The organism is Streptomyces sp. NBC_00285 (genome assembly GCF_036174265.1).
Classification (GTDB): domain Bacteria; phylum Actinomycetota; class Actinomycetes; order Streptomycetales; family Streptomycetaceae; genus Streptomyces.
This window is the reverse complement of sequence record NZ_CP108055.1, coordinates 6,837,875-6,951,422: the sequence shown is the minus strand read 5'-3', so window position 1 is coordinate 6,951,422 and position 113,548 is coordinate 6,837,875. Positions and strand designations below refer to the sequence as shown.

108 protein-coding genes (2 of these 108 cut by a window edge) are annotated in these 113,548 nt (G+C 69.6%); 51 read left to right on the top strand and 57 right to left on the bottom strand.

The features are described 5' to 3' along the window. From OHT57_RS32315 to OHT57_RS32305, 3 genes are all read left to right on the top strand, one after another. A protein-coding gene (locus OHT57_RS32315) for a class II fumarate hydratase (protein ID WP_328750239.1) crosses the window boundary here: on the top strand, positions 1–595 show its 3' end. 791 nt of this gene lie to the left of the window's left edge; 595 of the gene's 1,386 nt are visible here — the last part of the coding sequence; its start codon lies beyond the left edge, outside the window; it ends in the stop codon at positions 593–595. Positions 596–667: 72 nt separating this feature from the next. Beyond that, the gene (fomD, locus tag OHT57_RS32310; RefSeq protein WP_328750238.1) at positions 668–1,360 is read left to right on the top strand and encodes a cytidylyl-2-hydroxypropylphosphonate hydrolase; all 693 of its coding nucleotides are present in this window, start codon (positions 668–670) and stop codon (positions 1,358–1,360) included. 292 nt (positions 1,361–1,652) lie between these two features. Further along, entirely contained in the window at positions 1,653–3,791 is a 2,139-nt protein-coding gene (locus OHT57_RS32305) for a SpoIIE family protein phosphatase (protein WP_328750237.1), read from the top strand. Positions 3,792–3,869: 78 nt separating this feature from the next. Here the strand turns inward: OHT57_RS32305 and OHT57_RS32300 are convergent, their stop codons facing one another. Further along, positions 3,870–6,224: a transglycosylase domain-containing protein gene (locus tag OHT57_RS32300; RefSeq protein WP_328750236.1), complete on the bottom strand. Its 2,355-nt coding sequence runs from the start codon at positions 6,222–6,224 to the stop codon at positions 3,870–3,872. 240 nt (positions 6,225–6,464) lie between these two features. Here OHT57_RS32300 and OHT57_RS32295 point away from each other — a divergent pair, with 240 nt between their 5' ends. The 5 genes from OHT57_RS32295 to OHT57_RS32275 all read left to right on the top strand — a co-directional run bounded on the left by OHT57_RS32295 (position 6,465) and on the right by OHT57_RS32275 (position 11,295). Next, on the top strand, positions 6,465–7,367 hold the full coding sequence (locus OHT57_RS32295) for an SPFH domain-containing protein (RefSeq protein WP_328750235.1): 903 nt from the start codon (positions 6,465–6,467) through the stop codon (positions 7,365–7,367). After that, complete coding sequence (locus OHT57_RS32290; RefSeq protein WP_328750234.1) at positions 7,364–7,630, top strand: hypothetical protein; 267 nt, start codon at positions 7,364–7,366, stop codon at positions 7,628–7,630. Before OHT57_RS32295 ends, OHT57_RS32290 begins: the two co-directional genes overlap by 4 nt. 94 nt (positions 7,631–7,724) lie before the next feature. Then, on the top strand, positions 7,725–8,249 hold the full coding sequence (locus OHT57_RS32285) for a PadR family transcriptional regulator (RefSeq protein WP_328750233.1): 525 nt from the start codon (positions 7,725–7,727) through the stop codon (positions 8,247–8,249). Continuing rightward, the gene (locus tag OHT57_RS32280) at positions 8,246–8,932 is read left to right on the top strand and encodes an ABC transporter ATP-binding protein (protein ID WP_328750232.1); all 687 of its coding nucleotides are present in this window, start codon (positions 8,246–8,248) and stop codon (positions 8,930–8,932) included. Before OHT57_RS32285 ends, OHT57_RS32280 begins: the two co-directional genes overlap by 4 nt. Then, positions 8,929–11,295, top strand: coding sequence for an ABC transporter permease (locus OHT57_RS32275; RefSeq protein ID WP_328750231.1), 2,367 nt, complete (start codon positions 8,929–8,931; stop codon positions 11,293–11,295). Before OHT57_RS32280 ends, OHT57_RS32275 begins: the two co-directional genes overlap by 4 nt. Positions 11,296–11,317: 22 nt before the next feature. Here the strand turns inward: OHT57_RS32275 and OHT57_RS32270 are convergent, their stop codons facing one another. The 8 genes from OHT57_RS32270 to OHT57_RS32235 all read right to left on the bottom strand — a co-directional run bounded on the left by OHT57_RS32270 (position 11,318) and on the right by OHT57_RS32235 (position 20,056). Then, positions 11,318–11,746: a hypothetical protein gene (locus tag OHT57_RS32270; RefSeq protein ID WP_328750230.1), complete on the bottom strand. Its 429-nt coding sequence runs from the start codon at positions 11,744–11,746 to the stop codon at positions 11,318–11,320. 4 nt (positions 11,747–11,750) lie between these two features. Then, entirely contained in the window at positions 11,751–12,149 is a 399-nt protein-coding gene (locus tag OHT57_RS32265; RefSeq protein ID WP_328750229.1) for a roadblock/LC7 domain-containing protein, read from the bottom strand. A gap of 42 nt (positions 12,150–12,191) precedes the next feature. Next, positions 12,192–13,022 carry a MarR family transcriptional regulator gene (locus OHT57_RS32260; protein ID WP_328750228.1) on the bottom strand — a complete coding sequence of 277 codons (831 nt, stop codon included), beginning with the start codon at positions 13,020–13,022 and terminating at the stop codon, positions 12,192–12,194. Positions 13,023–13,268: 246 nt separating this feature from the next. Next, on the bottom strand, positions 13,269–14,654 hold the full coding sequence (locus OHT57_RS32255) for an AI-2E family transporter (RefSeq protein WP_328750227.1): 1,386 nt from the start codon (positions 14,652–14,654) through the stop codon (positions 13,269–13,271). A 125-nt stretch (positions 14,655–14,779) separates the two neighbouring features. Continuing rightward, positions 14,780–15,481, bottom strand: a complete 702-nt coding sequence (locus OHT57_RS32250; RefSeq protein ID WP_328750226.1) for a transglycosylase SLT domain-containing protein — start codon at positions 15,479–15,481, stop codon at positions 14,780–14,782. 411 nt (positions 15,482–15,892) lie between these two features. After that, complete coding sequence (locus tag OHT57_RS32245) at positions 15,893–17,218, bottom strand: PhoH family protein (protein WP_328750225.1); 1,326 nt, start codon at positions 17,216–17,218, stop codon at positions 15,893–15,895. Positions 17,219–17,551: 333 nt separating this feature from the next. Beyond that, the gene (locus OHT57_RS32240) at positions 17,552–18,325 is read right to left on the bottom strand and encodes an isoprenyl transferase (RefSeq protein WP_328750224.1); all 774 of its coding nucleotides are present in this window, start codon (positions 18,323–18,325) and stop codon (positions 17,552–17,554) included. A 942-nt stretch (positions 18,326–19,267) separates the two neighbouring features. Then, positions 19,268–20,056 (bottom strand): methyltransferase domain-containing protein, encoded by a 789-nt coding sequence (locus OHT57_RS32235; protein WP_328750223.1) that lies wholly within the window; start codon positions 20,054–20,056, stop codon positions 19,268–19,270. 383 nt (positions 20,057–20,439) lie between these two features. On the opposite strand from OHT57_RS32235, the gene OHT57_RS32230 reads away from it, so the two are divergent. From OHT57_RS32230 to OHT57_RS32220, 3 genes are all read left to right on the top strand, one after another. After that, positions 20,440–20,814 carry a DUF192 domain-containing protein gene (locus tag OHT57_RS32230; RefSeq protein ID WP_328750222.1) on the top strand — a complete coding sequence of 125 codons (375 nt, stop codon included), beginning with the start codon at positions 20,440–20,442 and terminating at the stop codon, positions 20,812–20,814. A 258-nt stretch (positions 20,815–21,072) separates the two neighbouring features. Then, the gene (locus tag OHT57_RS32225; protein ID WP_328750221.1) at positions 21,073–21,447 is read left to right on the top strand and encodes a hypothetical protein; all 375 of its coding nucleotides are present in this window, start codon (positions 21,073–21,075) and stop codon (positions 21,445–21,447) included. Between the two features lies 1 nt (position 21,448). Then, positions 21,449–23,629 carry an FG-GAP repeat domain-containing protein gene (locus tag OHT57_RS32220; protein ID WP_328750220.1) on the top strand — a complete coding sequence of 727 codons (2,181 nt, stop codon included), beginning with the start codon at positions 21,449–21,451 and terminating at the stop codon, positions 23,627–23,629. 290 nt (positions 23,630–23,919) lie between these two features. Here OHT57_RS32220 and OHT57_RS32215 read toward each other — a convergent pair whose 3' ends face one another. The 4 genes from OHT57_RS32215 to OHT57_RS32200 are packed head-to-tail and all read right to left on the bottom strand — an operon-like array spanning position 23,920 to position 28,071. Next, positions 23,920–24,966 (bottom strand): type VII secretion system-associated protein, encoded by a 1,047-nt coding sequence (locus OHT57_RS32215; protein WP_328750219.1) that lies wholly within the window; start codon positions 24,964–24,966, stop codon positions 23,920–23,922. Next, on the bottom strand, positions 24,966–26,984 hold the full coding sequence (locus OHT57_RS32210) for a putative T7SS-secreted protein (RefSeq protein ID WP_328750218.1): 2,019 nt from the start codon (positions 26,982–26,984) through the stop codon (positions 24,966–24,968). The genes OHT57_RS32215 and OHT57_RS32210 overlap by 1 nt, the downstream gene beginning before the upstream one ends. Further along, the gene (locus OHT57_RS32205; RefSeq protein WP_328750217.1) at positions 26,984–27,568 is read right to left on the bottom strand and encodes a hypothetical protein; all 585 of its coding nucleotides are present in this window, start codon (positions 27,566–27,568) and stop codon (positions 26,984–26,986) included. Before OHT57_RS32205 ends, OHT57_RS32210 begins: the two co-directional genes overlap by 1 nt. Next, positions 27,565–28,071, bottom strand: a complete 507-nt coding sequence (locus tag OHT57_RS32200; RefSeq protein WP_328750216.1) for an SseB family protein — start codon at positions 28,069–28,071, stop codon at positions 27,565–27,567. The genes OHT57_RS32205 and OHT57_RS32200 overlap by 4 nt, the downstream gene beginning before the upstream one ends. A 522-nt stretch (positions 28,072–28,593) precedes the next feature. On the opposite strand from OHT57_RS32200, the gene OHT57_RS32195 reads away from it, so the two are divergent. The 5 genes from OHT57_RS32195 to OHT57_RS32175 all read left to right on the top strand — a co-directional run bounded on the left by OHT57_RS32195 (position 28,594) and on the right by OHT57_RS32175 (position 33,199). Beyond that, a complete protein-coding gene (locus tag OHT57_RS32195) occupies positions 28,594–29,271 on the top strand; it encodes a hypothetical protein (RefSeq protein ID WP_328750215.1) in 678 nt (225 codons plus the stop codon). A 320-nt stretch (positions 29,272–29,591) separates the two neighbouring features. Further along, complete coding sequence (locus tag OHT57_RS32190) at positions 29,592–29,912, top strand: hypothetical protein (protein ID WP_328750214.1); 321 nt, start codon at positions 29,592–29,594, stop codon at positions 29,910–29,912. 60 nt (positions 29,913–29,972) lie between these two features. Then, entirely contained in the window at positions 29,973–31,379 is a 1,407-nt protein-coding gene (locus tag OHT57_RS32185) for a hypothetical protein (RefSeq protein ID WP_328750213.1), read from the top strand. An 86-nt stretch (positions 31,380–31,465) separates the two neighbouring features. Further along, positions 31,466–32,767, top strand: a complete 1,302-nt coding sequence (mycP, locus tag OHT57_RS32180; protein WP_328750212.1) for a type VII secretion-associated serine protease mycosin — start codon at positions 31,466–31,468, stop codon at positions 32,765–32,767. Positions 32,768–32,854: 87 nt separating this feature from the next. Further along, entirely contained in the window at positions 32,855–33,199 is a 345-nt protein-coding gene (locus OHT57_RS32175; RefSeq protein WP_328750211.1) for a DUF4333 domain-containing protein, read from the top strand. A gap of 53 nt (positions 33,200–33,252) precedes the next feature. Here the strand turns inward: OHT57_RS32175 and OHT57_RS32170 are convergent, their stop codons facing one another. The 5 genes from OHT57_RS32170 to OHT57_RS32150 form a co-directional block, all read right to left on the bottom strand. Next, positions 33,253–33,759, bottom strand: coding sequence for a hypothetical protein (locus OHT57_RS32170; RefSeq protein ID WP_328750210.1), 507 nt, complete (start codon positions 33,757–33,759; stop codon positions 33,253–33,255). Positions 33,760–33,807: 48 nt separating this feature from the next. Then, the gene (locus OHT57_RS32165; protein WP_328750209.1) at positions 33,808–34,305 is read right to left on the bottom strand and encodes a hypothetical protein; all 498 of its coding nucleotides are present in this window, start codon (positions 34,303–34,305) and stop codon (positions 33,808–33,810) included. A gap of 74 nt (positions 34,306–34,379) precedes the next feature. Continuing rightward, positions 34,380–35,675, bottom strand: coding sequence for a hypothetical protein (locus OHT57_RS32160; RefSeq protein ID WP_328750208.1), 1,296 nt, complete (start codon positions 35,673–35,675; stop codon positions 34,380–34,382). 75 nt (positions 35,676–35,750) lie between these two features. Further along, positions 35,751–36,089: a hypothetical protein gene (locus OHT57_RS32155; protein ID WP_328750207.1), complete on the bottom strand. Its 339-nt coding sequence runs from the start codon at positions 36,087–36,089 to the stop codon at positions 35,751–35,753. Between the two features lie 881 nt (positions 36,090–36,970). Beyond that, positions 36,971–37,330, bottom strand: a complete 360-nt coding sequence (locus OHT57_RS32150; RefSeq protein ID WP_328750206.1) for a hypothetical protein — start codon at positions 37,328–37,330, stop codon at positions 36,971–36,973. 122 nt (positions 37,331–37,452) lie between these two features. On the opposite strand from OHT57_RS32150, the gene OHT57_RS32145 reads away from it, so the two are divergent. Next, complete coding sequence (locus OHT57_RS32145) at positions 37,453–37,779, top strand: GntR family transcriptional regulator (protein ID WP_443053507.1); 327 nt, start codon at positions 37,453–37,455, stop codon at positions 37,777–37,779. A 369-nt stretch (positions 37,780–38,148) separates the two neighbouring features. Here the strand turns inward: OHT57_RS32145 and OHT57_RS32140 are convergent, their stop codons facing one another. The 3 genes from OHT57_RS32140 to OHT57_RS32130 all read right to left on the bottom strand — a co-directional run bounded on the left by OHT57_RS32140 (position 38,149) and on the right by OHT57_RS32130 (position 39,569). After that, entirely contained in the window at positions 38,149–38,541 is a 393-nt protein-coding gene (locus tag OHT57_RS32140) for a hypothetical protein (protein ID WP_328750205.1), read from the bottom strand. Then, positions 38,538–38,819, bottom strand: coding sequence for an Arc family DNA-binding protein (locus tag OHT57_RS32135; RefSeq protein ID WP_328750204.1), 282 nt, complete (start codon positions 38,817–38,819; stop codon positions 38,538–38,540). The genes OHT57_RS32140 and OHT57_RS32135 overlap by 4 nt, the downstream gene beginning before the upstream one ends. Before the next feature lie 117 nt (positions 38,820–38,936). Beyond that, on the bottom strand, positions 38,937–39,569 hold the full coding sequence (locus OHT57_RS32130) for a DUF2461 family protein (protein WP_328750203.1): 633 nt from the start codon (positions 39,567–39,569) through the stop codon (positions 38,937–38,939). Between the two features lie 147 nt (positions 39,570–39,716). Between OHT57_RS32130 and OHT57_RS32125 the strand changes: the two genes are divergently transcribed. Beyond that, positions 39,717–40,280, top strand: coding sequence for a dihydrofolate reductase family protein (locus OHT57_RS32125; protein ID WP_328750202.1), 564 nt, complete (start codon positions 39,717–39,719; stop codon positions 40,278–40,280). A 74-nt stretch (positions 40,281–40,354) separates the two neighbouring features. On the opposite strand, the gene OHT57_RS32120 is transcribed toward OHT57_RS32125, so the two are convergent. The 14 genes from OHT57_RS32120 to OHT57_RS32055 form a co-directional block, all read right to left on the bottom strand. After that, positions 40,355–40,981 (bottom strand): OmpA family protein, encoded by a 627-nt coding sequence (locus tag OHT57_RS32120; RefSeq protein ID WP_328750201.1) that lies wholly within the window; start codon positions 40,979–40,981, stop codon positions 40,355–40,357. An 8-nt stretch (positions 40,982–40,989) separates the two neighbouring features. Continuing rightward, positions 40,990–41,574, bottom strand: coding sequence for a hypothetical protein (locus tag OHT57_RS32115; RefSeq protein WP_328750200.1), 585 nt, complete (start codon positions 41,572–41,574; stop codon positions 40,990–40,992). Positions 41,575–41,608: 34 nt separating this feature from the next. After that, positions 41,609–42,208 (bottom strand): pilus assembly protein TadG-related protein, encoded by a 600-nt coding sequence (locus tag OHT57_RS32110; RefSeq protein ID WP_443053638.1) that lies wholly within the window; start codon positions 42,206–42,208, stop codon positions 41,609–41,611. Beyond that, positions 42,208–42,369, bottom strand: coding sequence for a Flp family type IVb pilin (locus OHT57_RS32105; RefSeq protein ID WP_328750198.1), 162 nt, complete (start codon positions 42,367–42,369; stop codon positions 42,208–42,210). Before OHT57_RS32105 ends, OHT57_RS32110 begins: the two co-directional genes overlap by 1 nt. A 115-nt stretch (positions 42,370–42,484) precedes the next feature. Further along, the gene (locus OHT57_RS32100; protein ID WP_328750197.1) at positions 42,485–43,291 is read right to left on the bottom strand and encodes a response regulator transcription factor; all 807 of its coding nucleotides are present in this window, start codon (positions 43,289–43,291) and stop codon (positions 42,485–42,487) included. Between the two features lie 13 nt (positions 43,292–43,304). Beyond that, positions 43,305–44,507, bottom strand: coding sequence for a sensor histidine kinase (locus OHT57_RS32095; protein WP_328753391.1), 1,203 nt, complete (start codon positions 44,505–44,507; stop codon positions 43,305–43,307). Between the two features lie 380 nt (positions 44,508–44,887). Beyond that, a complete protein-coding gene (locus OHT57_RS32090; RefSeq protein ID WP_328750196.1) occupies positions 44,888–45,778 on the bottom strand; it encodes a DUF5936 domain-containing protein in 891 nt (296 codons plus the stop codon). Positions 45,779–45,788: 10 nt separating this feature from the next. Then, positions 45,789–46,733: a type II secretion system F family protein gene (locus tag OHT57_RS32085; protein ID WP_328750195.1), complete on the bottom strand. Its 945-nt coding sequence runs from the start codon at positions 46,731–46,733 to the stop codon at positions 45,789–45,791. An 11-nt stretch (positions 46,734–46,744) separates the two neighbouring features. Beyond that, positions 46,745–48,082 (bottom strand): CpaF family protein, encoded by a 1,338-nt coding sequence (locus OHT57_RS32080; protein WP_328750194.1) that lies wholly within the window; start codon positions 48,080–48,082, stop codon positions 46,745–46,747. A gap of 14 nt (positions 48,083–48,096) precedes the next feature. After that, positions 48,097–48,462 (bottom strand): TadE/TadG family type IV pilus assembly protein, encoded by a 366-nt coding sequence (locus tag OHT57_RS32075; protein WP_328750193.1) that lies wholly within the window; start codon positions 48,460–48,462, stop codon positions 48,097–48,099. A gap of 1 nt (position 48,463) precedes the next feature. Continuing rightward, positions 48,464–48,844: a TadE/TadG family type IV pilus assembly protein gene (locus tag OHT57_RS32070; protein ID WP_328750192.1), complete on the bottom strand. Its 381-nt coding sequence runs from the start codon at positions 48,842–48,844 to the stop codon at positions 48,464–48,466. Next, positions 48,841–50,091, bottom strand: a complete 1,251-nt coding sequence (locus OHT57_RS32065) for an AAA family ATPase (RefSeq protein WP_328750191.1) — start codon at positions 50,089–50,091, stop codon at positions 48,841–48,843. Before OHT57_RS32065 ends, OHT57_RS32070 begins: the two co-directional genes overlap by 4 nt. A 9-nt stretch (positions 50,092–50,100) precedes the next feature. Continuing rightward, complete coding sequence (cpaB, locus tag OHT57_RS32060; protein WP_328750190.1) at positions 50,101–50,808, bottom strand: Flp pilus assembly protein CpaB; 708 nt, start codon at positions 50,806–50,808, stop codon at positions 50,101–50,103. Between the two features lie 66 nt (positions 50,809–50,874). Further along, positions 50,875–51,792, bottom strand: coding sequence for a hypothetical protein (locus OHT57_RS32055; protein ID WP_328750189.1), 918 nt, complete (start codon positions 51,790–51,792; stop codon positions 50,875–50,877). 244 nt (positions 51,793–52,036) lie between these two features. Here OHT57_RS32055 and OHT57_RS32050 point away from each other — a divergent pair, with 244 nt between their 5' ends. Continuing rightward, positions 52,037–53,734 carry a chitinase gene (locus OHT57_RS32050; protein WP_328750188.1) on the top strand — a complete coding sequence of 566 codons (1,698 nt, stop codon included), beginning with the start codon at positions 52,037–52,039 and terminating at the stop codon, positions 53,732–53,734. Positions 53,735–53,833: 99 nt separating this feature from the next. Here OHT57_RS32050 and OHT57_RS32045 read toward each other — a convergent pair whose 3' ends face one another. Both OHT57_RS32045 and OHT57_RS32040 read right to left on the bottom strand, forming a co-directional pair. Beyond that, complete coding sequence (locus OHT57_RS32045) at positions 53,834–54,100, bottom strand: hypothetical protein (RefSeq protein WP_328750187.1); 267 nt, start codon at positions 54,098–54,100, stop codon at positions 53,834–53,836. Positions 54,101–54,613: 513 nt separating this feature from the next. Next, complete coding sequence (locus OHT57_RS32040) at positions 54,614–55,927, bottom strand: Nramp family divalent metal transporter (RefSeq protein WP_328750186.1); 1,314 nt, start codon at positions 55,925–55,927, stop codon at positions 54,614–54,616. 309 nt (positions 55,928–56,236) lie between these two features. Between OHT57_RS32040 and OHT57_RS32035 the strand changes: the two genes are divergently transcribed. Next, on the top strand, positions 56,237–57,571 hold the full coding sequence (locus OHT57_RS32035) for a M14 family metallopeptidase (RefSeq protein ID WP_328750185.1): 1,335 nt from the start codon (positions 56,237–56,239) through the stop codon (positions 57,569–57,571). A gap of 87 nt (positions 57,572–57,658) precedes the next feature. Here the strand turns inward: OHT57_RS32035 and OHT57_RS32030 are convergent, their stop codons facing one another. The 4 genes from OHT57_RS32030 to OHT57_RS32015 form a co-directional block, all read right to left on the bottom strand. After that, positions 57,659–58,192: a hypothetical protein gene (locus OHT57_RS32030; protein WP_328750184.1), complete on the bottom strand. Its 534-nt coding sequence runs from the start codon at positions 58,190–58,192 to the stop codon at positions 57,659–57,661. 223 nt (positions 58,193–58,415) lie between these two features. After that, positions 58,416–58,826 (bottom strand): RidA family protein, encoded by a 411-nt coding sequence (locus tag OHT57_RS32025; protein WP_328750183.1) that lies wholly within the window; start codon positions 58,824–58,826, stop codon positions 58,416–58,418. Beyond that, complete coding sequence (locus tag OHT57_RS32020) at positions 58,823–59,593, bottom strand: IclR family transcriptional regulator (protein WP_328750182.1); 771 nt, start codon at positions 59,591–59,593, stop codon at positions 58,823–58,825. Before OHT57_RS32020 ends, OHT57_RS32025 begins: the two co-directional genes overlap by 4 nt. After that, positions 59,590–60,672, bottom strand: coding sequence for a sugar kinase (locus tag OHT57_RS32015; protein WP_443053637.1), 1,083 nt, complete (start codon positions 60,670–60,672; stop codon positions 59,590–59,592). Before OHT57_RS32015 ends, OHT57_RS32020 begins: the two co-directional genes overlap by 4 nt. Before the next feature lie 181 nt (positions 60,673–60,853). On the opposite strand from OHT57_RS32015, the gene OHT57_RS32010 reads away from it, so the two are divergent. Together OHT57_RS32010 and OHT57_RS32005 are read left to right on the top strand one after the other, a co-directional pair. Then, positions 60,854–62,137, top strand: coding sequence for an amino acid deaminase (locus OHT57_RS32010; RefSeq protein ID WP_328750180.1), 1,284 nt, complete (start codon positions 60,854–60,856; stop codon positions 62,135–62,137). A 31-nt stretch (positions 62,138–62,168) separates the two neighbouring features. Continuing rightward, on the top strand, positions 62,169–63,779 hold the full coding sequence (locus tag OHT57_RS32005; protein ID WP_328750179.1) for an N-acyl-D-amino-acid deacylase family protein: 1,611 nt from the start codon (positions 62,169–62,171) through the stop codon (positions 63,777–63,779). Between the two features lie 19 nt (positions 63,780–63,798). Here the strand turns inward: OHT57_RS32005 and OHT57_RS32000 are convergent, their stop codons facing one another. Then, on the bottom strand, positions 63,799–64,671 hold the full coding sequence (locus OHT57_RS32000) for a S1 family peptidase (RefSeq protein ID WP_328750178.1): 873 nt from the start codon (positions 64,669–64,671) through the stop codon (positions 63,799–63,801). Between the two features lie 190 nt (positions 64,672–64,861). On the opposite strand from OHT57_RS32000, the gene OHT57_RS31995 reads away from it, so the two are divergent. The 6 genes from OHT57_RS31995 (at position 64,862) to OHT57_RS31970 (ending at position 71,261) form a co-directional block, all read left to right on the top strand. After that, positions 64,862–66,073 carry a pyridoxal phosphate-dependent aminotransferase gene (locus OHT57_RS31995; RefSeq protein WP_328750177.1) on the top strand — a complete coding sequence of 404 codons (1,212 nt, stop codon included), beginning with the start codon at positions 64,862–64,864 and terminating at the stop codon, positions 66,071–66,073. Between the two features lie 95 nt (positions 66,074–66,168). Beyond that, positions 66,169–66,591, top strand: a complete 423-nt coding sequence (locus OHT57_RS31990; protein ID WP_328750175.1) for an SCO4983 family protein — start codon at positions 66,169–66,171, stop codon at positions 66,589–66,591. A 275-nt stretch (positions 66,592–66,866) separates the two neighbouring features. Further along, a complete protein-coding gene (locus tag OHT57_RS31985) occupies positions 66,867–67,931 on the top strand; it encodes a substrate-binding domain-containing protein (protein WP_328750174.1) in 1,065 nt (354 codons plus the stop codon). Positions 67,932–67,946: 15 nt separating this feature from the next. Then, a complete protein-coding gene (locus OHT57_RS31980) occupies positions 67,947–69,122 on the top strand; it encodes a toxic anion resistance protein (RefSeq protein ID WP_328750173.1) in 1,176 nt (391 codons plus the stop codon). After that, complete coding sequence (locus OHT57_RS31975; RefSeq protein WP_328750172.1) at positions 69,119–70,678, top strand: substrate-binding and vWA domain-containing protein; 1,560 nt, start codon at positions 69,119–69,121, stop codon at positions 70,676–70,678. Before OHT57_RS31980 ends, OHT57_RS31975 begins: the two co-directional genes overlap by 4 nt. After that, entirely contained in the window at positions 70,665–71,261 is a 597-nt protein-coding gene (locus OHT57_RS31970; protein ID WP_328750171.1) for a hypothetical protein, read from the top strand. The genes OHT57_RS31975 and OHT57_RS31970 overlap by 14 nt, the downstream gene beginning before the upstream one ends. 187 nt (positions 71,262–71,448) lie before the next feature. Here the strand turns inward: OHT57_RS31970 and OHT57_RS31965 are convergent, their stop codons facing one another. Then, positions 71,449–73,272, bottom strand: a complete 1,824-nt coding sequence (locus OHT57_RS31965; RefSeq protein ID WP_328750170.1) for a phosphoenolpyruvate carboxykinase (GTP) — start codon at positions 73,270–73,272, stop codon at positions 71,449–71,451. A 338-nt stretch (positions 73,273–73,610) separates the two neighbouring features. Here OHT57_RS31965 and trhA point away from each other — a divergent pair, with 338 nt between their 5' ends. The 4 genes from trhA (at position 73,611) to OHT57_RS31945 (ending at position 77,374) form a co-directional block, all read left to right on the top strand. Continuing rightward, complete coding sequence (gene trhA, locus OHT57_RS31960) at positions 73,611–74,324, top strand: PAQR family membrane homeostasis protein TrhA (RefSeq protein WP_328750169.1); 714 nt, start codon at positions 73,611–73,613, stop codon at positions 74,322–74,324. 106 nt (positions 74,325–74,430) lie between these two features. After that, positions 74,431–75,975, top strand: coding sequence for a DHA2 family efflux MFS transporter permease subunit (locus OHT57_RS31955; RefSeq protein WP_328750168.1), 1,545 nt, complete (start codon positions 74,431–74,433; stop codon positions 75,973–75,975). A gap of 4 nt (positions 75,976–75,979) precedes the next feature. After that, complete coding sequence (locus tag OHT57_RS31950; RefSeq protein ID WP_328750167.1) at positions 75,980–76,612, top strand: TetR/AcrR family transcriptional regulator; 633 nt, start codon at positions 75,980–75,982, stop codon at positions 76,610–76,612. Between the two features lie 33 nt (positions 76,613–76,645). After that, a complete protein-coding gene (locus OHT57_RS31945; protein ID WP_328750166.1) occupies positions 76,646–77,374 on the top strand; it encodes a Mut7-C RNAse domain-containing protein in 729 nt (242 codons plus the stop codon). Between the two features lie 19 nt (positions 77,375–77,393). Here the strand turns inward: OHT57_RS31945 and OHT57_RS31940 are convergent, their stop codons facing one another. Both OHT57_RS31940 and OHT57_RS31935 read right to left on the bottom strand, forming a co-directional pair. Continuing rightward, a complete protein-coding gene (locus tag OHT57_RS31940; protein ID WP_328750165.1) occupies positions 77,394–79,424 on the bottom strand; it encodes a thioredoxin domain-containing protein in 2,031 nt (676 codons plus the stop codon). A 28-nt stretch (positions 79,425–79,452) separates the two neighbouring features. After that, complete coding sequence (locus OHT57_RS31935) at positions 79,453–80,100, bottom strand: hypothetical protein (RefSeq protein ID WP_328750164.1); 648 nt, start codon at positions 80,098–80,100, stop codon at positions 79,453–79,455. 172 nt (positions 80,101–80,272) lie between these two features. On the opposite strand from OHT57_RS31935, the gene OHT57_RS31930 reads away from it, so the two are divergent. Continuing rightward, positions 80,273–83,473 (top strand): tetratricopeptide repeat protein, encoded by a 3,201-nt coding sequence (locus tag OHT57_RS31930; RefSeq protein ID WP_328750163.1) that lies wholly within the window; start codon positions 80,273–80,275, stop codon positions 83,471–83,473. A 243-nt stretch (positions 83,474–83,716) separates the two neighbouring features. Here OHT57_RS31930 and OHT57_RS31925 read toward each other — a convergent pair whose 3' ends face one another. Together OHT57_RS31925 and mca are read right to left on the bottom strand one after the other, a co-directional pair. After that, positions 83,717–83,977, bottom strand: a complete 261-nt coding sequence (locus tag OHT57_RS31925) for a hypothetical protein (RefSeq protein ID WP_328750162.1) — start codon at positions 83,975–83,977, stop codon at positions 83,717–83,719. Then, positions 83,970–84,830 carry a mycothiol conjugate amidase Mca gene (gene mca, locus OHT57_RS31920; RefSeq protein WP_328753390.1) on the bottom strand — a complete coding sequence of 287 codons (861 nt, stop codon included), beginning with the start codon at positions 84,828–84,830 and terminating at the stop codon, positions 83,970–83,972. The genes OHT57_RS31925 and mca overlap by 8 nt, the downstream gene beginning before the upstream one ends. A gap of 192 nt (positions 84,831–85,022) precedes the next feature. On the opposite strand from mca, the gene OHT57_RS31915 reads away from it, so the two are divergent. Continuing rightward, entirely contained in the window at positions 85,023–85,421 is a 399-nt protein-coding gene (locus tag OHT57_RS31915) for a DUF4307 domain-containing protein (protein ID WP_328750161.1), read from the top strand. Between the two features lie 167 nt (positions 85,422–85,588). After that, positions 85,589–86,089, top strand: coding sequence for a transcription elongation factor GreA (gene greA / locus OHT57_RS31910; RefSeq protein WP_328750160.1), 501 nt, complete (start codon positions 85,589–85,591; stop codon positions 86,087–86,089). Between the two features lie 105 nt (positions 86,090–86,194). On the opposite strand, the gene OHT57_RS31905 is transcribed toward greA, so the two are convergent. From OHT57_RS31905 to ilvA, 3 genes are all read right to left on the bottom strand, one after another. Then, on the bottom strand, positions 86,195–87,001 hold the full coding sequence (locus tag OHT57_RS31905) for an ABC transporter permease (RefSeq protein ID WP_328750159.1): 807 nt from the start codon (positions 86,999–87,001) through the stop codon (positions 86,195–86,197). Next, positions 86,998–87,978: an ATP-binding cassette domain-containing protein gene (locus tag OHT57_RS31900; RefSeq protein WP_328750158.1), complete on the bottom strand. Its 981-nt coding sequence runs from the start codon at positions 87,976–87,978 to the stop codon at positions 86,998–87,000. Before OHT57_RS31900 ends, OHT57_RS31905 begins: the two co-directional genes overlap by 4 nt. A gap of 162 nt (positions 87,979–88,140) precedes the next feature. Continuing rightward, positions 88,141–89,370, bottom strand: coding sequence for a threonine ammonia-lyase (gene ilvA, locus OHT57_RS31895; RefSeq protein ID WP_328750157.1), 1,230 nt, complete (start codon positions 89,368–89,370; stop codon positions 88,141–88,143). Between the two features lie 163 nt (positions 89,371–89,533). Here ilvA and OHT57_RS31890 point away from each other — a divergent pair, with 163 nt between their 5' ends. The 3 genes from OHT57_RS31890 (at position 89,534) to OHT57_RS31880 (ending at position 90,998) form a co-directional block, all read left to right on the top strand. After that, positions 89,534–90,037 (top strand): MarR family winged helix-turn-helix transcriptional regulator, encoded by a 504-nt coding sequence (locus OHT57_RS31890; RefSeq protein WP_328753389.1) that lies wholly within the window; start codon positions 89,534–89,536, stop codon positions 90,035–90,037. A gap of 117 nt (positions 90,038–90,154) precedes the next feature. Further along, a complete protein-coding gene (locus OHT57_RS31885; protein ID WP_328750156.1) occupies positions 90,155–90,658 on the top strand; it encodes a sigma factor-like helix-turn-helix DNA-binding protein in 504 nt (167 codons plus the stop codon). A 91-nt stretch (positions 90,659–90,749) separates the two neighbouring features. Continuing rightward, complete coding sequence (locus OHT57_RS31880) at positions 90,750–90,998, top strand: hypothetical protein (RefSeq protein ID WP_328750154.1); 249 nt, start codon at positions 90,750–90,752, stop codon at positions 90,996–90,998. A gap of 12 nt (positions 90,999–91,010) precedes the next feature. Here OHT57_RS31880 and OHT57_RS31875 read toward each other — a convergent pair whose 3' ends face one another. Next, positions 91,011–92,168: a cystathionine gamma-synthase gene (locus tag OHT57_RS31875; protein ID WP_328750153.1), complete on the bottom strand. Its 1,158-nt coding sequence runs from the start codon at positions 92,166–92,168 to the stop codon at positions 91,011–91,013. A gap of 193 nt (positions 92,169–92,361) precedes the next feature. Here OHT57_RS31875 and OHT57_RS31870 point away from each other — a divergent pair, with 193 nt between their 5' ends. The 4 genes from OHT57_RS31870 (at position 92,362) to OHT57_RS31855 (ending at position 96,693) form a co-directional block, all read left to right on the top strand. Continuing rightward, positions 92,362–93,480, top strand: a complete 1,119-nt coding sequence (locus tag OHT57_RS31870; protein WP_328750152.1) for a hypothetical protein — start codon at positions 92,362–92,364, stop codon at positions 93,478–93,480. Between the two features lie 184 nt (positions 93,481–93,664). Continuing rightward, the gene (locus tag OHT57_RS31865) at positions 93,665–95,290 is read left to right on the top strand and encodes a M48 family metalloprotease (protein WP_328750151.1); all 1,626 of its coding nucleotides are present in this window, start codon (positions 93,665–93,667) and stop codon (positions 95,288–95,290) included. Next, a complete protein-coding gene (locus OHT57_RS31860) occupies positions 95,287–96,429 on the top strand; it encodes a hypothetical protein (RefSeq protein WP_328750150.1) in 1,143 nt (380 codons plus the stop codon). The genes OHT57_RS31865 and OHT57_RS31860 overlap by 4 nt, the downstream gene beginning before the upstream one ends. A gap of 78 nt (positions 96,430–96,507) precedes the next feature. Continuing rightward, positions 96,508–96,693, top strand: a complete 186-nt coding sequence (locus OHT57_RS31855) for a DUF4291 family protein (protein WP_443053636.1) — start codon at positions 96,508–96,510, stop codon at positions 96,691–96,693. A gap of 26 nt (positions 96,694–96,719) precedes the next feature. Here the strand turns inward: OHT57_RS31855 and OHT57_RS31850 are convergent, their stop codons facing one another. Beyond that, the gene (locus OHT57_RS31850; RefSeq protein ID WP_328750149.1) at positions 96,720–97,313 is read right to left on the bottom strand and encodes a DUF4291 domain-containing protein; all 594 of its coding nucleotides are present in this window, start codon (positions 97,311–97,313) and stop codon (positions 96,720–96,722) included. A gap of 222 nt (positions 97,314–97,535) precedes the next feature. Next, positions 97,536–98,222 (bottom strand): hypothetical protein, encoded by a 687-nt coding sequence (locus OHT57_RS31845; RefSeq protein WP_328750148.1) that lies wholly within the window; start codon positions 98,220–98,222, stop codon positions 97,536–97,538. A 449-nt stretch (positions 98,223–98,671) separates the two neighbouring features. Here OHT57_RS31845 and OHT57_RS31840 point away from each other — a divergent pair, with 449 nt between their 5' ends. The 4 genes from OHT57_RS31840 to OHT57_RS31825 all read left to right on the top strand — a co-directional run bounded on the left by OHT57_RS31840 (position 98,672) and on the right by OHT57_RS31825 (position 102,256). Then, a complete protein-coding gene (locus tag OHT57_RS31840; protein ID WP_328750146.1) occupies positions 98,672–99,124 on the top strand; it encodes an SRPBCC family protein in 453 nt (150 codons plus the stop codon). A 172-nt stretch (positions 99,125–99,296) separates the two neighbouring features. Beyond that, positions 99,297–100,424, top strand: a complete 1,128-nt coding sequence (locus OHT57_RS31835) for an AI-2E family transporter (protein WP_328750144.1) — start codon at positions 99,297–99,299, stop codon at positions 100,422–100,424. 86 nt (positions 100,425–100,510) lie between these two features. Then, positions 100,511–101,209 (top strand): HEAT repeat domain-containing protein, encoded by a 699-nt coding sequence (locus OHT57_RS31830; RefSeq protein ID WP_328750142.1) that lies wholly within the window; start codon positions 100,511–100,513, stop codon positions 101,207–101,209. 6 nt (positions 101,210–101,215) lie between these two features. Beyond that, positions 101,216–102,256, top strand: a complete 1,041-nt coding sequence (locus OHT57_RS31825; protein WP_328750140.1) for a MerR family transcriptional regulator — start codon at positions 101,216–101,218, stop codon at positions 102,254–102,256. Positions 102,257–102,308: 52 nt separating this feature from the next. On the opposite strand, the gene msrA is transcribed toward OHT57_RS31825, so the two are convergent. Next, on the bottom strand, positions 102,309–102,821 hold the full coding sequence (gene msrA / locus OHT57_RS31820; RefSeq protein WP_328750138.1) for a peptide-methionine (S)-S-oxide reductase MsrA: 513 nt from the start codon (positions 102,819–102,821) through the stop codon (positions 102,309–102,311). A 266-nt stretch (positions 102,822–103,087) separates the two neighbouring features. On the opposite strand from msrA, the gene OHT57_RS31815 reads away from it, so the two are divergent. The 4 genes from OHT57_RS31815 (at position 103,088) to OHT57_RS31800 (ending at position 107,422) form a co-directional block, all read left to right on the top strand. Further along, positions 103,088–104,032 (top strand): DUF5829 family protein, encoded by a 945-nt coding sequence (locus OHT57_RS31815; RefSeq protein ID WP_328750136.1) that lies wholly within the window; start codon positions 103,088–103,090, stop codon positions 104,030–104,032. Positions 104,033–104,209: 177 nt separating this feature from the next. Next, the gene (locus tag OHT57_RS31810; RefSeq protein ID WP_328750133.1) at positions 104,210–105,268 is read left to right on the top strand and encodes an iron-siderophore ABC transporter substrate-binding protein; all 1,059 of its coding nucleotides are present in this window, start codon (positions 104,210–104,212) and stop codon (positions 105,266–105,268) included. 4 nt (positions 105,269–105,272) lie between these two features. Then, complete coding sequence (locus OHT57_RS31805; protein WP_328750131.1) at positions 105,273–106,259, top strand: FecCD family ABC transporter permease; 987 nt, start codon at positions 105,273–105,275, stop codon at positions 106,257–106,259. A gap of 200 nt (positions 106,260–106,459) precedes the next feature. After that, entirely contained in the window at positions 106,460–107,422 is a 963-nt protein-coding gene (locus OHT57_RS31800; RefSeq protein ID WP_443053506.1) for a FecCD family ABC transporter permease, read from the top strand. 201 nt (positions 107,423–107,623) lie between these two features. On the opposite strand, the gene OHT57_RS31795 is transcribed toward OHT57_RS31800, so the two are convergent. After that, positions 107,624–108,664 (bottom strand): NAD(P)-dependent alcohol dehydrogenase, encoded by a 1,041-nt coding sequence (locus OHT57_RS31795; protein WP_328750129.1) that lies wholly within the window; start codon positions 108,662–108,664, stop codon positions 107,624–107,626. Between the two features lie 184 nt (positions 108,665–108,848). Between OHT57_RS31795 and OHT57_RS31790 the strand changes: the two genes are divergently transcribed. Then, positions 108,849–109,751: a helix-turn-helix domain-containing protein gene (locus OHT57_RS31790; RefSeq protein WP_328750127.1), complete on the top strand. Its 903-nt coding sequence runs from the start codon at positions 108,849–108,851 to the stop codon at positions 109,749–109,751. 7 nt (positions 109,752–109,758) lie between these two features. On the opposite strand, the gene OHT57_RS31785 is transcribed toward OHT57_RS31790, so the two are convergent. Both OHT57_RS31785 and OHT57_RS31780 read right to left on the bottom strand, forming a co-directional pair. Next, entirely contained in the window at positions 109,759–110,529 is a 771-nt protein-coding gene (locus OHT57_RS31785; RefSeq protein ID WP_328750125.1) for a group II truncated hemoglobin, read from the bottom strand. A gap of 164 nt (positions 110,530–110,693) precedes the next feature. Continuing rightward, positions 110,694–113,548 carry the 3' portion of a S8 family peptidase gene (locus tag OHT57_RS31780; RefSeq protein WP_328753387.1) on the bottom strand. 460 nt of this gene lie beyond the right edge of the window, so only the last 2,855 of its 3,315 coding nucleotides appear in the window; its start codon lies beyond the right edge, outside the window — the gene reads right to left on this strand; its stop codon occupies positions 110,694–110,696.

The window sequence follows — 113,548 nt, the reverse complement described above, 5'->3', positions numbered from 1 at the left end:
GCGGGACGGGATCGTCGAGACCAGCGGGCAGCTCAGGACCATCGCGGTCGGACTCACGAAGATCGCCAACGATCTGCGCTGGATGTCCTCCGGTCCGAGGACCGGCCTCGCGGAGATCTCCCTGCCCGACCTCCAGCCCGGTTCGTCGATCATGCCCGGCAAGGTCAACCCGGTGATCCCGGAGGCCGTGCTGATGGTCGCCGCGCAGGTCGTGGGCAACGACGCGACCGTCGCCACCGCCGGTGCGGCCGGCAACTTCGAGCTCAACGTCATGCTGCCGGTCATCGCGAAGAACGTCCTGGAGTCGGTCCGGCTGCTCGCCAACGTCTCCCGGCTGCTCGCCGACCGGACCGTCGACGGGATCGTCGCCCACCGCGAACGGGCCCGGGAGTACGCCGAGTCCTCGCCCTCCGTGGTCACCCCGCTCAACAAGTACATCGGGTACGAGGAGGCCGCGAAGGTCGCCAAGAAGGCCCTCGCCGAGCTGAAGACGATCCGGCAGGTCGTGCTGGAGAGCGGGTATGTGGAGCGCGGCGACCTGACGGAGGAGCAGTTGGACGAGGCACTGGATGTCCTGCGGATGACACGGCCGTAACCTTTCCCGCCCCCGGCGTGAACCGTGACGCGCACCGCAGCGTCGTATGCCCATGGCACCTAATATTTCTTCATGGCAGACGGTGGAGCGGTGAGAGCGGTGGAAGCGGGCACGTCGACGTCCTTCTGGGAGCCCGGGAGTCAGATCCTGTGGCGCTACCGGGAGAACTCCGGCGCGCACTTCCACATCGTCCGCCCGGTCACCGTCGTCCGCGACGACGAGGATCTGCTCGCCGTCTGGCTGGCGCCGGGCACCGAGTGTGTGAAGCCGGTACTGGCCGACGGCACGTCCGTGCACGCGGAGCCGCTGGAGTCCCGCTACACCAAGCCGCGGACCGTGCAGCGGGACCACTGGTTCGGCACCGGGGTGCTGAAGCTGGCGCGGCCGGGACTGCCGTGGTCGGTCTGGCTGTTCTGGGAACCGGGCTGGCAGTTCAAGAACTGGTACGTGAACCTCGAGCAGCCGCTGACGCGTTGGGCGGGGGGTGTGGACTCCGAGGACCACTTCCTGGACATTTCCGTGCACCCGGACCGCAGTTGGCGCTGGCTCGACGAGGACGAGTTCGGGCAGGCCCAGCGGGACGGGCTGATGAGCCCCGAACTGGCCGGGCAGGTCAGGTCCGCGGGGCGGTCCGCGGTGGAGGTGATCCGCGCCTGGGGCCCGCCGTTCTCGGACGGCTGGCCCGACTGGCGGCCCGATCCGTCCTGGTCTGTACCGATCCTTCCGGAAGACTGGGACCGTATGCCCGCGCACTTGTCCTCATGAGACCCTTGATGCGCCCCCGGGCTGCAAACGTAGGATCGTCCTCCGCAAGAGTGCGCAGCGGCAACTACCGGAGCGGGCACTGGGCTTGACCGATCGTCACCGAGGGGCGGCAGGACGTGAGCGTGGGGTACGAGGGCAACACCGGTACGGGCCGACGTTTCGCCAACAACGCAGGAGCAGCCCCTGACCACGCGGGAATTCCGTTCCTGGGACACGCATTCCGGGTATCGGCATTTCGGCGGGACCGACTGCGCGTACGGCGTGCAGCCCCGGACGGACGGATTCGACACGCGTGACGGAGCACCCGACCTCCTTCGAACGCCCCCAGCCGGGCGTCGACCCCACGGAACCCCGCGGGGCGCGTCTGCGTTCCCCGGCGCCCTCACCGGCACCGGGCGTCGAGGCGCCGTCAGCTTTACCCGTTCAGGCCCGCTCCGGTGACACCGCGCCGGAGGCGGCACCCGTCATTCAGGCCAGCAACAGCACGACCGGCAAGACCGGCAGAACCGGCAACAACGAGGACATGGGTATGAACCCGGCGGGAACCGGCCCCGAGCACTCCCAGCCGGCCGCTACGGAGCAGGACACGCACCGCCCGCGGCCCGTCCCCGATGGGGTCCCGGTCCAGCCGGGTGGCGAGGGCGAGCGGCCACAGAGCAGCATCAGCAGCGAGGAACGCCGTACCGGACAGGGGCTGTCACCGGGCCGTCCCACGCCCATGCGACGGGACGGGGACCGGCTGCGCTTCGTGGGCGCGGCGACCCGGCGGATCGCGCGCGGTATAGACCTGGACGAGATCGTCATGGGGCTGTGCCGGGCGACCGTGCCGACGTTCTCCGACGCGATCCTCGTCTATCTGCGCGATCCGCTGCCGGTCGGCGACGAGCGGCCCACCGGCCCCCTCGTGCTCAGGCTGCGGCGCAGCGACCGCATCCCGCAGCAGGAGCGGGACCTGGAGGACGGCATCCTCCCGGTGCCGGTGCCGGAGAACCCGACCGAGCTGGACGCCCTCGGCACCGAACTGTGCGAGGTACAGCCCGGCAGCGCGCTCGCCGAGGTGCTGCGCGGAGTGCGCCCGGTCTTCACAGACACGCCCGCGGCCCACGCGGCGCTTCCCGAACTGCTCGGCGAGGGCTGCGAGTTCGCCGTACCGTCCGGGCGTCGCGCGATCCTGGCCCCGCTGCGTGGCCGGCGCCGGGTCATCGGCGCCGCGCTGTTCCTGCGGCGCCCCGACCGCATTCCCTTCGACCCGGACGACCTGCTGGTCGCCGCCCAGCTGGCCACGCACAGCGCGCTGGGCATCGACAAGGCCGTCCTGTACGGCCGTGAGGCGTACATCGCCGACGAGCTGCAGCGCACCATGCTCCCGGAGACCCTCCCGCGTCCGACCGGCGTACGGCTGGCCTCGCGCTATCTGCCGGCCGCCGAGACGGCCCGGGTGGGCGGCGACTGGTACGACGCGATCCCGCTGCCGGGCAGCCGGGTCGCGCTGGTCGTGGGCGACGTCATGGGCCACTCCATGACGTCCGCGGCGATCATGGGCCAGCTGCGGACGACGGCCCAGACCCTCGCCGGGCTCGACCTGCCTCCGCAGGAGGTGCTGCACCACCTGGACGAACAGGCCCAACGGCTCGGTACGGACCGTATGGCGACCTGCCTCTACGCCGTGTACGACCCGGTCTCGCACCGCATCACCATCGCCAACGCCGGGCATCCGCCGCCCGTGCTGCTGCATCTGGGCGGCCGTGCGGAGGTGCTCCGGGTGCCGCCCGGCGCGCCGATCGGTGTCGGGGGCGTCGACTTCGAGGCCGTGGAGCTGGACGCGCCCGCCGGGGCGACGCTGTTGCTGTACACCGACGGGCTCGTGGAGTCCCGGCTGCGGGACGTGTGGACCGGGATAGAGCAGCTGCGGGAGAAGCTCGCCGCGACCGCTCAGCTGACCGGGCCGGATCATCCGCCGCCCCTTGAGGCGTTGTGCGACGAGGTGCTCGACATGCTCGGCCCGGGCGACCGGGACGACGACATCGCGCTGCTCGCCGCACGGTTCGACGGGATCGCGCCGAGTGACGTGGCGTACTGGTTCCTGGAGCCGGAGGACGCGGCACCCGGCCGTGCCCGGCGGCTCGCGCGGCGGGCACTGTCCCGTTGGGGCATGGAGGATCTCACCGACTCCGTCGAGCTGTTGGTCAGTGAGGTCGTGACGAACGCCGTGCGGTACGCGACGCGGCCGGTCACGCTACGGCTCCTGCGGACCGACGTGCTGCGCTGCGAGGTCGGGGACGACGTGCCGCAACTGCCGCGGCTGCGGCAGGCTCGCGCCACCGACGAGGGTGGGCGCGGGCTGTACCTCGTCAACCGGCTGGCCCGCCGGTGGGGGGCGACCCGGCTCAGCACCGGCAAGGTGGTGTGGTTCGAGCTGAACCGGAACTGACCGCGCCGCTGCCCGCACGGGTACAGGAACGAGAGAAGGGCGCCCGGTGACCACCGGGCGCCCTTCTCTGCTTCTCCGCTACTGGTCGCCGTTGGGGTCGAACGGGTTCGGCGGACTGGTCGTCGGGGTCACCGGCGCACTGGTCGTCGGCGTCACCGGCGCACTGGTCGTCGGCGTCACCGGCGCACTGGTCGTCGGCGTCACCGGGGTCGCCGGCGCACTGGTCGTCGGTTTCTTCGTGGTCGCGGACGCCGACGGCGTGTCGGACACGCTGGCGCTGGGGCTCGGGGTCCAGCTGGGCTGAACCGCGGCGCCCTGGTCGGTGTCCAGGTCGAACTTGGTGTTCTCGCCCGCGACGCCGAAGGTGTACTCGGCCCAGATCTGCGCCGGGAAGCCACCGCCGTTGACGCGGGGAAGGCCGGCGGTCTTGTACATCTTGCTCTGCGCGTGGGTCTTGTAGTTCTCGCCGAACAGACCGACCGAGGTGACCAGGTCCGGGGTGTAGCCGGTGAACCAGGCCGACAGGTTGTCGTCGGAGGTACCGGTCTTGCCGGCGACCTTCCGGCCGTCGCGGGCCGGGTTCTGGGCCACGGACACCTTGGCCGTACCGTCGTCGACCACACCGGTCAAGACCGAGGTCACCGTGTCCGCGGCCTCGCGGCTGATGACCTGGTCGCCGATCGGGTCGGGCATCTGCACCTCGGTGCCGCCCTGTTCCGCCGACTTGATGATGGTCGGCGTGACCTGCTTGCCGTGGTTGTCGAGCGTGGCGTAGACGCCCGCCATCTGGATCGGGCTCGCGCCCATGGTGCCCAGCGTGTAGGCGGGCAGCGCCTTGAGCTCGCCGGTGTCCATGCCCATCTTGGTGGCCGTCTCGAGCACCTTGTCCATGCCGACGTCCACGCCCATCTGCGCGAAGACGGAGTTGATGGACTTGTCCATCGCGGTCTGGACGGTGACCTTGCCGTAGTCCGCGTCGTCCTCGTTCTCGGGGCCGAAGCCGACCTTGTTGCCGTTGCTGTCCACGACCTGGCGCTTGCTCGTGCCGTCGTAGATCGTGTTCGCGCCGATCGCCTTGCCGCCCTGCGTCTCGGAGGCGTTCTCCAGGGCGGCGGCCAGAATGACCGGCTTGAACGTCGAGGCGGGCTGGTAGTCGGTGCGGTTGGCGTTGCTGATGTAGTGCTTGGTGTAGTCCTGGCCGCCGTAGAGGGCGACGATCTTGCCCGTCTTGGGGTCGACCGAGGCGGCTCCGGCTTGGACGTTCTTGTCGACCGCCCGCTTCTTCGGGTCGAGCTGACTGGTCAGCTGGCTCTTGACGGACTTCTCCAGCTGGGCCTGCTTCTTCTTGTCGATGTTCAGGGTGATGGTCCAGCCGGAGTTCTCGACCCGGGCCTCGGCCTCGTCCTGGGTGATGTTCTCCTGCTTGATCAACTGCTTCTCGAGCTGCTGTTTGGCGAGCTTGATGAAGTAGCCCTTCTGCCCCTCCATGCCCGGGGCGGCCTTGGGCTCCTTGGGCACCGGGAAGGTCATGGCGTCGCGCTTGGTCTTGTTCAGCCAGCCCTGCTCGACCATGTTGTCCAGGACGTAGTTCCAGCGTGCCTGCACCAGCTTCTTGCCGGTGTCGCTGGCGACCGCCCAGTCGTACTGGCTCGGCGCCTGAAGCAGTGCGGCGAGATACGCGCCCTGCTCGACCGAGAGATTCTTGGCGTCGACGCGGTAGTAGTCCTGGGCGGCGGCCTGGATGCCGTAGGCGCCGCGGCCGTAGTAGCTGGTATTGATGTAGCCCGCGAGGATCTTGTCCTTGGACGTCGTGCGGTCCACCTTCAGCGAGATGACCAGTTCCTTCAGCTTGCGCGTGACGGTCTGGTCCTGGTCGAGGTAGAAGTTCTTCACGTACTGCTGGGTGATGGTCGAGCCACCCTGCTTGCCCTTGCCGGACAGCGTGTTGATCAGACCGCGGGCCGTGCCCTTGAGGTCGACGCCGGCGTCCGTGTAGAAGGACTTGTTCTCCGCCGCCACGAAGGTGTGCTGGACGGGCTTGGGAACCTCGGCGAGGTCGACGATCTCGCGGTTGGTGTCGCCTTCGCGGGCCATCGTCGAGCCGTCGTTGTACTTGTAGATGTTGCTCTGCTTCTGCGCGTCCGGGTTGCCCTTGGGCACGGAGATCATCATGTACATCACGACGAAGGCGCCGATGCCGAGCAGACAGAAGGCGAAGAACGCGCCAAGGATCTTCTTCCAGGTGAAGAGCCGTCGTATCGCGCTCTTGCCGTTCTTGGCGTTCTTTGCGTTCTTCTTGCCCTGGGCGGCCTTGCGGGCCGCTGCCCGGCCGCCGGTCACGACGCCCTCGCTCGGCGTCCCGGACGAGCGTGCGGGCGGCGCCGCGCGGCGACCACCGCGCTGACGTGCTTTTCTCTCTTCCGCTCGTCCCATGGGTCGACTCGCTCCGCTTCCTCATCGGCGGCCACACCGGTTCGTGGCTCTGGTCAGCTCAGAAAGCTAACACCGCTCTATATGACAAAGGACATTCCATCCGGGCCTCACGGGGCGTGAGAATCAGCACCCGTCTCATCGGAACCAGACTCCCAGGTGGGTGTGAAGGTTGCCGCAGCGGGGTAATCTGATATCAGTTAGCTAGAACTTCGATAGACATCAGACAGATGGGGGATCACCATGTCCGCGGATGACTCGGTACCCGAGATGCCCGCCCCGCGCGTCCGGGAGGTCGCCGCGCACAGCATCGGCGGCGCGCTCGCGCTGCTGCTGGGCCTGGTCGGCCTGCTGGCCGCCGTCGTGCTGTTCGCGGCCAGTTCACGCAGTCCCGGCTTCGCGGCCGGCGGTGTCCTCGTGCTGGTCGCCGCGCTCATCTCACTGCGCGGCCTGAACACGGTCGCGCCCGGCGAGGCCCGGGTCGTCCAGCTCTTCGGGCGCTACCGGGGCACGATCCGCCAGGACGGGCTGCGCTGGGTGAACCCCTTCACCTCCCGCACGAAGATCTCTACCCGGGTCCGCAACCACGAGACCGCCGTCCTGAAGGTCAACGACGCCTACGGCAACCCGATCGAGCTGGCCGCGGTCGTGGTGTGGCGGGTCGAGGACACCGCGCAGGCCACCTTCGAGGTGGACAACTACGTGAAGTTCGTCGCCACCCAGACCGAGACGGCCGTCCGGCACATCGCCATCGAGTACCCCTACGACGCCCACGAGGAGGACGGGCTCTCGCTGCGCGGCAACGCCGACGAGATCACCCAGAAGCTCGCCACCGAGCTGCACGCGCGTGTGGAGACGGCCGGCGTGCAGATCATCGAGTCCCGCTTCACGCACCTCGCCTACGCGCCCGAGATCGCCTCGGCGATGCTCCAGCGGCAGCAGGCCGGGGCGGTCGTCGCGGCCCGGCGGCAGATCGTGGAGGGCGCGGTCGGCATGGTCGAGGAGGCGCTGGCCCGCATCACCGAGCGGGACATCGTATCGCTGGACGACGAGCGCAAGGCGGCGATGGTGTCCAACCTGATGGTGGTGCTGTGCGGTGACCGGGCTCCGCAGCCGGTCCTCAACACCGGGACGCTCTACCAGTGACGGCACCTTCCGAGGGGGGCTCCCCCGAGCGACGGCCTCAGCAGCGCAAGCAGGTGCTGCTGAGGCTGGACCCGCTGGTGCACGAGGCGCTCGCGCGGTGGGCGGGGGACGAGCTGCGGTCGGCCAACGCGCAGATCGAGTTCCTGCTCCGCAGGGCCCTGAAGGAGGCCGGGAGGCTGCCCGGTGACACCGGGCCCCTGCCGCGCCGGGGACGGCCCCCCAAGGACGACCGAGGCGACCGAGGGCATGTAGCAGAACCGTGACAATAGGCCCCCACCTGCGGCTGCTCACGTCCCGATCTCCTCTACACACCCTGCGTATACACATGGGGTATACACCGCGAGTACAGTCCTCCCCATGTCCATCGGTCACACTCTTCTAGGGCTCCTGGAGTCCGGCCCCCGGCACGGTTACGACCTCAAGCGGGCCTTCGACGAGAAGTTCGGTCACGACCGGCCTCTGCACTACGGCCAGGTCTACTCGACGATGTCCCGGCTGCTGAAGCACGGACTCGTCGAAGTCGACGGGATCGAGCCCGGCGGAGGCCCCGAGCGCAAGCGGTACGCCATCACGGACGCCGGGATCACCGACGTACAGCACTGGCTCGCGACGCCGGAGAAGCCCGAGCCGTATCTCCAGTCCACGCTGTACACCAAGATCGTCCTCGCGCTGCTCACGCACCGGGACGCCGGCGACATCCTCGACGCGCAGCGCTCCGAGCACCTGCGGATGATGCGCATCCTCACCGACCGGAAGCGGAAGGGGGACCTCGCCGACCAGTTGATCTGCGACCACGCCCTGTTCCATCTGGAAGCCGACCTGCGCTGGCTGGAACTGACCGCGGCGCGTCTCGACAAGCTCGCGGAGGTGGTGGTCAAGTGACCCCGGCCGGTTCCCTGCTCGTGGCCAGCGAGCTGCGCAAGACGTACGGTCCCACCGTCGCTCTCGACGGTGCCGAGTTCTCCATCCACCCCGGTGAGGTCGTCGCCGTCATGGGCCCCTCGGGGTCCGGCAAGTCGACGCTGCTGCACTGTCTCGCCGGGATCGTCCCGCCCGACTCGGGCTCGATCACCTACAACGGCCGGGAGATGGCCACGATGAACGACGCCGAGCGCAGTGCGCTCCGGCGCTCGGAGTTCGGGTTCGTCTTCCAGTTCGGGCAGCTCGTCCCCGAGTTGACCTGCGTCGAGAACGTGGCTCTTCCACTGCGGCTGAACGGCACCTCGCGCAAGGAGGCCGAGAAGACGGCGCTGGGCTGGATGGAGCGCCTGGAGGTCGACGACCTCAGGAAGAAGCGCCCGGGCGAGGTGTCCGGCGGTCAGGGCCAGCGGGTGGCCGTGGCCCGCTCCCTGGTGACCAACCCGCGTGTGCTGTTCGCCGACGAGCCGACCGGCGCGCTCGACTCCCTCAACGGCGAGCGGGTCATGGAGATGCTTACCGAGGCCGCCCGGTCCACCAACGCGGCCGTCGTCCTCGTCACGCACGAGGCACGGGTCGCCGCCTACTCCGACCGCGAGATCGTCGTACGGGACGGGAAGTCCCGGGACATGGAGCGGGTCGTATGACGCTCAGGCAGTGGTGGCGAGACCTCGCCATGGGGGTTCGGTTCGCCTTCGCGGGCGGACGCGAAGGATGGTTCCGGGCACTGCTGACCGCCGTCGGCGTGGGCCTCGGCGTGGCGTTGCTGCTGCTGACCACCGCGCTGCCGAGCGCACTGGCGGTGCGGCACCAGCGCGAGGACGCCCGTACGGACATCACGTACAGCGACAAGATCCCCCCGAAGGCGGCCGACACGCTGCTGGTGGCGGCCACCGGAACGACCTTCCGGGACACGAGCATCCGCGGACGGGAGCTGGAGCCCGAGGGGCCGAAGGCTCCCCTGCCGCCGGGGGTCCAGAAGTTCCCGGCGGTCGGTGAGATGGTGGTCTCCCCCGCGCTGAAGAAGCTGCTGGAGTCCGGTGGCGGCACGCTCCTGCGACAGCGGCTGCCGCAGAAGATCGTCGGCACGATCGGCGAGAGCGGGCTGATCGGCTCCGCCGAACTCGCCTACTACCGGGGCGCCGAGGGCCTCGCGGCCCAGGGCATCACCGGCGGGCGGATCACCCGCATCGACCGGTTCGGGAACCCGAACCCGATCACGGAACGCACCGATCCGGTACTGGTCCTGCTGGTCCTGGTCGTCTTCATCGTGCTGCTGATGCCGGTCGCCGTGTTCATCGCCGCCGCCGTGCGCTTCGGCGGCGAGCGGCGCGACCGACGGCTCGCCGCCCTGCGTCTGGTGGGCGCCGACGGCCGCTCGGCCCGTCGGATCGCGGCCGGCGAAGCGCTCGCGGGTGCGGTGCTGGGACTGGTCCTGGGCACCGGGTTCTTCCTGATCGCCCGTGAAGTGGCGGGCTCCGTCGAGGTGTTCGGGGAGAGCGTCTTCCCGAGTTACCTCAACCCCTCGCCCCTTCTTGCCCTGCTGGTCGCTGTCGCGGTGCCCGCCGCGGCCGTTCTGGTGACCCTGCTCGCCCTGCGCGGAGTGGTGATCGAGCCGCTCGGCGTGGTGCGTACGGCCAAGCCCGCGCGGCGCCGGCTGTGGTGGCGGCTGCTGCTGCCGCTGGCCGGGCTCGGGATGCTCTACCCGATGGTCGGACAGGGACGCGACGGCGGCGACTTCAACCAGTACCTCGTCACCGGCGGAGTGGTTCTGCTCCTGGTCGGGGTGACCGCGCTGCTGCCGTGGATCGTCGAGGCGGTCGTGGCCCGGCTCGGCTCGGGCGGCCTGTCCTGGCAACTGGCCGTGCGCAGGCTGCAGTTGAACAGCGGCACGGCGGCCAGGATGGTCAACGGCATCGCGGTGGCGGTGGCCGGGGCGATCGCGCTGCAGATGCTGTTCGCGGGCGTCGAGGGCGACTACACCGAGGACACCGGCTACGACGTCACGCGGGCGCAGATGCAGATCTCCGTCCCGCAGGACAGGACGCTCGCCGCGACCGTGAAGGAGCTCTCCGCGACCCGGGGCGTGGCGCAGGTGTACGCCTTCGACGAGGGGTACGCCAACGACGGGCCGGGTGACAACGCGAACTTCGCCCGGGTGACCGTCGCCGACTGCGTCTCCCTGCGTGAGGTGGCCAAGCTGCCCTCCTGCAACGACGGCGACGTCTTCGCCTCCCATGTCACACAGGGCACGGGCAACGACTCCTCCGCCCCGCAGAACGCCGACCCCGAGTCGACCGTGGCGGCCGAACCGGGCAAGACGCTCTACTTCGACACCTCCGACGACCCGGACAAGCCCACCCCGGTCACCTGGACCGTGCCGAAGACCGTCAAGCAGGCCGAGTCCATCGCGGACCCGACCGGCTACCGGCGCGGCGGTCTCCTGATCACCCCGGCCGCCTTCCCCGCGAAGGCCGCGGCGGGTGTGCGCGGCCAGATCTATCTGCGCCTGGACAAGTCCGTGCCGGACGCCTACGAGTACGTACGCAACACGGCGGCCCGGATCGACCCGCTCGAAGAGCCGATGACCTGGGCGTCCATCAAGAGCAACGACCGCTACGATTCCATCCGCACCGGCCTGTTCGTGGGCGCCACCTGTGTCCTCGCGCTGATCGGGGCGAGCCTGCTGGTCTCCCAGCTGGAGCAGCTGCGCGAGCGCAAGAAGCTGCTGTCGGCGCTGGTCGCCTTCGGCACCAGGCGGCGCACCCTGAGCCTGTCGGTGCTGTGGCAGACAGCGATCCCGATCGTGCTCGGTCTGCTGCTGGCCATGGTGGTGGGGCTGACGCTGGGCGTGGTCCTGCTGCGGATGACGAACACCGGGGTGCGCGTGGACTGGCCGAGCGTGCTGTCGATGACCGGCGTGGGCGCGGCGGTGGTCGTCGTGGTGACGCTGCTGAGCCTGCCGCCGCTGCTCAGGCTGATGCGGCCGGACGGGCTGCGGACGGAGTAACCGCCCGCAGCCGGCCGTCCGTTCAGAGGCTGTACTCCCGCACCACCCGCCGGACCTGGGCGAACAGCATGCCGACGTTGACCGACTTGCGGCAGACGACGACGGCCACGACGTCCTGCTGTTCGTTCAGCCGCACGAACAGGTGCGTGAGGTTCTCGCTGTTGACCAGGACCTCCTGGAAGAAGTGGTTGTCACTGGCCACCCCGCGACGCTCCTTGAAGACGTCCTCGATCATCACGACCGTACGGCCCTGGAACAGGTCGAGAGTCGCGCCCGCCAGGAGGTCCAGGACCTCCGGCGGGTGGTTCTCGACGGTCTCGTACGACAGCAGCATGCCCGTGGACATGTCGACCACGCCGGAGGCGACGCAGTCGGGGGCTTCGGTACGAAGGGACTTGACCAGGCCCATCACCTGGTCGGAGAAACCTGTGGCCATGCGCTTCGTCGCCATCCCTTCAGACTCCTTCTGATGCTTTCTCGGTCGCTTTGCCGGTGAGGATCGAACCGATCCGGTTCAGGGTCGGTTGAGTCGCTCGGTGCAGGTGCTCCACGTCCATGCCCTCGTCGCCGAGTACGACCATCAGGGCGGTGTCGCCGACGGCGTAGAAGGCGGCGCAGCCGTGGCTGCCGTACGTCACCGTCCTGCGCAGCATGCCGCGGCTGGTCGCCTCGGAGGTGCGCCGGGCCAGGCCGAGGCCGGCCGCGGCGAGCGCGGCGAGACCCTCCGGGTCGATCGAGTCGGCGGTGTCGGCGGCTATGAGCAGCCCGTCCGCGGCGGCGACCGCGGTGTCCGTGATACCGGTGACCTGTTCACGCAGACCGCGCATTTCGCGCGCCAGGGCTTTGTGATCCATATACTCAACTCCCCTAATTCTGTTCACATCTGATCGGCTGCTTCATTTCGGTGTTCCGTTCCGGAGGCGGAAAAAGCTTCCTGGTTTACGGAGTGGCAGATCGGCGCGTTCCACGGGCCTGGCCGGCTCGGTGGGCACCGGTTGCCGTTGACGCAGTCCCTGGCCGTCCGGGAGCGTCCGGACCGGGATCGGTTCGGGCGTCTCGACACAGACCAGGAGGCCTTCGTCGAGCATCCGGGCGACCTCGACGGTGACGGTGTAGACGCCGCGTCCGACCCGGAAGGCGAGATCGCGGGCGGTACGGCGACCGTCGGCCCGGTCGAGCAGATCGCGCCGCAGTGCGGTGGTCGCGGTGGCCGTGCCTTCGAGTGCGGGGGCGGGCACGGGCCGTTCCCGGTCGGGATGCACCGGGTGCGGCAGCGCGGCCAGGGCGATGAGTCTGCGGGTCGCGTCCTGGAGCAGCCGCAGGGGCATCTCACCCACCGGGACCTGCGCGAACGGCTCGGCGGTGACGACGCGTTCGCATTTCTCCACCCGCCCCGCGACCATCGCGAAGGCGGCGTCGTGCAGGGCCAGTGCGCACACCACCCGCAGCTGCGCGGCCCCCGCGTAGCCGTGCGCGATGAGCGCGGTCGCCGGCCAGCGCGAGCCGCCGGACTCCCGCACCAACTCGGCCCACTGCTCGCCGCTGACCCGTCCGGAACGCAGCAGCAGTGCCTCGGGCCCGGGGGCTCCGGGCGACTCCACGGCGACGACCCGGCCGTCCCCGAAGTGGAAGGTGCCGCCGGGTGAGCCGGTGATCCGCAGCTCCCCGGTGAAGCTGTCCCGGCCGCACGCGGCCAGGGCCAGTGCCAGGTGTTCGTGGCCCGACATCACACCCCCCGCCGCCTCGCACATACGCCTGACGCGTAGCGCTGAGGAAGGAATGTGTATCAGTCCGGGCGCATATTCCGGGTGCTGGTTTCCTACCTGCCGCTAGTTGACGGAAGTTGAGTTCACGGGCTGTTCAAAACACTTGCTTCGGCGCTCATTTGACCGAATATAATCACCGGATTTCCCGTCCGGACACCGGGTTCCGCGACCGTCGCCACCCACCGCAGGAGCCCGGCGGCACGGCGCTCAGTCCCGCCGGGCGGGGTCCTCGGCGCTCTCGTCGGGGGCACCGGGGGGTGCGTCACCGCCCGGGGGTGCATCGCTGGGCACGTCGTCGGCTTCGGTGCCGACAGCCGTGTCCTCGACGGCCGGATCGGCCTCCGCACTCGTCTGTTCCTCCGAGTACGCCTTCAAATAGCTCACCACGGTGTTCGTCACCGCCACCAGCGGTACGGCCACCACCGCGCCGCCGATACCGGCCACCATGCCGCCCGTCGCGACCGTCAGCACCACCGCGAGCGGGTGGACGCGCACCGCACGGCCGAGGATGAACGGCTGCAGGATGTGGCCCTCGATCTGCTGGACCGCGAGGACCACCGCGAGCGTCATGAGCGCCGTGAACACGCCCTGGGTGACCAGCGCGACGACCACCGCCAGCGCGCCGGAGGCGACCGCGCCCACGAGCGGGATGAAGGAGAACAGGAAGATGAAGACGGCCAGCGGGACGGCCATGGGGACGTTGAGGAAGTAGATGCCGACACCGATGAAGACGGCGTCGATGAGGGCCACGAGGACCGTGCCGCGGACGTAGGCGGTGAGGGTGTGCCAGGCGCGAGGGCCGGCGCCCGCGACAGCCGGCCGGGCCGCGGCCGGGACCAGCTTCAGCGTCCACTCCCAGATCCGCCGGCCGTCGTACAGGAGGAAGAGGGTGGAGAAGAACGTCAGCAGGATGCCCGTCAGTCCCTCGACCACGACCTGGACGCCTTCCAGGCCCGCGGAGGTGATCTGGTCGGTGTTGGCGCCGACCGCTTCGCGCAGGTTCTTGGCGATCTGGTTGATCTGCTTGTCGGTGACGTGGAAGGGGCTCTTCAGCAGCCAGTTGCGCAGATCGTCGATACCGCTCTGGATCTGGTCGGAGAGGTTGTCGATGTTCTCCATGACCTGCCAGGTCACGAACCAGCCCATGAGACCGATGACGACGAACCCGAGGATCGCGGTGAGCGCGGTGGCCGGGCCGCGCGGGACGCCGTGGCGCATGAGACGGGCCACCGTCGGCTGGAGCATCGCGGTGATGAGCAGGGCGATGACGAAGGCGAAGACGACGAGTTGGACGGCGCTGATGACCCGCATCAGCACCCAGACGGTGCCCGCGAGGATCAGCAGCCGCCAGCCGGCCTCGGCGGCGACCCGTACGCCCCACGGCACGGCCTGCGCCGGATCGGGGCGGGGGGCCAGTACGACGGCCGGACGGGCGGCGGGGCTCACGGACGCCCGCTTGCGTTCAGGGGGCGGCGGGGCCGCGTCGGTCTCGGCCTCCTCCCGCGCCACTTCGGCCCGGCGCTCGTCCAAGCGCTCTCCCACATCGGTCAGCCGGGCACCCACCCGGCCGAGCCACCCTGGCACTCGCGACATGAATCGTCCTCTTCCCCCGTCCGTGACCACCACTCCCCCTGGAGTCGTCGGATCCGACCGTACAGGGCAAAAGCCCCTCCCCGTAGGACGGGAAGGGGCTTCGCGAGGTTGAGTGCGGGGCGCGCTCAGTACCAGTGGTTGGCCTGCCAGAACGACCATGCCTCACACGGGCTGCCGTAGCGGCTGTCCATGTAGTTGAGGCCCCACTTGATCTGGGTGGCCGGGTTGGTCCGCCAGTCCGAGCCGACCGACGACATCTTGGAGCCCGGCAGGGCCTGGAAGAGACCGTAGGCACCGGAGGAGGCGTTGACGGCCGTGTAGCTCCAGCTGGACTCGTGGTCCACGATGTTGCTGAAGCACTGGAACTGGCCGCTCGGCACCATCGAGGAAGCCATCGCCTGGATCTGCGCGGTGGTGTAGGAGCTCTGCACCGGGAAGCTGGACGCGTCCCTGCTGGCCGCCTTCTTGGCCTCGGCGCGTTCCTTGGCTTCCTTGGCCGCCTTCTCGGCGGACTCCTTCTTCTCGATCGCGCTCTTGGCAGCGGCCTTGCGGGCCGACTCCTCGGCGACCTTCTTGGCGCTCGCGTCCGCGGCGATGGCCTGGGTGTCGGCCTGCTGCGTCAGGGACGCGGTCTGCACCTGAGCCTGCTGGCCCGCGGGAATGTCAGCGAGCAGCGTCGTGTCGGCTGCCGTCGCCTCGGCGTCGTTCGGCTGCGCGACGCTGCCTGAGGCAACGCCTACGACGCTTCCGACAGCGGTGACTGCCGTGGCCGACGCCACTGCGAATCCCCGGACCGAAATCGGGCTCACACGGTTTCCTTCCAGCATCGCCCGCTTCGGTGACCCTGGCGGACGCAATCGTGCCCCTGCTCACTGGCCTCCGTACTGCGGGGTCACGGGAGGCGCGGGCCCGGTGGGCAACTCCCTTGCGGGGAGCGCCGCGTGGTACTCGGGCGGCATACGACGTCGACTATGGAGTTGGCTGTGATGTTGCTGTGGTGCCGTACCGCTGGGGGTACAGATGTGTCGTATGCGGGGCCTGACAGGAATGAGACTCTGCCGTAACCGGACGCCGGGTGGCAATTCTGAGTTGCGTGTGAAAGCTCACATCCCGTTTGACGCCAGTGATTTCGAGAAACGGCGACACACGAAGGCGCCGTCCGGATAGGCTCTTCGCCTTTCCGGACGGCGCCAACTGGCCCTGAATACCCCAGTCTTGCTTAGATCTGGCAGATTGCCTTAGATCTGGCCGTCTTCGAGCATTTCGGTCACAAGGGCCGCGATCTGGGACCTCTCGGACCTCGTCAGCGTGACGTGCGCGAAGAGGGGATGCCCCTTCAGCTTCTCCACGACGGCGACCACACCGTCGTAGCGGCCGACCCGCAGATTGTCCCGCTGGGCCACGTCATGGGTCAGAACGACCCGTGAGTTCGCGCCGATCCGGGACAGAACCGTCAGCAGGACGTTCCGTTCCAGGGACTGCGCCTCGTCCACGATCACGAACGCGTCGTGGAGCGAGCGGCCGCGGATGTGGGTGAGCGGCAGCACCTCGAGCATGCCGCGCGCGGTGACCTCCTCGATGACCTCGCGGCTGGCGACCGCGGACAGCGTGTCGAAGACCGCCTGTGCCCAGGGGCTCATCTTCTCGTGCTCGGAGCCCGGCAGATAGCCGAGTTCCTGCCCGCCCACCGCGTACAGCGGCCGGAAGACCATCACCTTCTTGTGCTGGCGGCGCTCCAGGACCGCCTCCAGGCCCGCGCACAGCGCGAGCGCCGACTTTCCGGTGCCGGCCCGGCCGCCCATCGACACGATCCCGATGTCCGGGTCGAGGAGGATGTCCAGCGCGATGCGCTGCTCCGCGCTGCGGCCCTTGATGCCGAACGCCTCCCGGTCGCCGCGCACCAGACGGATGTTGCCGTCGGGCGACACCCGGCCCAGCGCCTTGCCGCGCTCGGAGTGGATGGTCAGCCCGGTGTGCACGGGCATCTCGGATGCCTCGGGGACGTAGACGTGGCCTTCCTCGAAGAGGATGTCCACCTGCTCGCCCGGCAGGGTCAGTTCGGACATTCCGGTCCAGCCGGAGGAGCCCGTGATGGCGAGTTCGGCGCGGTACTCCTCGGCGAGGAGACCGACCGAGGACGCCTTGATCCTGAGCGGGAGGTCCTTGGACACGACGGTCACGTCGAAGCCCTCGGCCTGCAGGTTGCGGGCCACCGCGAGGATGCGGGAGTCGTTGTCCCCCAGGCGGTAGCCGCTGGGCAGCACGCTGGGGTCCGAGTGATTGAGCTCGACACGGACGGTCCCGCCGAGTTCCCCGATCGGGATGGGGGCGTCGAGGCGACCGAACCGGACCCGGAACTCGTCGAGCAGACGCAGGGCCTGCCGGGCGAAGTAGCCGAGTTCGGGATGGTGCCGTTTGGCCTCCAGCTCAGTGACCACGACGATCGGGAGCACCACTTCGTGCTCGTCGAAGCGGTTCAGGGCGTTCGGATCGGCCAGCAGGACGCTGGTGTCGAGAACATAGGTGCGCCTGTCAGGCATGCGGCGCTTTGTGCTGGTCACCACGGAAGGACGTACCCCCTCGGATGAGGTCGGGGAGCGACGGAGTGGAGCTGGACCGGTCCACGGCCACGATGCACGGGCCGAAAACCGGCCCTCCACTGCTTCTTCCGTGCTGTCACCGCACAGTCGAGCTGGTGCAAAGGGCCTCCCGGGCGGACGGCCCCGTGCCGTCCGCTGAGATCCGACACCCGTGGTTCGGGCGTCGACCTGCTTGGCTTATGCCCTCGAACATGCGCTGCCATGCCATCGGGTATGACGGCGCCCTGGTGAACTCCTTGTTACTTGCGCCCCAAAAGGGGTAGTCGCCCGCGCCCGCTCTCCGGTGGAGCGTCCTCGTCAGCCGCCGTAGCGGCGGTGTCGGGCCGCGTAGTCGCGCAGTGCGCGCAGGAAGTCGACCTTGCGGAAGGCCGGCCAGAAGACGTCGCAGAAGTAGTACTCCGAGTGGGCGGTCTGCCACAGCATGAATCCGGACAGCCGCTGTTCGCCGCTGGTACGGATCACCAGGTCGGGGTCGGGCTGGTCGCCTGTGTAGAGATGGCGGCCGATCATGTCGGTGTCGACGGCCTCGGCGAGCTCGTCCATCGAGGTGCCCTTGTCGCGCGCGTCCAGCAGCATCGACCGTACGGCGTCCGCGATCTCCTGGCGGCCGCCGTAGCCGATGGCGACGTTGACGAGTATTCCGCCGACGTGGGCGGTGGCCTCCTCGGCCTCTTTCAGCGCCGTCTGCATCGGGGAGGGCAGCAGGTCGGGGGTGCCGACATGGTGGACCCGCCAGCGGCCGTCGGCGGCGAGGGTACGCACGACGTCCTCGATGATGCCGAGGAGGGGGCCGAGCTCCTCCGGCGGCCGGTTGAAGTTGTCCGTCGACAGCAGCCAGAGGGTGACGACCTCGACGTCCGTCTCGGTGCACCAGCCGAGGAACTCCTCGATCTTCTCGGCACCGGCGCGGTGGCCGTCGACGGGGGTGGAACCGGCGGCCTTCGCCCAGCGACGGCTGCCGTCCACGATGACGCCGATGTGCTTGGGCACCTGAGCGTGGTCCAGGTGGCCCTCCACCCGGCGTGCGTAGAGCCTGACGAGCAGGCCGCGCAGCTTGTCGCGCAGGTTCACGTGAAAGTCAGCCCCTTTGAGATGGCGGTCCCCGCGGCTAGAGCGTACCGGGGGTTCCGGGCGCCGACGGTGGGGGCCTGTCTTGTTCAACTGTGGGAGCCCCGCTCGTTCCTGGACGGCTGCGGGACGTCGACGACTGGTCGCGCCCGCCCTGTGGCGCCGGGTGCCGAACCGGGTCCGCGCCCCTCGAACAGGCACCGAAGTCCTCGGTGGACGCCGGCCCCTGGAGCGAGTACCCCGGCCACCTCTGTCATGCGCACAGTCATGCGCGCGGTCGTGGCGGAGCGGTGGGCGCGGCCGTGGCCGTGGTCCTGGACATAGTGGCGCACGCTGTTCCGCGCACAAAAAACGGGCCGGTCCGTGGGGGGGAGACGGACCGGCCCGAGGGGGGGTTTCCACCATAACCCTTCGTAAGTGATGCTGCGCGCATCGGCGTGCCACAACTACTCTCCGGAGTTGCCCGGCGACGGCCCGGTGGCCGCTTGAGGGCCTGTTCATGGGGGTTTCATGGCCGAATCACGGCGGCATCATGGAGGCGTAGGGCATCGCCCGCGCGGGTGACTCCGGGTCGGAACGTTTCTTTGACGCCGGGAAGTGGGCGCGGCACCGCGCAGCCCCCTCCTCTGCGCGGTGCCACCGCGCAGCTTTGCTGACGCGAATCACCTCGTCTTGAATTTACGTCAGTCGCGGCCGGGAGGCGAGGTGCCTGGGATAACGATGTGGACACCCCGTGAAGACCATGGATATGTGGGGCAGATCGACCTGCGATGCACCCGTTGACCGATTTGCGACTATTTATGACCGCGCTGGCCGTGGAGACGGGACCCACGCGAGAACAGGCATGGCCCCGCCACCGCCCCTGTCGAGCAGGCGGTTCGAAGTGCCGCGAACCGAAGCGGAGTTGACGATCGGAAAGGTTCCGGCCGACCCCACCCGTGAAGCTCAGCAGTTCGGCCGGCGGGCCTCGACGAGATGACGGCTGCTGTGGGCGACGAAGGGCCCCTCGGACTCGATCCGCTCGTGCAGGGCCCGGAGTCGGGGCGCGTACTCCTCCACGGTGAACCCGGGGACCATCCACACCACCTTGCGCAGGAAGTGGACGACGGCGGCGATGTCGTGGAACTCCATCCGCAGCCGCTCGGCGCGCAGGTCGACGATCTCCAGTCCGGCGGCCTCGGCACAGGCGCGTTCGTGATCGGGGTGACGGTCCGAGCTCTGCGACTGCGGCAGCGGACCGAGGAAGTACTCGACGAGCTCGAAGACACTGCGCGGGCCCACATGCTGGGCGAAGTACGTACCGCCGGGCTGGAGCACGCGGGCGATCTCCGCCCACTGGGGGTTGACCGGGTGCCGGCTGCTGACCAGGTCGAAGGTGCCGTCGGCGAAGGGCAGCGGCGCGTCCTCCGGGACGGCGACGACCACGATGCCGCGCGGGCGCAGCAGTGCGGTGGCCTTGGCCGCGTTCGGCGGCCAGCCCTCGGTCGCCGCGGCGAGCACGGGGGCCTTCACCCCCTGGTCGAGGGCGAAGGCCATCACCTCACCGCCGCCGGTCTGGATGTCGAGCGAGGCGGCGGCCCCTGCCAGATGTCCGGCCAGCGAACGGGCGTACCCCCAGGAGGGCCGCGCCTCGGTGGCCCGCCCCTCGAACCACGAGAAGTCCCATCCCGCGGTGGGGACGGCGGCACCCTCGGCGACGAGGTCCTCGAACGTGTGAGGGTTCCCGGAAGTCATGGACTGATCGTGACAGGAGGGTCCGGGTGGGCGCCGCCCATTTTTTCCGGCCCACCGAGGCACCGGCCCACTCCGCCACCTCTCCGGCTCGGACGAGGTACTCCAGCTTCTCGTCGCCCCGGCCGGAGATGGGCGCGCTGCTCCACGGCGGGGTCGTGCTGCTGCGGTACGGCCACGGCGGCCTGGGTGACCATGAACATGCGGACGCCGTGCCGGTGTCACGGTCAGGGCCCTCGACGCAGCCGTCGAGCGAGAGGGACATCATCAGGCCGATTTCCCGCATCGGGCACCTGACCTGTGCAGGAGAGAGAGGATCGACTCCCACGCTACGGGGAAGTGGCGCGGACGGCGTGGGCACACCAGGACGAGGAGGTGGCTCCGGGATGGGGCGCTGGCAGGACGGCCGGGGGAAGCTGATCGTGCACGGGGAGCGGGAGAAACTCGCCGTACCGCTGGAGATCGCGACCTCCTACCGGGCCCGGACAAAGGGACTGCTGGGACGGGACGCCGTCGACGGGGCCCTGCTGCTCTCCCCCGCGGGCAGCGTGCACACCTTCCGTATGCGGTTCCCCATCGACGTCGCCTACCTCGACCGCCGGCTCCGCGTCATCGCCGTACGCACGATGAGGCCGGGGCGGCTGGGACTGCCGCGGCTGCGGTCACGGCATGTGCTGGAGGCGGAGGCGGGGGCGATGGAGGGGTGGGGGATGCGGGTGGGGGTGCGGGTCGAGGTGCACAGGGACCCGGCCGTCGGGTAGCCGACCGGGACGTCGGCGGTGGCTGGATCGGTCGGTGAGTCGGTGGACCGGCGGGTCGGTGGGGCGGCCGGCCGGTGTGGTCCGTCGGCCGGTGTGGTCGCGGGAGGCTTCCGATAAATCTGACTCTTCCTGATAGTTCGGTACATCTTTGGGCATCTGGCCGGATTTCGTGTTGACGGTCCCCCGTGCCGGGAGTTGAGTTTGCCCCCTGAGCGGGACGCACCTCATCCATAGACGCTCAGGGCAGCGGGGGCCGCCATGGACGGCACGGAGATCCTCGTCGTGGGTGAGTCCCGCGGAGGTGGCGCGCTGGAAGGGCGCTGGCCGGTGGTGGCCCGTGTTCCTCCCTGGATCACGGTCTTCCGCGTGAGCGCGGACGAACCGGCGGAACACCTGGCGGAACACCTTCGGGAACTGTCCGGCGACGGCCGTCTGGCCCTCGCCCGTTCACCGCACGGAGAGATCACGAGCATGGGCGACGAGGCCGTCGTACGACAAGTCGACGAGCACGCGCTCCTGTTCATCGAGGCCTGGAAGTCAGGGCCCTCAAGGAAGTCATCAAGGCTGGGCGAAGGCAGGAACTGGGGCGACCCGGACTTCCGGCCGCCCGACCTGAACCCCAACGGAGTGTGAGATGGCCGGCGACATCAGCGTCACCGAACGTGCGGTGCTCGGAACGGACGCGAACCAGCGCGGCGCCGCCCCGGCCTGGCCCGGCCTGGGGCACACGATCCACCGGTACGGCCGGGTCAGTGTCGTCACCTCTCCGGCCGGCGCAGCTGCTCCTCCCGCCCCGGAGCCGGGTGACACGGACGGACTCACCGAGGTGGAGCGGCTGGGACTCGGCGCACTGCGTCTGCGCGAGTCGGCCGGCTACCGGGCGGCGAAGCGCCGCCGGCCGCGCCACGCCGAGGTCTGGGACATGCCCGACTGCACCACGATCGTGCCCACGCCCACGCCCACCTTCTCGGCCGGGGCGGCGGACGCCACCGCGCCCGCTCCCACCAGTTCCTACCTGGAGGGGACGGTCGCGGTCGGCATCGTCATCGTGCAGGGGCCGACCCCCGACCTGCAGTTCTCCAACGACGAGATCCTCAAGGTCGTCGCCGAGGTGCAGAACGGGCTGAGCTTCTACGCGACGACCAACCCCCTCGCCGGAATCAGCTTCTCCTACGACATCCAGGACGTGGCAGTGACGGTCCCCGCGGACCCGAACGCCGGCGACCTGGAGGCGCTGTGGCGCAACCCGGCGATGGCCGCGATCGGCTACAGCGCGGACTTCGCCGGGGTGGGCGCGTACGTCGAGGACCTGCGCGGTCGCTTCGGCACCCGCTGGACCTACTGCGGGTTCTTCACCAAGTACCCGCTGAGCCACTTCGCGTACGCGAGCATCGGCGGCCCCAGGCTGGTGATGCAGTACGCCAACGACGGGTGGGGACCGGACAACATCGACCGGGTCTTCGCCCACGAGACGGGGCACATCTTCGGCTGCCCGGACGAGTACGCCACCAGCAAGTGCGACTGCGGCGGTTCCTGGGGCCGGTTCGGTCTGGCCAACGGCAACTGCGAGAACTGCGCAGGAGGCGGCGGAGTCCCCTGCCTGATGAAGGGCAACACGTTCGAGGTCTGTGAGTTCACCCCGGCGCACCTGGGGTGGGCGCCTCAGCTCCTGGTCCGCAACTACGGTTACGTGGCCGGTGGCTGGCGGGTGGACAAGCACCCGCGGTTCCTCGCCGACATCACCGGGGACAAGCGGCTCGACATCGTCGGCTTCGGCGACGCGGGCGTCTGGGTGTCGCCGGGCCACTCCGACGGCCAATTCGAGACGCCACGGCTGAGCGTGAACAACTTCGGTTACGTGGCCGGGGGTTGGCGCGTCGAGAAACACCCCCGCTTCCTCGCGGACATCACCGGCGACGGCAAGGCGGACATCGTCGGCTTCGGCGACGCGGGCGCCTGGGTGGCGGTGTCCAACGGTGACAGCACCTTCCAGCCCATGAAGCTCGCCATCAACAACTTCGGCTACAACGCCGGGGGTTGGCGCGTCGAGAAACACCCGCGGTTCCTCGCCGACATCACCGGCGACGGCAAGGCCGACATCGTCGGCTTCGGCGACGCGGGCGCCTGGGTGGCGGTGTCCAACGGCGACGGCACCTTCCAGCCCATGAAGCTCGCCATCAACAACTTCGGCTACAACGCCGGAGGTTGGCGAGTGGAGCAGCACCCACGGTTCCTCGCCGACATCACCGGCGACGGCAAGGCCGACATCATCGGCTTCGGCAACGACGGCGTCTGGATCGCCCTCTCCAACGGCGACGGCACCTTCCAGCCCATGAACCTGGCCATCAACAACTTCGGCTACAACGCCGGAGGTTGGCGCGTCGAGAAGCACCCGCGGTTCCTCGCCGACACCACGGGCGACGGCAAGGCCGACATCGTCGGCTTCGGCGACGCGGGCACCTGGGTGGCGGTGTCCAACGGCGACGGCACCTTCCAGCCGATGGCCCTCGTCATCAACAACTTCGGCTACAACGCCGGGGGTTGGCGCGTCGAGAAGCACCCGCGGTTCCTCGCCGACACCACGGGCGACGGTCGCGCGGACGTCGTTGGGTGCGGCGACGCCGGCGTCTGGGTCTCCCGCTCGCTCGGCGGGGGGCAGTTCGACGCACCGGGCAGGGTGATCGCCAACTTCGGCTACGACGCCGGGGGTTGGCGCGTGGACCAGCACCCACGCTTCGTCGCCAACATCACCGGCGACAACCGCGCCGACGTTCTCGGCTTCGGCGACGCGGGGGTGTGGGTCCACCGGACCTGAGATCCGGCGGTTCGGACGAGTCGAACACGAGCAGGGCAGAACACGATCGACCGCGGCGGCGGGCCTGGAGCACGGGGCCCGCCGCCGGGGCGTGCCGGAGTCGCCGTACGGACCGTGCGGCTGGGGCGGACCGTGTGGCCCCGGACCGTGTGGCCGGAGCGGACCGTCCGGCCGGGGCGGCTGCGAGGGGACGTCGACGCCCGGGCTTCCCAGGCGGCCCAGGCGGGAGACGTACCCGAGCCCGCCCGGCGGGAAGGCCGGCTCGGCTCCGAACCGTCGTACGCCCGCCTCTATCCGAACGCGCTGACGGCGAGGTCGGACGACGGGATCCAGATACTGGGGCGGCTGCCAAGGTTGATCGCAACGTTGCAGCCGAACAAGCCCTTGGCGAGTTCGCCCCCGTTCATCGGCCGTACCTGTCGACCATCGTCCGGGACGTACTGGGTGCCGGTGTAGACGTCCAGGAAGCGCTCACCGTCGTCGCCCTGACGGAAGCGGAGTTGCCCCCCGTCCTCGTCTACGGAGACCAGCAACGTGCCCTCACGGAAGGCGTCCAGGAGTGCCTCGGGGGTGCCGCGGCGTGAGCTCAGAGCTTGGAGCGTACGCTCCACCTCGTTCTCCGGCGGACGGTACCGCAGCGCGGTGAGGGTGGGCTCATAGGTGGGGTTGAAACGGAACTCGCCGATCTCGCCGTTCTCGTCGATGGCCCAGCCGCCGAGCATCCTCTCTTCCGGGACCTCGCCGTGCGGGTCGTATGCCGGATCGATGGCGAAGATCACCTTGCCGGGCTGACGCTCGGCGACATACCGCATGACCTCGGTCACCTCGGGGGCGAGCATCTTCGGACCGCGGAAGGGGAACACCGGATACACGTTCAGCCTGAGATTGCGCGGGCTCCGGTCCCACTTGCCGTCGCCGACGATCTCTTCTTTGAGGGCCGCCAGGCTGGGGGCCTCCCGCCACGGCCCGGGCACCACCCACGCCTGGAACGGAAGCCCCTCCCGCTGCGCCAGCGCCACCATGTCGGCCAACGCCTCGGTGGGAGGCGTCTTCAGCACCCACGCGGCCCGCATACGGTCGATCCAGAAGCCAGTGGAGTTACTGGCATCGGGCCCCAGCTCCGGGCGCACGACGTAGCCAAGTGCACCTTCCGCATCCGATGCGTACACAGCCAGCAGAATCCCCGCCATGTAGGCCACCACGACGTACTGCACGGGACCGTCGGCGTGGTGTGGATAGTCCTCCACCCCGCCTGTCAGCCGTACGCGCAGATCCTGCGACATCGCAGAGGACGGCCTCTCCCCGAAGTGTTCGTCCGGCCGGTGCTGCTCGCTCATCAGTGAATCTCTCCGTAGATCTGCCACTTCCCGTTGGCGTCCTTGAACGCCTCGGTGATCGTGTATTCGCTGCCGCGGCCGAGCAGCAGCTCACGCTCGCCGGCACCGTAGGCGCCCACCTTCTCCACCCACAGGCCCGGGGTTTCCGCGGGCACTCGCAGATGGAGGACGGCGGCCCTGGACTCGGATACGGCCCCGCCCAGCGAGGTGGACATGTATCCGTCATCCGTGAAGTTCCTGCCGACCATCTTCGTCGGGTCGTCGACATTCATCTTCTCGGCGAAGTGTTCCAGGTTCGTGCTGCGGTCGACGACGACGTCCTCAGGCAACGGATTCCCGGCGAGCGCCTTGTCGAGATGCTCGATCTGCTGGTGTACCTCCGCGGTGTCGTAGTACTCCTCGCCTCGCAGGAACCCGTTGACTCGCAGATGTCCGGTCTCCGTGTAGCTCTTCACCGACTCCTTCACGTCGTTCGGCAGGCCTTCCGCATAGTCATTCCATTGCTTGGCGCCGTACTGCATCGCGCCCTCACTGCTTCTGAACGTGACCGCGCCTTCGGAGATCCCGGCCATCGCCGATTGGTGCCTGGCGGAGTCCGGGAGGTTGTTCGGGCTCGGGGAAGCGCCTTCGGTGCCGGCCTCTACAGCCGGTGAACCGCCCGCGGAGTCGGCGGGATTGCCCCACTTGTCCCGGACGACGTCCTTGGCGGCGTCCGCCGTGACGTCGGCGGCCTCCTGGCCCTGCTTGAAGGTCCAGCCGTCCGGCAGACCCTCCTTGGCGATGTCCCTGGCCACGTTCTTGGTGGCCGCTTCCCCCGCGCCCGCGGCTGTCGTCCCCATCCCCTCCCGGGCGCCCCGCTCCACCCCCGTCTCCATGGCGTCCTTCACGCCCGCGGTGAACGTGCGGCGGGCTGCGCCCGCACCCGCGCCCGCTCCGCCGGTGAGCAGGTCGAGGCCGACGTCGAAGACGGTGGTGCCGAACGCCTCGGACGGGTCGGTGGACCAGCCGGACCCGACCATCGACTTGGCGGTGCGCACCGGGTGGTTGGCCGAGGTGAGCAGCCCCATGCCGGTGATGGAGACGTTCCGCAGGTACTGCGCGGGGTGGGTGAGGTTGTGCGGGTCGAGCGGGTTGACCGTCCGCATCATGCGGGTCAGCCCGATCCCGCCCTTGAGGAAACCGCCCGCGAAGTGCTCCAGTTCCATGTTGACGGCCATGGGGGCGTCCCTCAGGTCCGCCTTGAACCTGGCCCAGGCGCCGGGTTCGGCCGGGGCCGCCTCGAAGGCGCCGGTCACCTTGGTCATGGCGGTCTCGGCGGCGGAGTCGCGCACGTGGCGGGCGTGCCTGAGGGTCTCCCGGGCCGCCTCGCGGCCGGCCTCCCCCGGGTCCACGAAGTTCCCCGGGTCGGTGGGGGTTCCGGTGCCGGAGTCCGACAGGGAGCCGACGGTCAGGGCGGACTGGTAGTCCCAGAACTGTTGGTCGTACTTCTGTCGGGCCGCGTTGCTCTTCGCCTCCGCGGCCCGCCACTTCTCGATCGCCTCGCCCGCCTGCCCGCGCGCCCAGGAAACCGTGTCGGCGTACGACGCCAGCGCCTGCGCCGCGGCCGTACAGGCGTCGGCCGCGGTGAGCCACTTCTTGGGGTGAGTGGTGAAGGTCTCCCGGAAGGACTCGGCGGCGGTGCCGGTCCAGTGGCCCGGGTCGAGCTTCCTCAGTGCCTGCCCGGTGCTCTCGAACGCGGCGGCGAAGGCCTTCAGATGCCGGACGGCCTCCTCGATGTCCCCGGTCGAGCCGTGGATCAGCTCGCCCGGCTCGTCGGTCTCGCCCAACTCCCTTTCGGGCACCACGGCGCCGACCGCGCCGGTCAGGTACTCGGCGCCGTCGCGGACCTTTTCCCCTGCGGACTTCAGCCCGACCCCGTCCAGGCTGTCGCCCACCACGCCCGCGGTCGCGTTGACACCGTCGGAGACGCCCTGCTTGACGCCGTCGGCCAGGTCCCCCAGCTCCCCCAGGACCCCCATCAGTCGCCGTCCTCAGGCGTGACGGCCTCCACCGACTCCCGCACGAACTCGCCGCCGACCCTTAGCTGTGTGCCGTACTGACCGCTGGTGGTCAGGTCCTCCTCGGTGGCCTGCCAGGCCTGCCCCGTCCGGTGCAGGGACTCCGAGGCCGACTGCTGGGAGAGATCCGGCGTCCAACTCCCCTTCGCCGACGCCCCGACCTGGCCCCACGACATCCGCTCCGCGTCCTCGCCGGAGACAGCCGGATCGCCAGAGGCGGCCACGACGTAGTCCTTGGTGACGCCGATCGCGTACGCCTCGGCCTCGTGGTAGTAACCGGCCGACAGGTCGAGCTTCTCCGCGATCTCATTGCCCTCGTCGACCAGCGCCTTCACTCCCCACTCCCAGCGCTCCGCGAAGGTGGCGAAGGCCTTGGCCAACCCGGTGTGCCCCATCTGCAGTTGGGTCAGTTGCAGGCTGCCGAAGCCACGCCCGACCGCACCCCCGCCGACCATGCCGACGCCCTGGAGTTCCTCGATCGTCCGGTTGATGCCCTGGGCGGCCTGCTTGAGGACCTCGGGGTCCGCTCCGTAGCCGTCGCTCACGCTTCCTCCGCGCTCCGATCCCGGGATTCTGACGTGCGGTCGATGAGGTCCACCGCCACGGGGTCCGGAACGATCCCCGACAAGGGAGGCAGCAGGAGCGTCCGGACGCCCCCTACGTCCACCGCCACCCCGGCCGGGGCCCGCGCCTCGGCGACAGCTGCCGGTACGGCGACGTCGAGCAGCCGGGAACCGAACACCGTCCAGTAGCGAATACGGCCGCTCTCCCACCCGGGATCGGTCCCCGACCCGAGACGGGCACGCGCGAAACGCTCCAACTCGGTAGTGGAGGTGAAGGCGTACAACCAGCGGACGCCGTCCGACTCACCGGAGCACATCGCCTCGTCCTCGGCCAACGGCACGTACAGCGCCGCCGCCCGGAAGGCCGCCAGTAGCCGGTCGCCATCGCCCTTACCGTCGTACAGGTCGTGGATCTCGGCGACCAGTGTTGCCCGTTGGCCCTCGCCCAAGCCGTCTGCCCGGCCGTCGGCCACGTCCACCGTCATGCGTACTCACCCCGTGGCCGACATCGTGATGCCGGAAAGCACATCACGATGATCGTGTGCCAGTCCAACCAGGTAGGGCGGCTACGGCGAGAACTGCCAGGCCCACCGGGGCAGTTCCGGAGCGGGGCCTCGCACCCGTCGTACTTCTCGCACTCCTCGTACGCCGGCCCGCGTGGGTGAGGTCGGGCAGACAAGTCGGTTCGGCATTGCGGTCGTTGCCTGACGGCCGGCGGCCCGGTGAGACGGTGCGGGCCGTGCGTGGTGAAGTCGGGAGGCCGCGATGTCTCGAACTAGCGAAGTCCCGGGGCCCCGAAGTCCCGTTGTCGTGACGGTTCTTGTCGTCAGCCGTACGAGTGAGGCCCGAAGTTTCCTCGGTGTCTCACCTCGACCTGTGGGCCCCATCGAGGATGCGCAGGGTGCTTGCCGACACCGGCGGCCCGTTTGAGTAGCCGTACTCATGCCCGGGCTGCCGCTTGAGCCGAAACTACGAGCATGAAGCGACGTAGTAGGGGAAAAACCCCTGTGGGCAGTACCGCACTCGTTGCCGTCGGGACGCTGTGCGCCCTCACCCTCACCGCCTGCGGCACGGAACGGGTGGGCGACGGCGACGCAAAGGGCGAGTCCGCCGGAAGGGCCGCGGCGGTTTCGGCCACGCCCCTCCCCGTGGACTCGGCCGAGCCGAGTGACACCGAGGGGGCGGACTTCCTCCCCTTCATGGAGCACCTGCTCGCCCTCGCGGAGCCGTGCATGAAGGATCTGCCCACCGCGGCCCCGGAGGTGTCAGAGGACGGGCCGGAGCCGTCGCAGTTCACCGGGCCGCCGCCCACGCTCCTCCCGGAGGACGAACCCACGCCCACCGCGGAACCCCGGGACCCGTCGGCCGCGGCCCAGGAGACGGAACTGGGTTCCGCGGAGAAGTGCGAGGCCCGCATCCACAGCCGCCGCATCACCAAGGCCCTGGCGGACACCCCGACCCCGTCACCGCATCAGGTCCGACAGACCCTGCACGACCTCGGCTACATCGACGAGCGCATTCACGGTCCGCACCACTCCGGAGACACCGTGAAGTTCACGATCGACCTAAGGCTGCTGGGCGGCGAGCTGTGCCTCGACGGCACAACCGGCTCCGGCGGGGCCGTCGTCGAGTCGTACGGCGCCTCTCAGGAGGTCGAGTGCCTGGAGGTGCGGCGGCGTCACTGAGCGGACGGGCCGGGTCGAGGCGGGGCGCGGGGTCGGGTGCGCGTGGGTCTACGTGGCGCGCCCCCGCTCGATGTGAAGCTCGATGTGAAGAAGGTGAGCCAGGCTGGTCTCGATCTCGCCATCGACCTCGACTGATGTTCTCTCTGTCAGCGGACGTAACTAGAGTGGTACTACACCGGATTGGATACGCCAGCTGTCGTTCGGTGATGGCGTTCCGCGAACGGGGTGAGGTCAGCCGCGGGGCACGCGTCTGATGAAGGCGGCCGATATCACGGCCGCCGACGGCGCGAGCTGGTGCGGGTATCAACGGGGAGCTGGGCATGGCTGAAGAAGTACGCGTCGATCTCGACGAGTTGGAAAAGACCGTCGCCGCGCTGAACCAGGTACTGAGCGGTCTCGGCAAGGCGGGCACGGACACGGCGACCAACACCTACCTCCCGCCGGGCGCCCTCGGCACCGGGTTCGACGAAGCGGACAAACTCGCCGGCGCGCACAGCGAGATCAAGACGTACATCGAGGACGCGGTGAGGTACCTCAACACCGTCATGGACGAGTTCGGGCGGAAGGCGAAGTACACGCACGGGGCGTACCAGGACACCGACTACGAGACCCAGGCGAGCTTCCCGAACGCGGGACAGTAGGGGTCATGGACGGGGACGGGGTACGGGCCGAGATGCGCGGTAACGAGGGGGCACAGGGGCATGGCTGACAGCGACGGTCAGATCAACTACGACTACACCGAGATGAACATGTGCTTCAACGCGAAGCACACGACGAACTTCATCGGCGGCAAGAACATGGACGAGATGAAGGCCATGCTCAGCAATGCCAGACCGGACCTCGTGACGGGCGTCGCCCAGGGCTGGTCCGGTCTGTCGGCGCACCTGGCCGAAATCCAGGCCGAGTTCGAGAAGGAGGTCACCCGCATCCAGGCGCACTGGACGGGCGCGGCCGCCGACGGATTCGCCGCGAAGGCCAAGCAGGTCAGCAAGAGCATCGCCAACACCGCGAAGTACGCCAGCCACACGTCGACCGCGATGTCCAACGTCGGCGCCGCGCTGGCGCCCATCAAGGACGAGGTCATGGCGATGGAGAAGCCGGGCGCGGTGTCCAGCTTCCTCAACAGCGCAGGCGACGGCTTCACGCGCAGCGACGACGGCCTGAACAAGGACATCGCGGCCGGGAAGAGCGCCCAGCAGGCCCTCGACGACAACCACGACGACCTGTCGGCGGGGCGCGAGGCGCAGCTGAAGATGGCCTCCAAGATGGAGACGCTGGGGGCGGCTTACAACTCGCAGGCCATGGCTATGGGCAGTTGGAACAAGCGGCCGAGCGTCGGCGAAGAAGGTGACTATCCGGGCGACCCTGGCGGCATTGCTCCCACACCCGTCGCCACGCCAACTGCCCGCACGTCTCGAATCTCGAAGAGTGTGTCGTCGAGTTCAGCACGGACTGGCCAGACAAGCAGCATCAGTTCGTCGAAATCTGTTGCTTCGCCTTCAGGTATCAGCGGTGGTGCGCACAAGGCGACTGCACCAGCGCGAAATGTCGGCACGGCGATTGATGGCATGTCCACTGGTCACACTGGCGCATCCTCCATTGGCGGCACCGGAATGGTCGGCGGCGGAGCTGCTGGTGGCAGCGGCGTCGGCGGCTCCGGCTTCGTAGGTGGTGCGATTGGCGGGGGGGCTGGAGCCGGTGCAGCTCGCGGCATGCTCGGCCGCGCCGGTGCTGGTGGTACGGCGCGGCGCGCCGGGGGCGTAGACGGTTTCGCTGGAACAGGTGGCGCCAGGGGCGGTGCTGCACGTGCCGGAGGCTTGGCTCGCGAGAGTGGCGGCGTGGTCGGCGGAACGCCCAAGGCTGGTGCGGGAGCGGGTGCGGGCGGTAGGGGCACCAGTGGCGGTTCGGGCCTGCACAACAGCCGTGGTGCGGCAGGTAAGGGAGCCAGCGCGGTCCGAAAGGGTGGCGTCGCCGGTGCCCCCGGTGGGCGCACCGGTCGCCGGAAGGAAGAGGAACAGCGCGAGAGCGAGCGTCCCGACTACCTGGTCGAAGACGAAGAAACCTGGACGCCGCAGCGTAACGTGGCACCTCGAGTCATCGAGGAGTAAGCGGCACGGCATGCCGCAGTTGGTAGGAAGGTGCGGGGATTCATCGCCAATAGTGTCCCCGCACTGACCGCAGAGAGGACACACGGATGAGCTACACCCGCGTATTTCGCACAGTAGGCTCTGGCGTATTGGCCGGGGCACTACTGTTTTCCTCTGCTCCACTTGCGGCCGCAGATCAGATCAGAGAAGACCAATGGGCCTTGGACGCGCTCAACGTTGAATCCGCCTGGAAGATTTCCAAGGGCAGCGGCATCACAGTCGCTGTCATTGATGATGGCGTAAACGCTAACCACATTGACCTTCAAGGAAATGTCCTCGCAGGAAAAGACTTCATGGATAGAGGGAGTCCGACCCCAGATGCCGGTGACGATCATGGCACTGCAATGGCGGCCATCATCGCAGCGCACGGTCACGGCACAAACGACGGCGTAATCGGTTTGGCGCCGCAGTCCAAAATTCTGCCAATCCGCGATTTTGGCACCAAGGGGCCGGGACTTTCCGTATCCATTCGATATGCAGTTGATCACGACGCGTCCGTTATCAATGTCTCGCAGTGTTTTAATTCTAGCTCCCAGGAGGAGCTGGACAAGGTTTCGGACGCTGTTACTTATGCCTTGAGCCACGACGTCCTAGTCGTTGGCGGAGCAGGCAATGAAGCAGACAAAGGCAGTAAGTGCTACCCAGCCGCTTCGCCTGGCGCGTTGGGCGTCGGTGCCGTAAAGAATGACGGACTCATCTGGGAGGGGTCGAATTCCGGAGATTTTGTGTCATTGGCAGCCCCTGGCACTAACATCGTCTCCGCCAAAGGGATTGGAAACGCCTACGTCAGCGGGACTGGCACTTCTGATGCAACTGCCTTCACCTCTGCTGCAGCGGCACTACTCCGCTCCAAGTTCCCTGACCTGACAGCAGGCCAGATCGCCAACCGCCTCGTGAAGACCGCAGCGTTGCCCGACTCCAAGAAGGGTCTGTCCGTTCCTGACAAGAGCTACGGCTACGGCATCATCCAGCCGCTCGCCGCTCTCAAGGACAACATCCCGGCCGGCTCGAAGTACGGCCCCCTCACGGTTCCGGAGTCCTTGAAGGAGAAGTCGGCCGCTGCTGCGCCTGGTGCATCCGATGGAGAACAGGCGCAGGTCGACCAGAAGGCGACGGTCATCTGGGCTGTCATCGTTGTTGTGGGCCTAGCCGTGATCGGCTTGATCGCGCTCTTGATCGTCAAACGGTCCAGGCGGAACAGGAACAACAGCGGCGGCCCGGGCAGCCCGGCAACCTATCCGCAATATGCCCAGACGCAGCAGAACCCTTACCAGCAGCACGTATCGCCGCAACAGAACCCGTATCAGCAGCAGTCCACGCCGCCCCACGGCGAGTGGCCACCGCAGTAGGAGCGGACCAGACCGGGTACGCAGCCAGAACTGGCCTTATTTCTTCTGCCATTTTCTTTGATCACGCAATAGGAGTTCACTACAACCATGAACAGGTTGATCGTTGGAAATTCAATTCTCGCGACCGTAGCGGCAAGCACCTTGCTCGTAGGCTGCTCGGCCTCGCTCGACTCTGACAAGTCCGAGCCGAAAATGTCTGCGGACAAGGTATCCACCCTGGTGGCCACAAAGCTCGCCTCCACGACGGGACAGCCGAAGCCGGACGTCAACTGTCCAAAAGACCTCGTTGGCAAGGTCGGCACCACCATGCGGTGCAAGCTGACGGCGAACGACGGAAGCACGTTGGGCGTGAACATCACCGTGACCTCTGTCGATGGAGACCAGATCAACTTCGACTTCGAGGCCGACGCCACGGCTTCCCCTGCGAGGTGATTGTTCTGAACTTTGCTGGGCTACATCTGGCACGCCGCTACGGTTGACCGATGTCACAGTCGCCCGGAGATGACTCCACGCCAGGTCCAGCCGGACTTCAAGACAGCGCTTTGGAGCGGGTTCTTCAGATCGTCGCTGTCAAAGCTGAAGGTCTCTTCTCGATTGCCATCCTCGCCCCGGCTGAGTGACCATTGCTTCGAGATGGTTTTCACCTGACCACGCTGAGCCTCGGATGAGAGTGAAATTCTAGGGACATCGCCGACCCACTCGACTTCGAATTGCTGATCAAGGGCACGGACCTCGGCCTTCTCCGCGACGAGGCGCATATGAACCTTGAACACTCGGCTCAGCTGACTGCGAAGGAAGAACGTTCGCCAGGCCGGCTCCAGGAGACGCCACTCGGCCACCAGGTCCGCACCCTCCTCGCGACCGTCTCGGATGACGTATGGAACGTCAGGGCTATTGAGCCCGAGCAAGGCGGCACGCACCTCATCGGCGGACAGCGGAGCAATGCCATCGGCCGGGCGTTTGGTGCCGGTCAGCTTGTCGAAGAGTCCCATGGCGTCAACATATGAGGCTGGAGGTCGCCAGTACAAGGTCGATCCAGGCTACGACGCGCTATCGGTGCGCGGCCGAACCGTGCGCACGAAGTCCTCGAAGTCTCCAAGAACCATGGAGTGTTGGGCAACGGCAGATGTCAGCACCAGGCGGATCACTACCCGGCTTTGCGGCTCCTCGATGTCCAGCAGGGACAGGTACACCTGAGTCTGGACAACGTCGCGGAGCGTGCCGCCCGCAGTGGTCGAGACAGCCAGCCTCTGGAGGAGGCCAGGAGCCTCCGTAGAGCCCATTTCGCGTCGATCAGTGAGGACGACCGACGCACCGGTCTCACGCAACCGTGCCACCGACCCGTCAGCAATCTCGGGGAGCGGCGCCGAGTCCGGGCGATACTCACCATCGATCGTGATATTGGCAGTGAAACCGGCATGTGGGTGGGGATGCAGGGCAATGAACGCTGCCCCTGGCGCGCCGACCTCGTCTGGTGGCGCCGCACGCCAGCCGTCGGGCAGGTCGAACTCGATCGGTACGGGCAGCGTCGTGGCCATGTCGGTCTATCCCTTTTCCTGTGGGCGGCTACGGGGTATTGGTGCGCCTACGGCAGCGGGCGTGGAATCCTGCATCAGATCAGGCTGCCGAGCCCGTCGGCGATATCACCGACGGTGTCTCCGACCTTCTTCGGATCGACGGTGAACTCAAAGCCCACGGACCCTCCGAGTCCGAAGGCGAGACCGGTGTGCGTAGTGACCTTCCACTTGCCGTCTTCGGCCTTGCCGAGGGTCGCTTCTCCCTCAGCCCCGATACCGGCCCAGCCTTCAGCCGTCGCGCCCGCTCCGATACCGCCGATGTCGGCACCTCCTGAGGCGCTGCCCTTGGCCCCGGCGAACGCCTCTCCCCCCAGAGCCAAGCCCTCGCGATTGGCAGTTGCAGTATTGCTTGCCTCTACGCCACCCACGCCATCGGCTCGTCCGTAGAGACCGACCGGGCCGAGATAGGCGCTGCCCTTGGCCGAGGCCTCACCTCCGGCGAAGGCTGCGCTCTGGCCCTGGAGGCCCTCATTAGTGGCGCTGCCGCTTACCGACGCCTTGGCCCCGGCGTACGCCTCGGCTTCTCCGGCAAGCTGGAACGAGCCGTTGGTGAGGGACCCTTCAGCCGATGCACGGCCAAGGTCAGCATGAGCCTCGCTCTCCCCCAGCGAGCCATCCCCAGTGTTGGGCCCCGACGCCGATACTCCGGCCGCAAGGCCAGAGACCTCCGCCCTGCCTTCAGTGACCCACCCGTCTGTCTCCATCTTGGCGTTTTGCTTCTTCAGCTCAGCCGCGCGAGTGGCGCTGGCATCGTCGAGAGAGGTGACGACCTTCGAGTTGAAGTTGTCGGTGTAGCTGCCGAGGTCGCGGCGCAGGGCCCAGCAGGCGGTCTCGTCGGCGTCGGCGGCGCGCTGCAGGACGGCTTCGATACGGCGGGCGAAGGCGTCGCAGGCCTGTTGCTGCTCGCGGATGAGGGCCTGGCCGTCGGGGTCGTGGTGAGCCCAGGTCTGCTGGTTGGCGTCGTTGCGCGGGGTGACCACGCCGGTGGCGCTGACGTGCAGGTCCTGCTTCTGCGCCACCACGTCGGCGAGTTGGTGGAGGTCGTCCTTGGCTTTCTTCAGCTCGGCGTGCAGGGTCGTGAGGACACCGGCAATGCCTTCCGCTTCCTTCTGCGCATCCGCGAACTCCTGCTGGGCGGCGCGTAGGTCGTTGTCCGCCTTGGCCGCGGTCAGCACGGGCTGTCTCCAGCCAGCCTGCTTGAAGGGCTTGGCGACCTCGTCGCCGAACGTGGTGTGCAGGCCCTTGAACTTGCCGACCGTCTCCTCCCAACGGTCAGCGGCCGCGCTGAGGTTGCTGAGGTTGAGGTGGTACAGCTGCTCGTACGTCGGCATGGCTGTGGTGAGTCCCCCGTGGCGTGGTGTGTCTCGTCGGACTGCGACCGCAGTGCGGTACGCGGCGAAGCCGAACTACCCGAAGGGCGAGGATCCGGCCGACATGGAACGCATCGTCTGCGTGTTCGCTGCCTCGGTGTTCTGGTACAGCAAGCCCGATCCTCCGCACTGACCGGCGAGGCTGTCGCACTTGGCCGCGAGCGCGGAGACCTGACTCGACCAGGTGCCCGCGAGGCCGCTGAGCGCCCCGCCCAGCCCGCCTTCCCAGTTGGCGCCGCCGAAGTCACGGGACGCCGACCGCGTCTCGTCCACCGGATGCGCGCCGGCGGAACGCGTCTGACTCGCCGTCTCGCGCGCGCCGGTGCCCGCGCGGTTCAAGGCTGCCGGATCGTCGATGTCCGTTCCGCCTGACATGTTCTGTCCCCCATGCTCGCTCCCGCTCCTCGTGCGGCGGAAGTCTTAGATACGTGAAGCGAATTCATCAGCGATGCGTAAGCAAAATATCATCGCGATGCGCGGCCTTCCGGGGGCATGTGACTTGATTCCGCTCTCAGGACACAGACAGAGACCGCCACCTTCGGCGATCACCGGGCACCACGGCCAGTTCGAGGGACATGCCGATTCCGTCGAAACGGCGGAATCGGCACCCTGAGCGCAGAACCGGTCCGGGCCGATGCCCTGCCCGGACCGGTCCAAGCAGCGGATGCGTGATATCAGACGTCGACTACCCGGCTCGGGTGGTGTTCCGACTCTGACCACGCTCCTTCTACCGTCGGACGGCGGCAGTCACAACCGCATGCACGCGCCAGCAACAGGCCCTGGCCGTATGGCATCGGGATGTCCCGTTGCTGGTGGCCCGGCGTGCACGTCCTCGTATCCGGGGCGACGGGCGGCCGGTGTGCACTCCGGCGACAACTCGCGTGCTCACCGCTTGTCCTTGGCCCGCCCACGGATTGTTCGCAGGGCGGTGAGGTCATCTGGCTGCGGCGAAAAGTGCACGGTGCACGCCTGGCACGCGTACACGACAAAGCCCGGTCCCGAATTCTGGTGCACGACGGCCACCACGGCCGGGGTCTCGGTGGTCACATGGCAGCGCACACACATCCGTACCGGCCTGCGAATCCGCGCTCGCGGTTCAGTCGTCGGCGTCGGGTCCTGTGGTGGGGCCGACTCCGGCCTGCTCTGTCGTCCGCGGGACAGTGACGGACCCGCTCCGGACTTCCCGGCATCGTCCGGGTGCCCCGCACCCTGCGCCACAGCCCTTTCAGCGCCGCACGGCTCACTCTGCGCTCCCATCACGCCGCTCCTTCCGCGCCGATGACATGGCGGTCGAGGTCGATGCCGAAGTCGGCCGCAAGGACCAGTGCCACACGACGTCGCGCCTGTCGCGCCCGCTCGCGCTCCTGCACCCGGCAGGTCCACTCCGCCGCGGTCACGTACGGCCGTACGGAGGCCGCCGCACGGCCGTCCAGCGGCGCGAACAACCCGTACGGAGAACGGTGGGCGGGCAGCCGCACCGTTACCGGGCCCGGCATCTCCGGATCCTCGACGGGAACCGGTACGACGGGGTGCGCACCTGCCCTCCGGTTACCGGTGCCTGGTGCACACACGTCCAGGATCCAGCGCAACAGCGCATGGATAATGCTCACTGTCATCAGCTCCTCAGAGGCTGGTGGCCATGCCCCGGGGCCGTTCGCGCGGCCGCCGGGGTCTCGTCTGTTCATGACCTTACTAAGCCATGTAGAGCTATGTATAGCTCTCTGGAGATTCGCGTAGCTTGACATCGACCTACGTTGCCCTTGTGAGTGACCGTAGTGAGGTACCCGACTTCGCCCCGCAGGGGGCCCAGCTCATCTACGTTGCTGTAGCCGACCACATCGAGGCGCGGATTCGAGCCGGGAAGCTACATCCAGGAGCGCGCCTGCCGGCTGAGCGTGATCTCGCACAGGAGTACGGCGTCGCCTACCTCACTGTTCGGCGAGCCGCCCAGGTCCTGCGCGACCGAGGACTCATCGAGACTGTCCACGGCCGCGGCACCTTCGTCGCCGACCCGGTGCCCCAAGCGGCTGGGGATGCCAGTGTCGACGACGAGACCGACAGCTGACGATTCACTGCCGGGCAGGGTCGCGGTTATGGCAACCCCGACCACATCAGGCCGCGTGGTCGTCGAACACCACCCTGTTGTGACCGCCGGAGGCTGTGCGCAGGTCCACCGCGACGTCGGCCGCGGTAGACAGTCTGACCAGCAGGTCCGCGGCCACGAGAAGGAGGCCGCCCAGGGACGGCCTCGACTTCGTTCACGACCACACCCCGATACTCACCCAACGCAGTCTGAGTCAGCCCCAGGGCTGTGCGCCAGTCACGCACCAGCTGGCCCAGCTCGATCGCGGGACGAATCTGACGCCCTCCGCGATCACCTCAAGGGGGCGGTGCACAGTTCCCTTGAACTCGCGGATGAACTCGTCGTAGCAGATCAGCGGTTCAGGTCCATGATCCCGACTCCGAGCCCTGCGTAGGCCTCCGGCACGACCGTGGCCACCAGTGCCCCTTCAGGCAGCATCGCGTTCGGTCGTGCCATATGCGCTGCGGCTGCGACGCCGAGGGTGACGCCGTCGCGGACCAGTTCGGCCACCGTCACGGCCAGCGCGTAGTCGTCGTCGATGACGCGGAACACGTCCAGCAACACGCCCACGTGGGCCACGATCCCTGCCCGCTCGCGCTCAGCCTCCACGAGGCATAGGACGGGTACCCACAGGCGCACGTCATCGCTGGATGCCGCACCATGGATGAGGCCGGAGACCTGTTTATTGCCGCCCATCGCCAGCAGCGTGGAGCTGTCGAGGACGAAGTGCTCGATCTGGTTCAACGCGGCGACTCCGCCTCGGCAAGAGCAGCCCGGTACGCGGCGGTGGCTTCCCGCATCCTGCGCCGCATCTCCGCGGATTCCTCGTCCGTCACGTAATGACCGAACCGCTCGGCGAGAACGGCACGGGTCCGATCCGCCCGCTCCTTGATCTGCTCCGGGGTCAGCGTCTGAGCCGCTATCTCCTGCATGAGGGCACGAAGGCTGGTCCCACGTGCCTCCGCCACTGCGGCGAGTTGGTCACGGACTTCGGCAGGCACGCGGATCATGACGTCGGACATGACTTCAGTATACGTCACGTATACACGGAAGGGCATCCCGGGAGACCTGCACAGAGCCTCCCGCTTCGTTGCCTACGCGGAGGCGTGGCCTGCGCCGTCTCTCGGTGTCTCGTGATGTCAGGCGGCGCTCTTCACATGGCGGACCAGCCACATCAGCAGGGTGTCCAGGTCGGCGGCGGCCGAGAGGACCTGGGCGACCGCTTCGGGGGTGTGCAGCCAATCCTCGCAGCCAAGGGAGCGGGCGGCGATCAGCGAACGGTGGCGCAGCAGGTTCGTACGGGAGTGGTCGGTCGGATAGCCGCGCGGAGGGCGCTTCATCACGTCCCCGGAGATGTCGTAGCCCTTCTTTCGCACGTCCTCGACGATGGCGGACAGTTCGCGGCCGCTCCCCTCGGACGCCACGGCTTTGCGGAACATGTCCACCTGGCCGGGATCGGGGTACCACCAGGCGCCCTGGATCCGCAGGCCGTCCAGGGAGAACCGGAGACCGATCTCGATCTTGCGGCCGAGCCGGATCACCCCGCCCTGGTTCTGCCACCACCAGGAGTTTGTGCGGTAGTGCCAGACGGAGAAGTCCTCGTACCGGGGATCGGTGTCCGCGACGTCGTTGAGCAGGGCGATCATCGGCTGCCGGACCAGCCGTTCGCGGTCCGCTCGGTAGCGCTCGCGGATCGCTTGGTTCGGTTCGCCCTGGAGCTGCCACAAGACGTCCATGGCCTGCTCCGGCCAGCCGGTGAACTGTCCGCGCATGCGCGGAGGATAGCTCAACCATGAGACGGGCACGGAGAGTGGGACGGGCAGCACTAGGACTACCTGCGAGCTCGGATCGCGCACCGATGAGTTTCCCGTGCTACGCCGGTCTGTACGTGTGAGACCGGCTCACGGAAGGCTGATGCCATGCGGAAACTGATCTACGGCATGAACGTGTCCTTGGACGGCTACATCGCCGCTCCCGGCGACGACATCGGCTGGAGCGTGCCGAGCGACGAGCTGTTCCAGTTCTGGTCGGATCAGTTGCAGGCGACCGATCTGACGCTGTACGGGCGCAAGTTGTGGCAGACGATGAGCTCCTACTGGCCGACCGGCGACCAGCAGCCGGGCGCCACCCCGGCGGAGATCGAGTTCGCGCGCCGCTGGCGGGACATGCCGAAGGTGGTGTTCTCCTCGACGGTCGACAAGGTCGACTGGAACACCCGCCTGGTCACCGGTGACGCGGTCGCCGAGATCACCCGGCTCAAGGCCGAGGACGGCGGCCCGATGGACATCGGCGGCGCGACGCTCGCCGGGGCGGCCATGCGGGCCGGGCTGATCGACGAGTACGTGCTGGCCACCGCACCGGTCGTGGTGGGCGGCGGCACATCGTTCTTCACCGCGCTGGACAGCTGGGTGAACCTGAACCTGGTGGAGACGCGGACGCTTCCCGGCGGCGTGATCCTGACCAGGTACGAGACGAGGCGCTGAGTACCCGTCACGCGAGCGTGAACGCCGCCACGCCACTGGGGTGGAGGGCCGGCCGTGTTCTCGAGCGCCGTGGGTCAGTCTCCCCGAGGGAAGGACACCTCGACCCGCCGGTTCTTCTTGCGGCTCGCCTCTGTCGCGTTGGAGGCGATCGGGTACTGCTCGCCGTAGCCGCGTACCTCGAAGGTGATGTTCGGGTCGTTCAGTTCCTGGTCCAGGACGTCCTGTACGGCGTTGGCGCGCTGTTTCGACAGGACGTCGCCGTGGGCCGCGGAGCCGAGGTTGTCGGTGAAGCCGAAGACGCGGATCTGGGTCGCCTTCTGGTTCTTGATCTCCGAGGCGATGGCGGAGATACGGGCCTTGGCCTCACCGTTCAGCTTCGAGCTGTCCTTGCCGAACAGGACCTCCGCCTGGAGGGCGAACTTCACGTCCGCGTTGGTGTCCTCGCGGCGCTCGTCTCCGCTCTGGTCCTCGACGACCTGCTTGATGTCCAGGACCTTCGGTTCGGCGAGGGTGGCGCCCTCCGGGAGCTTCAGGTCCGGGTCGTTGGGGTCGACTTCGACGGGGGCGGATGCGGAGGGTTCGGTGCCCGGGGGGACGCTGGGGTCGTCGTCGGCATGGGCAGGGGCGGTGAGAGTCAGGGCCGCCATGACCGAGGCGAGGGTCATGACCAGGGCGAGGCGCGGTGGCGTGTGGGTGGTCATGGGTCGCGTCACCCGGAGATCTGGATGGTGGCGGAGGCGAAGGTGGGGAGTTGGAAGGTCACGTCGGTCGTGCTGGTCGGAGGGGCGGGAAACTGGATGAAGACGGCCAAGGACTCGCCGGCTTTGAGCGAGGAGAAGCCTGTCGTCGTCAGTGGTCGGCCGTCCGTGTCGCGCAGCACGTAATAGCGCTTCTTCGACTTGGCGTCCACCAGCGTGGCACCACCGAGCGACATGCCGTGCCGCAGGATCTCCGTCTCGTCTCCGCGCACTGCGGGGGGAACGGTGATGCGCTCGGATCCGTCGTTCTTCAGCGTGCCGTTCACCGTGACAAAGCCCCCCGCATCGCGAGTGGCCGAGGTGATCTGCAGCAGCAGCCCGCTCGAACCCTTCAGCTCCGCGATCGGCTCGTCGGACTCGCCTTCCTGAGTACTTGGGTCGGATCCACCCGTGCGGGAAGCGGATGCCGAGGTCTCGGGCTTCTTGTCGTCGTCCCCACCGCCACCGCCGCAGCCGGCCACGCCGACGGCCAGACCGGCCGCGATCGTCAACGCGACCATCCCCCTGCGGGCCTTCGCCGTGAACCGAATGCTCATTACTCCGCTTCCTTCGTCAGTCGTCGTTCGCTTGTCAGTCGGCAAGATGGACGTCGAAGAGGTCCTCGGGTCCTGGGAGGTCCGTGAGGTCGCTCGGGTCCAGAGTCCAGTTGCCGTCCTCGCAAGTGAGCTCCGGCAGCACGTCCGCGTCCGCGTCCGCGCCGGGAAGCTTGAACTCACAGGCAGGCTCGATGACGGCGGTGGCGGATTGGATCGACTGCTTGCCCTCCACGCCGGGAACAATGGAATCACCGATGGCCTTGTTCGTCTTCGCGTCCACCGCGTAGCCCGGGTACAACCCCTGTGTCGCCCCACAGGACAACACGGTGGCGTCGTTCTGTGCCGCAAGTTGAGACGCCCGCGCGCAGCCGTCGAAGACCGTTCCCACGCCGTTGAAGATGTCCTTCCACTTGGTGGGATCGAGTACGTTCTGCACCCACTCGTCGGTGAGCTTGTCTCGTGTGTCCAGGGCCGCCGCCAGCGCCGCCGCGTCGGCCGCCGTCTGGGCGCCGTTCCGATTCGCCGCGGCCTGGCCTACCGCGAGGTAGGCGAACGCGAGAAAGAGCAGGCCCGCCACCACCATGATGTAGATGGGGAAAGCCTGCCCTGCGTCATCGTGGCTACGAGGTCCGATCAGCCGCTGATGACTTCGTTGACCTTGTCCACGATCGCGGTGTAGATCGTGTTCCCGATGTCCGTCCCCGTGATCGCCAGCACGATCGCCACCACCACCGCGATGATGCCCAGGTACTCGACCGCGGTCTGGCCCTCGTCGTCGTTGAACCGGTTGTTCATGATGATGGGCCCCTTCGGCGTCGTCGCTGTCGACCTCCGGAACGTAGGCCGGAGTGGGCGGTTCGGCGGAGGGTCCCTGGGCCCAAATGTGGGCCCAAGTCGGCATCCTCATGGGTCACCCCACTCCCCGGCTCGAACCGGGCGCCGTGCCCAGCCACTTCGCGGCGGCCTCGGAGCGGCTCGTGCTGTGGAGCTTGGCGAAGATGCGGTTGATGTGGTTCTTGACCGTCTTCTCGCTGATGAAGCAGGCGGCGGCGATCTGCTGGTTGTTCATGCCGGATGCGATGAGGTCCATGATCTCCGCCTCCCTCGCGCTGAGTTGGGAACGCGACCGGTCCAACAAGGACTGTCCCACAACTGGTTGCAATCGCGAAAGGGTTTGCGGGGAAATTGTGGAGACGGCAGTTGGGAGTTCCGCGGCCTCGTGTGCAGTCGCACTTGACTCCCGTAGCTGGGTCAGCACCGCGCCGGCGGCCGTGGGGGTCAGGTGGGTGCGGCCCTGCACGGTGTCCCGTACGGCCACCACCAGCTGGTCCGTCGTGAACTCGCCGTGGACCAGGTAACCGTGGGCTCCCCTGCGCAGGGCCTCCTGGACGATCTCCGGCTCGCCGCTGTACGTCAGCATCAGCACCGGGGCGATCGGCACCAGGTACGGGAGCGCCGAGATTCCGTCCACGCCCGGCATCCGGACGTCCAGGAGGATCACGTCGGGGCGGTGCCGGTGCGCGGCCTCGTACGCCTCGCGGCCGTCCGCCGCCTGCGCTACGACGGTGATGTCCTCGCGGCCCGAGAGGAGCGCGGTGAGGCCCGCTCGGACGACCGGGTTGTCGTCGGCTACGACGATCCGGACGGGGGTGGGTTGCGGCGCCGTCGGGAAGAGCGCGAACGGTCGGGGGGTGGGGGGTGCGGGGTCGTTCGGCATGCGTGGCCTCCTCTCATAGGGGGAGCGGTGAGGGGGGTGTCGGGGGTGCCAGGGGGAGTTCCACGAGGACTTCCGTGCCTCCTGACCCGGCGCCTTCGCCGATGTGGATGCGTGCGCCCACCGACTCGGCGCGTTCCACCATGCCGACCAGGCCGAAGTGGCCGGACCGGCGGAGTTCGTCGAGCGTGGTGCCCGGGGGGAGGCCGCGGCCGTCGTCGTGGACGCTGATGCGAAGCACGTGGTGGTCGGGGTCGACGTCCGCGGTCACGTCGATGTGCGTGGCCCGGGCGTGACGGTGGGCGTTCTCCATCGCCTCCTCGGTGATGGTGAGGAGTTGGCGGGCCACCCCGTGGGGGACAGCAAGGGGGTGTGCGGGGGCCCGGTAGGTCGACCGTAGACCGGTGCGGGAGCTGAAGTCCCTTGTCCGGGTGGCCAGTTCCTCAAGTACGTCGGTGGTGGGGGCCGGGTCCGGGTTGCTGCGCAGGTCGGTGACGAGTTCGCGGGATTCCGTCACGGCTCTGCGGGCCGCCCTGGCCACCAGTTCCGCCTGCTGCTTGAGCAGGGCCGGGTCGGGGGTGCGGGCCGCCGCCGAGGCTGCCAGGCCCTCCGCCGCCAGCGCCACGCCGTGGAGCGTCTTCGCCACCGAGTCGTGCATCTCCCTGGCCAGGCGGGCCCGTTCCTCGCTGATCGCCTCCGTCACGGCCAGGCGGGCCCTCATCGCGGTGAGTGCCTGGGTCGCCGTACCGAAACGGAGCAGGAGGTTACGGAGGGTCGAGCCGACCGCGCCGGTGATCACACAGAAGCCGGGGAGCAGGAGCATGTCGGCGGCGGTGGTGTGGGTGTGCGGCAGGGTGGCCTGGGCCAGCAGCAGGATCAGGGACTGCAGGGAGGCGAACACCGCGGCGCCTCGCCAGCTGTAGGCGATGCCGGCGAGGAGGGGGGTGCAGACGCTGACGTAGGCGAGCGTGGTGTCGGGGCCCGCGGAGATCAGCAGGAGGCTGCCGAAGAGGGTGTCCGCGGCAAGGAGGGTGGGGTGGCGCAGGAGCAGGGGACCGAAGCGTTCCCAGTCCCTGAAGAGGGCGTACGACACCATGAACGTGACGACGACCGCGGCGCCGACCAGGCGGGTGCCGAGGCCCGGGTTGGCGTTGAGGAGGGCGGCGGGGGCGGCCAGGGCGATCATCGCGAGGCGGAAGCCGAAGACCTGGCGGCACATCGCCTGGAGGGCATTGACCTGGATGTCCAGTGCGGGCGGGCCGGGGTGGGGGTGCGCGGGGGCCGATGTCCCGCCCGCACCCTCCGTACGGGTTTCGCCGTCGGGCGCGGGTGGCCGCTGCGCGAGCCGGGTGTCGTCGCCGGCCTCGTGAGCGTCGGGCGCCGGTGGCCGCTGCGCGAGCCCGGCATCGCCGCCGGCCTCGTGAACATCGGGCGCCGGTGGCCACTCCGCGGGCCCCGCATCGCCGCCGGCCTCGTGAGCCTCGTGAGCGGGCACATCCCGCGGCCCGCGCGCTCTCGCAAGCCGCCCCCTCGACTCCACAACGCCCTGCCGGCGCCCCGCGGCTCTCCGCGCACTCGTCATCGACATCGCCCGGTCCCCTACTTCCCCGTGATCGTGCCGAAGTCGGTGCCCGAGCCGAGCAGCAGCCCCGCGGCCAGCAGGAGCATCGTGGCCGGGACCATGAACGTGGTGATCATCATGGTGGCCTTGGGGACGGCGCGAGCGGCCTTGCGGCGGGCGTTCTGGGCGTCCGTGCGGCGCATGTCCTTGGCCAGGGAGACCAGGGTGTCCACGATGGGCGCGCCCAGTTCCTCGCCCTGTTGGAGTGCTGTCACGAACATCGCCACCTGTTCGGAGTCGTTGCGGCGACGCAGTTCCGCGAAGGCCTGGCGGCGGCTCATGCCGAGGTCCATCTGGCGGAGCGTGATGTGCAGTTCGTCGGCCCAGGGGCCCTCGTACTTCGAGGCGACGCGGTCCAGCGCCTGGCGGAAGCCGAGGCCCGCGCTCACCACCACTGCCAGCACGTCCAGGAAGTCGGGGAGCGTGCGCTCGATGACGTCCTTGCGCAGCCGGATCGCCGACCAGATGCCGACCTCCGTCCAGAACGCCCCGAAGGCCAGCAGGAGCAGGGCCACCAGGATCTGGCCGCGCAGGAGGAAGACCAGGAAACCCAGGGTGCCGAGGAAGCCGTACACCGCCCTGCGGGCCGCGTAGCGGTTGATGGTCAGGCCGCCGGGGTTGCCCGCCAGGTCGATCTTGCGGCGGTACCTGGCGACCTGCTTGGGGCCCATCAGGCGCAGAACGGCCGGGGCGTACCGCATGCCCATGCGGTCGATCAGCGAGTCGACCGCGCCGGTGCGGGTCGAGCCCACCTCCAGGGCCAGCTGCAGGTCGCTGGGCAGTTTCGCCTCCGCGCGGTACATGCGGATGCCGGCGAAGACGCCCCACACGCTCACGGCCATCAACAGGGCCAGTCCGATTCCGATCATGGCCGCCCCCTCAGACGTCGATCCGGGACAGGCGGCGGATCAGTATGAATCCGACCGCGTACAGGCCGAACGCGATGATCACCGCGGCCTGGCCCAGCGGTGAGCCCGTCATGCGTTCCAGCGCGCCGCTCTTCACGCCGTTCATCAGGAACAGCGAGCCGATGCCCAGGACCGGGACCGCGTACGACGTCATGCTGACCTGGGAGAGCTGGGTGCGGACCTCGCGCCGCGTCTCCTTGCGCTCCTCCAGGGTCTCGGTCAGGTTGCGCAGCGCGCTGACGACCTGGCCGCCCGCCCGGTTGGACAGCACCAGGGTCGTCACCAGGACCACCAGCTCCCGGGACGGGAGCCGTTTCGCCATCTCGTCGAGCGCGTCGTCCAGGGACACGCCCACCGCCAACTGGTTCGCCACCTTGGACAGTTCCTCTCCGGCCGGTGCCTCCAGCTCTTCCGCCGCCATGCCGATCGCGGTACGCAGGGCGAGGCCCGCGTGCGTGGCGTTGGCCAGGATGCGGGCCAGTTCGGGGAGTTGGTTGATGAACTTCTCGATGCGCTTCTGGCGCTGCCAGTTGAGGAACTGGACCGCGGCCCAGATGCCCACGAGCGCGGCGATCGGGCCGAAGAAGGGGGCCAGTGTCTGCTCGCCGATCAGCCACAGGCCGGCCACCGCGACGAGCATCGCGACGAAGAACTCTGCCGGTGTCACGTCCAGGCCCGTCGCCGCGAGCCGGAGTTCCAGCTGCCTGCCGAGCCGGGTGCGGCGCAGTCGGCGGTCCAGGTCGCGGAAGTGGCGCCGGCGGCCGGTGTACGACACCTGGCCCGCGGCCGACAGTCGGTCGACCAGGGCGGCCCGCTGGGCCCGGCCCCTGGCGTAGACGTGAACGCCGGCGACGGCCAGCACGCAGGTCACCAGGGTGATCCCGACGGTGAGCTCGACGAGTTCGTGGAGGTCCATGGGGGTGCGTCCTACCTGGCTTCTCGGATGGACAGCTCGGCCGCGGACTGGGCCACGCCGAAGGCCTGAGGGGTGGGCTGGCTCGCCATGTAGAGGCGGTCGACGGTACGGCGCGGGAGCGGGAAGTACTCGAACCGGCCGTAGATCCGGCCGTCCGCGGCCATCGGCTGGGCCTGGAAGCGGGCCACCGACACCAGGCGGTACGGCTCGCTGCCGCTGCTGTCGAGCAGGGCGATCTCGGTGATGCGGCGAACGCCGTCGGCGAACCGGGTGAGCTGGATGATCACGTCGATCGCGCTGTTGATCTGGTCGTGCAGCGCCTCGAAGGGGATCTCCACCTCCGACATGGACGCCAGGGTCTTGAGGCGCATCAGCGCGTCCTCCGCGCTGTTGGCGTGGACCGTGGCGAGGGAGCCGTCGTGGCCCGTCGACATCGCCTGGAGCATGTCCAGGGACTCACCGCCGCGGACCTCACCGACCACGATCCGGTCGGGTCGCATGCGCAGCGAGTTGCGGACCAGGTCGCGGATGGTGATCTGGCCCTGCCCCTCCACGTTCGGCGGGCGCGACTCCAGCCGGACCACGTGCCGTTGCTGGAGCTGGAGTTCGGCGGAGTCCTCGATGGTGATGATCCGGTCGCCGTCGGGGATGAGACCGGAGAGGGCGTTGAGGAGGGTCGTCTTGCCGGTGCCCGTCGCGCCCGAGACGATGATGTTGAAGCGGGCCTGCACCAGGCCGGCCAGCAGGTACAGCATCTGCTCGTCGAGCGAGCCGAAGCCGGAGAGTTCCTGGAGCGTGTAGGAGCGGGGGAAGCGGCGGATCGTGAGGATGGCGCCGGTCAGGGAGAGCGGCGGGATGATGACGTTCACGCGCTCGCCTGACGGGAGACGCGCGTCGACCATCGGGTTCGTCTCGTCCACCCGCCGGTTGACCGTCGACACTATTCGCTCGATGGTCTGCATCAGCTGGTCGTGGGAGGGGAAGCGCAGCGGCAACTGCTCGACCCGGCCGCCGCGTTCGACGAAGATCGAGTCAGGGCCGTTGACCATGATCTCGGTGATGGAGGCGTCTTCGAGCAGGGGTTCCAGGATGCCCAGGCCGAGTGCCTCGTCGACGACCCGCCGGATCAGCTGCGAGCGTTCGACGGTCGACAGGACCGGTCCCTCACGGCTGATGATGTGCCCGAGCACCCGCTCAAGGCGGGCCCGGCGCTCGGCCGCCGCCAGCGAGCTCATCTCCGCGAGGTCGATCTCCTCCAGGAGCTTGGCCCGGTAGGAGGAGACCAGGTGGCCGTCCTCGCCCCGACTACCGTTCTCCTCGGGGGTGTTGATGCGGGACCGCAGGCTCATGAGAGGTACCTCGTTCAGTGGTCGAGCGGCATGGTGGCGGTCTTGACTGCGGGGTCGAAGCTCCAGCCGGGGACGATCGACGGGATCTGGACGGTGGCGGTGACGGTGACCGAGTCGCCGCCCCCGCCCTCGGCGCAGTCGACGGACAGCCAGTCGCTGATCGCGTTCACGCAGCCGTCCTGCGCGCTCAGGTCGAGCGAGGCAGCCCGTGCCCCCGCTCTGGCCGCGGTGCCGGCCTGCTGGGCGGTGTAGGCGATGAGCCCGAGCTGGACGCCCGCCATGGCGACGAGGATCAGGATCGGGATGAAGCCGAGGTATTCCAGGGCCACTTGTCCGCGGTCGCGGTGTTCTCGGCTCTCTCCGGAGCGGGAGTACGACATCTCAGTCCTTGTCCTCCTCCACCGCGCCCGCGTGTCCGTCGACCTTGAAGGGGAAGGCGATCGAGCCCGGGAAGAGGACGGGGACGTCGAGGTGGACGTCGGCCGTGACATAGCCGCCGCCGGTGGAGCAGTTCACCTGGCCGGTCCACGCGCCGGGCAGCTTGTCCAGTCCCGCCTGCTCGCATGCGGCCTCCCGCTCTCCCGGCGCCGCCGCCGTCGCGGCCCGTACCGCCTCGTCCGCAGCATTCCCCGCGAGCGTGAACGTGTATCCCAGCAGCACGAACTGCCACAGCAGCACCAGGGTGATCAGGATCAGCGGGGTCATCCCGAGGAACTCGATGGTGACCTGGCCCTCGTCGCGTCGAAGGACCCGGGTGCTCATCTCCCCAGCTCCCTGCGCCGCCGGAAGGCCAGCGCCCCGCGCTCCCGGCCGCCGTTGCGATGGGAGTTCGCCTCCGTGCCCTTGACCAGGCCCAGTTCGCCGGCGAGTGCCCACAGGGCCTGCTTGACCGTGCCCCGGGCGTCCAGTTCGTGGACCCGGCCCGCGTCCACCGCGCCCTGCAGCTCCTTGAAGTTCGCCGGGATCACGGTCGCCGCGACCCCTGTGCCGGTGATCTTCTGGATGAGCGCGGGCTGGATCTCCGTACCGCGGCTGTGGCGGTTGACGACGACGGTGGTCTCCTCGGCCTTGCGGACCTGGAGGCGGTCCCACATGCGTACGGCACGCTTGGCGCCGCGTACGGCGACCACGTCCGGGGTGGTGACCAGGAGGGCCGTGTCGGCCATCTCCACGACCGCCGCGCCGGCCCCGCTGAGCTGAGAACCGCAGTCGACGATCACGACCTCGTAGCGGGAGCGCAGGGCGCTCACGATCTGGCGGGCGGAGCGCTCGGTGACCTCCTCGCCGCGTTCGCCGTCACCGGGGGCGAGCAGCAGCGCCAGGCCCGTGTCGTGGCTGAAGACGGCGTCGGCGAGGACGCGCGGGGTGATGTCGGTGATGGTGGCGAGGTCGACGACCGAGCGGCGGAACTGGACGTCCAGGTAGGAGGCGACGTCGCCGGTCTGGAGGTCCATGTCGAGCAGGGCGGTGGTGCGGCCGGAGGCCTGTGCGGCGAGGGCGACCTGGATCGCGGTCGTGGTGGCGCCGACGCCGCCCTTGGCACCGCTGACCGTGACGACGGTGCCGCCGACGCCGGTGAAGACGTCTCCGGCGGCGCCCAGGTGCCGTCGTACGCCCACCGACCACTGGGCGACCGCGTGCACCCGGTTGGCGAGCTCCTCGTAGCCGAGCGGGAGGGCGATGAGGCCGCGGGCGCCGTAGTCCATGGCGGCCTGGAAGAGGCCGGGGCTGACGTCGGAGGTGACGAGGATGACCCCGGCGGCGGGGAAGCGGAGGGCGACCTCGCGGATCAGTTCCAGGGCCGGGACGGGGCCGATGCGCTCATGGACGACGACCACTTCCGGCAGCTCGTCGATCGACTCGGACGCCAGCCGGGCGAGGGTGTCGATGAGCTGGGTGGAGTCGGTCACCGGGGTCACGGGCTCGGCGTCCGGGAGCTGACTGAGCAGCGTGATGAGGGAACGGACCGCGTCCGCGTCGCCGACTGCCGGGAGGATCCTCGTGGGCATGGCGGCCTCTCACTTGTCCTTCGCGAGTTCGTACGTGCGCTCCCGCTCGGGGACCGTGCCGGTCTCGCCGGGAGCGACCAGGGCGAGCCGGACGCGCTTGGCGAACGACTCGGCGTACGTGATGCGCTGGGCGTCGAGGGCGGAGAGCGCGAAGGTGATGGGGCGGGCCTCGGTTGCGGCACGGGTGCGTTCGTCGGCGTCGGGCTGCAGCGAGGTGAGGTCGCCGACGTCCAGGACCCGGGCGTTCGTCACGATGATCTTCGACTGGTCGGGGTCACCCTCGCGCTGCCCCTCGAAGGTGGCGTACACGTTGACCGAGGAGCCCGGTGTGATCTTGCCGGCGACGCCGGTCGCCGCGTCGATCATGATGGCGACCTCCTGCTGCCCGGGCTGGAGGGCGGGCTGGTCGACGATCATGTCGGTCTGGAGCAGGGAGCCCTGCTTGAGGGTCGTCACGGCGATCTTGTCGCGGACGGCGGCGAGGTCGGTGACCGCGTTGGCCGACAGCCAGCGCTTGGGCATCTCGGTCTTCTCGAACTGCGCCGCGGTGAGCCGCGTGTACGGCTGGATGTCCTTCCTGACCTCGTACGCCGTGACCTCGGGGCCGACCTTGGACTTCGCGTCGTCGATGACGGACAGCACGCCGGCGAACGCCGCGAGGGCGCCCAGGACCGACAGGAGCAGGAGTATCACGCCGCGGCGCTGACGGGAGTTCATGAACCGTGCAACCTCGTTGGGGGGCTAGGTCGAGCGGAGTCGGGGGCGGGGGCGGTCCGGTACGGATCACCCGGCGGGCAGTTGGTGCTGTCGCTGCGGAGGCAGCTGTTGGTGCTGTTGATGCTGTTGTTGCTGGAGTACGGGCGTCGCCGGTGCGGTGGCCGAACAGAAGACGCAGCGGTCCCCGATGACGTCGATACCGCACCAGTGACAAATGTTCTGCCGCACCGAGGTGACCAGTTGGTAAAGAACGGACAGGTCGGGCAGGAAGGCGCAGAACTCGATCAGCTTGCCGGTGCCCCACCACTCGGCGGACTCGGCGGGCAGCGGGCTCTCGCGCAGCCCCTGGGCCCGCCAGGCCTTGGCCAGGTCCCCGGAGACCCAGTCGGACTGGAGCTGGCCGCGGGCGACGAGCATCGAGGTGGCGAACTCCGGGCCGGCGAGCGTGGCGTCCGGGGCGATCCTGACGAGCTGCGGCTGGGGGTGGGCGAGCACGGCGAACTGGCTGCCGGGCACCCAGGACTTGGCGTGCGACTTGAGGCCCACGGGGACCCGGTCGAGTTTCGCGACCGAGCCGAGCAGCGCGCCCGCGTGGAGATAGTGGGTGAGCAGCCGGCCGGCCGAGGCGAGGACGCCCGGGCTGAGATCGCAGGAGGCGAGCTGTCTCAACTGGCGGGCCAGGACGGCGGTCGCGAGAGGCGGCAGTTCGGGGCGGAACAGGGCGATACGGTCGCTCTGCAGGAGGGACCGCACGGTGCGCAGCCGCTGGTCCACCGCCGGCGGCACGGCATGGGAGTACACGACGATCACATGGCCGTGCTGGTCGATCAGCGACTGCAGGGCGGTGAGCGAGTGGTCGAGCGGCTGCCGGTCGAGGCCGTCGAGCACGACGGCGGGCAGAGTCCGCTCGTCCTGCGCCGGCAGCGCCATGTCGGCACCGGTCACTGCGATGGCAGTTGGCACGCGCAGCTCCCCGTATCCCATGCCCGTGGGTCCGACGGATCACTCCGGCACACCCGGTCGACTTCACTGCGTGACTACCTGAGCACTGTAACCACGGCTCTATGACCGGAGAACAGCGATTCTGTGACTTCCTGACCTGGGTGACGGATCAAAAGCGGGCGATTCCTGCCCAGATGGGGCGCACTTGCCACGTGCGTGCTCCAGAGAAAGGCGAGTTACGCCTCCCTCCTTGACAGCGGGATTGGTCTGGACCAACTCTTTTGTCATGCCCATACTCAGCAGAAAACCGGCGCGGTTCCGGACCGCCGCCGTCGTCGCCACCGCAGCCGTGACGCTCGCCCTGGGTCTCGCGGGACCGGCCTCCGCCGCGGACGTCAACAACGCGAAGAACGCCGGCTTCGAGTCCGGCCTGTCCGCCTGGACGTGTTCCGCGAGCAGCGGTACGACCGTCTCCTCACCCGTCCACGGCGGCTCGGCCGCACTGAAGGCGACACCGGCCGGGCAGGACAACGCGCGCTGCAGCCAGACGGTCGCCGTGAAACCGAACTCGACGTACACCCTGAGCGCCTGGGTGCAGGGCGGCTACGCCTACCTGGGCGCGACCGGCACCGGCACGACGGACGTGTCGACCTGGACCCCGGACTCCGCCTCCTGGAAGCAGCTGTCGACGACCTTCACGACGGGCGCCTCGACCACCTCGGTGACGGTGTACACGCACGGCTGGTACGGACAGCCCGCGTACCTCGCGGACGACGTGTCGGTGTACGGCCCCGACGGCGGCGGAACCGGCCCCTCCCCGACGGTTCCCGGCGCCCCGGGCGGGCTGAGCGTCTCCGGTACGACCTCGTCGTCGGTCTCCCTGGCCTGGAACGCGGTGTCGGGGGCGACCGGCTACAACGTCTACCGCGCCGGTACGAAGGTCACGGCGGTCACCGGCACGTCGGCGACCGTGACCGGGCTCGCCGCGTCGACGTCGTACAGCTTCCAGGTCACGACGGTGAACTCGGCGGGTGAGTCCGTGAAGTCCGGGGCGGTGACGGGGACGACGACCGCGACTCCGGGCGGCGGGGGCGGCACACTGCCGAAGCACGCGGTCACCGGATACTGGCAGAACTTCGACAACGGGGCGACGGTCCAGAAGCTGTCCGGTGTCCAGTCCCAGTACGACATCATCGCCGTCGCCTTCGCGGACGCCACGACGACTCCGGGTGCCGTCACCTTCACCCTCGACTCGGCCGGGCTCGGCGGGTACACGGTCGACCAGTTCAAGGCCGACATCAAGGCGAAGCAGGCGGCCGGGAAGAAGGTCGTCGTCTCCGTGGGCGGCCAGAACGGCACGGTCTCGGTGACCGACCCGACCTCTGCGGCGAACTTCGCGAACTCGGTGTACGCGCTGATGCAGACGTACGGCTTCGACGGCGTCGACATCGATCTGGAGAACGGGCTCAACGCCACTTACATGTCACAGGCGTTGCGCTCGCTGGCGGCCAAGGCGGGGAGCTCGCTGGTGCTGACGATGGCACCGCAGACGATCGACATGCAGTCGACGTCGAACACGTACTTCCAGACCGCGCTGAACGTGAAGGACATCCTCACGGTCGTCAACATGCAGTACTACAACAGCGGTTCGATGCTCGGCTGCGACGGCAAGGTGTACTCCCAGGGCTCCGTGGACTTCCTCACCGCGCTGGCCTGCATCCAGCTGGAGGGCGGACTGGCCCCGTCCCAGGTGGGGTTGGGCCTGCCTGCGTCCACCAGCGGGGCGGGCAGCGGCTACGTCTCGCCCTCCGTGGTGAACAACGCCCTGGACTGCCTGACGAAGGGAACGTCCTGCGGCTCCTTCAAGCCGTCGAGGACCTATCCGGACCTGCGCGGGGCCATGACCTGGTCGACGAACTGGGACGCGGCGGCGGGCAACGCGTGGTCGGGGACGGTGGGCCCGCACGTGCACGGGCTGCCGTAGCCGTTGGTCACGGCACGGCCGGGTCGCGGCCCGTGCACGGGGTCGACCACCGTCAGGGCGATCAGCGCGTACCGGGGACCCGGAGTTCGGCGTCCACGGTCACGCCAGCGGCTTGTAGTACCCGAGGACGGGGGCCAGCACGGCGAACCACTGACCGAGCTGGTCCCGGCCCTTCGCGTCCACGACGCACTCGTAGACGCGGCTGTCGAGGTGGATGACGGCCACCATGAGGGTCCTGCCGTTCGGGCCGGCCTTGTAGTGGACGCTGCGGATCTCGCGCCAGGGGAACTCGGCCAAGTGACCGTGGTCCTCGAAAGCGACGCCCGCGGAGTCGACGACGACGGAGTTGTGCCGGTCCACGGCCATGAACTCGGGTCCGCCGGTGGGCTGCTGGGGAGTTGCCGGGGCGGCCGGATACCCGTACTGGGGCGCCCCGTACTGCGGCAGGGCGGGCGGCTGCCCGTGCTGCGGCGGGGGTGGCGGGCCGAAACCCTGCGGCGCGGGGGCCGACGCGCCGGAATCGGACGAGCCGGGGGGAGAGTACGGCGGCGGAGCCGCCGCGCTGGGGGGAGGCCCCGGAGGCGACGGCCGAGCGGCAACCGGTGGGGCCAGGAGCCAGTCCGTGGGAGTCGCCTCCGTGGGGGCCGGTGGCGCGGGCGGCCGAGACGAGGGCGTGACGCCCTGCGGGCGCGGCTCGGGGGGCTGTGGGGTGGTCATCGTCGTCGGCCCTCGTCGGTGGTGGGTTTCGGTCGCCGAGGATATCCGGCCGTTCCCGCAGCCGGTGCGGGCCGGGCCCTCCGTCGACGACCCGCGCCGCGCCGCGCCGACGGTGACGTCCGGGTGCCGGACCGCAGGGTCTCGTGCACCCGGAGGGATCGGCTACCGGAAGAACTCCGCCCACGGCTGGTCCCAGATCTGCTTCACGCACAGGACGAGGAACAGCAGGCCCGCGATGGCCAGCATCGCGTTGCTCACCGGGCCGTTGCGCCACTCCCCGGGCGTGCGTGCGGAGTTGAGGAGCCAGAGCAGGGTGCCGGCGAGGAACGGGAGGAAGGCCGCGCCGAGGACGCCGTAGATGATGATCAGGCGGAAGGGTTCGCCCTGGAAGAGCAGGACGATGGGCGGGAAGGTCAGCCACAGCAGGTACGCGCGGAACGGCCAGGAGCGTTCGCGCGCACCGGAGGCGACCTCCTCGCCCTTCTGCTCGCCCTGGCCCCGGAAGCGTGCGACGAAGTCCGCGAACATCAGGCTCACGCCGTGCCAGACACCGATGATCGAGGTGAACGAGGTGGCGAAGAAGCCGATGAGGAAGAACGTGGCGGTCGCCGAGCCGTACTCGTCCTCCAGGATGTCGCTCAGCTGGACGAGCCCCTTGTCGCCGCTCGCGATCGCCACGTTGGCGGAGTGCAGCAGTTCCGCGCCGACGAAGAGCATGGCGACGACGAAGATGCCGGTGGTGATGTAGGCGACCCGGTTGTCGAGGCGCATCACCTTCATCCAGCCGGAGTCGGTCCAGCCCTTGGCGTTGACCCAGTAACCGTAGGCGGCGAGCGTGATCGTGCCGCCGACGCCGCCGATCAGGCCGAGGGTGTTGAGGATGGAGTCCTTCTCGTCGGGCAGGACGGGCAGGAGACCGGCGACGGCGTCCGGGATGTTGGGCGTGACCCTGATCGCGAGGTAGACGGTGACGACGAACATGACGCCGACCAGGACCGTCATGACCTTCTCGAAGACCGCGTACTTGTTGAACCAGACGAAGACCAGTCCGACCAGGCCGCAGGCGATGCCCCACCATTCGAGGTCCATCACGTCCGGGAACAGCGCCTGGAGCGGGAGCGCGCTCGACGACATCGCCGCCGCCCCGTACACGAAGCCCCAGATCACCACGTAGATGCCGAAGAACCAGCTGGTCCAGCGGCCCAGGCTCGCCCAGCCGTCGAACAGGGTGCGGCCGGTGGACAGGTGCCAGCGGCCGGCGGCCTCGGCGAGGGAGATCTTGACGAGGCAGCCGATCACCGCGGCCCACAGCAGGGTGTAGCCGAAGTTGCTGCCCGCGATGAGCGTGGCGACCAGGTCGCCGGCGCCGACGCCGGTCGCGGCGACGACGATCCCCGGGCCGATGTACCGCCAACTGGACTTACGGGGTACGGATCTCGTCTCATCGGTCACTGTGTTGTCCGTGGTGTCCGCCATGCGGGTCAAGAAACCCTAAAGAGCGGGGCGCGGCAAGAGGGCGTGCGGTGAAGGAAACCGGCGGGGATCGGCGCTACGCTGCGATCTTTCCGCACATCAGGGCGCACATCCGACACACAGGGGACGAACAGTCGACGCACAGTTTCACGCCATCGTGCCTTTATTCGCTCTTGACCTGACCATGTCATAAGCAGACGATGTGCCGCACACCCGCACCGGCAGCACATCCGCAGAACTCGCAGAACCACCCCCCGCTCCACTCCCCCGCTTCCGGAGACCCCGGAATCCCCGGAGAACACAGGAGACTTCATGCGACTTCGCACACGCGGTTCCGGCGCCCTCGGCGGCAGACGCTATGCCGCCCTCGCCGCCGTCCTGGCCCTCGCCCTCGCGGCCCCGCTCTCCGCCAACGCCGACAGCGCCCCGAAGGCGGCCCCGAGCGCCGAGGACGTCCGCCAGTACGAGATCCACCAGCAGACGACTCCCGTCACCCGTACGGCGATCCAGCAGACCGGGGTGACCGTCGACGAGGCCGACGAGGAGACCGTCGTGGTCTCCGGCCGCGCCGACCAGATCAAGAAGCTGCGTCAACTCGGGTACGAGGTCGTCCCGTCGGGGACGGCTCCGAACCGGCTCGCGGAGGACGAGGCCCGGCTCTACGACTTCCCCTCGACCGACGCGCGCTACCACAACTACGCCGAGGCGAACGCCGAGATCGACCAACGCCTGGCCGCCTACCCGAACATCATGAGCAAGCGGGTCATCGGCACGTCGTACCAGGGCCGGGACATCGTCGCCATCAAGATCAGCGACAACGTGGCGACCGACGAGGCCGAGCCCGAGGTCCTGTTCACCCACCACCAGCACGCCCGCGAACACCTCACGGTCGAGATGGCGCTGTACCTGCTGCGCGAACTCGGCGCGGGCTACGGCTCCGACTCGCGGATCACCAACATGGTGAACAACCGTGAGATCTGGATCATCCCCGACCTCAACCCGGACGGCGGCGAGTACGACATCGCCACCGGCTCCTACCGTTCATGGCGCAAGAACCGCCAGCCCAACTCCGGTTCCTCGTACGTCGGTACGGACCTCAACCGCAACTGGGCCTACCGCTGGGGCTGCTGCGGCGGCTCCTCCGGGTCGACGTCCTCCGAGACGTACCGGGGTCCGGCCGCCGAGTCGGCGCCCGAGGTCAAGGTCGTCGCGAACTTCGTGCGCAGCCGGGTCGTGGGCGGGGTTCAGCAGATCAAGACGAACATCGACTTCCACACGTACAGCGAACTGGTGCTGTGGCCCTTCGGGTACACGTACTCCGACACGGCGACCGGGATGACGGCGGACGACAACGCCGTGTTCAAGACGGTCGGGCAGAAGATGGCCGCGAGCAACGGGTACACGGCGGAGCAGGCCAGCGACCTGTACATCACCGACGGATCGATCGACGACTATCTGTGGGGCACCCACCGGATCTTCTCGTACACCTTCGAGATGTACCCGTCGTCCAGTTCCGGCGGCGGCTTCTACCCGCCCGACGAGGTCATCGAACGGGAGACCTCCCGCAACCGGGACGCGGTGCTCCAACTCCTGGAGAACTCCGACTGCATGTACCGGTCGATCGGTAAGCAGGCGCAGTACTGCTAGAGGTTGTGGGGAGCTGCGGGTCCGTTGTGGCTGGTCGCGCCCACGCGGCGGTGCCGCATATCGATACGGCCCCGCGTCCCTGGCCGGTCAGTCGGTCTCGTCGACGTCTTCCTTTTCCGGCTCCGGGGTCTCGTCCTCGAAGTACTCGTCCATGACCGCGTCGAGCTGTTCGTCCCACTCGGTGAAACTCGCCCTCGACGGGGCCTCGATCTCGATGGGGTACCACCGCCGGTCCGGCGTGTGCACCGTGATGGTGAAACGCTTGCCGAAGCGCGGGGTCTCCGTCTCGACGGCGCCGACCTCGTCCCAGCGGAACTCACAGGCCTGGTCGTCGAGGGAGAGCCGTACGCCCCGGTGATCGGCGACGATCTTCGCGCGGCGGTCGGCGGCCTCGAAGACGGGACCGTCGGGGACTTCTTCCCCGGCGGTCTCCTCGGTCTCCTCGGGTGCCTTGGCCGCGGGCTCGTCGTCGGCCGCCTCGACGGCGTCCTCCGGCTCGGTGTCCGTCGGCTTGGCCTCCTCCGCCTCGCCGGATCCGGGTGAGGTGAGCCCGGGGATGAAGGCCGGGTCGAACCCGGCGCCTTCCAGGGGCTGGCTGCTCGAACCTATGCGCTGCTCCACAGCGGGCAGTATGGTCGACGATCCTGTGCCGCACACAGCCGACCCCTACATCGTTATCGGACGCCTACATGGGCTGCACCCTTCGTGCGCCTCTCACACGAAGGCGCACACACGAAGACACTCACACGAAGACGCTCAGCACCGCCGCCATCGCGAACCCCGCCACCGACAGCACCGTCTCCAGCACGGTCCGGGAGTTCGGGAGTTCGGGAGTCGAGGCCCGTCAGCCGAGGACGGCCAGCGCGTCGATCTCGATGAGGAGCCCGGCGGGAAGGCCGACGTAGACCGTCGTGCGGGCGGCCGGGGGCGCGGTGAGGCCCTGCTCCTCGAAGTAGGTGTTGTAGATGGCGTTCATCTCGGCGAAGTGGTCCACGTCCGTCAGATAGACGCGGATCATCATGGCGTCGTCCCAGGAGGCGCCGCCCTCCTCCAGGATCGCCCTGACGTTGGCGAGGGTCTGGAGGGTCTGCTCGCGCAGGGTGGGACCGGCGGGCGTGGGGGGCCTGCCCTCCTCCGCCGGAAGGAAGCCGACCTGTCCGGCGACCTGGAGGATGTTGCCCTTCCTGACCCCGTGGGAGAACTTCGCGGGCGGGGTGGTGTGAGTCTTCGGGGTGAGTGCGGTCTTCTCGGTCATACGGGGCCCTCGGGATCCTTCGCTGGAGTTCTTCCGGAGTACTCGCCGCTGATGGCGTCCGCGACGCGGCGCACCTGCGGGAGCAGGGTGAGGAGTTCCTCGGCGGTGACGACGACGTTCGGCGCGGAGACCGACATCGCGGCGACGACCCGGCCGTCGGCGCCGCGGACGGGGGCCGCGACGCAGTTGATGGACTCCTCGTGACCACCGAGGTCGGTGGCCCAGCCCTGTTCGCGCACCCGCTCCAGTTCCTTGCGGAAGGCGGGGGCGTTCGGTGTCGAACGGGCCGTGTACAGGGGGTAGTCGAGCTTGTCGGCGAGGGTGTGGCGCTCGGCTTCGGGGAGATCGGCGAGCAGGAGTTTCGCCACGGCGGCGACGGTGATGGCGACCGGCTTGCCGATCCGGGAGTACATCCGCACCGGGTAGCGGCTCTCGACCTTGTCGATGTAGAGCACCTCGCCCTCCTCGTACACGGCGAGGTGGACCGTGTGGCCGCACTGTTCGTTCAGGTGTACGAGGTGGGGGTGGGCGATCTCGCGGATGTCGAGGTTCTCCATGGCCTCCTGGGCGAGCGCGATGAGGCGGGCGCCGAGTCGGTAGCGCTGGTCCGACTGGCGGTAGACCAGGCCGTGTTCGTGGAGGGTGCGAAGGAGGCGCAGCGCGGTGGACTTGTGGACGCCGAGGCGGTCGGCGACCTGCCCGAGGTCGGCGGGGCCCTCGGCGAGCAGCGGCAGGATGCTCAGCGCTCGGTCGACGGTCTGGCTCATGGGGTGGGTACCTCCTCCGGGGCCCTGTCGGCTTGCGTCCAGCCGGGGCCGAGTCGAAGTGTCCCCCACGCCTCGTCGTCCAGGGCGGTCAGGCGGTCGGCGTGGTCGCGGGCCGGGGGTGCGGCGAGGTCACCGGGGGCGGTGAGGGCGGCGGCGGCCCAGAGGTGGCCGTGGCGGAGGCGGTCCCTCAGCGGAAGGCCGCAAAGGGTCGCCGACAGGAACCCCGCCGCGAAGGCGTCACCGGCTCCGGTGGTCGCTACGACGTCGACGTCGAGGGCGGGTACGAAGGTGCCCTGTGCTGTAGCTGGTCGGGGGTGGGTCTCACCCGCAGCCGGAGCAGCGTGAGCGGACCCACCCAGGGGCGCGGGGAACCGCGCGGCCGGCCCGCCGCTGCCCGCGGCCGACACGAAGGCGGTAGCCCCCGCCTCCCCCTGTTTCACCACCAGCACGCCCGGCTCGGGCAGCATCGCCCGAATCGCCGCGGGACCCCCCGCAACCGCCCACGCCTCCTGCGCCTCGTCCTCCCCCACGAACACGATGTCGGCCCGCCGGGCCAGCTCCAGCAGCACCCGCGGGCCCTCCGCGGCCTGCCACAGCCCGGCCCGGTGATTGACGTCGAAGGACACCACGGGCCGCCCCTCCCCAGGGGCCGTCAGCCGCCGCAGCAACCCCAGACAGTCGTCCGACAACGCCGCCGTGATCCCCGACAGATGCAGCACCCGCCCCGCCCGTACCGACGGCAGGTCCAGGTTCTCCACCGACATCGCCGAGGCGGCCGAGCCCGCCCGGTAGTAGGCGACTTCGTGCGCATCCGTGGCCCGGTCCCCCGCCGTACGGAAGTACACCCCCGTGGGACGCGAAGGATCACGGCCGACGGACGAGACGTCGACCCCGTGTCCCCCGACCGTCTCGACCAGGTGGTCCCCGAACCCGTCGGCCCCGACCCGGCTGACCCACCGGACCCTGTGCCCGGCGGCCGCCAGTCCGCATGCCACGTTCGACTCCGCGCCCCCGATCCCCCGGTCGAAGGACGGTACGTCGGCGAGGCGGCCGGCCCGTGTGGGCAGGAAGGTGACCATGGACTCGCCGAGCGCGACGACGTCCACGACGTCGGGGGCATTCACGATGGTCGTAGCTCCTCGTCGTCTCCGGGCAGTGGCGGCTCCATTGACCCGGCATTGGCCTGGATGTTAGACAGCAGTAAGCGTTCCACGCAATGAGCGTTGCGCATAGTGCAATCCACCTGATCAGGGAGGCCCCGTGTCCCTCGGTACCGGCACCGAAGCGCTCGCCCGTCTCGCCCAGGACCGCGTCGACCACCGCTTCAAGGGCCTCCCCCCGGACGCGGACGGCCTGACCGTCGCCGAACTGGCCGCCCAGCGCCGCAACCTCTTCACCGGCGGCTTCACGACCCCCGTGCTGGCCCTCTCCGCCGAGCGCCTGGAGCACAACCTCGCGCTCATGGAGAGGTACGCCACCCGTCACGGCCTCGCCTTCGCCCCGCACGGCAAGACGACCATGGCCCCCCAGCTGTTCCGGCGCCAGATCGAGCACGGGGCCTGGGGCATCACCCTGGCCGTACCGCACCAGGTACGGGTCGCGCGGGCGTACGGCATCCAGCGGATCTTCCTCGCCAACCAGCTCGTGGACCCGGCGGCACTGCGCTGGATCGCCGGGGAACTGGCGGCCGACGAGGACTTCCGCTTCCTCTGCTACGTCGACTCCGTGCGCGGGGTCGAGCTGATGGACGCGGCCCTGCGGGACGCCGCCCGCCCCCTGGACGTCGTCGTCGAACTCGCCGCCGGTGAGGGCGCCCGCACCGGCGTCCGTACGGAGGCGGAGTGCGCTGCGGTCGCCGACGCGGTGGCGGCCACCGGGACGCTTCGGCTCGTCGGCGTCGCCGGTTACGAGGGCGAGGTCCCGCAGGCGAACCCGGAGCGCGTGCACGCGTGGCTGCGCCGGCTCGTCGCCCTGGCCGCGGACTTCGACAAGGCGGGACGGTTCACCGACGTGGGCCCGGACGGGATCGTGGTCAGCGCAGGTGGCAGCGCCTGGTTCGACGCCGTCGCCGACGAGTTCGCCCGGATCCCCGAACTCTCCGCCCCCGTACTGAAGTTGCTCCGCTCGGGGGCGTACGTCTCGCACGACGACGGCCACTACCGCAAGCTGTCCCCCTTCAACCGGGTCCCCGAGGAGGGCGCGCTGGAGCCCGCGTTCCGGCTGTGGACGCAGATCGTCTCCCGCCCCTCCCCCGACCAGGCCTTCAGCAACGCGGGCAAGCGGGACGCGGCCTACGACCTCGACCTCCCGTTCGCCCAGGTGGTCCGCCGCGACGGCACCGAGCACCCGGCCACCGGCATCGAGGTGACCGCCCTCTCCGACCAGCACGCCTGGCTGCGTACGACCGGGGAAGCCGACCTGGAGGTCGGAGACTGGCTCGGACTCGGCCTCTCCCACCCGTGCACGTCCTTCGACAAGTGGCAGCTGATCCCGGTGGCGGAGGCCGACGGCACGGTCGTCGACTACATCCGCACGTTCTTCTGAGCCCTTTCTGAGCCCCGAAAGGAGTACGGCCATGGAAGAGCTCGTCATCCGGGACGCGGACGTCGTCGACGGCAGCGGCGCTCCCTCGTACCGCGCCGACGTGGCGGTCGACGGTGGCCGGATCGTGTCCATCGTCAAGGAGGCCGCCGCAGCGGGGTGTCAACGCCCCGAAGCACGGCGGGAGTTGGACGCCGAGGGTCTCGTCCTGTCCCCCGGCTTCATCGACATGCACGCCCACAGCGACCTGGCCCTGCTGCGCGACCCCGACCACAGCGCCAAGGCCGCTCAGGGGGTCACACTCGAAGTCCTGGGCCAGGACGGGCTGTCGTACGCCCCGGTCGACGACCGCACCCTGGAGGAGGTCCGGCGCGCCATCACCGGCTGGAACGGCTACGGCGACGACGTCGACTTCGACTGGCGGTCGGTCGGCGAGTACCTGGACCGCCTCGACCGCGGGATCGCCGTCAACGCGGCCTATCTGATCCCGCAGGGCACGGTCCGCGCGCTCGCCGTCGGCTGGGAGGACCGCGAGGCGACCCCGGCGGAGCTCGACCGGATGCGCCGACTGGTCGCGGAGGGCATGGAGCAGGGCGCACTCGGCATGTCGTCGGGCCTGACGTACACGCCCGGCATGTACGCCAAGGACGCCGAACTCACCGAACTGTGCCGGGTGGTGGCCCGGTACGGCGGCTACTACTGCCCGCACCACCGCTCGTACGGCGCGGGGGCCCTGGAGGCGTACGAGGAGATGGTCGCCCTGGCCAGGGAGGCCGGCTGCCCGCTCCATCTCGCGCACGCCACCATGAACTTCGGCGTGAACAAGGGCCGGGCGCCGGAGCTGCTGGCCCTCCTGGACGAGGCACTGGCCTCGGGCGCCGACATCAGCCTGGACACGTATCCCTACACACCCGGCTCCACCACCCTCGCGGCCCTGCTGCCGAGTTGGGCGAGCGAGGGCGGCCCCGAGGCGGTCCTGAAGCGGCTCGCGGACGACGACACGGCCGAGCGGATCCGGCATCACCTGGAGCAGATCGGCGCCGACGGCTGCCACGGCGTGCCCGTCGAGTGGGACACCGTCGAGATCTCGGGCGTCGGCGACCCGGCCTTCGCGGACCTCGTCGGCCGTACGGTCGCGGAGTCGGCGCGCTCCCGCGGCGAGAGCCCCTGGACGACCGCCCGCCGGCTTCTGCTCGGCGACCGGCTGGCCCCGTCGATCCTCCAGCACGTCGGCCACGAGGAGAACGTCCGGCAGATCATGCGCCACCCCGTCCACACGGGCGGTTCCGACGGCATCCTGCAGGGCGCCAAGCCGCATCCGCGGGCGTACGGCACCTTCCCGCGGTATCTCGGCACGTATGTGAGGGAGTTGGGCGTCCTCTCCCTGGAGGAGTGCGTCGCGCACCTCACCTCGCGCCCGGCGTCCCGGCTGCGCCTGCCGGACCGGGGTCTGGTCCGCGAGGGGCACCGCGCCGACCTGGTCCTCTTCGACCCGGACACGGTCGCGCCGGGCTCGACCTTCGACGAGCCGCGCAGGCTGCCGACCGGCATCCCGCACGTCCTGGTCGACGGACGGTTCGTGATCGAGGACGGCCGGCGCACGGACGTCCTTGCGGGGCGGGCGGTCCGTCGCAGTCCCGTGTGACGGAACGCCCCTGTCCCGCTTACGGCTTGGGCAGGGTGCAGGTGCTCGCGCTCAGGTTGAGCTGGTTGCCCGTGGTGAAGCAGGCCGGGATGTTGTAGATCTCCTGGGCGTAGTTGATGCCCTCGCGGACGGTGACGTTGCCGCTCGCGTCGACCTCGCACGGGTTGTTCTCCGTGCAGCGCTCGCCGTCCTCGTTGCCGGTGTTGTTGACGGCGACGACCTTGCCGGTGGCCTGGTCGATGACCGGCGAGCCCGAGGTGCCGCCGATGGTCTGGCAGGCGGAGGTGTAACGGACCGAGTCCTTCCAGGTCCAGTCGCCCTCCTTCAGGCGGTACGCGAACCCGTCGATGCTGCAGTTGTAGAGGGTCTTCCAGTAGCCGGAGGCCACGGTGATGGCGGTACCGGCGGTCGGGTGCGTGTCCGCCACGGTGAGCGGGCTGATCCCGTACGAGCTCTTGATCGCCGCGTAGGTGCTGGTGAGCTGGTAGATCGACACGTCCGTGTCGGTCATCGTGCCGTAGGCCAGCTTGCTGGCGCGCAGGGTCGCGACCCTGGTGCCGGCGGAGTTGAGCAGGCCGAAGGTCCGGGTGGAGGACTGGTTGGTGAGCACCTCGCCCGGCTCCGGGAAGCCGGTGCTGAGGCAGTGCCCGTTGCTGAGGACCAGCGCCGGGGCGGTGTCCAGGGAGTTCGGGAACCGGATGACCGATCCGGAGCAGTTGCTGAGGGCGACGGTCCCGGCCAGCGTGACGGCCTTCAGCGTGGGCGACGCGGCCTTGGCGGAGGCGGCCGTGGCACTGCCCTGGTCCGCGGGCGCGGGTGCCGCGATCGCGGGCGCCGCACCCGCTCCGGCGATCACCAGGGCGAGCAGTGCGGCGGCGAGAGGCTTTTTCATGTGGGGGTCCTCTACATGACGAGGGTGACCGGAGATCTTCCGGCCACCCGCTGTTTTGTCATGTGCATCTTCAACGTAAGGAAGGTCGAGGACAAGCGGTCATTTCCAGCCACCCCCCGCCCGCGCCGCGCCGTCCCACGTGGTGGAAAACACGAGCCGCGACGCGTTACCGGGCCGTAAGCTCCCAGACATGCAGGTGATCCAGTCGACCAAGCTCGCCAACGTCTGTTACGAGATCCGGGGCCCGGTCCTCGAGGAGGCGATGCGCCTGGAAGCGGCAGGGCACCGCATCCTCAAGCTGAACACGGGCAACCCCGCGGCCTTCGGGTTCGAGGCGCCGCCGGAGATCCTGGAGGACGTCCTCCGCAACGTCTCGACGGCCCACGGGTACGGCGACGCGAAGGGCCTGCTCGCCGCGCGACGGGCCGTCGTCATGCACAACCAGACCATCGGCATCGAGACGGACGTCGAGCACGTCTTCATCGGCAACGGCGTCTCCGAGCTGATCGTGATGGCCATGCAGGGCCTCCTGGACGACGGCGACGAGGTCCTCGTACCGGCCCCCGACTACCCGCTGTGGACGGCCGCCGTGTCGCTGTCCGGCGGTACGGCCGTCCACTACCGCTGCGACGAGCAGTCGGACTGGATGCCCGACCTCGCGGACGTGGAGCGGAAGGTCACCGACCGCACCAAGGCGATCGTCATCATCAACCCCAACAACCCCACGGGCGCGGTCTACGACGAGACCATGCTCAGGGGGCTGACCGACATCGCCCGCCGGCACAACCTGCTGGTCTGCTCGGACGAGATCTACGACAAGATCCTCTACGACGACGCGACGCACACCCCGACCTCCGCGGTCGCCCCCGACCTGCTGACCCTCACCTTCAACGGCATGTCGAAGTCGTACCGGGTGGCCGGATACCGGGTGGGCTGGATGTCGATCTCCGGCCCGCGCGCGCACGCCGACTCCTACATCGAGGGCCTCACCGTCCTGGCCAACATGCGCCTGTGCGCGAACATGCCGGGGCAGCACGGAGTGGTCGCCGCACTGAGCGGACGGCAGTCGATCAAGGACCTGGTCCTGCCGGGCGGACGGCTCGTCGAGCAACGGGACATCGCCTACGAGCTGCTGACCCGGATCCCCGGCGTGAGCTGCGTGAAGCCGAAGGGGGCGCTGTATCTCTTCCCCCGGCTCGACCCCAAGGTCTTCAAGATCAAGGACGACCGGCGGATGGTCCTGGACCTGCTGCGGCAGGAGAAGATCATGGTCGTCCAGGGCTCCGGCTTCAACTGGCCCGAGCCCGACCACTTCCGGGTGGTGACCCTGCCGACGGCCGGGGACCTGCGGGACGCGGTGGGACGGATCGCGAACTTCCTGGACGGATACAGCCAGCCTTAGATCTTCCGGCCCCGCCCTCCGCTCGTTCTCCGCCCGCTCTACATTAGACGAAATCTAAGCTAGGATGTTTTCCTGACCGCCCAGGAGGCCATCCCATGTACGAGCCGATCCGTACCAAGTCGGTCCACACGATGGCCGACGCCACCCCCTCCGACTTCCCCCACCGCTCCCGTGAGGAAGAGCTGGACATCCAGCTCGCGGGCCATCTCTCCGCCCTGCTCGCCGTCACGGACGAGCTGCGTGCGCTGGAGCCGTCCGCCGACCTCGACACCGCGGCCGAGCGGCTCGCCGCACAGGTGGCCCGGCTGCGGGGCGGAACCGCACCGGCCCGGGCATCCCTGAGCGCGATCACCTCGGACCCCCGCCTCGCCGACCTCCACCGCCGCGCCCACGCGGTGGCGAGCCGCGCGCTCCTGGTGGCGGCGTCCCGCGCGGACACGGCGTCGGCGATCCTCGCGGCCGAGCGGATGGACTCCCACGCGGCGGCCCTGGAGCCCCGCGAACTCGCCGCCCACTGAGCCCTACGGCTCTCTGCAATCGGCCCCGGTCCGCGCCTCTCCACAGTGACGTGCGGACCGGGTGCCATGGCACTGCGTTCGCTTCGGCGGGGCGCCTGGTCGCCGTTGGGGTCTGTGTCCGTTTGCGGGTGCGGGTTTCGATGTGGCTGATCGCGCCGTTCCTCGCGCCCCTATAGGGCGCTTGCCCTTGCCCGTGTCGATCCGGGACCGGTACTACACCTGCCGTTCACCCTGGTGGCCGGGGAATGTTGGGTTCCGCGAGCACTCTCCACAGCGTGAGACGAATCGCAGGGATCGTCCTCGCGGTTCTGCTGATCGGTGGCGTGATCGCCGCCGTCGTAGCGGGCCGGGAAGCGGACGACAAGAGCACGGCAACGAAGACCGTGCACGCAGTGATCGGATCGGAGAAGGCCGAGTTCTTCGCCGATCCCGACGTGGTGAAGGCCCTGTCCGCCAAGGGCTACACCGTGAAGGCCGAGACCTCGGGGTCCTGGGCCATGGAAGGCCTCGACCTCAAGGGGTACGACTTCGCCTTCCCCTCCAGCCAGGCCCCGGCCACCGAGCTCGCCGCGAAGTACCGGGTACGGGGGACCCTCCCCCGCCCCTTCTACTCGCCCCTCGTCGTCGTGGCGCACAAGAGCGCCGCCGGGGTGCTCGCGGGCAACGGCCTGGCCACGCTGGACGCCGAACACCGCGGCACGCTCAGGATGGCCGCGTTCCTCGACGCGGCCCGCGAGGACCGCACCTGGCAGCAGCTCAAGGGCGCCGACAAGTACGGGGAGCTGACCGGCACCCTCTACCTCTCCAGCACCGACCCGGAGACCTCCAGCTCCGGCGCCCTCTACCTCGCCGCGGCCTCCTATGTGGCCAACGGCGGCAAGGTCGTCTCCGGTGCGGCCGAGGTCGCGAGGGCAACTCCCCTGCTGCACAAGCTGGTCAGCGTCCAGGGCGCCCAGCAGTCCAGCACGGACGCGGCCTTCCGGGACTTCGTCAGCGGCGCCGGCAACCCGCTGGTGCTGGTCTACGAGTCCCAGGTCGCCTCGCTCCTCGCGGACGGGCAGCACCCCGACGACCTGGTCGTCCTCTACCCGGACACCACGGTCAACAGCGACCACACGGTCGTACCGCTCACCGACGACGGCCGGGCCATCGCCGAACTCCTCTCCACCGAACCGCGGTTGCGGACGCTGGAGGTCCGGCACGGGTTCCGTCCGCAGGGCGAGGCCACCGAGTTCGCCTCGGCCACCACCTACCTCAAGCAGCAACTGACCGGCGTCCGCCAGGCGCCCGTGCCCACCTCGAAGGTGCTGCACGAGCTGGCGCGACGGGCGCGCGGATAACGGGGGACACCACCGATGACATCCATGAACAACGACGACACCTTCACCCTCACCCCGCCCGAGCCCGTGGCCGCCGTGCCGCGCGAGAAGGCCGGCGGACTCGTCCCCGTCGACGACTCCGTCCGTACGGACATGGCGCGCAAGGCCTCCGCCTACGTCGAGGAACTCGCCGTCCTGGACGCCCGCTCACCCCAGTTCGCCGGCAAGGTCGGGGAGATCACCGGGCTCGGCGCCGGTGAGATGCGCAGTGCCGCCGCGCAGTCCAACCGCATGCTGGAGCGGACCGTGCGCAGCCTGCCGGACAAGGGCGGGGACGCCCAGTCCCAGGTGGCCGGATCGCTCGTCGAACTGCGGCGCGTGGTCGAGGACCTGGACCCCCGGGACCTGCCCGCCGCCAAGGGCCGCAAGTTCCTGTCCCGGCTGCCCGGCGGCAACAGGCTGCGCGACCACGTCGCCAAGTACGCCTCCGCGCAGTCCACGTTGAACAGGATCGTCGGCTCCCTGCGCGGCGGCCAGGACGAACTCCGCCGCGACAACGCCGCGTTGGGGACCGAACGGGTGCGCCTGTGGGAGACCATGGGCAAGCTCCAGGAGTACGTCGTGCTGACCGAGGCGCTGGACACGGCCGTCGAGCAGCACATCACCGCCGTCCCGGATCACCAGGCCGCCGACGCTCTCCGCGCCGACGTGCTCTTCCCCGTCCGGCAGAAGCACCAGGACCTGCTCACCCAACTCGCGGTGTGCGCACAGGGATACCTGGCCATGGACGTCGTACGCCGCAACAACGAGGAGCTGATCAAGGGCGTCGACCGGGCGGCCACGACCACGGTGTCGGCGCTGCGCATCTCCGTGATGCTGGCCTCCGCGCTCGACAACCAGAAGAAGGTCATCGAGCAGGTCAACGCGTTGCGCGGGACCACCGAGGATCTGATCCGGGGCAACGCCGAGATGCTGGCGACCCAGAGCGGGGAGATCCAGCGGATCGCGGCGGACCCGGCGGTCGGCGCCGAGACCCTGCGTTCCGCCTTCCAGCAGATCTACCGGACCCTCGACGCGATCGACACGTACAAGGTCCAGGCGACCGAGGTGATGGCGGCGACCGTGGAATCGCTGACCTCCGAACTCCAGCACGCCGCTGGGTACTTGGAGCGCAGCCGGAGCCAGGGCGCGCTGGAGGGTGGCCTCGGATGAGACGACGCGCACTGGCCGCCTGTCTGGCGGCTCTCGGCCTGCTCACCGCCTGTACGGCGCAGAACGACGGGATCGGCGGCGTCCCGACGCCCGGCGTCCCCGCACCCGCCGAGCCGGGCACCCTGCGCGTCCTCGCCTCCAGCGAGCTCAGCGACATGACCCCGGTGCTCGACCAGGTCGAGAAGGACACCGGCGTCAAGGTCCGGCCGACGTACATCGGCACCCTGGACGCCGTGGACATGCTCGCCAAGGGCACGGTCGACGGCCGCTACGACGCGCTGTGGCTGTCCTCGAACGACTACCTCCGGCTGCGCCCCGGCGCGGCGGGGAAGGTGGTGTCCGAGACACCCGTCATGACCAGCCCGGTCGCGGTCGGGGTGAGGTCCGCGACGGTGAAGGCACTCGGCTGGAAGCCCGAGGACGTCACCTGGTCCCAGGTCGAACAGGCCGTACAGGACGGGAAGCTGACGTACGGCATGACCGACCCGGCCCGCTCCAACTCCGGTTTCTCCACCCTGGTCTCGGTGGCCTCCGCCCTCTCCGGCGCCCAGTCGGCGCTCACCGATGCGGACGTCGCCAAGGCCAGGCCCCGGCTGAAGGAGTTCTTCAAGGGCCAGAAGCTGACCTCGGGTTCCTCGGGCTGGCTGGCCGCGGCATACGGGCGGCGCGGCGACGTGGACGCCCTGCTCAACTACGAGTCCGTCCTCAAGGGCGTCCCGGGCCTGACCGTGATCCGCCCGCGCGACGGCGTGATCACCGCCGACTACCCGGTCACCTCGCTCAGGTCGACGAGCACGCGGACCCGCGACGACGTCCGCCGGCTGACGGAGGACCTGCGCAGCGAGAAGATCCAGCGGCTGATCACCGCGCGGACCCACCGCCGCCCGGTCGTCGCCACGGTCCCGCCGGCGAGCGGCCTGGACACGACCCGGCGCCGTGAACTGCCCTTCCCGGGAACCCGTTCCGTCGCCGACGGCCTGCTCGACTCCTACGAGAACGAACTGCGCCGCCCGTCCCGGACCGTGTACGTCCTGGACACCTCGGGCTCCATGGAGGGCGACCGCCTGGACCGGCTGAAGACGGCACTCACCGACCTCACCGGCGACTTCCGCGAGCGCGAGGAGGTCACGCTGATGCCGTTCGGCTCGCAGGTGAAGAGCGTACGCACACATGTGGTCGACCCGGCGGACCCGCAGGCCGGTCTGAACGCCATCCGCAAGGACGCCGAGGGGCTCTCCGCCGACGGCGGCACCGCGATCTACACCTCGCTGGAGAAGGCGTACAGCCATCTCGGCGCCGACGGCGACACGTTCACGTCGATCGTGCTGATGACGGACGGCGAGAACACCGAGGGCGCCGGCGCCCGGGACTTCGACGGCTTCTACCGGGACAGTCTGACCCCCGCCGGTAAGCGGATCCCGGTCTTCCCCATCCTCTTCGGCGACTCCGACCGCTCCGAACTGGCCCACATCGCCGACCTGACCGGCGGCCGCCTCTTCGACGCCCGGCAGGGCTCGCTGGACGGCGCCTTCGAGGAGATCCGTGGCTATCAGTGAGTACCTGGAGTCCCGCAAGAACATCGCGGGCAGCGCGTGCGGCCTCGTGGGGCTGGCGCTGACCTTCACGGGGGTGGCGGGCCCGTACTGGCCGGTGGTCGTGGCCGGACTGTACGGCGCGGGCGCGCTGATCGCCCCGCCGGAGCGGCCCCCGCTGCCGGACTTCCCCGACCCGTCGGCCCAACTCGACGAACTGCGGGGGGACTTCGAGACACTGCGGGCGTATCTGGCGGACATCGACCTGTCCGTCACGGCCGCCGCCCGCCTGCGTGAACTCACCGAGCTCCTGACGGCGCTGCTCGACCAGGGCTGGAGCAGGGAGCTGCTGGCCCACGACCCGGAGGGCGTGCACTCCCTCTCCCGGATCGTCCGGCGCGACCTCCCGGAGTCGGTCGACAGCTTCGTACGCACGAGGTGGTGGACGCGGATGACGCCGGGCACGGAATCCCCGGAACTCCAGCTGGAGCAGCAGCTGGGTCTCCTGAAGAAGGACGCCGAGCGCCTGGCGGCGGCCCTGAGGGAGACGGAGGCCCGCCGCCAGCAGACCCACACCCGCTACCTGGAGGAACGCTCGGGCCAGTGAGGGGCCAGGGGAACGGCGAAGGCCCGCCCGCACCGGACTCCCCGTCGGGGCGGACGGGAACAGTGAGGACGGGCCTGCAACCGCACACGCCGTTGTGTGCGGCCTCGCCGTACTGCAACCGCGGCCGGCCGTGACGATATTGCTGGTCAGGGCGCGATCGGAGCCGGCCGCGGCGTCTTGGGGTATGTCAGCCCAGGCGCTGCACCAGCGCGTGGTACTCGTCCCACAGCTCCTTCGGCGTGTGGTCGCCGAAGGTGTTGAGGTGGCCGGGGACCAGGGATGCCTCGTCCCGCCACACCTCCTTGTCGACGGTGAGCAGGAACTCCAGGTCGGACTCGGAGAGTTCGAGGCCCTTGGTGTCGAGGGCGCCCTTGGCAGGCAGGACACCGATCGGCGTCTCGACGCCCTCGGCCCTGCCCTCCAGCCGCTCCACGATCCACTTCAGGACGCGGCTGTTCTCGCCGAAGCCGGGCCAGACGAACTTGCCCTCGTCGTTCTTGCGGAACCAGTTGACGTAGTAGATCTTCGGCAGCTTCGCCTGGTCCCTGCCCTTGGCCACGTCGACCCAGTGCCCCATGTAGTCGCCCATGTTGTAGCCGCAGAACGGCAGCATGGCGAAGGGGTCGCGGCGCAGCTCGCCGACCTTGCCCTCGGCGGCGGCGGTCTTCTCGGAGGCCACGTTGGCGCCGAGGAAGACGCCGTGGTTCCAGTCGAAGGACTCCGTCACCAGCGGCACCGCGCTCGCGCGCCGCCCGCCGAAGAGGATCGCCGAGATCGGCACGCCCTTGGGGTCCTCCCACTCGGGCGCGATGATCGGGCACTGGGCGGCGGGCGTGGTGAAGCGGGCGTTGGGATGGGCGGCGGGCTCGTTCGAGTCCGGGGTCCAGTCGCGGCCCTTCCAGTCGGTGAGGTGCGCCGGAGTCTCCTCCGTCATCCCCTCCCACCAGACGTCGCCGTCGTCCGTCAGCGCCACGTTGGTGAAGACGGAGTTGCCCCACAGCGTCTTCATCGCGTTGGCGTTGGTGTGTTCACCGGTGCCGGGCGCGACGCCGAAGAAGCCGGCCTCGGGGTTGATGGCGTACAGCCGGCCGTCCTCACCGAACCGCATCCAGGCGATGTCGTCGCCGATGGTCTCGACGGTCCAGCCGGAGATGGTGGGCTCCAGCATGGCGAGGTTGGTCTTGCCGCAGGCCGAAGGGAAGGCCGCCGCCACGTACTTGGACTCGCCCTGCGGGGGCGTGAGCTTGAGGATCAGCATGTGCTCGGCGAGCCAGCCCTCGTCGCGGGCCATCACCGAGGCGATGCGCAGGGCGTAGCACTTCTTGCCGAGCAGGGCGTTGCCGCCGTAGCCGGAGCCGTAGGACCAGATCTCGCGGCTCTCGGGGAAGTGCGAGATGTACTTGGTGGAGTTGCACGGCCACGGCACGTCCGCCTCGCCCTCGGCCAGCGGCGCTCCGAGCGTGTGCACAGCACGCACGAAGAAGCCGTCGGTACCGAGTTCGTCGAGGACGGGCTGTCCCATGCGGGTCATGGTGCGCATGGAGACCGCGACGTAGGCGGAGTCGGTGATCTCGACGCCGATGGCGGAGAGGTCCGAGCCGAGGGGGCCCATGCAGAACGGGACGACGTACATCGTCCGGCCCTTCATCGAGCCGCGGAAGACGCCCTTGTCACCGGCGAAGATCTCCCGCATCTCGCCGGGATCCTTCCAGTGGTTGGTGGGCCCGGCGTCCTCCTCCTTCTCCGAGCAGATGAAGGTGCGGTCCTCGACACGCGCGACGTCGGTCGGGTCGGAGGCCGCGTAGTAGGAGTTGGGGCGCTTGACCGGGTCGAGTTTCCTGAAGGTGCCGTTCGCTACGAGCTCCCCGCACAGGCGCTCGTACTCTGCTTCGGATCCGTCACACCAGACCACGCTGTCCGGCTGGGTCAGTTCGACGATCTCGTTCACCCACGAGATCAGTTCCTTGTGCTGGGTGGGAATGACGGGGGGAGCCGCGATGTCGCGCGCCACGATTGCTCCTAGATGAGGGATTTTTTGTTTGGAGGCCCCGTGGGGGCTGCGACCCGGATGCTTTTCGTGCCTTTTGGTGGTGACCTTGGCGCTCATCCGGTGCCGACCGCACTCATTTGATCATCCGACCGTTGCGCCCATCTGTCCAGAGGGCATCACAGGTGAGCGGAGTGAGGATCGCCACGCTCCCTTTGGGCACAGCGCGTTTATTTGCGTGCACGTAGGGTTCAGCTGACCGTCTCTTTACAGGTCAACTCCCGTGAGACGATGGCCACTCTTGGCGGCTCCCGAACTCGTACTCACGCGTAACCTACGGCCCCGTAGGTACGATGCGGGACATGACGCCGCCCGCCCACGACGCCGACGCGCCCTCCCTGCCCCATCAGATCAAGCAGCACGCCCAGCAGTTCGCCGAGCCGATCAAGCCCAGGCTGCGCGGCTGGCTGCACCTGGGGATGTTCCCCGCCGCACTGATCGCGGGGCTGGTCCTCACCGCCCTCGCCGACTCCACCAGAGGACGCATCGCCTGCGGGATCTTCGCCCTGACGGCCTGTCTGCTCTTCGGTGTCAGCGCGCTGTACCACCGGGGCAACTGGAGCCCCCGCATGGACGGCGTCCTGCGACGGCTGGATCACGCCAACATCTTCCTGATCATCGCCGGCACCTACACCCCGCTGACCATGCTGCTCCTGCCCGGAGCCAAGGGGCAGTGGCTGCTCTGGAGCATCTGGGGCGCCGCGCTGGCCGGGATCCTCTTCCGGGTCTTCTGGGTCGGCGCCCCGCGCTGGCTCTACACCCCCTGCTACATCGCGATGGGCTGGGCGGCCGTCTTCTTCCTGCCCGACTTCATGCACACGGGCGGCGTCGCGGTCCTCGTCCTGGTCGTCGTCGGCGGCCTCCTCTACAGCGCGGGCGGCGTGATCTACGGCCTCAAGCGGCCCAACCCGTCACCGCGCTGGTTCGGCTTCCACGAGGTGTTCCACTCCCTCACGCTGGCCGCGTTCGTCGTCCACTACATCGGCATCTCGCTGGTGGCATACGGCCACGCATAGCCCGAACGACCCGACCCGACCCGAGGGCCACGGCATCGAGCCGTGGCCCTTTTTGCATGACGAAAGCAATTGACAGTCACGCACTTTTGACAGTTACCTTCACTTTATGGAAACCATCACTCCGGACCCCCGTCGCTGGTGGGCCCTGGCCGCCCTCGTCGCGAGCATGCTGACGCTCGGCTTCGACCTGACGATCCTCAACGTCGCGCTGCCCACGATGGCCGCCGCCCTCGACGCCGGCACCGGTGCACAGCAGTGGATGGCGGACGCGTACGTCGTCGTCTTCGCCGCGCTGATGCTCCCCGCGGGCCTGCTCGGCGACCGGTTCGGACGGCGCCGCATGCTGATCACCGGGCTCGTCGTCTTCCTCGCCGGATCACTGGTCGGCGCGGTGGCCAGCGACGTGAACGCGGTGATCGCCGCACGCGCGGTGATGGGCGTCGGCGGCGCCCTCGTCACCCCGCTCGCGCTCTCCGTGCTGCCCACGCTCTTCGCCCCCGACGAGCGCACCAAGGCCGTCGGCATCGTCTCCGCCGCCTCCGCGCTCGGCCTGCCGCTCGGCCCGATCATCGGCGGCTGGCTGCTGAACCACTTCTGGTGGGGCTCGGTCTTCCTGGTCAACGTCCCGATGGCCGCGATCGGCATCGCTGCCTGCGTCTTCCTCCTCCCCGAGACCCGCGACCCCTCCTCCCCCACGGTCGACGCCCTGTCCACCGCGCTCACCGTGACCGGCCTGGGCGCCCTGGTCTACGCGATCATCGAGGCGCCCACCCGCGGTTGGGGCGACCCCCTGGTGCTGGGCATGCTCGCGGCTTCCGTTCTCCTGATCGCCGGGCTGGTGCTGCGCGAACGCCGTGTCGAGCGCCCCATGCTCGACATGACCCTCCTCACCCACCGCGGCTTCCTCTTCAACACCGTCGCCGCGACCCTGGTGAACTTCATCCTGTCCGGCCTGCTGTTCGTCCTGCCGCCCTTCCTCCAGACCGTCCTCGGCCACGACGCCCTCGACACCGGCGTGCGCCTGCTGCCGATGATGGGCGGACTGCTCGTCGCCTCCCGCCTCTCCCCGAAGACCGTCGCCCGCTTCGGGGCACGCGCCGCCGTGAGCGCGGGCCTGGTGGTGCTGGCCTTCGCCGGACTCCTGGCCAGCCGTACGACGGTGGACTCTGGCTACGGCTTCGTCGCGCTGTGGCTCGCCCTCACCGGCTTCGGCTTCGGCCTCTCCCTCATCCCCGCCATGAACGGCGCCCTGAGCGCCCTGCCCCGAGACCGCGCCGGCAGCGGCTCCGGACTCCTCATGACCATGCGCCAGGTCGGCGGCGCCATCGGCATCGCCCTGCTCGGCAGCCTGCTTGCCAGCACCTTCCGGGACCGCCTCGACGTCACCGGACTGCCCGCGCAGGCCGCCGACACCGCCGGGGAGTCCGTGGTCGCCGCTCACATCGTCGCCGAGCGGACCGGCTCGGCCGACCTGCTGGCCTCCGCGAACAGCGCGTACGTCCACGGCATGGGCCTCGTCCTGCTGGTGTGCGGGATCGCCGCTCTCGTCGCCGCGCTGCTGGCGGCCGCGTTCCTGCCGGGCACACCCCGCAGGGCCGGGACCTCCACCCCACCGGACATGGCTGCCGAGGAGGCCGATGCCCGACAATGAACCCATGACGGCCGCACGCTCCCCTCTCTCCCCCGCCGACCGCCCCCAACCGGGTCTGCGCGAGCGCAAGAAGATCAAGACCCGCGAGGAGATCCGCACCGCGACCTACGCGCTGATCAAGGAACAGGGGTACGACGCCACGACCGTCGAGCAGATCGCCGAGCGGGCCGAGGTGTCGCCGTCGACCGTCTTCCGCTACTTCCCGACCAAGGAGGACATCGTCCTCACGGACGAGTACGACCCTCTGATGCTGGAGGAACTGCGGACCCGGCCCGCGGACGAGTCGTGGATGGACTCGGTACGGCACGTGATGCGCATCGCCATCGAGGGGAACCTGGCGCAGGACGTCGAGGTGGCCCGTATGCGCGCCCACCTCGGGGTCCAGGTCCCCGCCGTCCGCGCCCGGATGGTCGAGAGCATGTCGCAGACCTCACGCCTGCTCCGCGAGGCCATCGCCGAGCGCTCCGGCCTGGACCCGAACGGCCTTGAGGTGCGTGTCTGCGCGATGTCCCTGATCGGCGGCCTCATGGAGGTCTCCATGTACTGGGCGGAGAACGGCTTCGAGGACGACATGAGCACCCTGGTGGGCCGGGCTCTGGACGTCCTGGAACACGGACTGCCCACAAAAAAGCCCTGAGTCCGCCGACCCCGGCCGTGCCATCCTGACCCGGTGAACGGTCCCGAGATCCACGTCGAGTTCGCCCCCGGTCTGGCCGTGTTCGTCGCGAGCGGCCGACGCCGAGGGCCCACCGCCGTCACCACCGACGGGGTCGCCTCCCTCGGCCATGTCGTCGAGTCGACCGGCGTCCCCCTCACCGAGGTGGGGGCACTCGTGGTCAACGGCCACGAGGTACCGGTGTCGTACGTCCCCGCAGCAGGCGACCGCGTGGCCGTACGGGAGGTCGAGCGCCCCCAGCAGGTCCCCGGCGCTCCCCTGCGTTTCCTCCTCGACGTCCACCTCGGCACCCTCGCCCGCCGCCTGCGCCTGCTCGGCGTGGACACGGCGTACGAGTCGACGGACATCGGCGACCCGGCGCTCGCCACCCGCTCGGCCGGCGAGAGACGCGTCCTGCTCAGCCGCGATCGCGGCCTGCTGCACCGCAGGGAACTGTGGGCGGGCGCCTTCGTCTACAGCACCCGCCCCCAGGACCAACTCCGCGACGTCCTGGACCGCTTCCGCCCCGAACTGCGCCCCTGGACCCGCTGCACCGCCTGCAACGGGCCGCTGCGAGAGGCCACCAAGGAACAGGTGGCGGACCGGCTGGAGGGCGGCACGGAACGCTCGTACGACGTCTTCGCCCAGTGCGAGGAGTGCGGCCGCGCCTACTGGAAGGGCGCGCACCACCAACAGCTGGAGGCGATCGTGGAGCGGGCCCTGGCGGAGTTCTCAAGCACCTGAGCGGTCGCCCACCCGCCGCTCAACCGCCCAACGTCACCCGCAGCGCCTCCGCGTCCGTCGTGGGCGCATCACACGTGAAGTGCCGGCAGACGTACGCGGTGGGTTCGCCGTTGACGAGGACCCGGTCGGCGAGCAGCGGAAGTTCCTCACTGCCCGCAGTCCCGAAGGCCACGACCGCCCCCGGCGCGACTCCCAGAAGTGCCGTACGGTGCAACGCCCTTGTGGCCTCGTCGGACAGTGCGGGTCCCACGACCGCGACCTCCTTCGGCCCGTCGAGGAACGCCTCCGCCACCGCGAGCCCCCACCCGACGAACCTCGGCACCCGAGGGCCGAGCGCCTTCACCACCCCAAGTGCCTTCTCGGCGGCGGTGCGATGAGGTTCGGCGCCGGTCTGCGCGGCGTAACTCAGCAGCGCGCCCGCCGCCGCGGTCCACCCGGAGGGCACCGCGTTGTCGGTGGGATCCTGCGGCCGCCGGATCAACTGCTCGCCGTCCGAGGCGGTGTCGTACAGCGCGCCCGTCTCGTCGGTGAACCGGGCCAGCACATGGTCGAGCAGGAACCCGGCGAAGTCGAGCCAGACCCCCTCCCCGGTGACCGACGCGAGCGCGAGGAAACCCTCCGCCACATCGGCGTAGTCCTCCAGCACCCCTGCGTTGACACCGACTTGACCGTCCCTGCTCGTACGGGAGAGACGGGCGTGCTCGTCCAGATGCAGCCGTACGAGAAGGTCGGCGGCACCGAGCGCCGCCTCGACCAGGTCGGGCCGGTCGAAGTACGCGCCGGTCTCGGCGAGCGCGGCGATCGCGAGGCCGTTCCACGCGGCGACGACCTTGTCGTCCCGGCCGGGAGCGGGGCGTTCCGCGCGCGCGTCGAGGAGCCGCCGCCTGATCGACTCGACCTTCTCGGCGTCGAACACCGTGTCCAGCTGCGGAAGTTGCAGGACGGACTGCCCGTGCTCGAAGGTGCCCTCCTCGGTGACGCCGAAGTACCGGGCGGCGAGGTCGGCGTCCTGCTCGCCGAGCACCTCGCGCAACTGCTCCGGCGTCCACACGTAGTACGCGCCCTCGACGTGCTTCCCGCTGCCGTCGTCGCTGTCGGCGTCCAGCGCGGAGGCGAACCCGCCCTCGTTCGTGCGCAGTTCGCGCACCATGAAGTCGGCGGTGTCGAGCGCCACCCGGCGGGCGAGGTCGGAGCCGGTGGAGCGCCACAGGTGGGCATAGGTGCGGCACAGCAGGGCGTTGTCGTACAGCATCTTCTCGAAGTGCGGCACGACCCAGTCGCGGTCCACGGAGTAGCGGGCGAAGCCGCCCCCGAGCTGGTCGTGGATACCGCCGCGGGCCATCCGCTCGCAGGTGTCCAGAGCCATCTGGAGGGCGCCCTCGGCGCCGGTGCGGGCGTGGTGCCTGAGGAGGAACTCGACCACCATGGACGGCGGGAACTTCGGCGCCCCGCCGAATCCGCCGCGCTGCTGGTCGTACTCCCTGGTCAGCCCGAGAAGAGCCGCGGCGAGCTGCTCCTCGCCGGGGGCCTGCGAGTCGCCGTAGGAGATCTCCCGCCCGGCGAGATCCCGCACGATCTTCCCGGCGACCTCGGCGACCTCGTCCCGCCGGTCGGTCCAGGCGCTGCGCACACCCTCCAGGACCTGCCGGAAGGAGGGCGTGCCCTGACGGGGGGCGGGCGGGAAGTAGGTGCCGAAGTAGAAGGGTTCGCCGTCCGCGGTGAGGAACACCGTCATCGGCCAGCCGCCCTGCCCGGTGGCGGCCTGCACGGCCTCCATGTAGACGGCGTCGACGTCGGGGCGTTCCTCACGGTCGACCTTGACGCTGACGAAGTGTTCGTTGAGGAAGTCGGCGGTGGCCTCGTCCTCGAAGGATTCGTGGGCCATGACGTGACACCAGTGGCAGCTCGAATATCCGACGCTCAGCAGGACGGGTTTGTTCGCCTTCCGCGCCTCTTCGAAGGCCTCGGCCGACCAGGGCCACCAGTCCACGGGGTTGTCCGCGTGCTGGAGGAGGTAGGGGGACGTCTCGTGAGCCAGTCGGTTCGGCATGGGTCCATCCTGCCGCAGTACCGCGGAGTCAGGCGTCAGGTGTCTCCCACACCGTGACGTCGAGCTTTCCGGTGCCGCTGCTCGGTGCGGTGACGACGCGGAGGTAGGCGACCCGGCCCTCGTCGGTCCGCAGGCAGAAACGGTCACCCCGCTTCACGTTCGCCGTGTAGGTGTCGTTGCGGTCGACGCTCTCGGCGCACTCCTCGGCCGTCGGCGCGGCCCCCGAGGCGGGCATCCGGGCCAGGTTGGAGGCGGAACCGGGCACGAAGAGGTTGGGGTCGCCGATGGACGCCCCGAAGATGATGTCGCCGCCCTTGATGTCCGTGCCCGACACGATCGGCTGGGACGTGTCGAGTTCGATGTACGACCCCGAGTTGGTGGTGTCGGCGTCCACGACGGCCGGGCCGAACCGCACCCGGCCGGCCGGCGCGCCGCTCGCGGGCTGCCTCCCCGAGGAGGCGGACGACGACGAGGTGGTGGGCTCCGACCGTACGCTCCCGGCCACGCCGGCACCCTTGTCGCTCTTGTCGTCGCCCGACGAACCCGGGTTGCTCAACAGCACCGTGACGAGGATTCCCGCGACCGGTACGACGATCCCGACGACCCACCAGGCCCAGCGCGGCTGCTGGTGAGGCCCCTGCGGCGGGCTCGTCGGCGCGGTGTGTTCCGCAGTCATGTGTTCCCCGTCTTTCCCCGTGATGTCTGTGATCACGATAGCCACACAGAGGGCCCACAGCATCGATTCACCAACCCTTCACGGCGACGCGGCACCCCCGCCCTCTCGCCCCGATGCCCCGTCAGCCGCACACTTGACCAAGAAAGCCGTTGCCGCCGGAGGGGGAAGTCACATGCGGGACAGCCATCGGGCGGAAGCCGAACGGCTGTTGGCCAGGGCCGTGGAGGAGGAGGTGCGGCGGTCGGGCGGGCGTGTCGACGGCGCCGTACTGCTGTCCCGGGCCCGCGGATCGCTGGACGCGATGGCGCAGACGGCCGCCGAGGAGTACGAGACGTACACGCGCGCCCTGGACGAGACGCAGGTGGGTCAACTCACCTTCGGCCAGCGGTACTCGAAGGAGGCGTCCGGAACTCCCCTGCTGGTGGCGGCAGTCGCCGCGGTGGCGGCCGCCGTCGCCGACCTGGCACTGGGCACCGACACGGGCACCGCGCTGGGCGCGGGCGTGGCCGTGGGAGTCGTGGCCGCGGCGGCGACCGTCGTGAAGGTGGCCGGCTCGCATCTCCCCGCCGCGCACCACCGGGCGGGCGCGATCGGCCAGCCCGGCGGCCCGGAACAACTGCGGCTCCAGTGGCTGACGGCCCTGGAGGTGCGGGGCATCCGGCCCTTCCTCGACCAGCAGCGGGTGCTCAGCGCGTCCACCGGCCCGAAGAAACCGGGCCCGCGGCTGCGCGGCGCGGACAAGAGTGCCGCGGCCCGCGGAAGGAGCGTGCTGGAGCAGTCGTTCAACCAACTCCCCGCGCCGATCAGTGAGTTCGCGGACCGCCGTACCGAGATGGGCCGCATCCGGCAGTGGGTGCAGGCCTCGCGCGCGACCACCGAGACCCGGCCCACGGTGGTTGTACTGCACGGCCCGCCCGGCAGCGGCCGTACGGCACTCGCGGTCCGCGCGGCACACGACCTGAAGGACTACTTCCGCGGCGCCTGCGTGGTGGATCTGCGCGGCGACAGCCCGGAAGAGTCCCCGCTCCCCACACGCGACGCGTTGCTGCATCTGCTGAACCGGCTCGGCGCCCCGCGCGAACAACTGCTGTTCCGTGAGCGTTCGTCGCCGGACCAGCAGGTCAAGCGGCTGAGCGAGCTGTACCACCAGCACCTCAGAGGCCTGCCGGTGACGATCGTGCTGGACGACGCCTCCGACGCCGAGCAGGTCCGTGTCCTGGTCCCCGAGCGCTCCGACAGCCTGGTCCTGGTCACCGCGCGCGAGCCGCTGGCCCTGCCGTCCGACCTCGCCGCCCAGGTGCACGAACTCCCGGTCGCCGCCCTGGACGCGGCGGGCGCCGAGGAGCTTCTGGACGCGGCCGCGGAGTCCGGCACCGGCCCCTACGACGCCCAGTCCGCCGACCTCATCAGGGAGTTGTGCGGCGGGCTCCCGTTGGCCCTGCGCATAGCGGGCTCCTCACTGGGCGCCCGCTCCCCCCGCCAACTGGCCACGGACCTCGGCGCGTACGGCCCCGTCGAACCCGTCGAACGCGTGCTGTGGCTGCGCTACACCGACCAGTCGGAACCGGCCCGCCGGCTTCTGCGCCGCCTCGCGCTGGCCGGCCGGGCCTCGCTCGGTGCCGCCGCGGCGGCCGCGCTGCTGGCCACCGACGAGACGGAGGCGACCCGGCATCTGGTCGCGCTGGCCCGCGCGGGCCTGATCGACCACGTCCGCGGCAGCCGTTACCGCGTCCACGACGTGGTCCGCGCCTTCGCCCAGGCCAGACTGCTGGACGAGGAGGAAGCGGCTGAGCGCACGGCCGCGCAGGAACGTCTCATCGTCAACTACGCCGATCTCGCCGACTCCGTGCTGCGCCTGGTCGACGGCAACATGTCGACCCGCTCGGACCGTTTCAGCCCGCACGGCTTCACCTCACTCGACGAGGCGCTGCGCTGGCTCGACGACGAGTCGAGTTTCATCACGGCGGCGCTCAGACACGCGGAGGGCGTCAACCAGGGGGCGGTCCTGAACCTTCTGGGCGCACTGTGCGACTACTGCCTTCTCCGGGGCGACCTCTACCGCCTGGGTGAGATCAGTGAGTTGGCGCAGGCCGTGGACCAGGGGCTGCTGCTCCGGTCGGTGCAGTGGCGCACGGGCATAGCCGCCCGCCAGCTGGGCGAGCTGGACAAGGCCCGTACCACCCTGACGTCGGTGGTCGACCTCTACATGGAGGCCCACCACGACGCGGGCGCCGCCCGCGCCCTGTGCTCCCTGGGCATCACCCTCCACCACCAGGGCCAGCTGACCGAGGCGGCGGCGAGACTCCAGGAGGCCCTGGACCTCCAGGCGCCTCCCGAACTGGCCACGGACCGGGCCTGGACCATGCACGCCCTGGCGGCGGTCGAACGCGACCGTGGCCGCGTCGCCGAGTCCCTCGACCTCCTCACCCGCTCCCTGGTCCTGCACCGCGCCGGTGAATCCGTGCACGGCGAGGCCTGGGCCCACTTCCAGCTCGGCCAACTGGGGCTGCGCATGGGTGACGTACCGCGCGCGGAGAAGGAACTGCGAACCGCCCTCGACCTGTACGGCCGCACCCGCGACGCCCGTGGCGAGGCCTGGGCGCTGACCCAGCTGGCCAGGGCCCGCCTGGTGGCCGGTGACCCGTCTCCGGCGGTCGACGGTCTGCGCCAGGCGGCCTCCCGCCACCGCGACAACGAGGACGCGCGAGGCGAGGCCTGGACGGTCTACTACCTGGGGCAGGCGCTGGAGGAGACGGGCAACCTGGACCTCGCGGTCCGGGAACTGGAACGCTCGCGCACCATGTTCTCCCGCATGCGCGACGTCTACGGCCTGGCCTGCGCCCGCCACCACTCGGCCCGCGTGACACGCGACCAACGCGCCGCGCAGACGGGCTCGTTGCGCAACTCCGGCTTCGCCAGGCAGTTGCTGGTCGACGCCCGCGCCGACTTCCAGCGCATCGGCGTCGCCCACGGCGAGGCCTGGACCGCCCTCGAACTGGCGGTGGTCGACGCCGGCAACGGCCGTACCCCCCAGGCCCTGTCCCTGTGCGATGAGGCGGCCGCCCTCTTCGCCTCCTACGGCGACCAGCGGGGCGAGGACTGGGCCCGCTTCCTGCGCTGCACCCTGCTGCCGTACGCGGCACCGGGGGGCGTGGAGATCGGCGCGGCTGTCGCCCAGGAGGAGCTGGCGGAGCTGGGGCGCCGCGGGCACGGGACACGGGACGACAAGCTGGACGACTACGTGGGGGCCTACGGGCTGCTGCTGGAACGCGGCGTGAACCTGGAGGCCGGGTGGCAGGCCTGGCGGCTGGGGATGGTGCCGAACCGGCATGCCCGGGAGGTGATGGGGGTGGCGGTCGCGCCGGCCCACTGAGTCCCTGGGGCCGGTGGGGGCGGGCGTTGTGCGCAGTTCCCCGCGCCCCTGTTGCGCCTGCGGTGCCGCTTCGGGTGCGGTGGGTGGGTCGGGGCCGCGGGCGCGGTGTGGCTTACGTGGCCTGCGCCCACTGCCTTTAGGGGCGCGGGGAACTGCGCGACCAGCCCCCACCGGCCCGCACCCGCCCGACAACCTGACCGCCCCCTTCCCGCCGTCGGCGACCGCAGGCCGGGGGCTTGCGGTTCAGCCCTTCGCGGGTGAGGCCTTGCCGGAGGAACCCGTGCCGGCGCCCTCCTCGGAGGCCCCCTCGTCCGGGTTCTCCTTGAAGTCGACCTTGCCCATGTGCTTGCTCATGGACTTCATCAGGACCCACACCGCCAGGGCCATCGCCGCGAAGACGATGAAGCCGAGGACGCCGGGGGTGACCTTGTCCTCGTCGACCTCCTGGGCGAGGGTCGCGAGGTGCGTCATTGCCAGGCTTGCGCTTGCGCTCATGTCAGGCATTGTCGCGGATGCCCGCAAAGAGGTCGTCCTCGGGGAGGGAGGTATCGACGAGGGACTTCGCGAGCTCGTACTCCTCCGTCGGCCAGACCTCCTTCTGAAGGTCCAGCGGGACCTTGAACCAGCCCCCGTCCGGGTCGATCTGCGTGGCGTGCGCGATCAGGGCCTTGTCACGGATCTCGTAGAACTCGGCGCACGGAACATGCGTGGTCAGCGTGCGGTCGCGCATCGGCGAGTCGTCCCAGCGCTTGAGCCAGTCCCCGTACGGCGACTCCAGGCCGCGCGCGATCAGCGCGTTGTGCAGCGCCTCGGTGCGGGGACGGTTGAAGCCCTGGTTGTAGTAGAGCTTCTGCGGCTGGTGGGCCTGGCCGTACTCGGACTCGGGGAACTTCTCGGTGTCCGCCGCACCCTCGAACGCCACCATCGAGATCTTGTGCGTCATGATGTGGTCGGGGTGCGGGTAGCCGCCGTTCTCGTCGTAGGTGGTGATCACCTGGGGACGGAAGGAGCGGATCTGCCTCACCAGTTCGCCGGCCGCCTTGTCCACGTCCTCCAGGGCGAAGCAGCCCTCGGGCAGCGGCGGCAGCGGGTCGCCCTCGGGCAGGCCGGAGTCCACGAAGCCGAGCCATTCCTGCCCCACGCCGAGGATCTCGCGGGCCTCGTCCATCTCCTTCTTGCGTACCTCGTGGATGTGCTCCTCGATGTACGCGTCACCCTGAAGCTTCGGGTTGAGGATGGAGCCGCGCTCCCCGCCCGTGCAGGTCACGACCAGCACGTCCACCCCCTCGGACACGTACTTCGCCATGGTGGCCGCACCCTTGCTCGACTCGTCGTCGGGGTGGGCGTGCACGGCCATCAGTCGCAACTGGTCAGTCAAGACTCAATCCTCAGTAAGTCGGCGCCCCCGGTGTCTTCGGGCGCATTTCATTAGGTGCCGTCCCGCAGGGACGTCGTCGAGGGGCGGTGGTCTCGCCGCGGGGGCAGGCTTCTATAGTGACCGAATCGGGAGGCGATTAATTCCACGGCCTTGGTTTCCCAGGAGACGATCATGAGTACGGCGAGCACACAGCTGCCCGAGGGCCGCTACGGCAGCTCCTCGGACGAGCGTGCCGACCACAAACTCAAGATCGCCGGTGCCGTGCTGGGCGCCCTCGTGCTCGCCCTGATCGGTTACTTCGCCTATCACTACGTCGGCCAGAACAAGATCAGCGCCGAGGTGATCACCTTCGACGCACAGCCGTCCGCGGTGACGGTGCACCTGGAGGTCCGCAAGGACTCCGGCACCTCCGGCTACTGCACGATCCGCTCCCAGGCGGCGGACGGCTCAGAGGTGGGCCGGGCCGACTTCCGCTTCACCGGCGACGCCACCCGCATCGACAAGGCCGTCACACTGCGTACGACGGCCCGGGGTACCACGGCCGAGCTGCTGGGCTGTCACGCCGACTGATGTCACCCTCGATACCTGGGCGTTGACCTGCGCAGACGTATGTCTGACGGCTTATGTCCTCCCCCTTCGGCCACTGAATTGTTAGGCTCGTGGTTTCGCCCATCCGTGAAGGCACATTCTTCTGGGTAGGGCGATGCTTGTATTCCCAGTACCTACGAGGAGCACCTGTGACCCAGACCAGCGAAGACGTCACCTGGCTTACGCAGGAGGCGTACACCAAGCTCAAGGAAGAGCTGGCGTACCTGTCTGGTCCCGCGCGCGAGGAAGTCACCGCGAAGATCGCGGCCGCGCGCGAGGAGGGGGACCTGCGCGAGAACGGCGGGTACCACGCGGCCAAGGAAGAGCAGGGCAAGCAGGAGCTCCGCATCCGCCAGCTGACCCAGCTCCTGGAGAAGGCCAAGGTCGGCGAGGCTCCGGCGTCGACGGACGGGGCGGTGGCGCCCGGCATGGTCGTGACGATCGCCTTCGACGGTGACGAGGACGACACCGTGACCTTCCTGCTCGCCTCCCGTGAGTACGCGAGCGCGGACGTCGAGACCTACTCGCCGCAGTCCCCGCTGGGCTCCGGCGTGCTCGGCCACAAGGTCGGCGAGGACGCGCAGTACGAACTGCCCAACGGCAGGAAGGCCTCCGTGACCATCCTCAGGGCCGAGCCCTACAACGGCTGACCCCGGCCGACCGCTGCTCCTGCTTTGACTGGCCCCCGGCGTCCTCGCGACGCCGGGGGCTTCGTCATGACCGCATGCCGTGCCGCCGCATGCTGTGCCGCCGCGTCACGCCGTCGCCGACCGGTACTTGCGGACCGCCAGAGTCCTGAAGAGGGCGATGATCAGCACCGAGTAGATGAGCGAGGCCCACACCGGGTGCTGCATGGGCCACGCGTCGGACGGGGACAGGCCCGGGTCGCCGAAGAGCTGACGGCAGGCCTGCACGGTCGCGCTGAACGGGTTCCACTCGGCGATGTGGCGCAGCCAGGGGGTCATCTTGCTGGAGTCCACGAAGGCGTTCGAGATGAACGTCACCGGGAAGAGCCAGATCAGTCCGCCGGAGGTGGCTGCCTCCGGGGTGCGCACGGTCAGCCCGATCAGCGCGCCGATCCAGGTGAAGGCGTATCCGAGGAGAAGCAGCAGCCCGAAGCCGCCCAGGATCTTCGCGAAGTTGGTCGAGTCCACGGAGCCGGGGCGCCAGCCCACGAGCAGGGCGACCAGGGCGAGGACCAGCAGGGTCAGGGCCGTCTGCACGAGGTCGGCGACGGTCCGGCCGGTCAGCACCGCGCCGCGCGCCATCGGCAGCGAGCGGAACCGGTCGATGAGCCCCTTGTGCATGTCGTCGGCGATGCCCGCGCCGGCGCCCGCGGTGGCGAAGGTGACGGTCTGCGCAAAGATGCCGGCCATCAGGAAGTTCTTGTAGACGTCCAGATCGGTGCTGCTGCCGATCTGCATGGACCCGCCGAACACGTAGGTGAACAGCACCACGAACATGATCGGCTGGACCAGCCCGAACAGGATCATTTCGGGGATCCTGGTCATGCGGATCAGGTTCCGGCGAGCGATGACCAGGGAGTCGTTCACGGCGCTCACTTGGCGGCCTCCTTGTCGTCGGTTCCCTCGGCCTTGACCTCGGCCACGTGTCCCGTCAGCGAGAGGAAGACGTCGTCGAGAGTCGGACGGCGCAGACCGATGTCGTCGATCTCGATGCCACGGGTGTCGAGTTCGCGGATCACCTCGGCGAGCAGCTTGGCGCCGCCCGTGACGGGCACGGTGAGTTTGCGCATGTGGTCCTCGACGGTGGTGTCGCCCTTGCCGAAGCCGCGCAGCACCTCCGAGGCGACCTGGATGTGCTCGCGCTCGTGCACGACGACCTCGACGCGCTCGCCGCCGGTGCGGGCCTTGAGCTCATCCGAGGTGCCCTGGGCGATGACACGGCCGTGGTCGACGACGGCGATGTCATGGGCGAGGTGGTCGGCCTCCTCCAGGTACTGGGTGGTCAGCAGCAGGGTCGTACCGCCGGAGACCAGTTGCTTGATGACCTCCCACAGCAGTTGGCGGTTGCGGGGGTCGAGGCCGGTCGTCGGCTCGTCCATGAACATCACGGGTGGTGAGACGACCAGGGCGGCCGCGAGGTCGAGGCGGCGGCGCATGCCGCCGGAGTAGGTCTTGGCGGGGCGGTCGGCCGCGTCGGCGAGGTCGAACTGCTCCAGCAGTTCGGCGGCGCGGGCCTTCGCCGGTTTGGCCTTCATCTGGTAGAGCTGGCCGACCATCTGGAGGTTCTCGCGGCCGGTGAGGTATTCGTCGACGGCGGCGAACTGGCCGGAGAGGCCGATGGAGCGGCGTACGGCGTCGGGGTTCTTGAGCACGTCGATGCCCGCGACGACCGCGCGGCCGCTGTCGGGTTGAAGGAGGGTCGTCAGACAGCGGACCATGGTGGTCTTGCCCGCGCCGTTCGGTCCGAGGAGGCCCAGGACGGTGCCTTCGGGGACATCGAGGTCGACGCCGTCCAGAGCCCTTACATCGCCGAAGGTCTTGACCAGGCCTTCGGCATAGATGGCGCCTGGCATATGAGTCTCCACGTCGTCGGGGATTCTTGGGAAAGCCTAGGTTTGCGCGAATTCTTCTGCCTGGCGACGGGTGGGGCGGCGACCGTCGCGATACACACCATAACGCGATGTATCGCGTCTCTCAATGGACTTACCCGGACGAGTGACGCCCGGGGCTCCGACCTAGCCGATGACCGTGTAACCCGACTCGCGCAGAGCCCGGCCGACCTCGGCGCAGTGTTCCGGCCCCTTGGTCTCCAGGTGCAGTTCGACCTCCGCCTCCGCGAGCCCGAGCCGTGGATCGGTCCGGACGTGGCTCACGTCGAGGACATTAGCGTCGACCACTGACAACACCCCGAGAAGTGTCGCGAGGGCGCCGGGCCGGTCCGTCAGCCGGAGCCGGACGGCCAGGTAGCGGCCCTGCGCGGACATGCCGTGGCGCAGGACGCGCTGGAGCAGCACCGGGTCGACGTTGCCGCCGGACAGCAGGGCGACGACCGGCCCCTCGAAGGAGCCGGGGTCGCTCAGCAGGGCCGCGACCGGGCTCGCCCCGGCCGGCTCGACGACCAGCTTGGCCCGCTCCAGGCACAGCAGCAGCGCGGCGGACAGCTCGTCCTCCGTCACCGTGCGGACCTCGTCCACGAGCTCGTCCACGATCCCGAACGGCACCTCGCCGGGCCGGCCGACCTTCATGCCGTCGGCCATCGTCGCCGGGTTCTCGATCGACACCGGGTGCCCGGCCGCCAGCGAGGGCGGATACGCGGCCGCGCCCGCCGCCTGCACGCCCACGATCCGCACGTCCGGCCGCAGTGCCTTCACGGCCACCGCGACACCGGCCGCGAGTCCGCCGCCGCCGATACCGAGGACGATCGTGCGCACCTCCGGGCACTGCTCCAGGATCTCCAGGCCGACCGTGCCCTGGCCCGCGATGACGTCGGGGTGGTCGAAGGGGTGGATGAACACCGCGCCCGTCCGGATCGCGTACTCCTGGGCAGCGGCCAGCGTCTCGTCGACCACCTGGCCGTGCAGGCGCACCTCGGCGCCGTACTCCCTGGTGGCGCTGATCTTCGGGAGCGGGGCGCCCTTCGGCATGAACACCGTGGAGCGCACGCCGAGCAGCGCGGACGCCAGCGCGACGCCCTGCGCGTGGTTGCCGGCGCTCGCGGCGACGACGCCCGCAGCCCGCTCCTCGGGCAGCAGTCCGGCGATGCGGACGTAGGCGCCGCGGAGTTTGAACGACCCCGTCCGCTGGAGGTTCTCGCACTTGAAGTGGACCGGAGAGCCCACCAGCTGGGTCAGATGGCGGCTGCCCTCCATCGCGGTCGTCCGCGCCACGCCCGTCAGCATCTTCTGCGCGCCGCGCACGTCGTCGAGTGTCACCGGCGGCACGGGGTGGGCCTTGCGGTAGTTCATGACTCGAGTCTCGCAGTTCACACGTGCGGGTTCGCGCTGTGACCAACGTCCGAGACGGGTTTGCGCAGCGCCGGTACGACCTGCCTTCCGGCCGCGTACTCTGTCCCCCAATCCAGCTCCCCCTTCATGAAGTGAGCCTCCGGCCATGCCCACAACACCTGGAATGTCGATGGACATGACGACCGTCGGTGACACCGGTCTTCTCGACACCCTGCAGCACGAGGTGGCGGTCTTCGCCCGTCGTGCCGAACAGACCCGGCTCGGCGGGGTGGGGCAGGTGCGCAACTCCATGGACCGCGCCGCGTACCTGCTGCTCAACCGGCTCGACAAGGAAGGCCCGATGGGCGTCAAGGCGCTCGCGGCGAGCATGGGAATCGACTCGTCGACAGTCACCCGGCAGGTGGCACCGCTCGTCGACACAGGGCTGGTCAAGCGCACCTCCCACCCCGAGGACGGGCGCGCGGTGGTGCTCCAGCTGTCCCCGCGCGGGCAGTCCCGGCTGGAGGAAGTGCGCTCCTCCCGGCGTCAGTTGATGGCCGAGCTGACCCAGGACTGGGCGGCGGAGGAGCGCGAGGCGTTCTGCACGCTCCTCACCCGCTTCAACACGGCCCTCTCCACCAGGATGTCGGCCCAGGGCGTCCCGGCACCCGAAGCGCAGTCCTCCTAGGCACACGCGCGTACTGCCCCGCCTCTTGACCGGACGGCTGCGCCGGGCCTCATATGAGACCGGGGTCCTCGGGTCGTACGAAGCCGTCGTACGACCATTCGCAGGCGGGGAGGTGCGGTGCGGCAACGGCAGGTGTCCCAGGGCACGCGTCGGGCGCGCGAGTTCGAGGCGTTCGTCGCGGGCGCGGGCGGGCGGCTGCTGCACGCCGCGACGCTCCTCACCGCGGAGGCCCCGGACGACAACCCTCGCGCGCGGCGCCTGCTGACTCTGGCGCTCGCCCACACGTACGCGTGCTGGGACCGGCTGCGCGGTGAGGACCCGTACAACCGCGCCCGTCAGTACCTCGCCCTGCGTTTCGCGCACGGGGCGTGGCGCAGCCACGGCGTCCTGCTCCGCCACCGCGCCCACCCCGCGGCCCCGCTGTCCCGGCTCGCCCCGCAGGAACGTCTGATCCTGGTGCTGCGCCTCTACGAGGGGGTGGCCGAGGAGCAGGCGGCGGCCCTGCTCGGACTGCCCGCGGAGCGCGTGCACACGATCTGCGACCGGGCGACGGCGACACTGCTGCACCCGCCGCGCGGGCCCGCGCCGACAGTGGTGGGGGCCAAGGTGGCGGCGTCATGAGGGCCCGGGACCGCAGTGCGGGCCGTGGCACACGGCCGGGCGGCGGGGCGGGTGCCCGCGTCGGTGGGCCGCCGGATCTCGGGAGGCGAGCGTGAACCGGAACCAGCGCGAGGCCGCCGTACGGCAGCTCATGGAGCGGGCGACGCCGCAGGTGCCGGCGGACCTGTGCGGGGAGGCCGTACGGCGTGGGTCGCGGCTGCTGCGGCGCAGGGTCGCGGCGCGCCGGGCCATGTGGCTGCTGCTCTTCGCCGCGAGTGCGGCGTTCGTGGTGTGGGCGCTGACCGCACGTCCCTGGGTGGAGCCGCCGTCCACGACGACTCCACCGATGTCGGGCTGGTGAGTTCGGCCCGGTCTACTTCGCCAGCGCCTGCTGGAGGTCCTCCAGCAGGTCGTCGACGTTCTCGATGCCCACGGACAGGCGCACGAGGTCGGCGGGGACCTCCAGCGCGGAACCGGCCACGGACGCGTGCGTCATCCGGCCCGGGTGTTCGATCAGCGACTCGACACCGCCCAGGGACTCGCCGAGCGTGAAGACCTTGGCGCGGTTGCAGACCTCGACGGCCGCCTCCTCGCCGCCTTCCACCCGGAAGGAGACCATGCCGCCGAAGGACCGCATCTGCTTGGCGGCGACCTCGTGCCCGGGGTGCTCCGCCAGGCCGGGGTAGAGCACCTGCGTCACGCGCGCGTGACGGGTCAGCATGTCGGCGACCTTGGTGGCGTTCTCGCTGTGCCGGTCCATGCGCACCGACAGCGTCTTCGCGCCGCGCAGCACCAGCCAGGAGTCGAAGGGCCCGGCGACCGCGCCCATCGCGTTCTGGTGGTACGCCAGCTCCTCGCCGAGTGTCTCGTCGGCGGTGACCAGCGCGCCGCCGACGACGTCGGAGTGGCCGCCCATGTACTTGGTCAGGGAGTGCACTACGACGTCGGCGCCGAGAGCCAGCGGCTGCTGGAGGTACGGCGTGGCGAAGGTGTTGTCGACGACGAGCTTCGCGCCCGCGTCCCGGGCGATCTGGGCGACGGCGGCGATGTCGGTGATGCCGAGCAGCGGGTTGGAGGGGGTCTCCACCCACACGGCCTTGGTCTTGGGGGTGATCGCGGCCCGTACGGCGGCCGGGTCGCTGGTGTCGGCGACCGACCACTCGACGCCCCACCGGGCGACGACCTTCGCGAAGAGACGGAACGTGCCGCCGTACGCGTCGTTGGGGATGACCACGTGGTCGCCGGGGCTGAGCAGCGTACGCAACAGGCAGTCCTCGGCCGCCAGTCCGGATGCGAACGCGAGGCCTCGGCGGCCGCCTTCGAGGGCGGCGAGGTTCTCCTCCAGGGCGGTGCGGGTCGGGTTGGCGCTACGGCTGTACTCGTAGCCGCCGCGCAGACCGCCGACGCCGTCCTGCTTGTAGGTCGAGACCTGGTAGATCGGGGGGACCACCGCACCGGTGAGGGGGTCCGCGGTGTTGCCCGCGTGGATCGCGAGAGTCTCGAAGTGCTGACTGATGTGCCTGTCGCTCATGGGCTCCGAGGGTAGTCCGCTCGGGAGGCCGATGACGGACGCCCAGGTCCCGACGGCCGTACGGCAGGGTTTTCCCCTGGCGCTCGGGCCGGTCCGGGGAGTTTTCCACAGGGCGGGCGGGACGGTCCGGGGGTTTTCCACAGGCCGTCGGCCGGGTTGGGCAATTGTCGGTGGCGTCTGGAACTCTTGGGGCATGGAGATTCTCTGGGTCCTGATGGCGGCGGTCCTGCTGGGCTTCGTGCTGCTTCCGTTCCTGCGGCGCAGGCGGGGCGGGATCGAGCAGGTCCCGGCGGGCCACCCGGACGCCGCGGACCCGGCGGACTACGGCTTCGTGCAGCAGGAGGAGCTGGACATCCGCATGCCCGGCCCCGACCAGGACCTGGTGAACGTCCTGGACCTGGTGCAGCGCACACAGGACTACAAGGCGGCCGCCCAGCTGCTGGCCGGCACCGAGCGGGAGGGCGAGCTGCGCTGGCAGCGCGTGCAGGCCTTCGCCGGGGCCGCCTCGCTGGAGCTGCAGCAGCGGCCGGGCGGGGTCAGCGAGTCGCCGGGCGGGCAGTGGCTGCGGGTGTGGCGGGTCGAGCAGCCCAAGGACGCGGGCGGCGCGGCCGTGCACGCGGAGTTCCTGGTGCAGCAGGCCTGGCGGACGTCGAAGCCGGGCACGGACGAGTTCCGGATCATCATGGAGGAGGCGAGGTCGGCGTGCGGCGAGGCGGCGCTGCTGGCCCCCGGCGACCCGATCCCGTACATCGTCGAGCTCTCCGTGGCACGTGGACTGGCCTATTCCCAGGCGGAGTTCGAGCAGTTGTGGCTGAAGATCCTGGACCGTGCCCCGGCCCACATGGGGGCGCATTTGGCCGCGCTGCACTACTGGTGCGAGAAGTGGCACGGCTCGCGGCAGGAGGCGTACGGCTTCGCGGAGGCGGCGGCCGCCCGGGCCCCGCACGGCTCGCTGCTGGCCGCGATGCCGCTCTTCGCGGTGTTCGAGCACCTGCCCGAGGTCAACCTGGTCAGTGGCTTCTACCGGAGCGAGGTCGTCACCAAGGCGATCCACGGGGCGCTGCACGCCGTCCACTCGGCCCGCGGCGACGACCCGATGCTGGCCCATGTCCGTCATCTGCTGGTGTTCTTCCTGGTACGCGGCGAGCGCTGGGCGGAGGCGATGAGCCAGCTCGTGCACATCGACGGCCATGTCGGTGCGCTGCCCTGGACGCTGTCCGCAGACCCGGCCGCCGAGTTCGCGATATACCGGGCCCTCGCGGTGGCGGGGTACGAGGCGAACGGCGGCAGTCCGGCGACGATCACACTGTGACGCCGTAGCCCCTTCCGCGGGCGGACCGCGGCCCCGCCTTCGGTCGCGTCTTGCCTCACGGCGGACGCGTCGGTCATACTCCGCGCTCACACCCGAGTTGGTCATGAACACGTCCCGCGTGTCCGCTGCCCCGCCCGGCCGTTCCGTGATCTTGTGATCCGTCCTGTGGGGGGACTTCTGCCCGATGGGCACTACTCTGCGTGCGCTGCGCGCTCTTCTGCTGCTCGCCGGCTTCTATCTGCTCGGCGTCCTTCTGCTGGCCCTGCTGGCCGGCACCGACTACCTGCTGCTCCTGCACGCCCCGGCGAGTCTGGCGGGGAAGCTCGTCCTCATCTCCGTACTGCTCGCGATCCCGCTGGTGCGCGGCCTGTTCATGCTGCGCACCCCGCCGGGTTCCGACATGGCGGGCCTTCTCGTCACCGAGACCGACGAGCCGGAACTGTGGCGCACGGTAAGGGAGTTGGCCGACGAGGTCGGCACCACCGCCCCGTCCCGGATCGTCCTGACCGCCGACGTCAACGCCGCCGTCTCCGAGGACGCCCGGATGCTCGGCCTGCTGCCGGGGCCGCGCCACCTCTACCTCGGCGTACCGCTGCTGCAAGGGCTGTCGCAGGCCCAGTTGCGCGCGATCCTCGCCCACGAGCTGGGCCACTACTCGAACTCCGACACCCGGCTCTCCGCCCTCAACAGGCGCGGTCGCGCCCAAGTGCTGCGCACCATCACGCACTTCGAGCAGCGCGCCGACAGGACCGCGGCGCGCGAGCAGGCCAAGCAGGAGAAGAAGAACGCCAAGGCCGAGGCGAAGGGCAAGAAGACCAAGGAGATCGACACCGGCGGCGCCGGCATCACCTACCGCGCGATGGCGCAGGTCTACATCGGCTACGCCAAGCTGTACTTCCGCGCGATGCTCTCCGTCTCGCGCCGCCAGGAGTACGCCGCCGACGCGGCCGCCGCCCGGATCGCCGGCCGGGACGCCACCGCGTCGGCGCTGCGCGAGATCCCGGTGCTGGTCGGTGCGTTCGACTACTACATGAACTGCTACGCCACCCTCGGCACCGGCCAGGAGCTGCTGCCACCGCGCGGTGAGATGTTCGGCGGTTACGGCCGGATGCTGAGCGCCCGCCGGCTGGAGCTGGTCGAGATGCGCGGCGAGCTGCCGACGGGACCCACGTCCCCGTACGACTCGCATCCGCCGATCGCCGACCGGGTCCGCCGGATCGAGGAACTGCCCGACGACGGACGCGCCGACGAGGCCCGGGGCGCCGCCCTCGACCTCCTCACCGACCCGCAGCGGACGCTGACGGAGCTGGAGGACGCGGTCCTGACGGAGGAGGTGCGGCGGTTCCGCCGTACCGCCGACTGGCAGGAGCTGCTCGACCTGGTGATGGCGGAGTCGTTCCGCGCGGGCAACACACCGCTGCACCGCGCGTATGCCGAGTACACCCAGGAGCAGCCGACGCTGCCCGCGGTGCTCGACCTGATCGACGACGGACGGCTGTGGCAGCTGGCGAAGCGACTGCCGCTGTCGGACGAGGCTGCAGCCGCGCAGGGCCGGGTGTTCCGTGAGTTCGTACGGCCGACCCTGCACAGGTCGCTGGCGAGCATGACCCTGGCCGAGCTGAACTCGCGCGCGTTGCTGCGCTGGGAGTTCTCCTGGGAGCGGTCGGCGATCCCGCATCTGCCGCCCGCCGACGACGGCACCGAGAACGACCTCGACAAGGTGGTCGCCCCGGCGGTCGCCGACGCCCCCGAGACCGCCCCGCTGCGGGCGCTGCTCGCCCTGGAACCCTCGCCGCGAGGTGCGCTGTGATCGTCCTCTGGATCGTTCTGGCCGTCATCGGCCTTCCCTTGCTCGCTCTGGGCCTGTACTTCCTCAAGGCGATCGTTCAGGGCGCGGTCGAGGGCTGGCGCGGAGCGGACGACGACTCCGCCGACGACGCCGACAAGCCGTACGAGCTGCCCGCCGCGGCCGCGGCCCTCGGGTTGCTGCCGCCCGAGAAGCAGAACGGGGACTCCGCGGCGCCGGTCCCGGCCGTACTCACCGCGGCGCTCGCCGCGGCCAAGGACGGCGACTGGCAGCCCGCCGCGGACCTGCTGGACGCGACGGCCGCCGAGCGGGACTGGGAGTACCGGTCGGTTCACAGCGTGTGGTTCGCGGATCTCGCCGCCGAGGACGACACCTGGCTGCTGGCCTGGGAGGCCGCCCGCCCCGACGACCCGGGCGCGGCACTCGTGCGGGCGCGCAGCACCGTGGCCGTGGCCGGGCGGATCCGTGGTGCGAAGCGGGCGAAACACACGACCACCGAGCAGTTCGAGGGCTTCCACCGGTTGATGTCGCAGTCCCGTGAGGACCACGCGCGCGCGGTCGCGCTCGCCGTCGAGGGCGATCCGGTGCCCTACGTCGCGCAGATATCGACCGCACTGGGCCTCGGCTATCCGCACGCCGACATGGACCGTCTCTGGCAGGAGATCACCGACCGCGCCCCACACCACTACGCGGCCCACTACATGGCGCTCCAGTACTGGTGCGCGAAGTGGCGCGGCTCGGAGAAGCTGGCCCGGGACTTCGCGGCCGAGGCCGTCGCGAAGGCGCCGCTGGGGAGCCTGATGTCGGTGTTCCCGCTGATCGCGCACTTCGAGCACGACGAGTCCGACTCCGCGGACGCCGACCGTACGCCGGAGATGCGGGCCCTGGTCGACGCGGCGCTCACGGATGTGGCGGCGGCGGATCCGGGCCACCCGCACGTGGCGGAGGTACGGCATCTGCTGGCGTTCTACCTGTGCCTGCAGGACCGGGACGAGGCGGCAGTGGAGCAGTTCAGGCTGGTGGACGGGCACGTGGACGCGCTGCCCTGGCGCTACCGGGGCGACCCGGCGGGCGAGTTCTGCCGGATGCGGGATCTGAGCCTGGCGAACGCGGGCGCGGCGGCCGGGGCCGGCTCGGCCTGACACCGGCCTTGCCGGAACGCGGGGCGGCACGGGCCGGTTGTTCCCGGCGCCGCCCCGCACCCGGTACCGCTCGGCCGTCTGCGCCCACCCCCGGAACAGGCAACCGTCGCGGAAGCCTCCGGCACCGTCCACCAGGCGTACGCCCTGGAGATCGGCCTGCCCGCCGTCCGCGAGGGCCGTTTCCCCGGCGGGTGGTGGCGGGACCGTATGACATGGGCATCAGGCGCGTTCACAGACCTTTGCCGCCATGGGACCCCGGGGTGATGCCAGCCGTCGTGCCGGACAGTCGGTCAGGGACACAGGTGGGCGAGCAGCTCTTCACCAGCGGGGTATCCCCGCTCCTGGGGAAGCAGGCGCGTGGCCGCGTCCAACTCGCCGTCCCTGACGAGTGCGTGGATCTCGTTGGCGAGCGGAGTCACGTCACGGATGGACACCATCCACTCGTCCGCGTAGCGCGACGATGCCTCACCCGAGAGCCCCAGTTGCAGCGAACGGTGCGGCAGAGGACGCAGGTTCAGATCGCGTTCGGGATCCCACTGGACACGGGCCGGTGCGCGCTTGAGGTCCCGCTGCCAGGCGCCGCGATCGGAATGCAGTCCCCGGACGTAACTCGCCAGGCAGGCATGGCGCAGCGCCCACTCGAAGCCGTCGCGAGTGATCTCGACGGCCAGGACGGTCTCCTGACCCTCCTTCATGCCCCAGCCGGAGCGGTACATCATCCATAGGAAACTGGGCTTGATCCACGTCATGCGGCCCGGCTTCCACGCGGCGGGAAAGCGGCCGTCCCGGATGGCGGGCAGTCCGATCTCAGGGGAGTACGCCTGGTAGACGGTGATCGTGGATGCCGTGTGGAGCGCGCGGATCCTGCGGTGCGGTTCTTCCATGGCGTACAGCGTGGGGTCGGCCGACTCAGGTGACCACCGATTTTCGACCGTTGCGGGAGGCGACGGAGCACACCGGCCACGCGCGGCAGGCAGTCGCCCGTGCGGGCCAACTGGCGTACGGCCAGGGAGGCGTGGCGCCGGCTCACTGAAAGTCTGTGGGCACAGGTTGCCGTGGGTCTCACCGTCGTTCCACACGGAGCTCACGTCGGCACGTGCCCACGATCACTTGGAGGTCGTCGGATTGCTGATCTTGTCCAGCTGTGTCCTGATGATCTCTTCCGGTACGACAGCCGGCCCCTTGGCCACTCCGGGACGGTTGAACGCGTAGAACATGGCGACCGTCGCCCCTTGCCGAACAGCGACCACGGCGTAGGGAACGCGGACGGGCTCGTCGTCCTCGTCGAACGCCGCGAGTTGTGTGAGTCGCAGAGACACGGATTCATCGCCGAAGCCGGGGTCGGGCTGGAGTGCGACCTCGTCGTAGCGGAAGCCCACCCCGATGTCCAAGAAGGTCTTGCATCGTTCGGCGGCCGTGCGGAGTGCGTCGATCACCCGAGCGGCGTCCCCGGAGCCGTGTGACGCAAGGATCATGGATGTTCCGGGGCCGTGCTCCTTCGGGAACATCTTCCGGCCGATGCGCGCGGTGGCCACGAAGCCGCTGCTTCCCCCCGTCGCCTGAACGACGGGCGCGCATTCGGCAGGATCCGCCGTCCTGCGAGACGCCATGGGAGCAGCCAGGGTCTGTTCGACCTCGTAGCCGTCGAGATCGGCGTCCGTGATCGCCACCCGCTCCAGGTCCGCCTTGCCCAACGGCTTGTCCTCTGCGCCGGCCGTCCTGGTCTCCTCCGACGCTGCACCTGTCCGGGAGCCCTGCCCCGACGCGCATGCGGACAGCGCGAAGAAGGTCATGAGCATGGCAATAGCAATGCCGACCCGTGATTGGCGAACCACTCTCATCCCCACCCGTTTGACTGTGTGAGCGCGCGCGAGTGCCCGCCGGCTCAGAAGTTCAGAAGTACTGCCCGAGCCCTTCACCCGGCTCAAAGCATCAGGCAACAGAGTAGATCGTCGGGTCGGGAGGCGGAACGGGTTTTGGGGCTGCGGGACGATGCGCGTAGTCCTGTCCCGTCGGGAGAACGTCTACCGTCCCGGCTGTCGAGATCACCCGGGACGGCTTCGAGCGGGCGACCCGGCCCAGCCGATCCGGTAGCGGTCGGTGCATGCCCCGGGAGCCCCGGGACAACAGCCGCGGCCCCGACGTCGAAGGCAGAAGATGCCCGGCAAACCGATGAGTCTTCGCGCCCGCGGGCGTCTACCAGCGTGACAGTCCTGCGAGGCACGAAACGAGGCGACGACGCATGAGCACCGAGAAGACCACCCCCGCCGACGGCCACTCCTACGAACTGACCCGAACGCTGGCCGCTCCGGCGGCGCAGGTGTGGCGGGCGTGGACCACCCCCGACCAGTACGCCCAGTGGGCATACGCCGCTCCCGGCTCCGTCGAAATGGACGTACGGCCCGGTGGTGTGTGGAAGGCCACGGTGGTCACGCCGGACGGCGGACGGTTCCCGCTGACCGGCTCCTATCTTGAGGTCGACGAGAACCGCCTGTTGGTGGTCGGCATGGATGTGCCCGGCAAGCCCGAGCCCGCAGCCATGACCGTGGAACTCGAGGAGCGGGAGGGCCCGCACACGCAGATCGTGCTCCGTCAGACCTGCGACACCGCAGAGGAACGCGACTCGGCCGAGCAGGGCAGCACCATGCTCCTCGACAGCCTGGGTGCCTTCGTGACTGGTGAGGCGAAGGGCTGAATACACGTCGGGCTCGGCGTGCGGGGCCGTCGGCCGTTGCCGGGTCACGTGGCCGGCAGCGGCCGATGGGTTCCCCCAAATCCGTTGCGACGTCGGTCAGTTGGATTCCGTGCGCTCGTACCCCTGTGACGTGGCGATGCCGGTGTGGCTCGGTACCCATAGGGTGCAGGGCGTGACTGCCACCCTGAGTTCCGCCAGAACCCGTGCCGCGCTCCGCACGTCGGCGCGGGTCTCCGCAGAGTCGCTGCTCATACTTCTGATGCTCGCGGTGACCCTGTGGTTCCTGGGCCAGATGTGGTCGGTTGTCTGGCCGCTGGTGATCGGCCTGCTGCTGACGACCCTGACCTGGCCACCGACCCGTTTCCTGCGTCGGCACGGATGGAAACCCGCCCTCGCCGCATCGGCCGTGACCGTGCTGTTCCTCCTGGTCGCCATGGGCGTCGTGGCCTTGATCGCGGTTCCGGTGGCGTCCCAGTCCGGCGATCTGACCGACGGTGTGACCGAGGGCATCCAGAAGGTGCGCGAGTGGGCCGCCGGGCCGCCGTTGAACATCGGTGACGCTCAGATCAACAAGGCCTTCGACAGCGCGGTCTCCCGTGCGCAGGACGGCCTGGGCAGCATGGTCGGCACTGTCGTCACCGGCGTCAGCACTGTGGTGAGCGGCCTGGTCACGGCGGTTCTTGCCCTCTTCCTGATGTTCTTCTTCCTCAAGGACGGCCCGCGGTTCCTGCCGTGGCTCGCCCGTCAGTTGCCCGGCCGGCTCGCGACCGACGTCCCGATCGTGGCCGCGCGTGGCTGGGACACCCTGGGCGCGTTCGTACGTTCCCAGGCGGCCGTCGGCATGCTCGACGCCGTCCTGATCGGCATCGGCCTGTGGGTGCTGGGGGTACCGCTGGTGCTCCCGCTGGCCGTGCTGACCTTCGTCTCCGCGTTCGTGCCGATCATCGGCGCCTTCTTCGCCGGCTTCGTCGCGGTTCTCATCGCCCTGGTCTCCAACGGGCTGACGGACGCACTGATCGTGCTGGCCATCATCGTCGTGGTGCAGCAGCTCGAGGGCAACGTGTTCCAGCCCATGATCCAGAGCCGGGGGCTCGGTCTGCATGCGGCGGTGGTCCTGCTGGCGGTGACGTTGGGCGGCAGCCTGGCCGGCATCGTGGGCAGTCTGCTCGCGGTACCGGTCGCCGCACTGATCGCGGTGATCTGGAACTACGTACGCGAACAACTCAGCGAACCGTCCCAGGATCCGGGACCGGGTACGGAGCCCGCCGGGCCGGACGCCGGCGCCGCCTCCCCGTCGTAGGGACCACCGCGTCACCTCCTCGGCGCTCCGCCTTTGACCTTGACACGGTGAGAAGGCCTTCACTGCTTGCCGAGGAGGTGGTTTCGATGACGACCACAAGCCAGGGCACGGATGCGGTACGGGTCCTCCAGGGGCTGGAGGACCCGCGGTCGTCCGTGCGGTTGCAGGCGGCTCTGGCAGCCGGTACGACGCCGGATGCGCGCTTCGTCGACAAGCTGGTCGAGCGGTGCGCGACCGAGCCCGAGTTCTTCGTCCGCGAGATGCTGACCTGGGCACTCACCCGCCACCCGGCGTCCGCGACGCTCCCCGAGCTGTTGCAGGAGACGCGCTCGGAGCGGGCGCAGGCACGGAGTCAGGCGTTGCACACGCTGTCCAAGCTCGGGGACCGGCAGGCGTGGCCGGCGATCACACGGGCGCTGCTGTCCGACGCCGACGACGAGGTGGCGCGGAGCGCCTGGCGGGCCGCGGTCGTGCTCGTGCCGGAAGGCGAGGAGGCCGGGCTGGCCGCGGTACTGGCCACACAACTCGGGCGCGGCGAGCGGGAGACGCAGCTGAGTCTCAGCCGGGCGCTGGTCGCACTGGGCGAGGTGGTGCTGCCGGCCCTGCGTGCCGCGACCACGGCCCCGGACCGGCGTGTGCGCACACACGCGCTGACCACGGAACGGCTGTTGAACGACCCGGACGCCGGATTCGAGTCCGCGGTCGAGGAGGCGAAGCGGGTCGTGGCCCTCGGCGGCCACGGCCATGGACACGGCCAGGAGCTGGAGCGGGAACAGAAGGGGTGACAGGGCGTGTTGATCGGTGAGGTGGCGCGACGGTCCGGAGTCAGTGCCCGCATGCTCAGGCACTACGAGTCGCTCGGCCTGCTGCACCCTTCGGGGCGTACGGGCTCCGGCTACCGGGAGTACTCCGGCGAGGACATCCGGCGGATCTTCCACATCGAGAGCCTGAGGTCGCTGGGACTGTCCCTGCGTGAGATCGGACGCGCGCTCGACGATCCCGGCTTCACACCCTCGGCACTCGTCGACGACCTCATCCGTCAGACCCGCGAGCGCATCGCGGCCGAGACCGAGCTGCTGACGCGGCTCCGCCGGATCGATGCCGCGGAACCCGCCGGCTGGGAGGACGTCCTCCAGGCCGTCGCGTTCCTCCAGGCACTGGGGTCGCGGAGCGCCGCCGCCCGCCAGCGCGCGGCTCTCTCCTCGGTCGACGAGGTTCCGGTGCCGGTGGAGGCCCTGGTCGAGGCGGTTCTCAGGGAGACGGATCCGAACGTCGCCGGAGCGCTTCGATGGGCGCTGGCGCGATCGGGCGACGCCGGCACGGCACTGCTGGCGGAGGGTCTTGGCTCGCCGGTGGCGGCGGTGCGGGAACGTGCCGTCCGGTCCCTCGCCGAGATGCCCGGTGACGAGTCCACCGCCCGGCTGCGCCACGCCCTCGCCGACCCTGATCCAGCGGTCCGCGGCCATGCGGCGGCGGCGCTCGGGGCGCGCGGAGTGGCCGATGCCGTCCCGGCGCTCATCGACATGATCGTGGAGGGCAGGAACGACACCGACGCGGCGGACGTGCTGAGCCTGCTGGCGAGCGACACCGCGACGACCGCGCCGGCCCCACGGGTCTCCACGACCCCTGCGGCAGCTCGCATCGCCACCGCCCTCGTCGAACGCCTCGCCCACCACGCCACCGAAGCGCCTGCCCGCGTACGGCTGACGCAGGCGCTGGCGGACATCCCGGGGAGCACGGCGTCCCGAGCCCTCGTGGAGCTGTCCCGCGACGGGGACCGTGCCGTCGCACTGACCGCGGGGTACCTGCTTCAGCTGCGTGGCGGACACTGACCGGCCGCACGCCCCGCCGAGAGGGCGGCGTACGCCACCGGCGCCCCCTCCGTCAGCTCTCGGTGCGGGTGGGCAGGCGCCATCCCGGGCGCGGGAAGTGGCAGGTGTAGCCGTCCGGGTAGCGCTGCAGGTAGTCCTGGTGCTCGGACTCGGCCTGCCAGAACGGGCCCACCGGTTCCACCTCGGTGACGACCTTGCCCGGCCACAGACCTGAGGCGTCCACGTCCGCGATGGTGTCCTCGGCGATCCGCTTCTGCTCGTCGTCCACGTAGTAGATCGCCGAGCGGTAGCTGAGGCCGATGTCGTTGCCCTGGCGGTTCTTGGTGCTCGGGTCGTGGATCTGGAAGAAGAACTCCAGGAGGGCGCGGAAGTCGGTCTTCGCGGGGTCGAAAAGGATCTCGATGGCCTCCGCGTGCGTGCCGTGGTTGCGGTACGTCGCGTTCGGCACGTCACCCCCGGTGTAACCCACCCGGGTCGCCGTCACGCCCGGAAGTCGGCGGATCAGCTCCTCCATCCCCCAGAAGCATCCGCCCGCCAGCACGGCCCTCTGCGTCTGCGCAGCCATTGAGGTCCTCCCATATCTGTCAGCCAGGTCACTCGGGCCGCTCGGCTCGCTCACCGCCGGCTCCCGTGCCCACCCTCCTCAACGCGCGAGGGTTCCGGACGATTCCGCACCGGACGGTCCCGGTCCCGGGGAGGACGTACACCCCCGCCCGAGCGGGTCATGGGACGGCGAGCCATACGGCACCGCGCCGAACGCCATGTGTCAAGCATTTCGACCTCGTTGAGAAAGAACGGCGGCAGCGGCCTTCCCGCCCTACGATCGCCCGCATGCTGATTCAGCGGATATCACGAACGATCGTCGTGCTCGCTGTGGCCCTCGCCGGAGCGCTCGGGGGTGCTGTGGGGACGGCACAGGCCGAAGGGAACCGATCCTCGTCCGACCGGCAGTTGCTGTTCTACAACCACTCCTACGGAGTTTTCGACCGGGAGACCGCCGACGCCATCGAGCACTCCGACTATCTGAGGGACTTCGCCAGCTTCCAGGTCCGCACCACGACGGGCACCGGCGGACAGACCTGGACCGGCCGCTATCTGATGGGCCGCGAGACCTATCTGGAGCTGTTCGGAGTCGGTGACATCGGCGGCCAGGACGGCACCCTCGGCTCCGCCGGGCTGGGTCTGTCGACCGAACGGGACGGAGACCTGGCGACGGTCACCGAGCGGCTGAAGAGCGACGGGGTCGTCGATCCCATCGAGTTCCTTCAGACCCGGGACTTCGGTGACGGTGTGCCCGTGCCCTGGTTCGACGCCATCCTCACCGCCACCGAGTACGACGCCTTCGGGGCCTGGGCGATGGAGTACCGGCCGGAGTACTTCGCCGATCCCCGCAGCAAGACCGAGCCCGCGGGTTTCCCCGGTGACGTCGGCCGGGAGCGTGTTCTGTCCGACGACTACCGCACCCACCTGATGCGCGACGTGACCTCGGTGCGCATCGCGGTCACCGAGGGCGACCTCGCCGACACCGTGCCGCTGCTGCGGGCCGGTGGGTTCACCGTCAAGACCGTGGCGGGCGGTGGCGTCGTCGCGGCGGGCGGCGGCACCTCGATCCGGTTCGACGTCGTGCCGCGCGAGCAGGCGGGGATGCAGCGGGTCGACATGTCCCTCAACCTGCCCGTGAAGGACCGGCACGTGGAGCAGATCGGTCACTCGACCCTCACGGTCGGACCCGGCAGCCACGCGGTGTGGACGTTCGCCCACAACGGCACGCGCTAGCCGGACGGCACACACGGTGGACAGCGGGTGCGCCCCCTACGAGGGGGCGCACTCCCGCACGGGACTCCTCGGCCGCGGCCCCCGACCCACGCATGCCCGTCCGGATCGGGACCGGTTAAGGTAAGGCTTGCCTTAGAAGGCACCTTTCCCCCCACCTCCCCGTACCCCGGAGTACTCGTGCGTGCAGCAGCAGTGAAGGCCGTCGTGGCCGCGACCGTGGTCGGAGGGCTGCTCGCCGGCTGTTCGTCGGCCGGTACCGACGGGAGCGCCGAGAAGAAGGCCGCCGGCGAGCAAAACCCCGTACTGGGCGCTTCCGCGGGCGCCTCCGAGGGGCCCTCGGCCGCACCGAGCGCCCTTGCCGAGGGGATGGGCTCCGACCAGGACACGGACGGGGCCTTCCCGCGGACGGTCACGCACTTCGAGGGCCGGACGACGATCAAGGCCGCACCGAAGAAGATCGCCGTGCTCAGCACCGGGCAGCTCGACGACCTGCTGTCCCTGGGAGTCGTACCGGCGGCCACGACCCGCGCCGACAACGCCGGGCTCGTGCCCGACTACCTCGCGGACGCCTTCCCCGCCTACAAGAAGCAGCTCGCCGGCATGACCGACGCGGGCACTCGGCAGGCCCCCAACCTGGAGACCCTCGCCGCCGCCCGGCCCGATCTGATCCTCGCCAACGACTCCCTCGGCGAGCTCTACCCCAAGCTGTCGAAGATCGCGCCCACCGTGATCACCGCGGGCAACGGCATCAACTGGAAGCGCGACCTGCTGCTCGTCGGCGACGCGCTCGGCAAGGGGCGGGCGGCACGGTCGTTGCTGGACGACATCGTTGCCGAGGCCGCCGACAGGGGAAGGCCGCTGGGCGACCCGACCGTCTCCATGGTCCGCTTCACACCTGACCGCACCCGTATGTTCGGCGTCTCCTCCTTCACCGGGTCCATCGCCGTGGACATGGGGCTCGCGCGCCCCAAGTCCCAGCAGTTCAAGGCGATTTCGGAGGACATCGGTGCGGAGAGCGTCGACACCGCCGACGGGGACTGGATCTTCTACTCCGTGCAGGGAGACGCGTCGAGGACGGATGCCGCGAGCGTGGTCGCCGGGCCGCTGTGGAAGTCGATGAAGGCGGTGACGGCAGGCCAGGCCGTGAAGGTCGACGACGACCCCTGGTACCTCAACGCCGGGCCGTCCGCCGCACGGCTCGTGATCTCCCAACTCGCCGACCGCATCGGCAAGTAGTCGCGTGATACGTCGTCTCGCCTGGCCGGCGTCCGTCCTCGCGGTGGCCGCGGCCGGCCTGCTCAGTCTCGCCGTCGGGACGCGGGCGGTGCCGCTGTCCGCCGTCGTGGACGCGGTGCTGCACGGAGGCGGATCGCCGGACGCCCTGGTCGTACGGTCGCTGCGGCTGCCGCGGACCGAGATCGGGCTGACGGCGGGGGCGGCGCTCGGGGTCGCGGGAGCCGCGCTCCAGGCCGTGACCCGCAATCCGCTCGCCGATCCCGGGATCCTCGGGCTGAGCCAGGGAGCGGCTGCGGGGGTCGTGGCCGCCATCGGCCTCGGGCTCGCGAACGGGTTCTCCGGGTACGTCTGGTACGCCTTCGCCGGCGCCGTGCTCGCGGCCTGTCTCGTGTACGGCATCGCGGCGCGCGGGCGGGACGGGGCGTCGCCGGTGAAGCTGGCGCTGGCGGGGACTGCGCTGTCGGCGATGACCGCGGGCGCCACGACCGTTGTCCTGACGTCGAGTTCGGCCACGCTGGACCAGTTCCGGTTCTGGCAGGTGGGCGCGTTGAGCGGGCGGGACGCCGGGACCGTCGTACGCATGCTGCCCTTTCTCGCCGTAGGAGCTTTGCTGGTGCTGGCGTGTGCGCGGGGGCTGGACGCGCTGGCCCTCGGCGATGAGACGGCTCGGGCGCTGGGGCATCGGGTGGCGTGGGTGCGGGGGGCCGCGGCGTCGGGAGCGGCGCTGTTGACGGCGGCGGCGGTGGCCGCGGCGGGGCCGATCGCGTTCGTGGGGCTGGCGGTGCCGCACCTGGCCCGGCGACTCGTCCCGGGTGGGCATCGGGCCGTGCTGCCCCTGTCCGCGTTGCTCGGAGCGGCACTGCTGGTGGGGGCGGACGTGGCGGGCCGGGTGGTGCGGGCTCCCGCGGAAGTGCCGGCGGGTGTCATGACGGCGCTGGTGGGAGTGCCTGTACTGGTGTTCCTGGTACGGCGTCGGGGGGCTGTTTCGTGAGGGGGGCTCAGCGTGAGGGCGCGCCCCCGAGTGCGCCTTCCCCGCGCCCCCAGGTGGGGACAGGCGCGTCGACATCCACCGCACCCACCCAGGGGCGCGGGGAACTGCGCGACCAACCCCCACCGGCCCGCGCCCGGACGACTACGGTCCTCCGGCCACACCCCCGCCTCTCCCTCCTCGTCCACCGTCGCTCCCTCACCGTGGCGCTCGCCCTGCTCCTGTTGCTCGCAGCCTCCATGACCGTCTCCGCCTCCCTCGGCCAGACGTACGTCCCGCCCGCCGAGGTGTGGAGCACCCTCCGCGCCGGCTCCGGCCCCCATGATCTGGTCGTCAACGAGCTCCGCGTCCCCCGGATCGTGCTCGGAGCACTCGTCGGGGCCGCTCTCGGTCTGTCCGGGGCCCTCGTGCAGACCGTCACCCGTAATCCGCTGGCCAGTCCCGACGTGATCGGCGTCGGACACGGCGCTGCCGCCGCGACCGTGCTCGCCCTCGCCACCGGGGTCGTCTCCTCACCCGGGGCCATGCCGGCCGTCTCCGTCGCGGGTGGGCTCGGCGCCGCCGCCCTCGTCTACGTACTGGCCTGGCGCCGGGGCATGCAGGCGAGCCGGTTCGTGCTCGTCGGCGTCGGGATCGGGGTCGCCCTGTCCGCCGTCGTCCAGCTGTATCTCACCGACTCCGAACTCGAAGCCGCCGAGCAGGTCAAGCTGTGGCTGACGGGGAGTCTCAACGGGCGGGGATGGGAGCAGGCCGGGCCCCTCGGCGTCGCACTCCTGCTGTGTCTGCCCGCGCTCGGGTGGGCGAGCAGGGTCGTGCGGCCGCTCGGGCTCGATCCGGACACCGCCGCCGCGCTGGGGGTACGGGTGGACCGGGCGCGGCTCGGGCTGACCGTGCTCGGGGTCGTGCTCGCCGCCACCGCGACCGGGGCCGGCGGGCCGATCGGGTTCGTCGCCCTGACCTCGCCCCAACTGGCCCGACGGCTGACCCGTACGCCCCAACTACCCTTGCTGTGCTCGGCGTTGACCGGAGCGGTCGTGCTGGTCGCCGCCGATCTCGCGGCGCGGACGCTGCTGCCCCCGCTGGAGATCCCGGTCGGTGCGCTGACCTCGCTGGTCGGGGGGCCGTACCTGCTGTGGCTGCTGGGCCGACGGACGACCGTACGCTGACGGCCCTCCGCCGGGGCCGAGCCGCACGCGGCAGCTCTCCGGCAGGACCAGGCCGAACCGTACGCAAGCACGCCCCCCGGCGGGGGTGAGCCGTACGCCGGACGCCACCGGCCGAGCCGCGAACCGCGCCGTACGCCGAAGGGCCCCGGCACACGGCCGGGGCCCTCCTTCAGACAATGAGCGTCAGCGTGAGCCTTCGCGTCAGATCGTCGCCGTGTCGATCACGAACCGGTACCGCACGTCGCTGTTGACGACCCGCTCGTACGCCTCGTTGATCTCCGACGCGGCGATCAGCTCGATCTCGGAGCCGATGCTGTGCGCGGCGCAGAAGTCCAGCATCTCCTGGGTCTCGGGGATGCCGCCGATCGCCGAACCGGCGAGGGTCTTGCTGCCGCCGATGAGGGAGAAGAGGTTCAGGGAGACCGGCTCCTCGGGGGCGCCGACGTTCACCAGGGCGCCGTTCGCCTTGAGCAGGCTCAGGTAGGCGCCGAAGTTCAGCGGTGCCGACACCGTGGAGAGGATGATGTCGAAGCTGCCGGCGAGCTCCTTGAAGGTGTTCTCGTCGCTGGTCGCGTAGTAGTGGTCGGCGCCCAGCTTCAGGCCGTCGTCCTTCTTGCGCAGCGACTGGGAGAGGACGGTGACCTCCGCGCCGAGCGCGTGGGCGATCTTGACGCCCATGTGGCCGAGGCCGCCCAGGCCGATCACGGCGACCTTCTTGCCGGGGGCGGCGCCCCAGCGCTTGAGCGGGGAGTACGTGGTGATGCCGGCGCACAGGAGCGGGGCGGCCTCGTCGAGGGCCAGGCCCTCGGGGATGCGGACGACGAAGTTCTCGTCGACGACGACCTTCTCGGAGTAGCCGCCGTAGGTGGGCTCCCCGTCCTTGCCGACGGCGTTGTACGTGCCGACGCTCCCGTTGGTGCAGTGCTGCTCCAGGCCGGCCTTGCAGTTGTCGCACTCGCGGCACGAGTCGACCAGGCAGCCGACACCCACACGGTCGCCGACCTGGTACTTGGTGACACCGGGGCCGACCTCGGAGACGACGCCCGCGATCTCGTGGCCCGGGACCATCGGGAAGATGGCCTCTCCCCAGCCCTCACGGGCCTGGTGGATGTCGGAGTGGCAGATGCCCGCGAACTTGATGTCGATCAGCACGTCGTGCTCGCGGACCGCACGGCGCTCGATGGTGGTGCGCTCCAGGGGTGCCTTGGCGGCGGGAGCTGCGTACGCGGCGACAGTGGTCATGCCGGGGGTTCTCCTAGCGAGGGGGTCCGTGCCCGGCTGCCTTCTGTCTGTCCATCCGTCCGGGCACGACTACCAGCCTGCCCCATCGGCCGGAAATCACCCAGGCCACGGCTTTGCGTACGTCTGCCGGTCCTACTACTGGCGGGGACAGGCTGCTGGGCGTACGTCGGTGAATACTGGACGTATGGACGACATGGCCGAGAAGCAGCCCGGCGGTGGCTCACTGGACCGGCGTGCCGAGCTCAGTGAGTTTCTGCGCACCCGGCGGGCCCGGCTGAAGCCCGAGGACGTGGGACTGCCGGACTTCGGGCGGCATCGCAGGGTGCCGGGGCTGCGGCGCGAGGAGCTGGCGCAGCTGGCGGGCGTCTCGGTGGCGTACTACACCCGTCTGGAACAGGGCAACGGGCGGAACGTGTCGGCGGAGGTCCTGGACGCGATCGCCCGCGCCCTGCAGCTGTCGGACGCCGAGTACGCGCACCTCATGCACCTCGCGAAGCCGAAGCAGCACAAGAAGAAGCCGGCCGCGCGGACCGAACAGGTGCGGGGCGCGCTGCGGCAGCTGCTGGACTCGATCGAGGTCCCGGCGTACATCTCGGGGCGGCGCTCCGACATCCTCGCCTGGAACCGGATGGCGGCGGCGGTCTTCGGGGACTGGTCGGAGCTGCCGGCGCAGGAGCGGAACTGGGCGCGGCTGGTGTTCCTGCGGCCGGAGTACCAGGAGCTGTTCCAGCCGTGGGAGCAGAAGGCCACCGATGTCGTCGCGTATCTGCGCATGGACGCGGGCTGCCATCCCGAGGACCCCCAGCTGTCCGCGCTCGTCGGCGAACTCTCCGTCAAGAGCGACGAGTTCAGGCGGCTGTGGGCCACGCACGACGTCAAGGAGAAGAACCACGGCGTCAAGCGCCTGCGCCATCCCCTGGTCGGCGAACTGACCCTGAACTTCGAGTCGTTCCCGGTGTCGGACGGCACCGAGCAGGCCCTGATCACCTACCACGCGGAACCGGGCTCCCCGTCTGCCGAGGCGCTGCGCCTGCTGGCGAGTTGGGGCGCGGACGCGACCCGGGCAGGCAAGTCCGCGCACTCCTGACCCGGTCTCAGCCCTGGTACGGCGGCGCCGATCCCCAGTTCCACCGCGGTACCGGCTGCTCCGCCGGTGGTGCGGTGTCCGGGGCGGAGAAGTGGACGGCGAGCCTGGTGCCCCACTCCACGTAGGCGAGGAACGCCGAGCGGAACTCCGCGTCGGTGGGCAGGCCCGCCTCGTCGGCGGCATCCTGGATGAGGTTCACCCAGCGGCGGCGCTGCGGCTCGGTGATACCGCGGCCCATGTGCTTGGCGACCATGTGGCCGTGGCCGCCCTGCGTCTCGGAGTAGGCGGACGGGCCGCCGAAGACCTCCGCGAGCCAGAGGGCGACGTGCTCGGCGTGCTCGGGGGCCAGGCCCGCGAACACCGGGGCCAGGAGGTCGTCGGCCAGGACCTTCTCGTAGAACACCGTGGTGAGCCGGCCGAAGGCCTCCGTGCCGCCCGCCCACGCGAACAGGGTGGGGACGGCGGCGCCCCGGCCGCGGACCGTCGTCGGTTTGTAGTGGCGCATCTCCTCGATGCTCTCGATGTACGGCTGGATCTCGGCGAGGAAGTCCGGGAACAGCTCCGACTTGCGGAACCCCTCCACGTGGTCCTCGGTGGAGGTCCATGTGATGCGCAGGACGTAGTGCTCGAAGTCGTCCTCGCAGCGCGCCAGTTCGTAGTCGACGCATTGCGGGGCCGCGGCCAGCTGGGCCGAGGCGTGGGTGTAGGCGGACATGAATTCCGCCGAGCGGTCTTCCGGGATGCGGTAGCGGACGTACTCGACGGTCTCTGTGGTCATGACTTCACACAAACACGGACGCCCCACCGGAGGCTGCCCCTTCGGCCCGCCGTTCGCTGTGGGCTCACTCCACGGCGTTCCCCGACGGCTGGTGGAGACACGGAAAGGCCCGCCGGAAGCAGCGCTCCCGACGGGCCGGTCCCTCAACTACCGCGTGTTACGGCTCACTTCCCGTAGTACGCGTTGTAGATCGAGATCGTCGACTTGTTGCCCTTCTTGTCGGCGATCTTGGCGTGGAAGGAGATGGCCTTCCCCTTCGCCGGGTTCTTCACGGTGATCTTGCCGCCCGAGACCGTGACCTTCTTCCAGGTCTGGCCGTAGTCGTACGACACGTACACCGCGAGGGACTTCAGGTTGGAGCCCTTGGCGGAGCCCTCGACGGTCAACGGGATCTTGACCGTCTTGCCGGCCTCGACCCTGCTGTCCAGCCCCGTGGCCGCGTTGAAGCGGACCGTGGAGGCGGGCAGCTTGGTGAGGTCGGCCGGCTTCTTGGACGAGAAGGTCCAGCTGGCGTCGATCCGGGTGGAGGCCGCCGCGACCTTGACGCTGCGCTTGACCGAGGTCGTCAGCTTGTACGAGGCCTGACCGGCCGGAACCTTGAACGTCTTCTCGCCGAACAGCGGGTCGTCGTTCGAGCCGACCTTGACGCCGTTCTTGTACAGCGTGGTGTTGACCGAGGTGAACACCGAGGAACCGGCGTGGCCCTTGCCGTCCGCGAACAGCGGGAGGGAGCCGAAGATCTCGTTGCCGTCGCGGTACAGACCGAAGTCGGCGTTGAGGTGCGGCCCGAAGACGGCCGTGTTGACGGTCTTCGAGTAGGACTTCCCGCCCTGGTAGGACTGCGCGGCACCGAACGTGTAGTAGGCATCCGCAAGCGGGAAGCCGTCCGGGTCGACGCCGCTGTCCTGCTCGAAGTCCAGCTCCCACTTCACCCCGCTGGGCGTGGACAGGTGCAGGGTGCGGCTGCTGGGCAGGGCCTGCTGGACGCCGATGGAGGAGGCCATGAACGCGCCGGGCAGCCAGCCCGTGGCGTTGATCGAGCCCTTCTTGCCGCTCGCGGCGGCGCCCATGGCGACCTTCACCGTGGCCAGCTCGCTCGCCTTGTAGTGCTTGGTGTAACCGGTGGCGATCTGCTTGACCTTGCCGCCGGCCACGGTGTCGTACTGCTCGGTGGCGCCCTTGGTCCAGTGCCCGTCGAACTGCTGGCTCAGCGAGCCGTCGGTGACCTGCGGGCCCAGGTGCGCGGTGTGGAAGCCGGCGTACGAGTCGAGGAACCAGCCGTAGCCGTATCCGCCGCCGTCGGCGGTCTCGACCGAGAAGCCGGGTGAGGCGAACTCCGACTTGGCGGCCGCGTCCGGCACGGTGATGTCCACCGGCTTGGCCTTGCGCGAGTCCAGCGTGATCGTCGTGTTCTTCGTGACGTTCAGCTTCGGCTGGACCATCCAGTCGATGCCCTTGGTGGCGTCCTTGGGGTCCACGATGTTCGCGGTGGTGAGGATGTAACCGCCCTTGGGCACCCGGACGGTGACGGAGCCGTCCTCGTCGTACGGCATGAACCACTTGCCGTTGGCGAGGCCGGAGACGCCGGACAGGTCCGTGTTGTAGGTCTTGGCCGGCTTGCCGTCACGGTCGAGGACGTTCAGCGTGACGGCGTACGACTCGACCTCGCGCTGCACCGCGGCCGCCGTGCGGACGGTCTGGCCGCCGCCCGTCGCGGTCACGTACGCCGAGTACGCGCCGTCGAGCGTGCCGCCCAGCTTGGTGTTGACGGTCATGGCGACGGAGGCCTGGCCGTGTGCCGGGACCGTCACCGTGGTGGCGGCCAGCTTGAAGTAACCGGCCGGCGCGGCGTGCCCCTTCGGGTCGGTGGCCGTCGACGTCAGCTTCAGCGTGACGTCCTTCGTACCGAGGTTGCGGTACGTCAGCGGCTTGGTGTCCGGCTTGTCGTCGGTGTGCGGCCACAGCTGGGTGCCGAAGCTCACCGACACCGGGTCGGCGATCACGGTCTGCTTGATGGCCTTGTCGACCTGGATACGGCCCGAACCCTGCTGGAACGGGCTGTACTTGCCGCCCTTCGCGGAGCCCGTGAGGGCGCCCTTCAGCTCGGCGTAACCCCAGTCGGGGTGCTCCTGCTTGAGGATGGCGGCGGCTCCCGCGACATGCGGGGTCGCCATCGACGTACCCGAGAGGGGCAGGTAGCCCGGCGGGTTCTCGCCGACCTCCTGGTCGATGAAGCTGCCCTTGGCCGCGGCGGCCGTGATGTCGACGCCGGGCGCGGTGACGTCCGGCTTGATCGCACCGTCGCCGGCGCGCGGGCCGGTGCTGGAGAAGTAGGCCAGCTTGTCCTTGTCGTCGACGGCGCCGACGGTGAGCGCGGCGTCCGCGCTGCCCGGTGAACCGACGGACTCCGGACCGGAGTTGCCCGCGGCGATGGCGAAGAGGATGCCCTTCTCGGCGGAGAGCTTGTTGACCTCCGCCTCCAACGGGTCGATCTCCGGGGTGTCCTGGCCGCCGAGGCTCAGGTTGACCACGTCGGCGCCCTGCGCGGCGGCCCACTCCATGCCGGCGAGGATGCCGGAGTCGTCACCGGAGCCGTTGTCGTCGAGGACCTTGCCGTTGAGGATCCTCGCGCCGGGCGCGACGCCCTTGTACTTGCCGTTGGACTTGGCGCCCGTGCCGGCCGCGATGGACGCGACGTGCGTGCCGTGGCCGAAGTGGTCGGTGGCGTCGGCCGCGGTGGAGAAGTTCTTGGACTCGATCACCTGGCTCTTGAGGTCCGGGTGGGTCGCGTCGACACCGGTGTCCAGTACGGCGATCTTGACGCCCTTGCCGTCGTAGCCGGCCGCCCATGCCTTGGGGGCGCCGATCTGCGGCACGGACTTGTCGAGGCTGGCCTTGCGGACGCCGTCGAGCCACACGTGGGCGATGCCGGAGGCGGTTTTGTCACCGTTGGTGACCGCGTCCCAGAGCTCGGGCGTCTCCTGCTGGGGCGTCTGCACGGCGTCCGCGTTGAGCGTCG

Bases quoted from the DNA above. Each gene is read 5' to 3' on its own strand.
- OHT57_RS32025 (WP_328750183.1), bottom strand. From the start codon at position 58,826: ATGACCGAGAAGACCGCACTCACCCCGAAGACTCACACCACCCCGCCC.
- OHT57_RS31850 (WP_328750149.1), bottom strand. From the start codon at position 97,313: ATGGAAGAACCGCACCGCAGGATCCGCGCGCTCCACACGGCATCCACG.
- OHT57_RS32065 (WP_328750191.1), bottom strand. From the start codon at position 50,091: ATGCCCACGAGGATCCTCCCGGCAGTCGGCGACGCGGACGCGGTCCGT.
- OHT57_RS32045 (WP_328750187.1), bottom strand. From the start codon at position 54,100: ATGGCCGTGGACCGGCACAACTCCGTCGTCGTCGACTCCGCGGGCGTC.
- OHT57_RS32120 (WP_328750201.1), bottom strand. From the start codon at position 40,981: ATGACCACCCACACGCCACCGCGCCTCGCCCTGGTCATGACCCTCGCC.
- OHT57_RS31975 (WP_328750172.1), top strand. From the start codon at position 69,119: ATGAGACGACGCGCACTGGCCGCCTGTCTGGCGGCTCTCGGCCTGCTC.
- OHT57_RS32270 (WP_328750230.1), bottom strand. From the start codon at position 11,746: ATGGCGACGAAGCGCATGGCCACAGGTTTCTCCGACCAGGTGATGGGC.
- OHT57_RS31785 (WP_328750125.1), bottom strand. From the start codon at position 110,529: ATGACCACAGAGACCGTCGAGTACGTCCGCTACCGCATCCCGGAAGAC.
- OHT57_RS32190 (WP_328750214.1), top strand. From the start codon at position 29,592: ATGGCTGAAGAAGTACGCGTCGATCTCGACGAGTTGGAAAAGACCGTC.
- OHT57_RS31930 (WP_328750163.1), top strand. From the start codon at position 80,273: ATGCGGGACAGCCATCGGGCGGAAGCCGAACGGCTGTTGGCCAGGGCC.
- OHT57_RS31870 (WP_328750152.1), top strand. From the start codon at position 92,362: ATGGAGATTCTCTGGGTCCTGATGGCGGCGGTCCTGCTGGGCTTCGTG.
- OHT57_RS32210 (WP_328750218.1), bottom strand. From the start codon at position 26,984: ATGGGGGTCCTGGGGGAGCTGGGGGACCTGGCCGACGGCGTCAAGCAG.
- OHT57_RS32295 (WP_328750235.1), top strand. From the start codon at position 6,465: ATGTCCGCGGATGACTCGGTACCCGAGATGCCCGCCCCGCGCGTCCGG.
- OHT57_RS32185 (WP_328750213.1), top strand. From the start codon at position 29,973: ATGGCTGACAGCGACGGTCAGATCAACTACGACTACACCGAGATGAAC.
- OHT57_RS31875 (WP_328750153.1), bottom strand. From the start codon at position 92,168: ATGAGCGACAGGCACATCAGTCAGCACTTCGAGACTCTCGCGATCCAC.
- OHT57_RS31940 (WP_328750165.1), bottom strand. From the start codon at position 79,424: ATGCCGAACCGACTGGCTCACGAGACGTCCCCCTACCTCCTCCAGCAC.
- OHT57_RS32165 (WP_328750209.1), bottom strand. From the start codon at position 34,305: ATGGCCACGACGCTGCCCGTACCGATCGAGTTCGACCTGCCCGACGGC.
- OHT57_RS32150 (WP_328750206.1), bottom strand. From the start codon at position 37,330: ATGACAGTGAGCATTATCCATGCGCTGTTGCGCTGGATCCTGGACGTG.
- OHT57_RS31990 (WP_328750175.1), top strand. From the start codon at position 66,169: ATGTACGAGCCGATCCGTACCAAGTCGGTCCACACGATGGCCGACGCC.
- OHT57_RS32220 (WP_328750220.1), top strand. From the start codon at position 21,449: ATGGCCGGCGACATCAGCGTCACCGAACGTGCGGTGCTCGGAACGGAC.
- OHT57_RS31950 (WP_328750167.1), top strand. From the start codon at position 75,980: ATGACGGCCGCACGCTCCCCTCTCTCCCCCGCCGACCGCCCCCAACCG.
- OHT57_RS32100 (WP_328750197.1), bottom strand. From the start codon at position 43,291: ATGCCGAACGACCCCGCACCCCCCACCCCCCGACCGTTCGCGCTCTTC.
- OHT57_RS31915 (WP_328750161.1), top strand. From the start codon at position 85,023: ATGAGTACGGCGAGCACACAGCTGCCCGAGGGCCGCTACGGCAGCTCC.
- OHT57_RS32200 (WP_328750216.1), bottom strand. From the start codon at position 28,071: ATGACGGTGGACGTGGCCGACGGCCGGGCAGACGGCTTGGGCGAGGGC.
- OHT57_RS31935 (WP_328750164.1), bottom strand. From the start codon at position 80,100: ATGACTGCGGAACACACCGCGCCGACGAGCCCGCCGCAGGGGCCTCAC.
- OHT57_RS32105 (WP_328750198.1), bottom strand. From the start codon at position 42,369: ATGAACAACCGGTTCAACGACGACGAGGGCCAGACCGCGGTCGAGTAC.
- OHT57_RS31900 (WP_328750158.1), bottom strand. From the start codon at position 87,978: ATGCCAGGCGCCATCTATGCCGAAGGCCTGGTCAAGACCTTCGGCGAT.
- OHT57_RS32230 (WP_328750222.1), top strand. From the start codon at position 20,440: ATGGGGCGCTGGCAGGACGGCCGGGGGAAGCTGATCGTGCACGGGGAG.
- OHT57_RS32115 (WP_328750200.1), bottom strand. From the start codon at position 41,574: ATGAGCATTCGGTTCACGGCGAAGGCCCGCAGGGGGATGGTCGCGTTG.
- mca (WP_328753390.1), bottom strand. From the start codon at position 84,830: ATGGCCGTGCACGCCCACCCCGACGACGAGTCGAGCAAGGGTGCGGCC.
- OHT57_RS31790 (WP_328750127.1), top strand. From the start codon at position 108,849: ATGGACGACATGGCCGAGAAGCAGCCCGGCGGTGGCTCACTGGACCGG.
- OHT57_RS32175 (WP_328750211.1), top strand. From the start codon at position 32,855: ATGAACAGGTTGATCGTTGGAAATTCAATTCTCGCGACCGTAGCGGCA.
- OHT57_RS32255 (WP_328750227.1), bottom strand. From the start codon at position 14,654: ATGTCGCGAGTGCCAGGGTGGCTCGGCCGGGTGGGTGCCCGGCTGACC.
- OHT57_RS32005 (WP_328750179.1), top strand. From the start codon at position 62,169: ATGGAAGAGCTCGTCATCCGGGACGCGGACGTCGTCGACGGCAGCGGC.
- OHT57_RS32050 (WP_328750188.1), top strand. From the start codon at position 52,037: ATGCCCATACTCAGCAGAAAACCGGCGCGGTTCCGGACCGCCGCCGTC.
- OHT57_RS32260 (WP_328750228.1), bottom strand. From the start codon at position 13,022: ATGTCGGGCCACGAACACCTGGCACTGGCCCTGGCCGCGTGCGGCCGG.
- ilvA (WP_328750157.1), bottom strand. From the start codon at position 89,370: ATGAACTACCGCAAGGCCCACCCCGTGCCGCCGGTGACACTCGACGAC.
- OHT57_RS32080 (WP_328750194.1), bottom strand. From the start codon at position 48,082: ATGAGCCTGCGGTCCCGCATCAACACCCCCGAGGAGAACGGTAGTCGG.
- OHT57_RS32130 (WP_328750203.1), bottom strand. From the start codon at position 39,569: ATGCGCGGACAGTTCACCGGCTGGCCGGAGCAGGCCATGGACGTCTTG.
- fomD (WP_328750238.1), top strand. From the start codon at position 668: ATGGCAGACGGTGGAGCGGTGAGAGCGGTGGAAGCGGGCACGTCGACG.
- OHT57_RS31795 (WP_328750129.1), bottom strand. From the start codon at position 108,664: ATGACCACTGTCGCCGCGTACGCAGCTCCCGCCGCCAAGGCACCCCTG.
- OHT57_RS32015 (WP_443053637.1), bottom strand. From the start codon at position 60,672: ATGGTCACCTTCCTGCCCACACGGGCCGGCCGCCTCGCCGACGTACCG.
- OHT57_RS32085 (WP_328750195.1), bottom strand. From the start codon at position 46,733: ATGGACCTCCACGAACTCGTCGAGCTCACCGTCGGGATCACCCTGGTG.
- trhA (WP_328750169.1), top strand. From the start codon at position 73,611: ATGACGCCGCCCGCCCACGACGCCGACGCGCCCTCCCTGCCCCATCAG.
- OHT57_RS31980 (WP_328750173.1), top strand. From the start codon at position 67,947: ATGACATCCATGAACAACGACGACACCTTCACCCTCACCCCGCCCGAG.
- OHT57_RS32155 (WP_328750207.1), bottom strand. From the start codon at position 36,089: ATGTCAGGCGGAACGGACATCGACGATCCGGCAGCCTTGAACCGCGCG.
- OHT57_RS32035 (WP_328750185.1), top strand. From the start codon at position 56,237: ATGCGACTTCGCACACGCGGTTCCGGCGCCCTCGGCGGCAGACGCTAT.
- OHT57_RS32095 (WP_328753391.1), bottom strand. From the start codon at position 44,507: ATGTGCCGCCAGGTCTTCGGCTTCCGCCTCGCGATGATCGCCCTGGCC.
- OHT57_RS32275 (WP_328750231.1), top strand. From the start codon at position 8,929: ATGACGCTCAGGCAGTGGTGGCGAGACCTCGCCATGGGGGTTCGGTTC.
- OHT57_RS32170 (WP_328750210.1), bottom strand. From the start codon at position 33,759: ATGGGACTCTTCGACAAGCTGACCGGCACCAAACGCCCGGCCGATGGC.
- OHT57_RS32215 (WP_328750219.1), bottom strand. From the start codon at position 24,966: ATGAGCGAGCAGCACCGGCCGGACGAACACTTCGGGGAGAGGCCGTCC.
- OHT57_RS32090 (WP_328750196.1), bottom strand. From the start codon at position 45,778: ATGATCGGAATCGGACTGGCCCTGTTGATGGCCGTGAGCGTGTGGGGC.
- OHT57_RS32225 (WP_328750221.1), top strand. From the start codon at position 21,073: ATGGACGGCACGGAGATCCTCGTCGTGGGTGAGTCCCGCGGAGGTGGC.
- OHT57_RS32040 (WP_328750186.1), bottom strand. From the start codon at position 55,927: ATGGCGGACACCACGGACAACACAGTGACCGATGAGACGAGATCCGTA.
- OHT57_RS31890 (WP_328753389.1), top strand. From the start codon at position 89,534: ATGTCGATGGACATGACGACCGTCGGTGACACCGGTCTTCTCGACACC.
- cpaB (WP_328750190.1), bottom strand. From the start codon at position 50,808: ATGAACTCCCGTCAGCGCCGCGGCGTGATACTCCTGCTCCTGTCGGTC.
- OHT57_RS32235 (WP_328750223.1), bottom strand. From the start codon at position 20,056: ATGACTTCCGGGAACCCTCACACGTTCGAGGACCTCGTCGCCGAGGGT.
- mycP (WP_328750212.1), top strand. From the start codon at position 31,466: ATGAGCTACACCCGCGTATTTCGCACAGTAGGCTCTGGCGTATTGGCC.
- OHT57_RS32285 (WP_328750233.1), top strand. From the start codon at position 7,725: ATGTCCATCGGTCACACTCTTCTAGGGCTCCTGGAGTCCGGCCCCCGG.
- OHT57_RS32020 (WP_328750182.1), bottom strand. From the start codon at position 59,593: ATGAGCCAGACCGTCGACCGAGCGCTGAGCATCCTGCCGCTGCTCGCC.
- OHT57_RS32055 (WP_328750189.1), bottom strand. From the start codon at position 51,792: ATGGGATACGGGGAGCTGCGCGTGCCAACTGCCATCGCAGTGACCGGT.
- msrA (WP_328750138.1), bottom strand. From the start codon at position 102,821: ATGGCTGCGCAGACGCAGAGGGCCGTGCTGGCGGGCGGATGCTTCTGG.
- OHT57_RS32300 (WP_328750236.1), bottom strand. From the start codon at position 6,224: ATGGGACGAGCGGAAGAGAGAAAAGCACGTCAGCGCGGTGGTCGCCGC.
- OHT57_RS31840 (WP_328750146.1), top strand. From the start codon at position 98,672: ATGAGCACCGAGAAGACCACCCCCGCCGACGGCCACTCCTACGAACTG.
- OHT57_RS32160 (WP_328750208.1), bottom strand. From the start codon at position 35,675: ATGCCGACGTACGAGCAGCTGTACCACCTCAACCTCAGCAACCTCAGC.
- OHT57_RS32265 (WP_328750229.1), bottom strand. From the start codon at position 12,149: ATGGATCACAAAGCCCTGGCGCGCGAAATGCGCGGTCTGCGTGAACAG.
- OHT57_RS32000 (WP_328750178.1), bottom strand. From the start codon at position 64,671: ATGAAAAAGCCTCTCGCCGCCGCACTGCTCGCCCTGGTGATCGCCGGA.
- OHT57_RS31865 (WP_328750151.1), top strand. From the start codon at position 93,665: ATGGGCACTACTCTGCGTGCGCTGCGCGCTCTTCTGCTGCTCGCCGGC.
- OHT57_RS32135 (WP_328750204.1), bottom strand. From the start codon at position 38,819: ATGTCCGACGTCATGATCCGCGTGCCTGCCGAAGTCCGTGACCAACTC.
- OHT57_RS31995 (WP_328750177.1), top strand. From the start codon at position 64,862: ATGCAGGTGATCCAGTCGACCAAGCTCGCCAACGTCTGTTACGAGATC.
- OHT57_RS31815 (WP_328750136.1), top strand. From the start codon at position 103,088: ATGCTGATTCAGCGGATATCACGAACGATCGTCGTGCTCGCTGTGGCC.
- OHT57_RS31925 (WP_328750162.1), bottom strand. From the start codon at position 83,977: ATGCCTGACATGAGCGCAAGCGCAAGCCTGGCAATGACGCACCTCGCG.
- OHT57_RS31830 (WP_328750142.1), top strand. From the start codon at position 100,511: ATGACGACCACAAGCCAGGGCACGGATGCGGTACGGGTCCTCCAGGGG.
- OHT57_RS32075 (WP_328750193.1), bottom strand. From the start codon at position 48,462: ATGTCGTACTCCCGCTCCGGAGAGAGCCGAGAACACCGCGACCGCGGA.
- OHT57_RS31955 (WP_328750168.1), top strand. From the start codon at position 74,431: ATGGAAACCATCACTCCGGACCCCCGTCGCTGGTGGGCCCTGGCCGCC.
- OHT57_RS31845 (WP_328750148.1), bottom strand. From the start codon at position 98,222: ATGACCTTCTTCGCGCTGTCCGCATGCGCGTCGGGGCAGGGCTCCCGG.
- OHT57_RS32070 (WP_328750192.1), bottom strand. From the start codon at position 48,844: ATGAGCACCCGGGTCCTTCGACGCGACGAGGGCCAGGTCACCATCGAG.
- OHT57_RS32125 (WP_328750202.1), top strand. From the start codon at position 39,717: ATGCGGAAACTGATCTACGGCATGAACGTGTCCTTGGACGGCTACATC.
- OHT57_RS32250 (WP_328750226.1), bottom strand. From the start codon at position 15,481: ATGCTGGAAGGAAACCGTGTGAGCCCGATTTCGGTCCGGGGATTCGCA.